Source organism: Streptomyces sp. NPDC002835 (assembly GCF_053591995.1).
Genome location: NZ_JBSFUW010000008.1, coordinates 1 through 114,501, shown reverse-complemented (window position 1 = coordinate 114,501; position 114,501 = coordinate 1). Strand labels below are relative to the sequence as shown.

At 71.3% G+C, this 114,501-nt stretch carries 101 protein-coding genes, 1 tRNA gene and 1 pseudogene (1 of these 103 only partly in view); 64 read left to right on the top strand and 39 right to left on the bottom strand.

Annotation, left to right across the window (positions count from 1 at the left end; translation table 11 throughout):
• Nucleotides 1-943: the 5' portion of a bifunctional metallophosphatase/5'-nucleotidase gene (locus tag ACWD01_RS11375; protein ID WP_451160483.1), read on the bottom strand. 869 nt of this gene lie to the left of the window's left edge; the window shows 943 of its 1,812 coding nt (coding positions 1-943); it begins with the start codon at nt 941-943; its stop codon lies off the left edge, out of view.
• 176 nt (nt 944-1,119) lie between these two features.
• Between ACWD01_RS11375 and ACWD01_RS11370 the strand changes: the two genes are divergently transcribed.
• Both ACWD01_RS11370 and pyk read left to right on the top strand, forming a co-directional pair.
• The gene (locus ACWD01_RS11370) at nt 1,120-1,836 is read left to right on the top strand and encodes an SIMPL domain-containing protein (protein ID WP_451160481.1); all 717 of its coding nucleotides are present in this window, start codon (nt 1,120-1,122) and stop codon (nt 1,834-1,836) included.
• Nucleotides 1,837-1,971: 135 nt separating this feature from the next.
• Nucleotides 1,972-3,399 (top strand): pyruvate kinase, encoded by a 1,428-nt coding sequence (gene pyk / locus ACWD01_RS11365; protein WP_451160479.1) that lies wholly within the window; start codon nt 1,972-1,974, stop codon nt 3,397-3,399.
• A 260-nt stretch (nt 3,400-3,659) separates the two neighbouring features.
• On the opposite strand, the gene ACWD01_RS11360 is transcribed toward pyk, so the two are convergent.
• Nucleotides 3,660-3,732, bottom strand: a tRNA-Leu gene (locus tag ACWD01_RS11360).
• Between the two features lie 102 nt (nt 3,733-3,834).
• On the opposite strand from ACWD01_RS11360, the gene ACWD01_RS11355 reads away from it, so the two are divergent.
• From ACWD01_RS11355 to ACWD01_RS11330, 6 genes are all read left to right on the top strand, one after another.
• On the top strand, nt 3,835-4,500 hold the full coding sequence (locus tag ACWD01_RS11355; RefSeq protein ID WP_451160477.1) for an ANTAR domain-containing response regulator: 666 nt from the start codon (nt 3,835-3,837) through the stop codon (nt 4,498-4,500).
• Between the two features lie 532 nt (nt 4,501-5,032).
• Nucleotides 5,033-6,190, top strand: a complete 1,158-nt coding sequence (locus tag ACWD01_RS11350; RefSeq protein ID WP_451160475.1) for a branched-chain amino acid ABC transporter substrate-binding protein — start codon at nt 5,033-5,035, stop codon at nt 6,188-6,190.
• 134 nt (nt 6,191-6,324) lie between these two features.
• The gene (locus ACWD01_RS11345) at nt 6,325-7,248 is read left to right on the top strand and encodes a branched-chain amino acid ABC transporter permease (protein WP_451160473.1); all 924 of its coding nucleotides are present in this window, start codon (nt 6,325-6,327) and stop codon (nt 7,246-7,248) included.
• Entirely contained in the window at nt 7,245-8,603 is a 1,359-nt protein-coding gene (locus ACWD01_RS11340) for a branched-chain amino acid ABC transporter permease (RefSeq protein ID WP_451160471.1), read from the top strand. The genes ACWD01_RS11345 and ACWD01_RS11340 overlap by 4 nt, the downstream gene beginning before the upstream one ends.
• Entirely contained in the window at nt 8,600-9,784 is a 1,185-nt protein-coding gene (locus ACWD01_RS11335; RefSeq protein ID WP_451160469.1) for an ATP-binding cassette domain-containing protein, read from the top strand. The genes ACWD01_RS11340 and ACWD01_RS11335 overlap by 4 nt, the downstream gene beginning before the upstream one ends.
• The gene (locus ACWD01_RS11330) at nt 9,781-10,548 is read left to right on the top strand and encodes an ABC transporter ATP-binding protein (protein ID WP_451160467.1); all 768 of its coding nucleotides are present in this window, start codon (nt 9,781-9,783) and stop codon (nt 10,546-10,548) included. The genes ACWD01_RS11335 and ACWD01_RS11330 overlap by 4 nt, the downstream gene beginning before the upstream one ends.
• 109 nt (nt 10,549-10,657) lie before the next feature.
• Here ACWD01_RS11330 and ACWD01_RS11325 read toward each other — a convergent pair whose 3' ends face one another.
• Together ACWD01_RS11325 and ACWD01_RS11320 are read right to left on the bottom strand one after the other, a co-directional pair.
• A complete protein-coding gene (locus ACWD01_RS11325; RefSeq protein WP_451160465.1) occupies nt 10,658-11,119 on the bottom strand; it encodes a PaaI family thioesterase in 462 nt (153 codons plus the stop codon).
• 74 nt (nt 11,120-11,193) lie between these two features.
• The gene (locus ACWD01_RS11320; protein ID WP_451160463.1) at nt 11,194-13,473 is read right to left on the bottom strand and encodes an FdhF/YdeP family oxidoreductase; all 2,280 of its coding nucleotides are present in this window, start codon (nt 13,471-13,473) and stop codon (nt 11,194-11,196) included.
• Between the two features lie 134 nt (nt 13,474-13,607).
• Here ACWD01_RS11320 and polA point away from each other — a divergent pair, with 134 nt between their 5' ends.
• A complete protein-coding gene (gene polA / locus ACWD01_RS11315; protein WP_451160461.1) occupies nt 13,608-16,316 on the top strand; it encodes a DNA polymerase I in 2,709 nt (902 codons plus the stop codon).
• 106 nt (nt 16,317-16,422) lie between these two features.
• Here polA and ACWD01_RS11310 read toward each other — a convergent pair whose 3' ends face one another.
• The gene (locus tag ACWD01_RS11310) at nt 16,423-17,280 is read right to left on the bottom strand and encodes a DUF4184 family protein (RefSeq protein WP_451160459.1); all 858 of its coding nucleotides are present in this window, start codon (nt 17,278-17,280) and stop codon (nt 16,423-16,425) included.
• Between the two features lie 211 nt (nt 17,281-17,491).
• Between ACWD01_RS11310 and ACWD01_RS11305 the strand changes: the two genes are divergently transcribed.
• The 3 genes from ACWD01_RS11305 to ACWD01_RS11295 all read left to right on the top strand — a co-directional run bounded on the left by ACWD01_RS11305 (nt 17,492) and on the right by ACWD01_RS11295 (nt 20,510).
• Nucleotides 17,492-19,219, top strand: a complete 1,728-nt coding sequence (locus ACWD01_RS11305) for a lytic transglycosylase domain-containing protein (protein WP_451160457.1) — start codon at nt 17,492-17,494, stop codon at nt 19,217-19,219.
• A 143-nt stretch (nt 19,220-19,362) separates the two neighbouring features.
• On the top strand, nt 19,363-19,500 hold the full coding sequence (locus ACWD01_RS11300) for an SPW_0924 family protein (RefSeq protein WP_451160455.1): 138 nt from the start codon (nt 19,363-19,365) through the stop codon (nt 19,498-19,500).
• A gap of 20 nt (nt 19,501-19,520) precedes the next feature.
• Nucleotides 19,521-20,510, top strand: a complete 990-nt coding sequence (locus ACWD01_RS11295; RefSeq protein ID WP_451160453.1) for a DUF3068 domain-containing protein — start codon at nt 19,521-19,523, stop codon at nt 20,508-20,510.
• Nucleotides 20,511-20,666: 156 nt separating this feature from the next.
• Here the strand turns inward: ACWD01_RS11295 and hrpB are convergent, their stop codons facing one another.
• Together hrpB and ACWD01_RS11285 are read right to left on the bottom strand one after the other, a co-directional pair.
• On the bottom strand, nt 20,667-23,168 hold the full coding sequence (gene hrpB, locus ACWD01_RS11290; protein WP_451160451.1) for an ATP-dependent helicase HrpB: 2,502 nt from the start codon (nt 23,166-23,168) through the stop codon (nt 20,667-20,669).
• Nucleotides 23,169-23,374: 206 nt separating this feature from the next.
• Complete coding sequence (locus ACWD01_RS11285; protein ID WP_451160449.1) at nt 23,375-24,199, bottom strand: class I SAM-dependent methyltransferase; 825 nt, start codon at nt 24,197-24,199, stop codon at nt 23,375-23,377.
• A 365-nt stretch (nt 24,200-24,564) separates the two neighbouring features.
• On the opposite strand from ACWD01_RS11285, the gene rpsA reads away from it, so the two are divergent.
• The 4 genes from rpsA (at nt 24,565) to ACWD01_RS11265 (ending at nt 28,417) form a co-directional block, all read left to right on the top strand.
• A complete protein-coding gene (gene rpsA, locus ACWD01_RS11280; RefSeq protein WP_356891880.1) occupies nt 24,565-26,067 on the top strand; it encodes a 30S ribosomal protein S1 in 1,503 nt (500 codons plus the stop codon).
• A 329-nt stretch (nt 26,068-26,396) separates the two neighbouring features.
• Nucleotides 26,397-27,335, top strand: coding sequence for a PAC2 family protein (locus ACWD01_RS11275; RefSeq protein ID WP_451160447.1), 939 nt, complete (start codon nt 26,397-26,399; stop codon nt 27,333-27,335).
• A gap of 49 nt (nt 27,336-27,384) precedes the next feature.
• Nucleotides 27,385-28,002, top strand: coding sequence for a dephospho-CoA kinase (coaE, locus tag ACWD01_RS11270; RefSeq protein WP_451160445.1), 618 nt, complete (start codon nt 27,385-27,387; stop codon nt 28,000-28,002).
• A gap of 49 nt (nt 28,003-28,051) precedes the next feature.
• A complete protein-coding gene (locus tag ACWD01_RS11265; RefSeq protein WP_451160443.1) occupies nt 28,052-28,417 on the top strand; it encodes a tetratricopeptide repeat protein in 366 nt (121 codons plus the stop codon).
• Nucleotides 28,418-28,476: 59 nt separating this feature from the next.
• Here ACWD01_RS11265 and ACWD01_RS11260 read toward each other — a convergent pair whose 3' ends face one another.
• Nucleotides 28,477-28,737, bottom strand: coding sequence for a DUF6343 family protein (locus ACWD01_RS11260; protein ID WP_451160441.1), 261 nt, complete (start codon nt 28,735-28,737; stop codon nt 28,477-28,479).
• 200 nt (nt 28,738-28,937) lie between these two features.
• On the opposite strand from ACWD01_RS11260, the gene ACWD01_RS11255 reads away from it, so the two are divergent.
• The 3 genes from ACWD01_RS11255 to ACWD01_RS11245 all read left to right on the top strand — a co-directional run bounded on the left by ACWD01_RS11255 (nt 28,938) and on the right by ACWD01_RS11245 (nt 33,647).
• Nucleotides 28,938-29,387: a DoxX family protein gene (locus ACWD01_RS11255; RefSeq protein ID WP_451160439.1), complete on the top strand. Its 450-nt coding sequence runs from the start codon at nt 28,938-28,940 to the stop codon at nt 29,385-29,387.
• A gap of 148 nt (nt 29,388-29,535) precedes the next feature.
• Nucleotides 29,536-32,370, top strand: coding sequence for a DEAD/DEAH box helicase (locus ACWD01_RS11250; protein WP_451160437.1), 2,835 nt, complete (start codon nt 29,536-29,538; stop codon nt 32,368-32,370).
• Nucleotides 32,367-33,647, top strand: a complete 1,281-nt coding sequence (locus tag ACWD01_RS11245) for an SWIM zinc finger family protein (protein ID WP_451160435.1) — start codon at nt 32,367-32,369, stop codon at nt 33,645-33,647. The genes ACWD01_RS11250 and ACWD01_RS11245 overlap by 4 nt, the downstream gene beginning before the upstream one ends.
• Before the next feature lie 18 nt (nt 33,648-33,665).
• On the opposite strand, the gene ACWD01_RS11240 is transcribed toward ACWD01_RS11245, so the two are convergent.
• Nucleotides 33,666-34,178 (bottom strand): DUF3574 domain-containing protein, encoded by a 513-nt coding sequence (locus ACWD01_RS11240; RefSeq protein WP_451160433.1) that lies wholly within the window; start codon nt 34,176-34,178, stop codon nt 33,666-33,668.
• Nucleotides 34,179-34,483: 305 nt separating this feature from the next.
• Here ACWD01_RS11240 and ACWD01_RS11235 point away from each other — a divergent pair, with 305 nt between their 5' ends.
• Both ACWD01_RS11235 and ACWD01_RS11230 read left to right on the top strand, forming a co-directional pair.
• Nucleotides 34,484-34,726 carry a hypothetical protein gene (locus tag ACWD01_RS11235; RefSeq protein WP_451160431.1) on the top strand — a complete coding sequence of 81 codons (243 nt, stop codon included), beginning with the start codon at nt 34,484-34,486 and terminating at the stop codon, nt 34,724-34,726.
• 158 nt (nt 34,727-34,884) lie between these two features.
• A complete protein-coding gene (locus tag ACWD01_RS11230; protein ID WP_451160429.1) occupies nt 34,885-35,595 on the top strand; it encodes a chaplin family protein in 711 nt (236 codons plus the stop codon).
• 15 nt (nt 35,596-35,610) lie between these two features.
• On the opposite strand, the gene ACWD01_RS11225 is transcribed toward ACWD01_RS11230, so the two are convergent.
• On the bottom strand, nt 35,611-36,273 hold the full coding sequence (locus ACWD01_RS11225) for a DUF2293 domain-containing protein (RefSeq protein WP_451160427.1): 663 nt from the start codon (nt 36,271-36,273) through the stop codon (nt 35,611-35,613).
• Nucleotides 36,274-36,473: 200 nt separating this feature from the next.
• Between ACWD01_RS11225 and ACWD01_RS11220 the strand changes: the two genes are divergently transcribed.
• Entirely contained in the window at nt 36,474-36,974 is a 501-nt protein-coding gene (locus ACWD01_RS11220) for a cupin domain-containing protein (RefSeq protein ID WP_451160425.1), read from the top strand.
• 7 nt (nt 36,975-36,981) lie between these two features.
• On the top strand, nt 36,982-37,620 hold the full coding sequence (locus ACWD01_RS11215) for a uridine kinase (RefSeq protein WP_451160423.1): 639 nt from the start codon (nt 36,982-36,984) through the stop codon (nt 37,618-37,620).
• 58 nt (nt 37,621-37,678) lie between these two features.
• On the opposite strand, the gene ACWD01_RS11210 is transcribed toward ACWD01_RS11215, so the two are convergent.
• The 5 genes from ACWD01_RS11210 to ACWD01_RS11190 form a co-directional block, all read right to left on the bottom strand.
• Entirely contained in the window at nt 37,679-38,560 is an 882-nt protein-coding gene (locus ACWD01_RS11210; RefSeq protein WP_451160421.1) for a carbohydrate kinase family protein, read from the bottom strand.
• The gene (locus ACWD01_RS11205; protein WP_451160420.1) at nt 38,557-39,468 is read right to left on the bottom strand and encodes a pseudouridine-5'-phosphate glycosidase; all 912 of its coding nucleotides are present in this window, start codon (nt 39,466-39,468) and stop codon (nt 38,557-38,559) included. The genes ACWD01_RS11210 and ACWD01_RS11205 overlap by 4 nt, the downstream gene beginning before the upstream one ends.
• 67 nt (nt 39,469-39,535) lie before the next feature.
• Nucleotides 39,536-40,819: an MFS transporter gene (locus tag ACWD01_RS11200; RefSeq protein WP_451160418.1), complete on the bottom strand. Its 1,284-nt coding sequence runs from the start codon at nt 40,817-40,819 to the stop codon at nt 39,536-39,538.
• 49 nt (nt 40,820-40,868) lie between these two features.
• Nucleotides 40,869-41,399, bottom strand: a complete 531-nt coding sequence (locus ACWD01_RS11195; RefSeq protein WP_451160416.1) for a methylated-DNA--[protein]-cysteine S-methyltransferase — start codon at nt 41,397-41,399, stop codon at nt 40,869-40,871.
• A 45-nt stretch (nt 41,400-41,444) separates the two neighbouring features.
• Nucleotides 41,445-42,323: a glycerophosphodiester phosphodiesterase gene (locus ACWD01_RS11190; RefSeq protein WP_451160414.1), complete on the bottom strand. Its 879-nt coding sequence runs from the start codon at nt 42,321-42,323 to the stop codon at nt 41,445-41,447.
• Nucleotides 42,324-42,616: 293 nt separating this feature from the next.
• Here ACWD01_RS11190 and ACWD01_RS11185 point away from each other — a divergent pair, with 293 nt between their 5' ends.
• The 6 genes from ACWD01_RS11185 to ACWD01_RS11160 all read left to right on the top strand — a co-directional run bounded on the left by ACWD01_RS11185 (nt 42,617) and on the right by ACWD01_RS11160 (nt 50,730).
• Complete coding sequence (locus ACWD01_RS11185; RefSeq protein WP_451160412.1) at nt 42,617-43,495, top strand: MHYT domain-containing protein; 879 nt, start codon at nt 42,617-42,619, stop codon at nt 43,493-43,495.
• A 60-nt stretch (nt 43,496-43,555) separates the two neighbouring features.
• Nucleotides 43,556-45,682 carry an excinuclease ABC subunit UvrB gene (uvrB, locus tag ACWD01_RS11180; RefSeq protein ID WP_451160410.1) on the top strand — a complete coding sequence of 709 codons (2,127 nt, stop codon included), beginning with the start codon at nt 43,556-43,558 and terminating at the stop codon, nt 45,680-45,682.
• A 154-nt stretch (nt 45,683-45,836) separates the two neighbouring features.
• Nucleotides 45,837-46,415, top strand: coding sequence for a TerD family protein (locus ACWD01_RS11175; RefSeq protein ID WP_005318943.1), 579 nt, complete (start codon nt 45,837-45,839; stop codon nt 46,413-46,415).
• A gap of 170 nt (nt 46,416-46,585) precedes the next feature.
• Nucleotides 46,586-48,535, top strand: a complete 1,950-nt coding sequence (locus tag ACWD01_RS11170; protein ID WP_451160408.1) for a TerD family protein — start codon at nt 46,586-46,588, stop codon at nt 48,533-48,535.
• 271 nt (nt 48,536-48,806) lie between these two features.
• A complete protein-coding gene (locus ACWD01_RS11165) occupies nt 48,807-49,802 on the top strand; it encodes a TerC family protein (protein ID WP_451160406.1) in 996 nt (331 codons plus the stop codon).
• 217 nt (nt 49,803-50,019) lie between these two features.
• Nucleotides 50,020-50,730 (top strand): alpha/beta hydrolase family protein, encoded by a 711-nt coding sequence (locus tag ACWD01_RS11160; protein ID WP_451160404.1) that lies wholly within the window; start codon nt 50,020-50,022, stop codon nt 50,728-50,730.
• Nucleotides 50,731-50,745: 15 nt separating this feature from the next.
• Here the strand turns inward: ACWD01_RS11160 and ACWD01_RS11155 are convergent, their stop codons facing one another.
• Nucleotides 50,746-51,402: an MBL fold metallo-hydrolase gene (locus tag ACWD01_RS11155; protein ID WP_451160402.1), complete on the bottom strand. Its 657-nt coding sequence runs from the start codon at nt 51,400-51,402 to the stop codon at nt 50,746-50,748.
• A gap of 20 nt (nt 51,403-51,422) precedes the next feature.
• Nucleotides 51,423-52,106: a maleylpyruvate isomerase family mycothiol-dependent enzyme gene (locus tag ACWD01_RS11150; RefSeq protein WP_451160400.1), complete on the bottom strand. Its 684-nt coding sequence runs from the start codon at nt 52,104-52,106 to the stop codon at nt 51,423-51,425.
• 196 nt (nt 52,107-52,302) lie between these two features.
• Between ACWD01_RS11150 and uvrA the strand changes: the two genes are divergently transcribed.
• Complete coding sequence (uvrA, locus tag ACWD01_RS11145) at nt 52,303-55,248, top strand: excinuclease ABC subunit UvrA (protein WP_451160398.1); 2,946 nt, start codon at nt 52,303-52,305, stop codon at nt 55,246-55,248.
• Between the two features lie 255 nt (nt 55,249-55,503).
• Nucleotides 55,504-55,938, top strand: coding sequence for a Rieske (2Fe-2S) protein (locus ACWD01_RS11140; protein ID WP_451160396.1), 435 nt, complete (start codon nt 55,504-55,506; stop codon nt 55,936-55,938).
• Nucleotides 55,939-55,949: 11 nt separating this feature from the next.
• Here ACWD01_RS11140 and ACWD01_RS11135 read toward each other — a convergent pair whose 3' ends face one another.
• The gene (locus tag ACWD01_RS11135; protein ID WP_451160394.1) at nt 55,950-56,888 is read right to left on the bottom strand and encodes a hypothetical protein; all 939 of its coding nucleotides are present in this window, start codon (nt 56,886-56,888) and stop codon (nt 55,950-55,952) included.
• Between the two features lie 318 nt (nt 56,889-57,206).
• Here ACWD01_RS11135 and uvrC point away from each other — a divergent pair, with 318 nt between their 5' ends.
• From uvrC to ACWD01_RS11070, 13 genes are all read left to right on the top strand, one after another.
• The gene (uvrC, locus tag ACWD01_RS11130; protein WP_451160392.1) at nt 57,207-59,192 is read left to right on the top strand and encodes an excinuclease ABC subunit UvrC; all 1,986 of its coding nucleotides are present in this window, start codon (nt 57,207-57,209) and stop codon (nt 59,190-59,192) included.
• A complete protein-coding gene (gene rapZ, locus ACWD01_RS11125; RefSeq protein WP_451160390.1) occupies nt 59,189-60,145 on the top strand; it encodes an RNase adapter RapZ in 957 nt (318 codons plus the stop codon). Before uvrC ends, rapZ begins: the two co-directional genes overlap by 4 nt.
• A complete protein-coding gene (locus ACWD01_RS11120; RefSeq protein ID WP_451160388.1) occupies nt 60,142-61,176 on the top strand; it encodes a gluconeogenesis factor YvcK family protein in 1,035 nt (344 codons plus the stop codon). Before rapZ ends, ACWD01_RS11120 begins: the two co-directional genes overlap by 4 nt.
• Nucleotides 61,167-62,156 carry a DNA-binding protein WhiA gene (gene whiA, locus ACWD01_RS11115; RefSeq protein WP_005318962.1) on the top strand — a complete coding sequence of 330 codons (990 nt, stop codon included), beginning with the start codon at nt 61,167-61,169 and terminating at the stop codon, nt 62,154-62,156. Before ACWD01_RS11120 ends, whiA begins: the two co-directional genes overlap by 10 nt.
• A 188-nt stretch (nt 62,157-62,344) precedes the next feature.
• On the top strand, nt 62,345-65,293 hold the full coding sequence (locus ACWD01_RS11110) for a M14 family zinc carboxypeptidase (RefSeq protein WP_451160386.1): 2,949 nt from the start codon (nt 62,345-62,347) through the stop codon (nt 65,291-65,293).
• 231 nt (nt 65,294-65,524) lie between these two features.
• Complete coding sequence (gene gap / locus ACWD01_RS11105; RefSeq protein WP_451160384.1) at nt 65,525-66,535, top strand: type I glyceraldehyde-3-phosphate dehydrogenase; 1,011 nt, start codon at nt 65,525-65,527, stop codon at nt 66,533-66,535.
• A 117-nt stretch (nt 66,536-66,652) separates the two neighbouring features.
• Nucleotides 66,653-67,864, top strand: coding sequence for a phosphoglycerate kinase (locus ACWD01_RS11100; protein ID WP_451160382.1), 1,212 nt, complete (start codon nt 66,653-66,655; stop codon nt 67,862-67,864).
• A gap of 5 nt (nt 67,865-67,869) precedes the next feature.
• Nucleotides 67,870-68,646, top strand: coding sequence for a triose-phosphate isomerase (gene tpiA / locus ACWD01_RS11095; protein ID WP_451160380.1), 777 nt, complete (start codon nt 67,870-67,872; stop codon nt 68,644-68,646).
• Nucleotides 68,647-68,780: 134 nt separating this feature from the next.
• Entirely contained in the window at nt 68,781-69,011 is a 231-nt protein-coding gene (secG, locus tag ACWD01_RS11090; protein WP_356892142.1) for a preprotein translocase subunit SecG, read from the top strand.
• Nucleotides 69,012-69,146: 135 nt separating this feature from the next.
• On the top strand, nt 69,147-69,482 hold the full coding sequence (locus ACWD01_RS11085; RefSeq protein ID WP_003957010.1) for an RNA polymerase-binding protein RbpA: 336 nt from the start codon (nt 69,147-69,149) through the stop codon (nt 69,480-69,482).
• A 369-nt stretch (nt 69,483-69,851) separates the two neighbouring features.
• Nucleotides 69,852-71,501 (top strand): glucose-6-phosphate isomerase, encoded by a 1,650-nt coding sequence (gene pgi, locus ACWD01_RS11080; RefSeq protein ID WP_451160709.1) that lies wholly within the window; start codon nt 69,852-69,854, stop codon nt 71,499-71,501.
• 4 nt (nt 71,502-71,505) lie between these two features.
• A complete protein-coding gene (locus ACWD01_RS11075) occupies nt 71,506-72,006 on the top strand; it encodes a PH domain-containing protein (protein ID WP_451160378.1) in 501 nt (166 codons plus the stop codon).
• Nucleotides 72,003-73,508 carry a PH domain-containing protein gene (locus tag ACWD01_RS11070; protein ID WP_451160376.1) on the top strand — a complete coding sequence of 502 codons (1,506 nt, stop codon included), beginning with the start codon at nt 72,003-72,005 and terminating at the stop codon, nt 73,506-73,508. Before ACWD01_RS11075 ends, ACWD01_RS11070 begins: the two co-directional genes overlap by 4 nt.
• A 370-nt stretch (nt 73,509-73,878) precedes the next feature.
• Here the strand turns inward: ACWD01_RS11070 and pgl are convergent, their stop codons facing one another.
• Genes pgl through tkt form a run of 5 tightly spaced genes read right to left on the bottom strand, consistent with a single transcriptional unit; the run spans nt 73,879 to nt 80,444 of the window.
• Nucleotides 73,879-74,664 (bottom strand): 6-phosphogluconolactonase, encoded by a 786-nt coding sequence (gene pgl / locus ACWD01_RS11065; RefSeq protein WP_451160374.1) that lies wholly within the window; start codon nt 74,662-74,664, stop codon nt 73,879-73,881.
• Entirely contained in the window at nt 74,661-75,668 is a 1,008-nt protein-coding gene (opcA, locus tag ACWD01_RS11060; protein WP_451160372.1) for a glucose-6-phosphate dehydrogenase assembly protein OpcA, read from the bottom strand. Before opcA ends, pgl begins: the two co-directional genes overlap by 4 nt.
• A complete protein-coding gene (gene zwf, locus ACWD01_RS11055) occupies nt 75,665-77,188 on the bottom strand; it encodes a glucose-6-phosphate dehydrogenase (protein ID WP_451160707.1) in 1,524 nt (507 codons plus the stop codon). Before zwf ends, opcA begins: the two co-directional genes overlap by 4 nt.
• 14 nt (nt 77,189-77,202) lie before the next feature.
• Nucleotides 77,203-78,321 (bottom strand): transaldolase, encoded by a 1,119-nt coding sequence (gene tal, locus ACWD01_RS11050; RefSeq protein WP_451160370.1) that lies wholly within the window; start codon nt 78,319-78,321, stop codon nt 77,203-77,205.
• 35 nt (nt 78,322-78,356) lie between these two features.
• Nucleotides 78,357-80,444 (bottom strand): transketolase, encoded by a 2,088-nt coding sequence (gene tkt / locus ACWD01_RS11045; RefSeq protein ID WP_451160368.1) that lies wholly within the window; start codon nt 80,442-80,444, stop codon nt 78,357-78,359.
• A 340-nt stretch (nt 80,445-80,784) separates the two neighbouring features.
• On the opposite strand from tkt, the gene ACWD01_RS11040 reads away from it, so the two are divergent.
• On the top strand, nt 80,785-81,738 hold the full coding sequence (locus tag ACWD01_RS11040; RefSeq protein ID WP_451160366.1) for a heme o synthase: 954 nt from the start codon (nt 80,785-80,787) through the stop codon (nt 81,736-81,738).
• A gap of 73 nt (nt 81,739-81,811) precedes the next feature.
• Nucleotides 81,812-82,168 carry a hypothetical protein gene (locus ACWD01_RS11035; RefSeq protein WP_451160364.1) on the top strand — a complete coding sequence of 119 codons (357 nt, stop codon included), beginning with the start codon at nt 81,812-81,814 and terminating at the stop codon, nt 82,166-82,168.
• Between the two features lie 668 nt (nt 82,169-82,836).
• Here ACWD01_RS11035 and ACWD01_RS11030 read toward each other — a convergent pair.
• The 4 genes from ACWD01_RS11030 to ACWD01_RS11015 are packed head-to-tail and all read right to left on the bottom strand — an operon-like array spanning nt 82,837 to nt 86,703.
• On the bottom strand, nt 82,837-83,793 hold the full coding sequence (locus ACWD01_RS11030) for a COX15/CtaA family protein (protein ID WP_451160705.1): 957 nt from the start codon (nt 83,791-83,793) through the stop codon (nt 82,837-82,839).
• 25 nt (nt 83,794-83,818) lie between these two features.
• A complete protein-coding gene (locus tag ACWD01_RS11025; RefSeq protein ID WP_451160362.1) occupies nt 83,819-84,943 on the bottom strand; it encodes a hypothetical protein in 1,125 nt (374 codons plus the stop codon).
• A gap of 51 nt (nt 84,944-84,994) precedes the next feature.
• On the bottom strand, nt 84,995-85,780 hold the full coding sequence (locus tag ACWD01_RS11020; protein ID WP_451160360.1) for an ABC transporter permease: 786 nt from the start codon (nt 85,778-85,780) through the stop codon (nt 84,995-84,997).
• Complete coding sequence (locus ACWD01_RS11015) at nt 85,777-86,703, bottom strand: ABC transporter ATP-binding protein (protein ID WP_451160358.1); 927 nt, start codon at nt 86,701-86,703, stop codon at nt 85,777-85,779. Before ACWD01_RS11015 ends, ACWD01_RS11020 begins: the two co-directional genes overlap by 4 nt.
• 218 nt (nt 86,704-86,921) lie before the next feature.
• Here ACWD01_RS11015 and ACWD01_RS11010 point away from each other — a divergent pair, with 218 nt between their 5' ends.
• From ACWD01_RS11010 to ACWD01_RS10970, 9 genes are all read left to right on the top strand, one after another.
• The gene (locus ACWD01_RS11010; protein WP_451160356.1) at nt 86,922-87,731 is read left to right on the top strand and encodes a helix-turn-helix transcriptional regulator; all 810 of its coding nucleotides are present in this window, start codon (nt 86,922-86,924) and stop codon (nt 87,729-87,731) included.
• A complete protein-coding gene (gene sufB, locus ACWD01_RS11005) occupies nt 87,728-89,149 on the top strand; it encodes a Fe-S cluster assembly protein SufB (RefSeq protein WP_451160354.1) in 1,422 nt (473 codons plus the stop codon). The genes ACWD01_RS11010 and sufB overlap by 4 nt, the downstream gene beginning before the upstream one ends.
• 62 nt (nt 89,150-89,211) lie before the next feature.
• Nucleotides 89,212-90,408 (top strand): Fe-S cluster assembly protein SufD, encoded by a 1,197-nt coding sequence (gene sufD, locus ACWD01_RS11000; RefSeq protein WP_451160352.1) that lies wholly within the window; start codon nt 89,212-89,214, stop codon nt 90,406-90,408.
• The gene (locus tag ACWD01_RS10995) at nt 90,408-90,725 is read left to right on the top strand and encodes a non-heme iron oxygenase ferredoxin subunit (RefSeq protein ID WP_100106557.1); all 318 of its coding nucleotides are present in this window, start codon (nt 90,408-90,410) and stop codon (nt 90,723-90,725) included. Before sufD ends, ACWD01_RS10995 begins: the two co-directional genes overlap by 1 nt.
• Nucleotides 90,726-90,732: 7 nt before the next feature.
• The gene (sufC, locus tag ACWD01_RS10990; RefSeq protein WP_451160350.1) at nt 90,733-91,497 is read left to right on the top strand and encodes a Fe-S cluster assembly ATPase SufC; all 765 of its coding nucleotides are present in this window, start codon (nt 90,733-90,735) and stop codon (nt 91,495-91,497) included.
• The gene (locus ACWD01_RS10985; RefSeq protein WP_451160348.1) at nt 91,494-92,750 is read left to right on the top strand and encodes a cysteine desulfurase; all 1,257 of its coding nucleotides are present in this window, start codon (nt 91,494-91,496) and stop codon (nt 92,748-92,750) included. The genes sufC and ACWD01_RS10985 overlap by 4 nt, the downstream gene beginning before the upstream one ends.
• Before the next feature lie 8 nt (nt 92,751-92,758).
• Complete coding sequence (gene sufU / locus ACWD01_RS10980; RefSeq protein ID WP_356891772.1) at nt 92,759-93,223, top strand: Fe-S cluster assembly sulfur transfer protein SufU; 465 nt, start codon at nt 92,759-92,761, stop codon at nt 93,221-93,223.
• A complete protein-coding gene (locus ACWD01_RS10975) occupies nt 93,220-93,558 on the top strand; it encodes a metal-sulfur cluster assembly factor (protein WP_451160346.1) in 339 nt (112 codons plus the stop codon). Before sufU ends, ACWD01_RS10975 begins: the two co-directional genes overlap by 4 nt.
• Nucleotides 93,559-93,631: 73 nt before the next feature.
• Complete coding sequence (locus tag ACWD01_RS10970; RefSeq protein ID WP_451160344.1) at nt 93,632-93,997, top strand: VOC family protein; 366 nt, start codon at nt 93,632-93,634, stop codon at nt 93,995-93,997.
• Here ACWD01_RS10970 and ACWD01_RS10965 read toward each other — a convergent pair.
• Nucleotides 93,994-95,088, bottom strand: coding sequence for a hypothetical protein (locus ACWD01_RS10965; protein ID WP_451160342.1), 1,095 nt, complete (start codon nt 95,086-95,088; stop codon nt 93,994-93,996). The genes ACWD01_RS10970 and ACWD01_RS10965 overlap by 4 nt on opposite strands.
• A gap of 116 nt (nt 95,089-95,204) precedes the next feature.
• Here ACWD01_RS10965 and dapD point away from each other — a divergent pair, with 116 nt between their 5' ends.
• Nucleotides 95,205-96,197 carry a 2,3,4,5-tetrahydropyridine-2,6-dicarboxylate N-succinyltransferase gene (gene dapD / locus ACWD01_RS10960; protein WP_451160340.1) on the top strand — a complete coding sequence of 331 codons (993 nt, stop codon included), beginning with the start codon at nt 95,205-95,207 and terminating at the stop codon, nt 96,195-96,197.
• 100 nt (nt 96,198-96,297) lie between these two features.
• A complete protein-coding gene (locus ACWD01_RS10955; RefSeq protein ID WP_451160338.1) occupies nt 96,298-96,501 on the top strand; it encodes a hypothetical protein in 204 nt (67 codons plus the stop codon).
• Here ACWD01_RS10955 and dapA read toward each other — a convergent pair.
• Nucleotides 96,486-97,406, bottom strand: a complete 921-nt coding sequence (gene dapA, locus ACWD01_RS10950) for a 4-hydroxy-tetrahydrodipicolinate synthase (RefSeq protein WP_451160336.1) — start codon at nt 97,404-97,406, stop codon at nt 96,486-96,488. The genes ACWD01_RS10955 and dapA overlap by 16 nt on opposite strands.
• Before the next feature lie 129 nt (nt 97,407-97,535).
• Between dapA and ACWD01_RS10945 the strand changes: the two genes are divergently transcribed.
• The gene (locus tag ACWD01_RS10945) at nt 97,536-98,195 is read left to right on the top strand and encodes a DUF4232 domain-containing protein (RefSeq protein WP_451160334.1); all 660 of its coding nucleotides are present in this window, start codon (nt 97,536-97,538) and stop codon (nt 98,193-98,195) included.
• Nucleotides 98,196-98,220: 25 nt separating this feature from the next.
• On the opposite strand, the gene ACWD01_RS10940 is transcribed toward ACWD01_RS10945, so the two are convergent.
• Complete coding sequence (locus ACWD01_RS10940; protein ID WP_451160332.1) at nt 98,221-100,086, bottom strand: endonuclease/exonuclease/phosphatase family protein; 1,866 nt, start codon at nt 100,084-100,086, stop codon at nt 98,221-98,223.
• 276 nt (nt 100,087-100,362) lie between these two features.
• On the opposite strand from ACWD01_RS10940, the gene ACWD01_RS10935 reads away from it, so the two are divergent.
• Nucleotides 100,363-101,790, top strand: a complete 1,428-nt coding sequence (locus ACWD01_RS10935; protein ID WP_451160330.1) for a hypothetical protein — start codon at nt 100,363-100,365, stop codon at nt 101,788-101,790.
• A gap of 346 nt (nt 101,791-102,136) precedes the next feature.
• Here the strand turns inward: ACWD01_RS10935 and ACWD01_RS10930 are convergent, their stop codons facing one another.
• Nucleotides 102,137-102,904, bottom strand: a complete 768-nt coding sequence (locus tag ACWD01_RS10930; RefSeq protein ID WP_451160328.1) for an SDR family NAD(P)-dependent oxidoreductase — start codon at nt 102,902-102,904, stop codon at nt 102,137-102,139.
• A gap of 110 nt (nt 102,905-103,014) precedes the next feature.
• On the opposite strand from ACWD01_RS10930, the gene ACWD01_RS10925 reads away from it, so the two are divergent.
• Both ACWD01_RS10925 and ACWD01_RS10920 read left to right on the top strand, forming a co-directional pair.
• Nucleotides 103,015-104,463 carry an alkaline phosphatase PhoX gene (locus ACWD01_RS10925; protein WP_451160326.1) on the top strand — a complete coding sequence of 483 codons (1,449 nt, stop codon included), beginning with the start codon at nt 103,015-103,017 and terminating at the stop codon, nt 104,461-104,463.
• 63 nt (nt 104,464-104,526) lie between these two features.
• Nucleotides 104,527-104,757, top strand: a complete 231-nt coding sequence (locus ACWD01_RS10920; protein ID WP_264242674.1) for a hypothetical protein — start codon at nt 104,527-104,529, stop codon at nt 104,755-104,757.
• Between the two features lie 75 nt (nt 104,758-104,832).
• On the opposite strand, the gene ACWD01_RS10915 is transcribed toward ACWD01_RS10920, so the two are convergent.
• Together ACWD01_RS10915 and ACWD01_RS10910 are read right to left on the bottom strand one after the other, a co-directional pair.
• Nucleotides 104,833-106,062, bottom strand: coding sequence for a TerD family protein (locus ACWD01_RS10915; protein WP_451160323.1), 1,230 nt, complete (start codon nt 106,060-106,062; stop codon nt 104,833-104,835).
• A 176-nt stretch (nt 106,063-106,238) separates the two neighbouring features.
• Nucleotides 106,239-107,063 carry an NAD-dependent epimerase/dehydratase family protein gene (locus tag ACWD01_RS10910; protein WP_451160321.1) on the bottom strand — a complete coding sequence of 275 codons (825 nt, stop codon included), beginning with the start codon at nt 107,061-107,063 and terminating at the stop codon, nt 106,239-106,241.
• 240 nt (nt 107,064-107,303) lie between these two features.
• Between ACWD01_RS10910 and ACWD01_RS10905 the strand changes: the two genes are divergently transcribed.
• Both ACWD01_RS10905 and ACWD01_RS10900 read left to right on the top strand, forming a co-directional pair.
• Nucleotides 107,304-108,248 carry a 5-dehydro-4-deoxyglucarate dehydratase gene (locus ACWD01_RS10905; RefSeq protein ID WP_451160319.1) on the top strand — a complete coding sequence of 315 codons (945 nt, stop codon included), beginning with the start codon at nt 107,304-107,306 and terminating at the stop codon, nt 108,246-108,248.
• Nucleotides 108,245-109,387: a hypothetical protein gene (locus ACWD01_RS10900; RefSeq protein ID WP_451160317.1), complete on the top strand. Its 1,143-nt coding sequence runs from the start codon at nt 108,245-108,247 to the stop codon at nt 109,385-109,387. The genes ACWD01_RS10905 and ACWD01_RS10900 overlap by 4 nt, the downstream gene beginning before the upstream one ends.
• Here the strand turns inward: ACWD01_RS10900 and ACWD01_RS10895 are convergent.
• The 6 genes from ACWD01_RS10895 to ACWD01_RS10870 form a co-directional block, all read right to left on the bottom strand.
• Nucleotides 109,327-109,785 (bottom strand): hypothetical protein, encoded by a 459-nt coding sequence (locus ACWD01_RS10895; protein WP_451160315.1) that lies wholly within the window; start codon nt 109,783-109,785, stop codon nt 109,327-109,329. The two genes, ACWD01_RS10900 and ACWD01_RS10895, sit on opposite strands and share 61 nt — an antisense overlap.
• A gap of 83 nt (nt 109,786-109,868) precedes the next feature.
• Nucleotides 109,869-110,525, bottom strand: coding sequence for a response regulator (locus ACWD01_RS10890; protein ID WP_451160313.1), 657 nt, complete (start codon nt 110,523-110,525; stop codon nt 109,869-109,871).
• The gene (locus ACWD01_RS10885; protein ID WP_451160703.1) at nt 110,522-111,781 is read right to left on the bottom strand and encodes a sensor histidine kinase; all 1,260 of its coding nucleotides are present in this window, start codon (nt 111,779-111,781) and stop codon (nt 110,522-110,524) included. The genes ACWD01_RS10890 and ACWD01_RS10885 overlap by 4 nt, the downstream gene beginning before the upstream one ends.
• A 2-nt stretch (nt 111,782-111,783) precedes the next feature.
• Complete coding sequence (locus ACWD01_RS10880; RefSeq protein ID WP_451160311.1) at nt 111,784-112,761, bottom strand: hypothetical protein; 978 nt, start codon at nt 112,759-112,761, stop codon at nt 111,784-111,786.
• A 96-nt stretch (nt 112,762-112,857) separates the two neighbouring features.
• Nucleotides 112,858-113,328: a GNAT family N-acetyltransferase gene (locus ACWD01_RS10875; RefSeq protein ID WP_451160309.1), complete on the bottom strand. Its 471-nt coding sequence runs from the start codon at nt 113,326-113,328 to the stop codon at nt 112,858-112,860.
• A 2-nt stretch (nt 113,329-113,330) separates the two neighbouring features.
• Nucleotides 113,331-114,101 (bottom strand): IclR family transcriptional regulator, encoded by a 771-nt coding sequence (locus ACWD01_RS10870; protein WP_451160307.1) that lies wholly within the window; start codon nt 114,099-114,101, stop codon nt 113,331-113,333.
• Between the two features lie 127 nt (nt 114,102-114,228).
• Between ACWD01_RS10870 and ACWD01_RS10865 the strand changes: the two are divergent.
• Nucleotides 114,229-114,501, top strand: a pseudogene (locus ACWD01_RS10865) (aldehyde dehydrogenase (NADP(+))); the annotation flags it as partial.

Genomic DNA, 114,501 nt, shown 5'->3' with positions numbered 1-114,501 from the left:
AGAGCACGACCTGCGCGCCCGTCTCCTTGTTGGTGACGAAGTGCTCCGGTATCTCCGTGTGCGCGTGGCCGACCAGAATCGCGTCGATGCCCGGCACCTGCTCGGCCACCAGACCCGCCGCGTTCTCCACGTACGGAAGCTGGTCACCGTACGACGACGTGCCGCTGGAACCCGAGTGCGCCGACACGATCACCACGTCCGCGCCCATCGACCGCAGCTTCGGCACCCACTTCGCCGCCTGCTCCTCCAGCCCCGGGAACACCATCTTCCCGCTCACGTTCAGCTTGTCCCAGATCGCGATGCCCGGATTCGTCAGACCGAGGACCGCCACCCGTACGTCCCGCCCGTGCGGCGTCCGCAGCCGGTGCATGCTGTACGGCGCGAACGCCGGACGCAGCGTCTTCGCGTCCAGCGCGTTCGCACCCAGCAGTGGGAAGTCGCACTGCTCCTCGAACTTGCGCAGCACCGGAATGCCGTAGTTGAACTCGTGGTTGCCCAGTGCCGCGGCGTCATAGCCGATCGCGTTCATCGCCTGCGCCATCGGGTGCACCGGGCCGCGCTGCGCAGTGATCGGGTCGACCTTGGCGTAGTAGTACGACAACTGGGTGCCCTGGATCGTGTCACCGGCGTCGATCAGGAGCGTGTTGCCGCGCCCCTTCTCCTCACGCACCCGGTTCACCAGCGTCGAGATCTTCGCCAGGCCGACGTCGTTGTGGGCCTTGTCGTCGAACTCCCGGTCGGTGAAGTAGTCCCAGTTGAAGACGTTTCCATGCAGATCGGTCGTCCCCATGACCGTGAACGAGTACCGCTTGCGCGGACGCCCGCGCCCATGGTCCCTGCCCCGCTCCTCGGCCACCGCCGGTGCGGCGGCGGCACCCGCGACAGCGGCGCCCGCCCCGGCGGCGGCGGTCCGCTCCAGGAACGTCCTACGGTTCAGCGGCATTTCGTCTCCCTCGGTCAACCACATGCACAACGCGCGTAGATTCTGACCCAAGAGCCACCGCCGCAACACCCCCGCCAGGTTGCGATCGGATGTCCGGCACGGGAGAGGCTCGGGTCGCTGTCAGACCCGGATGCGAGAGTGGAACGAACAGCCCCTCGCACCAGGGAGCCCCACCCATGACCGACGCCATCCCGCCCGGCCCCACCGCCGTCCCGTACGCGACCCCCGAACAACCACGCGTCGCCGTACGCGGCGAGGCACGCATCGAGTTCGACGCGGAGATCGCCCGCATCGGCATCACCGTCAGCGCCCGCGGCAAGGACCGCCGCGCCGCCCTCGAAGACCTCACCCGCCGCAACTCCGCGGCGCTCGACCTCGTCAAGTCGTACGGCGAGGCGGTCGAAAAGCTCGAGACCGGCGCGTTCTCCGTCACTCCCGAACTGACCGAGAAGGGCCGCGGCGAACGCGTCCGCGCCTACCACGGCCGCGTCCACATCACCGCCGTACTGGCCGACTTCACCGCCCTCGGCGAACTCACCACCCGCCTCGCCGATCTCGAACTCACCCGGGTCACCGGCCCCTGGTGGTCACTGCGCCCCGACTCGCCCGCCCACGGCGAGGCCCGCCGCCAAGCAGTCCGCGAAGCCGTCCAGCGCGCCCGCGAATACGCCGAAGCCATCGGCGGCAGCCTCGCCGCCCTCGTCGAACTCGCCGACATCGGAGCCGAAGCACCCGCACCCGCCTACGCGATGCCGGCCCCGCCCGGCGCCGTGCGCGGCTTCGCCGGAGGCGCCGCGGCGGAGTCGGCGCCCGCCCTCGACCTCGAACCGAAGCGCCAGACCGTCTACGCACAGGTCAACGCGCGCTTCACCATGACCCCGCCAGAACTCTGACCGCAGCGCCGCTCCGCGCTCATCGGAGCATCCCTGCGCACAATTCAACACTTGTCAATAGCGCTTCATGCAAAGGTTGTTGAGTAGTCACACGCGACCAATTCTCTACCCACTGGTAAGACATAGGCTCGAAACATGCGCCGAGCGAAAATCGTCTGCACCCTGGGCCCCGCCACCGACACATACGACCAGATCAAGGCACTGGTCGAAGCGGGAATGGACATCGCCCGCTTCAACCTCAGCCACGGCACCTACGCCGACCACGAGGAGCGATACCGGCACGTCCGCAAAGCCTCGGACGAAACGGGCCGCAGCGTCGGCATTCTCGCCGACCTTCAAGGCCCGAAGATCCGCCTCGGCCGCTTCCGCGAAGGACCGGTACTGCTTGAACGCGGCGACACCTTCACCATCACCACTGAGGACACCGACGGCGACCGCCACCTCTGCGGCACGACCTACCAGGGCCTCGCCGCCGACGTCTCCCGGGGCGAGCGCATCCTCGTCGACGACGGCAAGGTCGCCCTCGAAGTCACCGCCATCGACGGCCCCCGCGTGCACACCACCGTCGTCGAGGGCGGCATGGTCTCCGACCACAAGGGGCTCAACCTGCCCGGCGTCGCCGTCTCCGTCCCCGCGCTCTCCGAGAAGGACATCGAAGACCTCAACTGGGCCCTCGGCATCGGCGCCGACATCATCGCCCTCTCCTTCGTCAGGAGCGGCCGCGACATCGACGACGTCCACCGCGTCATGGACAAGGCGGGCCGCCGTCTCCCCGTCATCGCCAAGGTCGAGAAGCCCCAGGCCGTCGACAACATCGACGACGTCGTCGCCGCGTTCGACGGCATCATGGTCGCCCGCGGCGACCTCGGCGTCGAAATGCCCCTCGAACAGGTGCCCATCGTCCAGAAGCGCGCCATCAAGCTCGCCAAGCGCAACGCCAAGCCGGTCATCGTCGCCACCCAGATGCTCGACTCTATGATCGACAACTCCCGCCCCACGCGCGCGGAGGCGTCCGACGTCGCCAACGCCGTCATCGACGGCACCGACGCCGTGATGCTCTCCGGCGAGACCAGCGTCGGCAAGTACCCGGTCGAGACCGTCCGCACCATGGCCCGCATCGTCACCGCAGCGGAAGCGGACGTCCTCGCCAAGGGGCTTCCCCCGCTGACCGAACGCAACAAGCCCCGCACCCAGGGCGGCGCCGTCGCCCGCGCGGCCGCGGAGATCGGCGACTTCCTCGGCGCGAAGTACCTCGTGGCCTTCACCCAGTCCGGCGACACCGTCAAGCGCCTTTCCCGCTACCGCTCCCCGATCCCCCTCCTCGCCTTCACCCCCGACCCCGCCACCCGCTCCCAGCTCAACCTCACCTGGGGCGTGGAGACCTTCCTCGGCCCGCATGTGGAGTCGACGGACGCGATGGTCGCCCAGGTCGACGAGGAACTCCTCCGGATCGGCCGGTGCCGCCGCGGCGACATCGTGATCATCACCGCCGGCTCACCGCCCGGCGTCCCCGGCTCGACCAACCTGGTCCACGTCCACCACATCGGCGAGAGCCTGGAATAGCGGGCGTCATTCGGTAGTTGGGTGCCGTGCTTTCCCTCGGGGCCGGAATGCCCTTCGATACCGGAAAGCCGTTGAGCGGATGTTGCTGAGCGGATAGGGCGGCGATCCGTCCACCAATCGAGGGGCTGTGCCCATTCATGCCCGGATGTGTATCGGTGAGCGTCACAGGCGGCCCGGAGCACTCGCTGAACGGTGCCCGTCGATCACGCGCCCGGGTGAATTCCACCCGTCGCCTTAATGACCTTGGAATCCTTGAGAAGTACCCCGGGTGGGATTCGAACCCACGCTGGATGGTGTTTGAGACCACTGCCTCTACCGCTGGGCTACCGGGGTATCCTTCGAAATGAAGGGTGGCGATCACCTGCCGTGCCCCTACCTTACAGGAGGTGGGTAGGCTCTTGGCAGCAGTAACTTGCCCCGCCCCAAGGAGCCCCCGTGACCGCCCCCGAGTCGCCCCAGCCCGTCGAAGACGATGACGACCAGTCGCATGTCCCGCCGCTGACGACCCGTGTCGTCATCGCCGAGGACGAGGCCCTGATCAGGCTCGATCTCAAAGAGATGCTCGAGGAAGAGGGCTACTCGGTCGTCGGTGAGGCCGGTGACGGGCAGCGGGCGGTGGAGCTGGCGCGGGAGCACCGGCCGGATCTCGTCATTCTCGATGTGAAGATGCCGGTGCTCGACGGGATCTCCGCGGCGGAGAAGATCGCCGAGGAGTCCATCGCGCCGGTTCTGATGCTCACCGCTTTCTCGCAGCGCGATCTCGTGGAGCGGGCGCGGGACGCCGGGGCGATGGCTTATCTGGTGAAGCCGTTCAGCAAGAGCGATGTCGTGCCGGCGATCGAGATGGCCGTGTCGCGGTTCACGGAGCTGAAGGCGCTGGAGAAGGAGGTCGCCGACCTTTCGCAGCGGCTGGAGACGCGCAAGCTGGTGGACCGGGCGAAGAGCATTCTGCAGACGCAGTACGGGCTGACGGAGCCGGCGGCGTTCCGGTGGATCCAGAAGACGTCGATGGACCGGCGGCTGTCGATGCAGCAGGTCGCTGAGGCGGTCATCGAGGACGCCGAGGAGAAGAAGGCGGCCAAGGAGCAGTCGGGCCAGTAGGCGTCGTGCGGACGGGCGGGGCCCTCGGTCACACGGTGACCGGGGGCCCTGTGATGTTCCGGGGGATGTTGTGAAGGTCGATTTCGATTCGGCCGCGCCGCGGGCGGTCGCGCGCTACCGTGTCGCCTCCCGGCAGGAGGAGGCTGTCCGGTGAGACGGTCGGTGTCGTTTCCGAGGTGTGGGACGGGGTGCGCAGGGGCATGCTGCGACCAGTTCTTGTGGGCGGCGGCGACGGAAGAGCCCCTGTTCAGGGCCCTGGTCGGCGCACGGAGAAACGTGATGGGGAAGATCACGTAGGGCTATGTCGGGAAGTTCTGGATCATTGCTGAGATGTCCGGTCGCCGGTAAGGGGTGTTCTGTTTCCGGCGCATGACTCAGGTCACAGGGCGATCACACATCGTTCGGTCACCTATGCCTGTGCCCGAACGCGCGATTACATTCCCCGCACACCGCACCGATTGGCGGTGTCCTGCGAAGGAAGGTCAACTTCCTCCGCAGACAAGATCGTTCGGGCGGCTCCAAGGGGTTCCTAGTGCTGAACAAGAACATCGTCAGGCTCGCCATACCGCTGGCTGTGGGCGCTCTCGCGCTCTCGGGCTGTGCGAGTGACTCCGGCGCCAGTGGCGACACGCTGAAGATCGCGTTCCAGGGACCGCTCTCCGGTGACAACGTCGCGCTGGGCCAGAACATGGAGCGTGGCATCCAGCTCGCCATCGAGCAGGCCAACGCCAAGGGCGACCTCGGCGTCGACCTCGAGTACTTCCCGGTCGACGACCAGGGCCTGCCGGAGAAGGCGACTGCCGCCGCGCAGAAGGCGATCGACGACCCGGATGTCGTCGCACTGGTGGGTCCGGCGTTCTCCGGCCCCACGAACTCGGCGGCCCCGCTGCTGGGTGACGCGGGTCTGACCGCCATCTCCCCGTCGGCCACCAACCCGGGCCTGACCGACCAGGGCTTCAAGACGTTCCTGCGCGGTGTCCCCAACGACAGCGCCCAGGGCGCCGGCATGGCGGACTACTACGCGAAGAAGCTGAAGGCCAAGAAGGTCTACCTGGTCGACGACAAGTCCGACTACGGCGTGGGCCTGGCCAAGGTCGCCAACGAGAAGCTCACGGCGGCCGGTGTCGAGGTCGTCAAGAAGTCCGTCCCGGCCAAGACCCCGGACTACAGCGCCACCGCCAAGGAGGTCGTCAACTCCAAGGCCGACGCGCTGATCTACGCGGGCTACTACCAGGACGCGGCCCCGTTCGCGGTGAAGCTGGCCGAGGCCGGCTACAAGGGCGCGGCGGTCTCCGGTGACGGCACGAACGACATGAAGTTCGTCGAGCTGGCCGGCAAGGCGTCGGAGAACTGGTTCCTGACCTGCCCGTGCACGGACGCCACGGTCGAGGCGAGCACGAAGCAGTTCACCGCGGACTACAAGAAGAAGTTCAAGGTCGACCCGGGCACGTACTCGGCCGAGGCCTACGACCTCACCAACTACGTCATCCAGGAGCTGAAGAAGCTGGGTGACAAGGCGGACCGCGCGAGCGTCTACGACGCGCTGGCGAAGGGCTCGTACAAGGGTCTGACGAAGGAGTTCTCCTTCGACGACAAGGGCGAGCTGAAGATCTCGAGCATCTACCTGTACCAGGTCAAGAGCGGCAAGATCGCGTACCAGGGCTCCATCGAAGAGCTGGCAGGCAGCTGACCCGGGTGCCGGGCCGCGTCCACTTCCCGTAGGACGCGGCCCGGCGCCGTCCCCGCACACATGGCGCGGGCCCCAGTCGTGTGCCGATCGCACCACCGGCCCGCCCGCTCAGCTCCCACAAGGAAGTTCGTTCGATGTCCCTTGTTGAATTCTGGGACTATCTGGTCCTAGGGGTGGTGCTCGGCTCCATCTACGCCGTCATCGCCATTGGTTACACCCTCGTCTACGGCGTGCTCCAGCTGATCAACTTCGCGCACAGCGAGGTGTTCATGCTGGGTGCCTACGGCGGTCTGATCGCTCTGACCGTGGTGGTGCCGGGGGATGCTCCCTCGGGTCTCGCCTCGGCCGGGTTCGTGGCGCTCGGCCTCGCGGCCGGTGCGGCCTTCGGCGCTCTCACGGCGTACGGCCTGGAGAAGGTCGCCTATCGGCCGCTGCGCCGCAGAGGCGCTCCACGGCTCATCTTCCTGATCACCGCGATCGGTGCGTCTTTCTTCCTCTACAACCTCGCGGGCAAGCTGTTCGGCCGTGATCCGCTGCCGATGCCCTCGGCGTACGAGAACAAGAAGGTTCTCTCCGTCTTCGGTGCCGAACTGAATGTGACGCAGCTGCTGCTGCTCGCGTCGGCCGTGGTCATGATGGTCGGTCTCGACCTGGTGGTGAACCGGACGAAGCTCGGTTCCGGTATCCGGGCCGTGTCGCAGGACGCCGAGGTCGCCGGCCTGATGGGCGTGGACATCGACAAGGTCGTCTCGCGCACGTTCGTCATCGGCGGTGTGCTCGGTGGCGCGGCGGGCTTCCTGTACGGCACGTTCACGCAGGTCAAGTTCGACATGGGCTTCATCCCCGGCATCACCGCGTTCGCCGCGGCGGTCGTCGGCGGTATCGGCAACATCCGCGGTGCCATGCTCGGTGGTCTGATGCTGGGCATCGTGGAGACCTTGACGGTGCCGATCTTCGGTGGTGAGTGGCGTCATGTGGGTGCGTTCGTCGTACTGATCGCAGTGCTGATGTTCCGCCCGACCGGCATCCTCGGCGAGCGTGTGGGGAGGACGGCATGAGTGCGAACACGTCGGTGAAGTCGCCGTCCGCGGCGGCGAAACTGCGCAAGACCGCCTGGTATCAGCAGCCGCGGTCCAAGCGGCTGGGCGCCCTGCTGGCGCTGGCTGTGCTGCTCACCCTGATGGTGGGCGAGCAGGGCAACACCCGTGATCTGTTCTACTCCGTGCGGACCAGCTTCACCGGGGTGAACCTCTGGATCTGTCTGGGTCTCGCCCTGGTCATCTGGTGCGTGCGGGAGTTCGGCTCCCAGCATGTGTCGAAGGCTGTGGGTGGGGCCAAGTCGGCGGCCGGCTGGGGCCCGTGGGCGCAGGCGCGTGGGGCCGTGCGCACCCAGCCCAAGGTCAAGTGGGCGGTGATGATCGCGCTGCTGCTGGCGGTGCTGTTCATCCCCGGCCAGCTGACGGGTTACTGGCAGACGGTGCTGATCGACCAGATCGCGATCTACGCGCTGCTGGCCATCGGTCTGAACGTGGTGATCGGCTGGGCCGGTCTGCTGGACCTGGGCTTCGTGGCCTTCTTCGCGGTCGGCGCCTACAGCGCCGCGTTCTGGACGGGCAGTCTTCCGGTGGAGCCGCCGGTCGTCCTGAACAACTTCCTGATCATTCCGGTGGCCGTGATCACCTGTCTGATCGCGGGTGTGCTGCTCGGTGCGCCGACGCTGCGGCTGCGCGGTGACTATCTGGCGATCGTGACGCTGGGCTTCCACGAGATCGTGTACCTGGTGGCGAAGAACGCCGACGGGATCACCAACGGTCCGGCCGGCGCCCGGCAGGTGCCGAAGTTCTCGGCCTTCGGGTACGAGTGGACGCTGGATCGGATGCCGTACTGGTATCTGCTGGTCACGGTGATCGTCATTCTGATCATCGTCTTCGCGCGGCTGGAGCACTCCAGGGTGGGGCGTGCGTGGACGGCGATCCGTGAGGACGAGGTGGCCGCCGCGGCCAACGGCGTCGACACGGTCCGCTTCAAGCTGATGGCGTTCGCGATCGGTGCGTCGACCTCCGGTGTCGCCGGTGTCGTCTACGCGAGCAAGGTCGGGTACTTCAACCCGGAGAACTTCATCATCCTCAACTCCATCCTGGTGCTGGCCTATGTCATCTTCGGTGGCATGGGATCGATCCCGGGTGTGCTGCTGGGTGCGGCGATCCTGGTCTGGCTGCCGGAGGTGCTCCGCGACTTCGTGGACCCGGCCGACCGCTACATGTACCTGGGCGCGCTGCTGGTGGTCATGATGATCTACCGGCCGCAGGGTGTGTGGCCTTCCCGCCGCCGCCAACGCGAACTCAAGATGGCGCAGGAAGGCGTCGGCGACGCCGATGCGATGACGGAGCCGGCGGGAGGTGCGGTCCGATGACGACGGATGTCACGAAGGGTGCGGTCGCTCCGGCCGGTGGTTCGGGGGCCGGTGTGGACAATGTTCTCGAGGCGTCCGGTGTGACGCTTCGGTTCGGCGGTCTGACGTCCTTGGACAATGTCGAGCTGGGGATGCGCCGCGGTGAGGTGCTCGCCGTGATCGGTCCGAACGGTGCGGGTAAGACCTCGCTGTTCAACTCGCTGACGGGTGTGTACAAGCCGCAGGAGGGGCGGATCACGTTCCTTCCGAGGGACGGCGACAACAAGGAGCTGCTGGGGGCCAAGCCGCACATCGTGAACCGGCTGGGTCTGGCACGCACGTTCCAGAACATCCGGTTGTTCTCGGCGCTGACGGCGCTGGAGAACGTGAAGATCGCGGCGGAGACCCGGCTGAAGGCCGGACCGGTGTCGATCATGCTGGGTCTGCCGAATGCCCGCAGGGCGGAACGGGAGAGCGACGAGCGGGCGCACCGGCTGCTGAAGTTCGTCGGTCTGGACAGCAAGCTCAACGAGATCGCGGGCAGCCTTTCCTACGGTGACCAGCGCAGCCTGGAGATCGCGAGGGCGCTTGCGACGGATCCGCAGGTGCTGCTGCTCGACGAGCCGGCGGCCGGTACGAACCCGACGGAGAAGCTGGAGCTCGAGCAGTTGATCCGCCGGATCAACTCGGAGCTGGGCGTGAGTGTGCTGCTGATCGAGCACGACATGCGTCTGGTGATGTCGGTGGCGGACCGGGTCATGGTCCTCAACTTCGGCCAGAAGATCGCCGAGGGGACGCCGAGCGAGGTGCAGCAGCACCCGGCGGTGATCGAGGCGTACTTGGGCGCGTCGGCCGAGGCGCCGGAGGCGGCTCCGGCCGAGCCCGTGATCGCGGAGCAGCGCGGCCCGGTGGATGCCTCCGCCGAGTCCGACGACTCCGACGAGGACGAGCCGACCGGCGACGGGTCGCAGGGGTCGGGTCCGGAAGCCGGGGCCGACGCGGACGACGAGCCGGAGCGGTCCGGTTCCGAGGCTGCCGAGTCCGAGGCTGCTGCGGTCGAGGGCGAGTCCGAGTCCGGTTCGGACGGTGAGTCCGGGTCCGAGGGCGCGTCCGGTTCGGACGGCGATTCCGTTCCGGACGAGACGGCGTCGGACAAGACGGCGTCTGGTGGATCCGCGTCGGACGAGGAGAGCGGCAAGTGAGCACGACGACCGAACTCGAGAAGGGCGCCGGCGGGACCGGCGCCGTGCAGGACACCCTGCTCGAACTCAAGGGCGTCCGGGTGTTCTACGGCGCCGTCGAGGCGATCAAGGGCATTGACCTGATTGTCCGCAAGGGTGAGATCGTCGCCCTGCTCGGTGGCAACGGCGCGGGCAAGACGACGACGCTCCGCACGATCTCAGGCATGCTTCAGCCGCGTCACGGCGAGGTGCTGCTGCATGACGAGCGCATCGACGGCATCAAGTCGCACGAGCTGGTGCGGTTCGGCATCAACCATGTGCCGGAGGGCCGCCGGGTCTTCGCGCGGATGACCGTGCGGGAGAACCTGGAGATGGGCGCGTACCGCTTCAGGTCGCCCGACGCGGCCGAGATGGACCGGGTGTTCACCCTCTTCCCGCGTCTGGCCGAGCGGCGTTCTCAGCTCGCCGGCACCTTGTCGGGTGGTGAGCAGCAGATGCTCGCGATCGGCCGTGCGCTGATGGGCAAGCCGGAGCTGCTGCTGCTGGACGAGCCGTCGATGGGTCTGGCGCCGCTGATCGTGCAGCAGATCTTCGACATCGTCGAGGAGATCAACAAGCAGGGCACGACGGTGCTGCTCGTCGAGCAGAACGCCACCCAGGCGCTGGGTCTGGCCAACCGCGGCTATGTCCTGGAGACGGGAGCGGTCGCGATGTCGGGTCCGGCGGCGGATCTGCTGGCGGACTCCAGGATCCGGGAGGCGTACCTCGGTGAGGGCGCGGCCTGACGGCCGGTGAATCGAGCGGGGCCGGGAAGCCTTCGGGCTTCCCGGCCCTGTTTTTTCGTTGTGCCGAGTTCGGCTGTGCTGAGCTTTGCCGCGCCAGGCTTCGTTGTGCTCAGCCCTGGCCGTTGTCGCGGAGCAGGCAGGTGAGACGCGCCGAGCAGACCCGCTTGTCGTGCTCGTCGGTGATCACGATCTCGTAGGTGGCCGTGGAGCGGCCGCGGTGGACGGGCGTGGCCACGCCGGTGACGAGGCCGGAGCGGACGCCGCGGTGGTGGGTGCAGTTGAGGTCCACGCCGACGGCGATCTTGGAGGGACCGCCGTGGAGCATCGAGCCGATGGAGCCGAGGGTCTCGGCCAGCACGGCCGAGGCGCCGCCGTGCAGCAGGCCGTACGGCTGGGTGTTGCCCTCGACGGGCATGGTGCCGACGACGCGGTCCGCGGAGGCCTCGACGATCTGGACGCCCATGCGGGCGCCCAGGTTCCCCGCGGAGAACAGTGCGGGGAGGTCCACGCCGAGCTCGGCGTACTCCTCGATGACCCCTTGCGGGAACTTCACGGTGGTCTGCTCGCCCATGGGGCCGGCTCCGATCGTCGTACCGTCTGGTCCTGGTGGTGGCGGTCCGCTTGTCCTACTGTCTGAGCGAACGCTTAGACGGTCGGTGATTGTTCCAGACGTACGATCACGGACTTGCTGGCGGGGGTGTTGCTGGTGTCCGCCGTGGAGTCCAGCGGGACCAGCACATTGGTCTCCGGGTAGTACGCGGCGGCGCAGCCGCGGGCCGTCGGGTAGTGCACGACGCGGAAGCCGGGGGCACGGCGCTCGACGCCGTCCTTCCACTCACCGACCAGGTCCGCGTACGAGCCGTCGGCCAGGCCCAGCTCGCGGGCGTCCTCGGGGTTGACCAGGACGACCCTGCGGCCGCCCTTGATGCCGCGGTAGCGGTCGTCGAGGCCGTAGATCGTGGTGTTGTACTGGTCGTGCGAGCGGAGCGTCTGCAGCAGCAGCCGGCCCTCGGGGATCTCGGGGTACTCGACGGGCGCGGCCGTGAAGTTGGCCTTGCCGGTGGCGGTGGGGAAGCGGCGCTCGTCGCGCGGGGCGTGCGGCAGGGTGAAGCCGCCGGGGCGGGCGATCTTCGCGTTGAAGTCCTCGAAGCCGGGCACCACACGCGCGATCCGGTCCCGGATCGTGCCGTAGTCCCGCTCGAACTCCTCCCAGGGGGTGGTGGACGCGGCGCCGAGCACCGCCCGGGCCATTCGCGCGACGACGGCGGGCTCCGACAGCAGATGGGGGCTCGCGGGCGGGAGGTTGCCCCGGGAGGCGTGGACCATGCCCATCGAGTCCTCGACGGTCACCACCTGCCGGCCGCCGGCCTGGACGTCCTTGTCGGTGCGGCCCAGGGTCGGCAGGATGAGCGCCCGCCGGCCCGTGACGGTGTGCGAGCGGTTCAGCTTGGTCGACACGTGCACGGTCAGCCGGGCGCGGCGCATCGCGGCCTCGGTGACCGCGGTGTCGGGGCTCGCCGACACGAAGTTGCCGCCCATCGCGAAGAACACCTTCGCCTTCCCGTCACGCAGTGCCTCGATGGACCGGACGACGTCCAGGCCGTGGTGGCGCGGCGGGGCGAAGCCGAACTCCTTCTCCAGGGCGTCGAGGAAGGCGGGGGCGGGCCGCTCGAAGATGCCCATGGTCCGGTCGCCCTGCACATTGGAGTGGCCGCGCACGGGGCAGACACCGGAGCCGGGACGGCCGATGTCGCCGCGGAGCAGGAGGAAGTTGACCAGCTCACGGATGGTGGCGACGGAATGCTTGTGCTGGGTGAGCCCCATCGCCCAGCAGACGATGGTGCGGCGCGAGGCCAGCACCATCCGCAGGGCCTGCTCGATCTCCTCCTGGGCCAGGCCGGTCGCGGCGAGCGTGGTCTCCCAGTCGGCGGCCCGCGCGGCGGCCGCGAAGTCCTCGAAGCCGTGCGTGTGTGCGCGGACGAACTCCTCGTCGACCGCGCCCTCGGTCTCGAGGACCAGCCTGCCCAGGAGCCGGAACAGCGCCTGGTCGCCGCCGATGCGGATCTGGAGGAACAGGTCGTTCAGCGCGGTGCCCTTGAGCAGGCCGCGGGCCGTCTGCGGGTTCTTGAACCGCTCCAGGCCCGCCTCGGGCAGCGGATTCACCGAGATGATCCGGGCGCCGGCGGCCTTGGCCTTCTCCAGGGCGCTGAGCATACGGGGGTGGTTGGTGCCCGGATTCTGTCCGGCGACGATGATCAGGTCCGCCCGGTGCAGGTCCTCGAGCGAGACGCTGCCCTTGCCGATGCCGATCGTCTCCGTGAGCGCGGAGCCGGAGGACTCGTGGCACATATTGGAGCAGTCGGGCAGATTGTTCGTACCGAATTCGCGGGCGAACAGCTGGAGCAGGAACGCCGCCTCGTTGCTGGTGCGGCCGGAGGTGTAGAACAGCGCCTCGTCGGGGGAGCCGAGCGCGCCCAGCTCCTCGGCGATGATCGAGAAGGCGCGCTCCCAGCTCACCGGCTCGTACCGGTCGGCGCCCTCCGGGAGATACATGGGCCGGGTGATCCGGCCCTGCTGGCCCAGCCAGTACCCGCTGCGGTTCGCGAGGTCGGGCAGGGGGTGCGCCGCGAAGAACTCGGGCGTCACCCGGCGCAGCGTCGCCTCCTCGGCGACGGCCTTCGCGCCGTTCTCGCAGAACTCCGCGACGTGGCGCTTCTCGCCCTCGGGCCAGGCGCATCCCGGGCAGTCGAAACCGTCCTTCTGGTTCACCTTCAGCAGGGTGCGCGCGGTGCGGCCCACACCCATCTGCTGCTGCGCGACGCGCAGCGTGTGGCCGACGCCGGGCAGACCGGCCGCCGCCCGCTGCGGGGCCGTGACCTGCGGGGCGTCCTGGACCGGGTCCCCTGAGGGCGGCTTGCTGGCCATCGTGCTCTCCCTTGAGCCGTGCCGGTGCTGGTACGTCGATGCTGTGTGTCCGATCCTGCCACGCCCCTGTGACAGCCGATGCCCCCAGGACAGCGCGGTCAGGAATGTCAGTGGTGCATGGCAGGATCGGGGGCGTGGCTGAGACGGCATCGAAGAAGACGGCAGACAACCGACCGCGCCTGCTCCTCATGGACGGGCACTCCCTGGCGTACCGGGCGTTCTTCGCGCTGCCCGCGGAGAATTTCACGACCGCGAGCGGCCAGACGACCAACGCCGTCTACGGCTTCGCGTCGATGCTCGCGAACACCCTGCGTGACGAGGCGCCCACGCATTTCGCGGTGGCGTTCGACGTCTCCCGCAAGACCTGGCGCCAGGCCGACTTCCCGGAGTACAAGGCGAACCGCTCCAAGACCCCTGACGAGTTCAAGGGACAGGTCGAGCTGATCGGCGAACTGCTCGACACGATGAACGCGCACCGGTTCGCCGTCGAGGGCTTCGAGGCGGACGACGTCATCGCGACCCTCGTCACCCAGGCGGAGGCCGCCGGTTTCGAGGTGCTGATCGTCACCGGCGACCGGGACTCCTTCCAGCTGGTCAGCGAGCACACCACCGTGCTGTATCCGACCAAGGGCGTCTCCGAACTGACCCGTTTCACCCCGGCGAAGGTCGAGGAGAAGTACGGGCTGACCCCGCAGCAGTACCCGGACTTCGCCGCGCTGCGCGGCGACCCGTCGGACAATCTGCCCGGCATCCCCGGCGTGGGGGAGAAGACGGCGACGAAGTGGATCAACCAGTTCGGTTCGTTCGCGGAGCTGGTCGAGCGCGCGGAGGAGATCAAGGGCAAGGTCGGGCAGTCCCTGCGCGACCACCTGGAGTCCGTCAAGCTGAACCGCCACCTCACCGAGCTGGTGCGTGACGTGGAGCTGCCCAGGTCCGTCACCGACCTCGAGCGCGAGCCGTACGACAGGACGGCGCTGAAGGGCTTCCTCGAGGTCCTCGAGATCCGGAACCCGAGCCTGCGCGAACGGCTCCTCTCGGTCGACCCCGGCGCGGTGGACGAGGAGCCTGCGGCCCCCGAGGCCGGTGTGGAGCTCGACGGCAGTGTGCTCGGCGCCGGCGAGGTGGCGTACTGGCTGGAGCAGCACGGCAAGCAGCCGCTCGGTGTTGCCACCGTCGCGGCGTGGGCACTGGGCGTGGGCAGCGTCAGCGAGGTCGCGCTGGCCGCCGCCGACGGCAAGGCGGCCTGGTTCGACACGACCCAGCTCGACGAGTCCGACGAGCGGGCCTTCGCCGCCTGGATCTCCGACCCGTCCCGGCCGAAGGTCATGCACAACGCCAAGGACGCGCTGCGGGTCTTCCCCGAGCACGGCTGGCAGATCGCCGGCATCACCATGGACACCGCCCTCGCCGCCTATCTGGTCAAGCCCGGGCGCCGGTCCTTCGCGCTGGACGCCCTGTCGGTCGAATATCTGCACCGGGAGCTGGCTCCGGCCGCCGCGGACGGGCAACTGGCCTTCGGCGCCGACGAGCAGGCCGAGGCAGACGCGCTGATGGCCCAGGCCCGCGCGGTGCTCGACCTCGGCGAGGCGTTCGGCGAGAAGCTGAAGGAGGTCGGCGCCACCGACCTGCTGCACGACGTGGAGCTGCCCACCTCCCTGCTGCTGGCCCGGATGGAGCGCAGCGGCATCGCCGCCGACCGCGCCCACCTCGAGGCGATGGAGCAGCAGTTCGCGGGCGCCGTTCAGCAGGCGGTGAAGGAGGCGCACGCTGCGGTGGGCCATGAGTTCAACCTCGGGTCCCCGAAGCAGCTGCAGGAGGTCTTCTTCGGCGAGCTGAACCTGCCGAAGACCAAGAAGACCAAGACGGGCTACACCACCGACGCCGACGCGCTCGCGTGGCTGGCCGCCCAGACCGAGCACGAGCTGCCGGTCATCATGCTGCGCCACCGCGAGCAGGCCCGGCTGCGCTCGACGGTCGAGGGCCTGATCAAGACCATCGCCGCCGACGGCCGGATCCACACCACGTTCAGCCAGACCGTGGCCGCGACGGGCCGGTTGTCGTCCACCGACCCGAACCTGCAGAACGTGCCGGTCCGCACCGACGAGGGCCGTATGATCCGCCGCGGGTTCGTGGTGGGCGAGGGCTTCGAGTCCCTGATGACCGCGGACTACAGCCAGATCGAACTGCGGGTGATGGCTCACCTCTCGGAGGACGAGGGCCTGCTCGAGGCGTTCACCTCGGGGGAGGACCTGCACACGACGGTCGCCTCCCAGGTCTTCTCCGTGGAGCGGTCCGCCGTCGACGCGGAGATGCGGCGCAAGATCAAGGCCATGTCGTACGGACTGGCGTACGGGCTCTCCGCGTTCGGCCTCTCCCAGCAGCTGAACATCGAACCGGCCGAGGCGCGGGTACTGATGGACACCTACTTCGAGCGGTTCGGCGGGGTGCGGGACTATCTGCGGCGGGTCGTGGACGAGGCCAGGGCGACGGGGTACACGGCGACGATGCTCGGCCGCCGGCGCTATCTGCCCGACCTCACCAGTGACAACCGGCAGCGGCGGGAGGCCGCGGAGCGGATGGCGCTCAACGCCCCGATCCAGGGCACGGCGGCGGACATCGTGAAGGTCGCCATGCTGAACGTGGACCGGGCGCTGACGGAGGCGAAGCTGTCGTCCCGGCTGCTGCTCCAGGTCCACGACGAAATCGTGCTCGAGGTCTCTCCCGGCGAGCGCGAGGAGGTCGAGGCACTGGTGCGCCGCGAGATGGCGTCGGCGGTGTCGCTGCGGGCTCCGCTGGACGTCTCGGTGGGCTCGGGCCCCGACTGGGAGTCGGCGGCGCACTGACGGCGGGTGGACCCCGGGCCGCCGGAGCCCGGGGTCGCTACGGGGCGGGTCCGTTCCGGACGGGGCCGTGAGTGGCGCTCCTATGCGCGAGGTGAGCCGCGCTCGTTCACGCGACGCCCGCGCGGTCCGGTTCGGCGGTGTCCCGCGGGTCCGCTTCGGCCGGCGAGCGGCGGCGTTCCCGGAGGCGTACCGCCGTCGCGTACAGCACCAGGCCCACCGCGAGCCCTGCCCCCGCGCCGAAGCACGCCGTCGGGATGATGTCGAGCGGCGTGTCGATCCCGCCCCAGTACCGGTACCAGCGCACACAGCGGTGCACCACGCCCGCCGCCACACACACCCCGAGCAGGCCGGCCGCGAGCAGCCGGGCGCGGCGACCGAGCGCCGGGACGGGCGGCGCCGGCGCAACTGGCGCGCGGCGCAGCGCGGTGGTCACGAACCACGCCAGCGCGACCAGCGCCGCCGCCGAACTGCCGTACTGCGTGTACGTGTAGAGGGGAAAACCGGCGACGGGCTCCGCGAGCACGGGCACCACCCGCACACCCCACCGGTCGAAGTGGGTGAACGCGTCCCACACCACATGCGTACTCGCCCCGACGACCGCCGAGACGTAGAACCACATCGCGGTCGCCAGCGGCGGCCGGCCGGCCGCGGGCCGGCCCCGCAGCAGCGCGTACGCGCGCCCCCGCCATGCCGCCGGCAGCAGGGCCACCAGCGGGTCGCGCATCAGCAGCCAGAGCGCCACGAGCGCCGCGGTGATGGCGACGTCGACCGTCAGCACGCCGAGCGGCCCGTGCGTCACCGCGCCGAACTCCATCGCGCCGGGAAGGACGCTGGCCGCGAAGTACGTCGTGTCCGGCGCGAACGAGCCCAGCACGAGCGCCGACGCGAACAGCGGCCCACGGGCGGTCCCGTCTCTGCGGATGCCCGGTAGTACCGCGGCGGCGTGGCTGAGTGTGAACGGCATGGCGATGCCCCCTGTGGCCGTTTTTGATCAGTGCTGATCAGTATGCGTGATGCCCTGGCGGGAACACGGGTCCGGAATCCGGGATGAGCAGGTCGTGGCGAAGTGGTGAAAACGGGTCAGGGCACGGTGTCCGGACGTCGCACCGTGCACTAGGGTCACGTGAGTCCGTGCTGGGGAGTGCGAACAGCCGCTGACGGGGAGGGAACGACGGATGGCAGCGCAATTCGGCCGCCGACTGCGCAGGGGAGCGACGACGACGGCCGTGGCCGCCGCGGCGGTGGCCGCGCTCTCGGCGTCACAGGCGCCCGGCGTCACGTCCACCGCTTCAGGTACCGGGCAGGAGGCGTCGGACGTAACTCCGCCGCCGGGCACCCCGGTCACCGGCAACTCCCCGTACTACACGGACCTTCCCCCGCTGAACACACCCGACAAGCCCGACACTTCGGCCGTTCTGCCGGAACTCGGCGCGGGTGAGGCCGGTATACCCGCCTCCGTCCTTGCCGCGTACAAGCAGGCCGAGCGGACCATCGCCGCCTCGGACCCGGCCTGCCGGCTGCCCTGGCAGCTGCTCGCCGCGATCGGCAAGGTCGAGTCCGGCCAGGCCCGCGGCGGCCGGGTGGACGCCGACGGTACGACGCTCTCCCCGATCCTCGGTCCTGTGCTCAACGGTGTCGGCTTCGCGAACATCAAGGACAGCGACAACGGCGCCTACGACGACGACCCGGTGTACGACCGCGCCGTCGGGCCGATGCAGTTCATCCCGCAGACCTGGCAGACCTGGGGCCAGGACGCCAACGGCGACGGCCGCAAGGACCCCAACAACATCTACGACGCGGCGCTGGCCGCGGGCCGCTATCTGTGCGCCGGCGGCCGGGACCTCGGCAACCAGGCCGACCTCGACCGGGCGATCCTGGGCTACAACCACTCGCGGGAGTACCTGCGTACGGTGCTGTCCTGGTTCGAGTACTACAAGCGCGGCACGCACGAGGTCCCCGACGGCCAGGGCCGGCTCCCGGTGGGCGACGGTCCCGACAGCGCGGGCCCGCTCCCCACCCCGACCCCGCCGCCGAGCACGCCGAAGCCCGCGGCGCCCGGGCCGAAGCCGAGCCCCGATCCGTCGCCCGATCCTTCGGAGCCGGCCCCTGCGCCGAAGCCGACACCCCCGCCGACCCCGCCTCCGACTACCACACCGCCGCCGGCGCCCGCGCCCGTGACGCGTATCGAGGCCGCCGGCACCGGGCCGCTGACGGCCGTGGCCGGCCGCGAGTTCGCCGAGCGGGCCACGGTCCGCGCGGAGAACGCCAAGGGCGAGCCCGTCGCCAAGGTCGCGGTCCGGTTCATGGTCGTCGGGGACACCGACGCCCGGTTCACCGGTGGCCGGACGGTCGTCGTGGCGGCCACCGGCGCCGACGGCACGGTCAGCGCCCCGGCGCTGATCGCCGGTGAGCGGACGGGTGACTTCTCGGTGCGGGCCACGGTCGTCCACCGCTCGCTGCCCGGCGTCGAGTTCACGGCCACCGTCACCGAGCGGGAAGCGGACACCCTCGTCCGGACCGACACCACGGCGCTCGACGCGAGCACGGGCGGCGAGTTCGCCGACGTCATCCGTATCCGGGCGGCCTGCGACGGCGCGGCCGCATCCGGTGTCGCCGTCACGGCCACGATGATCGTCTCCAAGGACGACGCGGCGGTGAACGACAAGGGCCCGTACTTCAAGAACGCCGACGGGGCGGTCGTCCGCACCCTCACCGGGCTCAGGACCGGCGCCGACGGAGTCCTCGAACTCCCCAAGGTCTTCACGGACGAGGCCGAGGGCACCTTCGTGCTCCGGCTCACCGCCCCTGGCGGCGGGAGCCTGGACATCGAGCTGAAGGTGACGGCGCCGGCGACGGAGGCCCCCGCCCCCTCCCCGTCTCCTTCCCCTTCGTCGACCGGCTGACCGGCTGACCGAACGAGCACCGCACCGCCCTTCCCCGGACGCCGGGAACGGGGCGGTGCTTCGTGTTCTCTTCTCCCGGTCCGGTTGCTACGGTGCCCCAGACCTGACGCCCTATCAGTTTCGTGTCTCCGGGGAGGCAGAGCATGCGCGCTCTCGTCGCCGCCGCAATCGGACTGGCCGCCGCCCTCGCCCTCGTGCTGACCGTCACGGCGATCGGCACGCCCGCCGGCGAGACCTCGCCCGAGCCGCTGCTGACGACCGTCCCCGGCCCGAAGAGGTAAGAAAGAGGTAAGGGGAAACCGTGCGCCGCAGAGCAGGCCTCGTACTCGTGGCCCTCGCCGTCTTCTTCACCGCCCTCGCACCCCTGCTGCGCTGGTACGCCTTCCCACGGCTCGTCAAGGTCCCGGCGGGCCAGTACCAGGAGATGGTCCTTGAGGCGAAACCCGCCGTCCTCCTCGACTACGGCACCCTCAAGTCGAAGAAGGTCGAGAAGCTCACCATCGTGCAGACCCTCAAGGGCAACGTCGAGGAGTCGGAACGAATCGAGCAGACCGCGGGACGCGACGTCGTCGTGTGGGACTCCCTCTCCTACATCCAAGGCCCCGACGGCAGGATGGTCTCCCAGATCCCCGAGCGCTACATCTTCGACGCGCACACCCAGGAGCCCGTGCACGCCACCGGCGAATCGGTCGACGGCGACCCGGTGCGACGCGAGGGCATCGAGTTCAAGTGGCCGTTCCTCACCGAGAAGCGGGACTACGTGTACTTCGACGCCCAGGCCCGCACCTCCGCCCCCATCCACTACAAGGGCACCCGGCAGTTCCGCGGTCTGGAGGTCTACTACTTCGAGCAGACCATCCCCTGGACCAAGGTGCCCTTCCCGAAGAAGATGCCCGTCCCCGGCATCGACGCAGCCACCCTGGAGAAGCAGACCGGCACCACGCGCTGGTACACCACCAAGCGGATGTTCTGGGTCGAACCCGTCACCGGAGCCCCCGTCAACGGCGAGGAGATCCACAAGGAGGAGCTGCGCGGCGGCTCCCTGCTCGGCGGCCGCGACAAGGCCACCGCGTTCGCCGGACACGTGAAGATGCGGCCCGACTACGTCGACTCCACCGTCGAACTGGTCACCTCCCAACGCCGTCTGGTGCTTCTGCTGACGTCCTACCTGCCGTGGGGCTTCCTGGTCCTCGGCGGCAGTCTCCTCGGGCTCGCCCTGTGGCTCGAGGCACGCGCCCGCCGCCCTCGCACTCCGGTGCCAGAGCCTGCTCCCGAGCCGGCCACAGCCTGAACCGCGGTCTCAGCCCGAGCCGGGCCGGGGTCGGACAGGCCCGAGCCGAGCCGGGGTCGGGCCCCGTCTGGACTCGGCCGGGCCCGGCAGGGCCCTGATTCGGGCCGCCCCGTCAGGTCCGGGCCAGGACCCGGCCGGGGCCGGGACCTCGGCCGGTCAGGGTCTGAGCCGGGCCTTGGTGAACCGGGTCGGCTCCGCCGCGGCAGGGTCTTCGGGCCAGGGATGCTTCGGGTACCGCCCCCTCAGCTCTGCCCGCACCGCCCGGTACCCCTCCCGCCAGAACGACGCCAGGTCGGCGGTGACCGCCGCGGGCCGCCCGGCGGGGGAGAGCAGATGCACCAGCACCGGCACCCCGGCGACCGCGGGCGTCTCGCGCAGCCCGAACAGCTCCTGGAGCTTCACCGCGAGCACCGGCTGCTCCCCGCTGTAGTCGACCCGTATCCGGGACCCGCTCGGCACCTCGATCCGCTCCGGTGCGAGCTCGTCCAGCCTGGCCGCGTCGCCGGTCGCCCACGGCAGCAGCCGCCGCAGCGCCTGCCCCGCCTGGATACGGCCCAGATCCGCCCGCCGCCGGGCACGGGAGAGTTCCGGCTCCAGCCATTCACCGGCCGCCTCGAGCAACTCGGTGTCCGACATCCCCGGCCACGGCGGGCCGGACGCCCGGTGGAGGAACGCCAGCCGCTCGCGCAGCCCACGTGCGTCAGGTGTCCAGTGCAGCAGCCCGAGCCCCTCGCGCCGCAGACCCTCCAGCAGGGCCTGGCGCACGAGCTCCGCATCGGGGTTCCTCAGCGGCCGTACGGAGAGCTCGACGGCGCCGAGCCGCTCCACGCGCCGGGCGGTGACGTCCCCGTCCTCCCAGTGCACCTCCTCGCCATCGGTCAGCAGATGCGAGGCGGCATCGCGGGCGCCGTCCTCGTCGAGCACGGCGGCCAGCCGTATCCGCGCGGACGCGGCGGAGGCGGGGCGGTCGGCCACGGCGACCGCCAGCCAGGGGGCCTCACGCAGCGACGACCCCGTGCCGAGCTCGCCACCGGTGCCGGAGGCCATCAGGAACGCCCCGTCGCCGCGCCGCCGGGCCACCCGCTCGGGAAACGCGAGGGCGGTGACCAGACCGGCGACGGCATCGTCCCCGGGTGGCCCCTGCTTCCCTGACGGCGCCTGCCCACGTCCCGCGCCTGCGAGCGACGACTCCAGCCTGCGCACCTCCGCCCGCCACCTGGTCCCGTAGGCGTCGCCGCCCCGCCGGGCCGTGCGCCAGGCGCCGGCCAGGTCGTCCCCGTACTCCCGCGGCGGCTCCTCACTCAGCAGCGCGACCACCTCGGCCGCCTGCCGTCCACCCACCTGCCGGGCGCCGTCCAGCAGTGCGCGGGCCAGCCGGGGGTGCAGCCCCAGGCGCGACATCCGGGCACCCCGGTCGGTGGCCCGCCCTGCCCCGTCGACCGCGCCGACCGCGGACAGTACGGAGCGAGCGGCGGCCATCGCGCCCGGCGGGGGAGGATCCAGCAGTGCGAGCCCGGTCGCCGCCGGATCGCCCCAGCAGGCGGTGTGCAGGGCGAACGCCGTCAGGTCCGCGACCTTGATCTCCGGTGCGGGGAAGCGCGGCAGCCGGCCGTCCTCCGCCTCCGTCCAGCAGCGGTACACCGCCCCGGGCGCCTCACGTCCGGCCCGGCCCGCCCGCTGCCGGCCGGCGGCCTGCGAGGCCCGCACCGTCGCCAGCGCGCTCAGGCCGCGGGTGTGGTCGGTCCGCGGCTCGCGCGCCAGACCCGAGTCGACGACGACCCGCACGCCCGGCACGGTCAGCGACGACTCCGCGACCGAGGTCGCCAGGATCACCCGTCGGTTGTCCCCGCCGGCGAGCACGGCGTCCTGGACCGCGGCCGGTGCCCGGCCGTGCACCTGGAGAACCTCCGCGTCCACCCCCGACAACTGGCTCGCGACCCGGCCGATCTCGCCCACGCCGGGCAGGAAGCAGAGCACGTCGCCCGCATGCTCCGCGAGCGCCCTGCGCACCACCGACGCCACATGTGCCAGCAGCGCCGGGTCGACCCGCATCCCGTGCGGTGGCCGCACCGGGCGGGCCGGCGGGGCCCAGACCACCTCGACCGGGTGCGCGACGCCTTCGGCCCGGACCACCGGTGCGTCGCCGAGCAGCCGCGCCCAGCCCTCGGCGTCCGTCGTGGCCGAGGCCGCGAGGAGCTGCAGCTCCGGCCGCAGGGTGGCCCGTACATCCAGCAGGAAGGCGGCGACCGTGTCGGCGTCCAGATGTCGTTCGTGACACTCGTCGAGCATCACGACGTCTACGCCGGCCAGCTCCTGATCGCGCTGCAGCCGTTGGAGCAGCACACCCGTGGTGACGACCTCCACGACGGTCTCGCGGCCGACCACGCGCTCACCGCGCACGGTGAAGCCGACGCGGCCGCCCACCTTCTCGCCCAGCAGCCACGCCATCCTCCGAGCCGCCGCGCGCGCCGCTATCCGCCGCGGCTCGGCGACCACGACACGGGCGCCGGCCTCGGCCAGCACCAGCGGCACCAGCGTGGTCTTGCCGGTGCCCGGCGGCGCGCACAGCACTGCCGTGCCGTGCGCGTCGAGCGCGGCCAGCAACTCGTCGACGGCATGACGGACGGGGAGACGGTCGATTGCGTCGTTTCGGATCACGGACTCAGTCTCGTACTTGCGGCGGACGGTGTGCCGGGCTGTCCACAGTCCCGGTGCGCTTGTATGACCATCACGCCCGACCGGTCCTCCCAGCCGGTCCTCCCGGCCTGGTCCGCCCAGCCCGGTCGTCCCGCCGCCGCGCGGCCGTCCCGCCCTCCGGCCGCCCCGCCGCGACCAGTCCGGCCCGGTCAGTCCCGCCCCCGGCCTCAGGCCGCCGGGACCTCCGTCTCGCTCCGCTCGCAGACGAAGATCGCCGTGCCCGGGATCAGGTTGCCGCGCAGCGGGGACCAGCCGCCCCACTCCTGGCTGTTCCAGGCGGGCCACTCGGGCTCGACCAGGTCGACCAGGCGGAAGCCGCCGGCCACCACGTCCCGCACCCGGTCGCCGAGTGTCCTGTGATGCTCCACGTAGACCGCGCGGCCCTCGTCGTCCTGCTCCACGTACGGAGTGCGGTCGAAGTACGAGGCGGCCACCGACAGGCCGTCGGGGCCGGGCTCGTCGGGGAAGGCCCAGCGGATCGGGTGCGTGACGGAGAAGACCCAGCGTCCGCCCGGCCGCAGCACCCGCCTGACCTCCTGGAACACCCGGACCGGGTTCGCGACGAAGGGGACCGCCCCGTACGCCGAGCACGCCAGGTCGAAGGAGCCGTCCCGGAACGGGAGCATGCCCGCGTCCGCCTCGACCAGCGGCACGCCGCCGCCGATCCGCAGCGCGTGCTGGAGCTGGCGGTGGGAGAGGTCCAGTGCCACGGGCCGGGCGCCCTGGGCCGAGAGCCAGCGCGAGCACTGGGCGGCGCCCGCGCCGATCTCCAGAACGTCCAGGCCCTTCAGGGATCCGGCGGGGCCGAGCAGCGCGGCATCGGCCTCGTCGAGCCCTTCAGGCCCCCATACGAAGCGGTCGTCGCCGAGGAACGGGCCGTGCTCGTTCTGGTACTCGTCGGCGTTCCCGTCCCACCAGCCGCGGCTGGCCCGGCTGCTCTCCGCGTCGCTCGCATTACGGCGAGTGGCTTCCGGTTCGAAATCTTGGCTCATCGTCACCGTCGTTGTAGTTTGCGTCCCAGCGCGCCGATGCCAGGCTCTCGAAAGAGGCCATCTTGGCCTCGGCGGAAAAGAGTTGTGCCGGAATTGTGGTCTTCCACCCCGGGTGTGCGCCTTCGCGATTGACCCTGTCCGGCTGCCCCCGTATGCTACAAGTTGCGCTGCGGGCCTGCGTGCCTCGGACCGAGCAGGCCGCGCTCGCATCTGTATGTGTCCCTCGGTTCACGAGGCACCTCACAGGGTCCATCGGATCCATTGTTTGGTGCTTCCAAGGCTGTCCGGCTTCTGCAGCTGCGATACAAGGCTCACGGCGTAGCAGTACCTACGACTTCAATGTCCGCACCGGAGCCCTTTCCCACATGACGAGCAGCACCGAGACCACCGCCACCACCCCGCAGGTTGCGGTCAACGACATCGGTAACGAGGAAGCCTTCCTCGCCGCGATCGACGAGACGATCAAGTACTTCAACGACGGCGACATCGTCGACGGCGTCATCGTGAAGGTCGACCGGGACGAGGTCCTGCTCGACATCGGTTACAAGACCGAAGGTGTCATCCCGAGCCGCGAGCTCTCGATCAAGCACGACGTCGACCCGAACGAGGTCGTCAAGGTCGGCGACGAGATCGAGGCCCTTGTCCTTCAGAAGGAGGACAAGGAAGGCCGCCTGATCCTCTCGAAGAAGCGCGCCCAGTACGAGCGTGCCTGGGGCACCATCGAGAAGATCAAGGAAGAGGACGGCATCGTCACCGGCACCGTCATCGAGGTTGTCAAGGGTGGTCTCATCCTCGACATCGGCCTCCGTGGCTTCCTGCCGGCTTCCCTCGTCGAGATGCGCCGTGTCCGCGACCTCCAGCCCTACGTGGGCAAGGAGCTCGAGGCGAAGATCATCGAGCTGGACAAGAACCGCAACAACGTGGTCCTGTCCCGCCGCGCCTGGCTCGAGCAGACCCAGTCCGAGGTGCGCCAGACGTTCCTCACCACCCTGCAGAAGGGCCAGGTCCGCTCCGGCGTCGTCTCTTCGATCGTCAACTTCGGTGCGTTCGTGGACCTGGGCGGTGTCGACGGACTCGTGCACGTGTCCGAGCTGTCCTGGAAGCACATCGACCACCCTTCCGAGGTTGTCGAGGTCGGCCAGGAGGTCACCGTCGAGGTTCTCGACGTGGACATGGACCGCGAGCGTGTCTCCCTGTCGCTGAAGGCGACGCAGGAGGACCCGTGGCAGCAGTTCGCCCGGACCCACCAGATCGGGCAGGTTGTCCCGGGTAAGGTCACCAAGCTCGTCCCGTTCGGTGCGTTCGTTCGCGTCGACGAGGGCATCGAGGGCCTGGTCCACATCTCCGAGCTGGCCGAGCGCCACGTGGAGATCCCGGAGCAGGTCGTCCAGGTCAACGACGAGATCTTCGTCAAGGTCATCGACATCGACCTCGAGCGCCGTCGCATCAGCCTCTCGCTGAAGCAGGCCAACGAGTCCTTCGGTGCCGACCCGGCCTCGGTCGAGTTCGACCCGACCCTGTACGGCATGGCCGCGTCCTACGACGACCAGGGGAACTACATCTACCCCGAGGGCTTCGACCCGGAGACCAACGACTGGCTGCCGGGCTTCGAGTCCCAGCGCGAGGCGTGGGAGACCCAGTACGCCGAGGCGCAGTCGCGCTTCGAGCAGCACCAGGCTCAGGTCATCAAGTCCCGCGAGGCCGACGAGGCCGCCGCTGCCGAGGGTGGCCCCGCCGCCCCGGCCGGTGCCCCCGCGGGTGCCACCGGTGGCTCCTACTCCTCGGAGTCGGACGACAACTCCGGCGCCCTGGCGTCGGACGAGGCGCTTGCCGCCCTGCGCGAGAAGCTGGCCGGCGGCCAGAGCTGACGCTCTGCCCCTGGTAGCTGAACAGCTGAAGTAAGGCCCGCTCCCCTTGGGGGGCGGGCCTTACCGCGTTGAGGGGCCGCGCCTGCTGCCGCGACGCACCACCAAGCCGCCGGACCCGGACGACCGCTGCCCGTACCCACGAACCGCCCGCCCGCCCGCCCGCCCGCACGACCGGCCGCAAGCCCGTACGGCCCGCTGCCTCTCCCCGGGCGAACTGCCCCGTCGCACCCGGTGGTTCGGTGCCGGGGACGCCGGAACACAAGAGGGGACGGGAATGCACACGCGCTGCCGCGCGTTGTTGCCTTCGGACACGAGGAGGAGCGGTAATCGTGCTTGATCCGCAGGGTTTGTACGAGTGGGAGCCGAAGGGCCTCGCGGTCGTCGATGTGGCGCTCGCGCAGGAGTCGGCCGGCCTGGTCATGCTGTACCACTTCGACGGCTACATCGACGCCGGAGAGACCGGCGAGCAGATCGTCGACAATCTGCTGGAGACGCTTCCCCACCAGGTGGTGGCGCGATTCGACCACGACCGGCTCGTGGACTACCGGGCCCGCCGACCGCTGCTGACCTTCCGGCGCGACCGCTGGGCCGGATACGACACCCCTTCACTGGAGGTGCGGCTCGTCCAGGACGCCACCGGAGCACCCTTCCTGCTTCTCTCCGGGCCCGAGCCGGACGTCGAGTGGGAGCGCTTCGCCGCGGCGGTCGCTCAGATCGTCGAGCGGCTCGGAGTGCGCCTCGCGGTGAACTTCCACGGCATCCCGATGGGCGTCCCGCACACCCGCCCCGTCGGCATCACGCCGCACGGCAACCGTACGGACCTCACCCCGGGCCACCGCAGCCCCTTCGACGAGGCCCAGGTGCCGGGCAGCGCCGAGGCGCTCGTCGAGTACCGCCTGATGCAGGCCGGTCATGACGTGCTCGGCGTCGCCGCCCACGTGCCGCACTACGTGGCCCGCTCCTCGTATCCCGACGCCGCGCTGACCGTGCTGGAGACCATCACAGCCGCTACCGGGCTTGTTCTGCCGGGAGTCGCGCACTCGCTTCGTACGGAGGCGCACCGCACCCAGACCGAGATCGAGCGGCAGATCGGCGAGGGCGACGAGGAGCTGGTGGCCCTGGTGCAGGGCCTCGAGCACCAGTACGACGCGATGGCGGGTGCAGAGAGCCGCGGCAGTCTCGTCGCCGAGACCGTCGAACTGCCGTCGGCGGACGAGCTCGGCCGGGAGTTCGAGCGCTTCCTCGCGGAACGCGAGGGCGACTCCTAGGACCGGCTGGCGGACGGGGCCCGGTGGGCACTCGCGTAGGCTGCGGCGCATGCTGACAGTGGGCCTGACCGGCGGCATCGGTGCCGGCAAGAGTGAAGTGTCCCGGCGGCTCGTCTCGTACGGGGCGGTCCTCGTCGACGCCGACAGGATCGCCCGTGAGGTGGTCGAGCCCGGAACTGCGGGGCTCGCGGCCGTCGTCGAGGCCTTCGGACCGGAAATCCTGGACGCCGAAGGCGCCTTGGACCGTCCGAAGCTCGGCTCGATCGTGTTCGCCGATCCCGAGCGCCTCGCCACACTGAACGGCATCGTGCATCCCCTGGTCGGCGCCCGCTCCCGGGAACTGGAACAGGCGGCGGGCCCTGACGACGTGGTGGTTCACGATGTACCACTGCTCACCGAGAACAACCTCCAATCGCTCTACGACCTGGTGATCGTGGTCGACGCGTCGCCCGAGACCCAGTTGGACCGGCTCGTGCGGCTGCGCGGGATGACGGAGAGCGAGGCGCGCTCCCGGATGGCGGCGCAGGCCACGCGCGAGCAGCGGCTGGCCGTCGCCGATCTCGTCATCGACAACGACGGACCGTTGGAGAAGCTGGAGCCCCAGGTCCGCGAGGTGTGGAACGAGCTGACCCGGCGCGCCTCCCGGGGCCACCGGCCGGTGGAATAGCGCCGGGCCGTCCCGTGTTGGAACGGGGCAGCCAGGGAAGGATGCGAGAGTGTCGAACAGCAACCCGGAGACCCACGTCATCGACTTCCGCGCCGCCGAGCAGTTGCTGGCCGCGCGGGACCCGCGCGGGGCCGTCAAGCTGCTGGACTCCGTGATCGCCGCCCACCCGGAGAACACCGCGGCCCGTCTGCTGCGCGCCCGTGCGTTCTTCGCCTCGGCTCAACTGCGTCCGGCGGAGCTCGAATTCGAGCTGGTCCTCGAGCGTGAGCCGGACAACGCGTTCGCCCACTTCGCCCTCGCCCGCACCTTCGAACGGGCAGGCAGGCCCGAGCAGGCCCAGCGCCACTTCCGCCTCGCGGCGGCCCTGGACCCGAACCCGGAGTATATGAAGGCCGCCCGCTTCGACACGGAGTGACTCCGGAGGGAGACCGGGCCGGAGGGAGATCGTGCGCCACCGGTCCCGCGAGGCCGGGCTCAGTCGCGGCCGGGTGGTTCGTACGGCGGGACGTCCCGGCCCGGCTGATAGTGCGAGCCCTGGCGGATATGGCGCACGACCAGAGCCAGATCGACGGCCACGACGAGGAAGAGCGCACCGCAGACGACGGCCCACCCGAGCCGTTCGGCGAACGTGAAGGCGACCGTGCCTCCCGCCGTCCAGATCAGGCCCCACACACCCAGCCAGAAGCGCATCCGCAGGGGACTGCGTGCGGTGACCGGTTCATTTCCAGTACGCATGGCGCATCTCCCTCTTCAGGATGCACCCTCCTCCGGGCGGCCGCCCGAGGCCGGAAAACGCCGCGGAATCCTCGTCCCGGAGCGATGACTTCGGCAGCGCACGGCGGTCTGACTGTGTGAAAGCCATGGAAGCGCGTGACAGCGCCATGGAAACCACAGCGCCTTCGCACCCTTACCGCTCACCCCCCGAGGAGACAGCCATGTCCGCCACTGCTTCCGCTGCTTCGCCCACCACCGTCGCCGCCCCGACGGGCACCACCGAGCCCAGTCGGCGCGTACACCTGGCCATCCGCGTGCTCCAGATCCTGCTTGCCCTGTTCTTCGCGGTCGCCAGCGCGGCCCCGAAGCTCGTGGCGCACTCCTCCGCGACAGTGGGGTTCGACCGCATCGGCTACGGCGACTGGTACATGTACCTGGTGGGCGGCCTGGAGCTGGCCGGCGCGATCGCCCTGGTGATCCCGATCCTGTCCGGGATCTCCGCGATCGCCCTGATGGGACTGATGGTCGGCGCCTTCGTCACACAGCTGACCGTGTTCGACGGGCAGAACGCACTCACCCCGGTGATCTTCTTCGTGCTGCTGGCGGTCGTCGCCCGGATCCGCCGACAGCACACCGCGCAGTTCGTCGCGCGGGTGCGCAGCCGCGGCTGACACCGGCTGGAGCGAGGGCGAAAGGCCAGGTCACAGCCGGTCACGCCATCAATGTCAGACCCCGCCCGTAAGGTCGTAATGCGCAGTGCCACTCCGGCACACGCAACCGCACGTCCGTGCACGCACTCGCGGGAGAGGAGACGACGCCATGACCTCGGAGCTGGACACCACAGCCGTCCGCGCCGCAGCCGCCGTCTTCCTGCCCGCCGCACTGCCGCGCGAGGGCCGGATCGCCTTCTGGTCCCCGGACGGGCGTCCGCTGCCCGGTGCGGGCGACGAGATCACCGTCGTCCGCCCGCACCGTGAGGGAGACACGCTCCTTGTCCGCAGCGTCACCGTTCCCGCCGTCGTCATGTCCGTCACGGCGGCCGCGCCGCTGCTGATCGAAGCCCGGCGGCACCCTGGCGCACATCCCGCCGCCGCCTGCTGGGGCGCGGCCGTGCTGCACGCACTGCATCTCGTCACCCGCGGCAGGCTGCTGCCCGGACTGACTCCCTCCGACCACGACGCCTGGCGCGCCGGGCCGCTCGACGCCGACGATGTCGCCCAGCTGCGCGCCATCGCCGCCGCCATGCCGTACGAGGCGCACGCCGCCCCGGTCGACGGGGCCGGGCCGCCGCGGCTGCCCGAGCCGGAGTCCCTGGTGCGCGCCTTCTTCGACGCGGTGGCCGACAGTCTGCCGCGCACCCCGGCCGCCGCTTCCGCCGTAGGCGCGCCGTTCGCGGCAGCCGAGCCGCAGCACCTCCCCGGAGCCCGTGAATGGGCGGCCGAGGCGGCGGCCGGGATGGACGCGGGCGTCCGGGTCTCCCTGCGTCTCGACCTGTCCGCGTACGAGCTCTTCGACGTCCCCGCGGACAGCGGCGCGGAGCGCAACGCGGGAGCAGCCGTGGTCCAGGTGCACAGCCTCGCCGACCCGACCCTCGTCATGGACGCCGCGCGGCTGTGGGCGGGAGACGGCGACGAGCACTTCGGGCCGCGCGCCCGTATCGACACGGTGCTGGCGCTGCGCCGTGCCGCCCGCGCCTGGCAGCCGCTGGCCCGGCTGCTGGAGCGGGACATGCCCGACGTACTGCCGCTGACCGAGGAGGAGCTGTACGAGCTGCTCGGGCCCGGCACCGCCCGCCTGGACGCGGCGGGAGTGAGCGTCCACTGGCCGAAGGAGCTCGCGCGTACGCTCACAGCCGCCGCCGTCGTGCGCTCCGCGCCCGGGTCCGCCACCGACGGCACACCCTTCTTCGACAGCGCGGACCTGCTCAGGTTCGACTGGCAGCTGGCGCTCGACGGCGATCCGCTGACCGAGCGCGAGATGGACGCGCTCGCCGAGTCGCACCGCCCCATCGTGCGGCTGCGTGACCGCTGGGTCGTCGTCGACCCCGACCTCGTGCGCAAGGCACGCAAGCGGGAACTCGGCCTCCTGGAGCCGGTCGACGCCCTGGCGGTGGCGCTGACCGGCACGGCGGAGGTCGACGGCGAGACGGTGGAGGCCGTACCGACGGGCGCGCTGGCCGCCCTGCGTGACCGCCTCACCACCACCACCGCCCCTGCGGAGGCGCCCGAGGGGCTGCACGCCACCCTGCGGGACTACCAACTGCGGGGCCTGGCGTGGCTGGACCTCATGACGTCCCTCGGACTCGGCGGCTGTCTGGCCGACGACATGGGCCTCGGCAAGACCGTCACCGTGATCGCCCTGCACCTGCGCCGCGCGCGCACCGCCCCGACGCTGGTCGTGTGCCCGGCGTCGCTGCTCGGCAACTGGCAGCGCGAGATCACCCGGTTCGCCCCCGGCGTCCCCGTACGGCGGTTCCACGGAGCCGGCCGCACCCTCGACACACCGGACGGCGGCTTCGTGCTGACCACTTACGGCACCATGCGCAGCAGCGCGGAGGAACTGGCCGCCCAGCCCTGGGGCATGGTCGTCGCCGACGAGGCCCAGCATGTGAAGAACCCGTTCTCCGCCACCGCAAAGGCCCTGCGCACCATCCCCACCCCTGCCCGCGTCGCCCTCACCGGCACCCCGGTCGAGAACAACCTCTCCGAGCTCTGGGCGCTGCTGGACTGGACGACTCCCGGACTGCTCGGACCGCTCAAGGCGTTCCGCTCCCGCCACGCCCGCCTGGTGGAGAACGGCGAGGACGACGACGCCGTGGAGAGGCTCGCGCGGCTCGTCCGCCCGTTCCTGCTGCGCCGGAAGAAGTCCGACCCGGGCATCGTGCCCGAGCTGCCGCCCAAGACGGAGTCCGACCATCCGGTGCCGCTCACCCGCGAGCAGGCGTCCCTCTACGAAGCCGTGGTCCGGGAGACGATGGCGGCGATCGAGGCGGCGGACGGCATCGCGCGCCGCGGCCTGGTGATGAAACTGCTGACGGCGCTCAAGCAAATCTGCAACCACCCCGCCCAGTTCCTCAAGGAGTACGGAACCGCCCACGGGAGCGGCGCGACCGCGCGGCTCGCGGGCCGGTCCGGGAAGCTCGCGCTGCTCGACGAACTGCTCGAGACGATCCTCGCCGAGGACGGTTCCGTGCTCGTCTTCACCCAGTACGTCTCCATGGCCCGGCTGCTCGCCGCCCACCTCGCCTCCCGCGCGATCCCGAGCCAGCTGCTGCACGGCGGGACGCCCGTGGCGGAGCGCGAGCGGATGGTCGACCGTTTCCAGTCCGGCGAGGTGCCGGTGTTCATCCTCTCGCTGAAGGCGGCGGGCACCGGGCTGAACCTGACCAGGGCCGGCCATGTCGTCCACTACGACCGCTGGTGGAACCCGGCGGTCGAGGAACAGGCGACCGACCGCGCCTACCGCATCGGCCAGACCCAGCCCGTGCAGGTCCACCGTCTCATCACCGAAGGCACGGTCGAGGACCGCATCGCCGAGATGCTCGCCTCCAAGCGCGCGCTGGCGGACGCGGTCCTGGGCTCCGGTGAGACGGCGCTGACGGAGCTCACCGACCGGGAGCTGGCCGACCTTGTCTCTCTGCGGAGGCCCTCATGACCCCCCGCGCGCACACCGGCACGCGACCTGGCCCACCGGCAGGGCCGCACCACGACGACCATCGCCGGACCTTCCCCGCGCTCGAGCCGCTCGCCGGGCAGGAGACCGCCATGACCTGGTGGGGCAACGCCTGGGTGGAGGCCCTCGAGGACACCGCTCTCGACCCGGCGCGTCTGGTGCGCGGCCGCGCCTATGCCGCACGCGGCCATGTCGCCGCGATCACGGTGACGCCCGGCCGGGTCATGGCGTACGTGCAAGGCAGCCGGCCCCGCCCGTACCGCACGGAGATCCGTCTGCGCACCCTCGGCGACGACGACTGGGACGACTTCCTGGCTGCGGCGGCGGCCCGTCCGGACCACATCGCGGCCCTTCTCGACAAGGACGTTCCGCAGGCGCTGGCGAGCGCCGCCGAGTTGCTGCCGACACCGGGCGACCTGATCCCCGACTGCTCCTGCCCGGACGACGGCTATCCCTGCAAGCACGCCGCGGCACTCAGCTACCAGACCGCCAGGCTGCTCGACGAGGACCCGTTCATGCTGTTCCTGATGCGCGGCCGCGGCGAGCGGGAGATCCTCTCGGCGCTCTCCCGCCGCAACGCGACGCGCTCCGCGGCCGAGCACTCCGCCGCGGTGTCCGCGGCCCCCCTGGCGACGGTGCCGGCGGACGAGGCCCTCGCTGCCGCCACCGCGCTGCCGCCCCTGCCGCCGCCTTTCCCCGCCCCACAGCGACCGGGCCGCCCCCCGGCGTATCCGCAGGTGCCCGGCGCCCCCGACCCGCTGGCCCTGGACCTGCTGGCCGGCGAGGCAGCCGGGCGGGCCCACACCCTGCTCAGCACGGGCCGCGACCCGGTCGCCGACCTGACCCGCTGGCAGGACACCGTCCGGCTTGCCGCCGCCCATCCTGGCTCTGGCCTGACCGCCTCCACCCGCGCCCTGTACCGGGACCTCGCCGCAGCGACCGACCGCACGCCCATCGACCTGGCCCGTGCCGTCGCCGCCTGGCGGCAGGGCGGGCCCGAGGCCCTGTCCGTGCTGGAGGAGCCGTGGGATCCGCCCGCCGGCCCCTTCGACCGGGCGCGCCCGGCCCTGGCCGCCGCGGACTTCCCCGAGTTCCGGCCCTGGCGCAACCACCTCTCGGCGCGCTCGCTCCAGCTCAGACTCGGGCGCAACGGCCTCTGGTACGGGTACGAGTCGGACCTCGACCGCGAGGACTGGTGGCCGCGCGGCACACCCGACACCGACCCCGTCGGGGCGCTCGCCGCGCTCCTGGGGAGGTGACGGCCGCTCGGGACGACGTCAGAAATCGACACGCGTCGGTTCGTCGAGCCGCGCCACCGACTCCTGCCCGAACGCCTGCATGTACGCGTCGCGGATGCGTTCGATCCGGGCGTCACGGGCGCGGGCCTCGGCGGCGGGATACAGCAGGATCAGCTCGTACGAACGCTCCCGCTCGATGACGCCGTTGGAGTCGCGCCACTGGCCGCGCCCCTCCTGGACGGTCAGACCCTCCGGGAAGCCGGGTGTGACGCTCCGGTCGATGAACGCCATGAACTGGGCGTCCGTCACATCGGGCCCGCCGTCCGGCCGTTGCGTGCCGAAGAGAAGCCGCGTCTCGATGTAGGCATCGCCCCGCGCCGCCACCGCGGCCGGTGTCCCGGACGCGTTCCGCCCGTCGTCCAGGGTCGCCTGCGCGGCCGGTGCGCCGACAGCCAGAACGGCCACCGCCGCTCCGGCGACTGCCAGCAGGGTGCGCTGCCGTACCGACCGGGGCTTCACCGGGCGGCGGAGAGACTGCGTCGAGGTCGGCACGGTCGGGGTTCCCTTCTTCGCGGCGAGCGGCTGGCGGTCCGCCGGCCCGCGCTCACTCTTTCCGCCGGAACACCCCCGCAACCGGCCGGACACCCGCACCGGCCGGAATCCACCCGCACGAGCGCATCCGGCCGGCGCCTCCCGCCGGTGCCTCTCGCCGCGCATCCCGCAGTGTCCCGCCGGTGTTCCCTGCAGCGCCCCCAGCGCCCCCAGCGCCCCCAGCGCCCCCAGCGCCCCCAGCGCGGCCGGGGCGAGCCCGGGCAGGACGGGGACAGGGAACCGGTGACGTCGACAAGGAGTTGCGGATGACCGCAGGGGAAGGCGCGGACCGCCCGGCACCGGCCGATCCCGTGATCGCCGGGTGCACCGCGCCGGTGCACGGTGAGGACGGCCGGATCGACTTCGCCGACGACGCGGCCGTCGTCGTGCGCGGCGGCGTCATCGACGCCGTGACGACAGCCGCAACCGTCGCCGCCGAACTCGCCCGCGAAGGGCCCTCCTTGGTCCGCCGGCGCGACGGGCGGCGCATCCAGGACTACAGCACCTGAGAAAGGGGGAGCCCGGCTGGCCGCGAGTGCGAACACCGGCGAAACATGACACACCCGAAGGAGTGAATGCCGCATTCGGTAGAACCCATGTGGTCCGGGCGGCGTTAAGTCCGGTGCGGGCGAGTGCCCGTGGATTCTCTTCTGAAGGCAGGCAACCCATGAGGCGGGTTCACAGAAAGGGCCTGGCGACCGTGATGCTCACGGGCGGCGCACTGGCCATGGCGACGGGTTACGCCCAGGCGGACGCGGGTGCGCACGGTTCCGCGGCGGGATCTCCTGGCGTGCTCTCCGGCAACGGCGTCCAGCTCCCCGTGCACGTCCCGGTGAACGTGTGCGGCAACACGGTCAATGTCGTCGGACTGCTCAACCCGGCCGCGGGCAACAGCTGCGCCAGCGTGTCGGACGGCGGCGAGGGGGGCGGCGGAGACCACGGCGGCGGTACGCACGAGGGCGGCTCCCCGGGTTCTCAGGACGGCACGGGCTCCCACAACGGCGGCGGCGCTCACGCCGACGGCGAAACAGCCCATTCCCCGGGCGTGCTGTCGGGCAACGGTGTGCAGCTTCCCGTCGACCTTCCGGTCAACGTCAGCGGCAACTCGGTGAACGTCGTCGGCATCGGCAACCCCGCCACCGGCAACACGTCGGTGAACGACTCGAGCGAGCCGCCCGCGCAGGAGAAGCCGGCCACCCCGCCCCGTGGGAAGCCCGAGAAGCCTGCCGCGCAGGGCGAAGAGGCACCGAAGCCGGACGGGGCGTCGCTCGCCCAGACCGGATCCGACGGGCTCGCGTTCGCCGTGCCCGCCGGCGCGACGATGATCCTCGGCGGCCTCGTGCTGTACCGGCGGTTCCGCCCCTCCCAGGAGTCCTAAGACCTCTCGTTCGGATCAGGCCGGGTCCACGGGCCGCCGCCAGGACGCCAGCACCGCGTCGATCTCCTGGGCGACGCGGGCCCGCGCCCGGTGGCGGGCCACACCTGCCATCAACAGGGCGTCGTACGCGGTGTCGACGTGCCGTACGGACGCGCGCACCGCGGCCGTGACGGCTCCCTCGTCCAGCGAGCGGCCCGCCGCGGTACGGCCCACGCGCCCGCTGCCGCGGACGGAGGTGTGCGAGGCGATGCGAGCGGCACGCTCCTCGGGGCAGCCGGGGAACAACCGCCCGATCACCGCCGTCAGTTCCCCGGTGAACCGCACGTCCTCGGCGGCCCGGCGCTCCGCGTCCCGCGCACGTCGGCGGGCGCGGGAGTCCGCGTCGGCCAGACAGGCGGACTCCGCGCGGGCGAGCGCCGGTTCCTCGACGAGCAGCCCTTGGCGCTCGTAGCGCCCCCGCCGCCGGTTGAGGCGGACCACCACCGCCCACAGCGAACTCGCCTGCCGTGCCCGCCTGGTCAGTGCGGCGTCGCCCCTCGGCAGGTACACGAGGTGGCCGAGGTCCGCGCAGTCCAGGCAGACCGGCGCGCCGGACTCGACGAGATGCATCGGGAGCGGGCCCCTGCGGCACTCCGAGCAGTGCCTTCCCTTCAGCGGCCGGATCACCACCAGGTCCATGCCCGGTACGTACCCAGCGGCTGCGCTCCGCTCCCTCGGGACTCGACCGCGCCGCCCCCGACGGCCGTCGGCGACCGGACCACGCCATGGACGGGGCAGCGCGACACGGCGCTACCCGCAGTCTCGCGATGCCCCTCCCTCGCCCGGGTGTTCGATAGCTTGGGGCGGTTTGATCGAGCGATGAATCCAAGGGGAGGGCCATGCGCGGCTTCACGGTCAGGGGAAAGCGGTTCGACGTACGGACGGCGCTGCTGCTGACGGCCTGCACGGCAGCACTGGCGGTCGTGCCGTCCGCCGCGAACGCGACGCCCGGCCACGGCGTGACCGGCACGGTCCTCGCACAGGGCCGCACGGAGGGCAGGGTGGACATCACGGCCAAGGGCAGCACCGACGTGGTCGTCCGCACCCTCACCATCGAGCCCGGCGGCTCGACGGGCTGGCACCACCACCCCGGCCAGGTCCTGGCCGTCGTCCGGTCGGGCACCCTGACCCGGACCCTCGACGACTGCTCCCTCGAAATCACGGAACCGGGTGGCGTCGTCCTCGAACCGGCCGGCGCCCGTCACCGCCACATCGGCCGAAACCTCGGCACCGAGCCGGTCGTCCTGTACGTGACCTACTTCGTGCCCGCCGACAGCCCCCTCTCCCTCGACGAGGACGCCCCGGCCTGCGAGGACGGGGCCGCGGCGAGCGGGCGATGATGGGCCCGTGCGACTCGAGGCGATCACCTGGGAGCGGCTGACCGGGCACCTGGCCGACCAGGTCCTGCGGACCACCGCCGACGACGGCAGCCCCTGGCTCCGCATCGGCGTCGACGGCGCTCCCGCCGCACGCCCCGGAGAGCTCGCCGGGCGGCTCGCCGAAGCGCTGCGGGTACGGGGACGACGCGCCGTCGTGGTCGGGACCGGCGGCTTTCTCCGCCCGGCGTCGCTGCGGTTCGAGTACGGACGCGAGGACCCCGACACGTACTACAGCGACTGGTTCGACACCGGCGCACTGTGGCGGGAGGTGTTCGGCCCGCTGGAGGCGGGTGGAACCGGCCGGATCCTGCCCGACCTGTGGGACCCGGAGACCGACCGGGCCACGCGCAGCCCGCACGTCGTACTACCTCCGGGCGGCGTGCTGCTGCTGCACGGGCCGTTCCTGCTCGGGCACTGGTTCCCCTTCGACCTGACCGTGCACCTGCGGCTCTCGCCGGGCGCGCTGGAGCGCCGCACGGAGGCGAGCGAACGCTGGACCCTCCCGGCGTACGCGCGGTACGAGGACGAGGTCGGCCCCGGCGATACGGCCGACGTGCTCGTGCGGGCCGACGACCCGCGCCACCCGGCCTGGTCCGGCACCGGCTGATGTTGCTGGTACGGCGGGGCGGTTTCGTCCGGCTCAGGGGGCCGTCAGGACGGGCGGCTCAGGGCCGGCCGCCCGTCCTGCCCACCGCTTCCGCACCCGCCCGGCAGCCCTCTTCCGCCGCCGCAGCGGCATCGGCGCCCGCCAGCCGCGCCGCCAGAAACGCCCCCGTGAAGGCGTCGCCCGCGCCCGTCGTGTCCAGCGCCTCGGCCGGGCACGGCGGCAGGCGTGCCGTGACCCGGCCGGCCTCGGCGATCAGCGCACCCCCGGCTCCCAGCGTCACCACCGCCAGCCGCACCAGGCGGCTGAGCTTCGCGGCGGCTTCCGCCGGGTCGGGCAGACCGGTCAGGAGCCGGGCCTCGTCCGCGTTCGGGAGCAGGACGTCCACGCCCTCGAGGACCGACAGCACGCGCCCGACGCCCAGTTCGGCGATGAAGCCGGTGGAGGCGGGGTCCACGCTCACCGGCACGCCCCTGGCGCATGCCGCCGCCATGGCGCTCAGTGCGGCGGCCCGGCTGGTGTGGGAGAAGAACAGATAGCCGGACAGATGCAGATGGCCGACGCCGTCAAGCATCGACGCTGACCAGTCCGCCGGGCACAGCCGCAGCACCGCGCCGCTGTCGGTGAGGAACGTCCGCTCGGCGGTGGCGTCCACGAGCGCGACGACCGTCGCGGTCGGAACCTCGTCGTCGGGCACGAGCAGCGGCACCACCCCTGCCGCGCGCAGCTGCTTCGCGTGCCACTCCAGGTCGGCGACGCCCGCCCGGGCGAGCAGCCGCACCTCGCGGCATCCCCGATGGGCCGCCCAGCACGCCACGTTGGAGCCGGCGCCGCCGGGCAGGACACGGATCCGCGCGGCGGTGTCCGTGCCGGGCGCGAGCGGCGTGCTGTACCGGGCGACGACATCGGTGACGACCTCGCCCACGACGAGGAGACCCGTCACGCGTACGCCGCTGCGATCAGCGCCGCCAGCCGTACATTGCCGCGCACCGCCGCCAGGTTGGCCTCGAGGGACGCGCCGCCGGTGTACCGCATCAGCCGTTCGAGGAGGAACGGTGTCACGGCCTGACCCGTGACGCCCTCCTCCCGCGCCTCGTCGAGCGACCGTGCCAGCACCCGGTCGTGCAGCGCCGGGTCCAACTGCTCCGCCACCGGGACGGGGTTGGCCACGATCAGTGAGGAGTACGGTTCGCCGACGGCGTCCTGGGCGCGCATCACGGCGGCGGCCTCGGCGGGCGAGCGGACGGTCCAGTCGACCGGTTCGCCGGAGGAGGCCAGATAGAAGCCCGGGAACCGGTCCGTGCCGTACCCGATCACCGTGACGCCGAGCGTCTCCAGCCGCTGCAGCGTCGCCGGGACGTCCAGGATCGACTTCACGCCCGCGCACACCACGGTCACGCCCACGTGGGCGAGCAGCCGCAGGTCCGCCGACTCGTCCTGCGTCTCGGTCCAGCCCCGGTGCACACCGCCGAGCCCACCGGTCGCGAAGACGCGGACGCCCGCCCGGTCGGCGAGGAACGCCGTGGCGGAGACGGTCGTCGCGCCGCTCGTGCCCGTGGCGAGGGCGGGGGCGAGGTCGCGATGGCCCAGCTTGCGCATGTCCGGGTCGCCGGCGACCCGCTCCAGCTCGGCCTTGGTGAGGCCGACCCGGGCTCTTCCGTCGAGTACGGCGACGGTCGCGGGGACCGCGCCGCCGACGCGGACGAGCGCCTCCAGCTCCGCGGCGACGCTCAGATTGCGCGGACGCGGCAGCCCGTGCGCGATGATCGTCGACTCCAGGGCCACGACGGGAGCCCCATTGCGGAGTGCTTCCCGTACCTCTTCGGACACTATGACTGCGGTCTGGGACATGTCCCATCCCTGGCGCGGCCGAGGCGGCCGCAAACATCGGGACCGGGCGGGCCCGGCGCCCCGGCCGCTACCGCGGGGCCAGTGCCCGCCGCATCGCCAGTCCGGCCATCGGAAGCAGCAGCAGTGCGCCGATCACGTTCAGCCACCCGTACCCGGCCTGCGCCACCACCAGTCCCGCCGCCGCGCCGCCGATGCCCGCCGCCGTGTTCATCGTCAGGTCGGACAGGCCCTGGACCGCCGCCCGCGTGGGCTGCGGAACGGACTCGGTGAGCAGGGTGGAGCCGGCGACCAGCCCCGCCGACCAGCCGAGTCCGAGGACGAACAGCCCGGCCGCGGTCTGCCCGTGGCTCGCGCCCGCCGTCCCGGCCAGCAGCGCGGCCGTGCAGAGCAGCCCCGCCGCGAGGCCGATCACCGCGAGCCGCCCGAAGTGGTCCGTGAGCCGGCCCATCACCGGCGAGAAGGCGTACATGCCCGCGATATGGCCGCTGATCACCAGGCCGATCAGTTCGATGCCGGCGCCGTGGTGGCTGAGCGCGACCGGGGTCATCGACATGATCGACACCATGGCGGTGTGCGAGACGGCCACGGTCACCAGTGCCAGCCTGGCCATGGGCGACTCGCGTACGGCCTGCAGGCCCGCCTTGAGCGACCGGCCCTTCGGGGAGTTGTCTGTCGGGGACATGGCCCGGGCGGTGAGCAGCGGGTCGGGCCGCAGCAGTACGAGGACGAGCACCGCCGAGACGAGGAACACCCCGGCCGCCCAGAGGAACGGGCCGGCGGCCGCCGGGATGCCGAGTCCGGTCACACTCCGGCCGGCGGGGGAGGCGATGTTGGGCCCGAGGACCGCGCCGATCGTCGTCGCCCACACGACGGTGGAGATGGCCCGCCCGCGCCGCTCGGGCTCGGCGAGGTCGGCGGCGGCGAAACGGGCCTGCAGATTCGCGGACGACGCGCCGCCGAAGCCGGCCATGCCGACGAGCAGCAGAGGAAAGCTGCCGATGACGGCGGCCACGACGACCACTCCTGCGCCCAGCGCGCCGACGAGATAGGCGAGGACCAGCCCGGGGCGGCGGCCTCGCGAGGTCATCAGCGCGGCCAGCGGTACGGACAGCAGCGCGGTCCCGGCGACGGTGGCGGTCGGAGCGAGCCCCGACAGCGCCTCGGTGCCGCTGACCTGCTGTGCGAGCACCGCGGCCAGTGCGATTCCGGTGGCCACCCCGAGACCGCCGAGGATCTGGCTCGCGATCAGCACCGCGTTGATGCGCCGGCGTATCGAGGGCAGGTCGGCGGCGGCCGGCACCCCGGCCCTGGGAGCCTCGGGTATGTCAGCGGCGTCGGGGGTCGTGGTCACTGACGCAGTGTGCCAGAGCGGACCTCCGGCAGCGGGAGCGACGGGAGCGTCAGAACAACGGCTGCGGCAGGACGCCCTCCAGTGCCAGCAGCTGCCGTTTGGTCTCCAGACCTCCCCCGAAGCCCCCGAGCCCGCCGTCGGTCTCGACCACCCGGTGGCACGGCACCACGACCGGCAGCGGATTGGACCCCATCGCGGCGCCCACGGCCTGCGCCGCGCCCGGCTGCCCGACGCGGGCCGCGAGGTCCCCGTATCCGACGACCGTGCCGTACTCCACGCCGGACAGCAGCTCCCGCAGCACCTGCCGGTTGAAACCGGCCGAGAGCGACCAGTCCAGCGGCAGCGCGAAGTCGTGCAGCGTGCCCGCGAAGTAGGCCTCGAACCGGCGTATCGGCTCGGCGAGCCTGCCCGTCGCGTCCTCGACGGGCGCGGCCCCGAGACGGCCCGCCAGCTGTCCCACGGCGCGGTCCCGCACGGCTGGTGAGGCGTGGAAGACCACGCTGACCAGGCCGACGTCGGTCGCGGCGAGGAACAGCGGACCGACGTCCGTGCCGATCACGGTCCACTCGAACGTCTTCATGCGGACCACGGTACGGCCGGCCACTGACAGCCGGGCCGGATTTGCTCAGCCCACCGCGTCCCGTACGACGTCGGGGTGGTTGGTGATGATCCCGTCCACGCCGAAGCCGGCGACCCGCTCGGCGGCCGCCGCGTCGTTCACGGTCCAGGTGCTGACCCGCAGCGGCTTGCCGTGGGCGCCCTTGAGCGCGTGCACCGCGGCGACGTACTCGGCGGTGAGGGACGTGTGCGAGGGGTTGATCTGGTCGGTGAACGCCGCGTACACCGGCAGGTCCGCCACCGCGGGCCTGCCGAGGAAGCCGGTCGTGATGTCGGGCCGCTCGCGGTGCACGGCCCTGACGCTGTCCGCGCCGAAGCTCTGGATGACGAGCCTGCCGCGCACATGGCTCCGGTCGAGCCAGCCCTCCTCGCCGAGCACCCGCAGCGTGTCCTGCTCGATGCCCGGGTAGAGCTCGGGCTTCTTGATCTCCAGCAGCAGCTTCTGCCGGTTCTCGTCCACCCGGTTCAGGTACTCCTTCAGCGTCGGCACCCGGGCGCCGGCCCACTGGGCGCCGCGCCAGCTGCCCGCGTCCAGGGTGGCGATCTCCGCGGCGGTGAAGTCCTTCACCTTCCACGGGGCGCGGGCGGGGAACTTCTGCTCCACGTCGGTGGTCCGGGCGAGTGAGTCGTCGTGGACGACCACGAGCTCGCCGTCCCTGGTGCGCTGGACGTCGTTCTCCACCCAGGCGAAGCCCATGGCGTCGGCGAGGTCGACCGCCGCGAGGGTGTTCTCCGGCGCAGAGCCGGAGGCGCCTCGGTGTGCGATCACCTGCGGGCCGTCCGTGGCCGCGGCGGTGTGCTCGGCGCCCGTGGCGGAACCGGGCAGGACCAGCGTGGTGAGTCCCAGAGTCGTGGCGGCCAGTGCGGCGAGGGGGCGTGCGTACACGGGTTCTTCCTCACGTCGGTCGGAGCACGGACGGGCCGAGAGTGACAGTCCCCGGCCAACGAGGCACAGGCGAAGTATGGCCGGAGGGTGAACGGATCGCCGTCGGAGCCTTTCCGGCGGAGCCCGGCGGGCACGGCGGAGCGGACACGGCGCGTCGGGGTCGACAAATCTCCGCCGAGACATTTGCATACACTTCCGCGGGCCGTACCCTCGCCCAGAACCAGACGTTCCCTCAGAGACCGCGGGGATCGCGGGGCGGCGGGGGATCGCGCGGGACGAAGGGTGCAAAACGGATGCAGGGCACGGTCGACGGATTCGGCTACGGCCTCGTCACCCCGGTGGCGGCCTATCTGATGGCATGCCTCGGAGGCGCTCTGGGGCTGCGCTGCACCACCCGGTCCCTGCGGGACGGTGGCTCGTACCGGCCGGGCTGGCTGGTGCTCGGCGCGATCGCCATCGGCTCGGGCATATGGAGCATGCACTTCATCGCCATGATGGGCTTCACCGTCGAGGAGATCCCCATCGGCTACGACCGGGCGACGACCTTCGCCAGCCTGGTCGTGGGCATCGTGATGGTCGGCATCGGGATCTTCGTCGTCGGGCAGCGGGGCGCCACCCGGATGTCCCTGATCACCGGCGGGGCGATCACCGGGCTGGGCGTGGCGTCCATGCACTACCTCGGCATGGCCGGAATGCGGCTCCAGGGCAGCCTCGAGTACGACACGCCCACCGTCGCCCTCTCCGTGGTGATCGCCGTGGTCGCGGCGACCGCGGCCCTGTGGGCGTCCGTCTCGGTGAGCGGATTCCTGGCGAGCCTGGGCGCCGCCCTCGTGATGGGCCTCGCGGTGAGCGGGATGCACTACACCGGCATGGCCGCCGTCAGCGTCCATCTCCACGAGGCTGTCGAGGCGGTCGACGCGGCCGCCGTCGCCGTCGCCGGTGATCCGCCCGCCACGCTCATCGGCCCCATGCTGGTCGGGCCCGCGGTGTTCCTGCTGCTCGCCGGTGCCGTCGTGATGTTCGACCCGCTCCTGGTGTCGGGCGGCGAGCGGCACGGGCGAGGCGGCAGGGCCCCGGTGTACGGCATGCCGGCGACGACGTTCCGCCGCCCCGCGGACCGGGCCGCGGAGCGCCGTCGTCGGCGCAGTCACTTCGGGGCGGAACGCTTCTGAGCCCGCCGGTCCGCCGCCGTCCGGGACTCGACTGTCAGTGGTGGGTCGTACGGTTGTTGCATGCGGCCCGTTTCCAAGATCGAACGTACGGTGGCGCCTTTCGAGGTCGTCAGCCCCTTCCGGCCCAGCGGCGACCAGCCGACGGCCATCACCGAGCTGGAGCGACGTGTCCGTGCCGGTGAGAAGGACGTCGTCCTGCTCGGCGCGACCGGCACGGGCAAGTCGGCGACCACGGCCTGGATGATCGAGAAGCTCCAGCGCCCCACCCTGGTCATGGCTCCGAACAAGACCCTGGCCGCCCAGCTGGCGAACGAGTTCCGCGAGCTCCTCCCGAACAACGCGGTGGAGTACTTCGTCTCGTACTACGACTACTACCAGCCCGAGGCGTACGTCCCGCAGTCGGACACCTACATCGAGAAGGACTCCTCGATCAACGAGGAGGTCGAGCGGCTGCGCCACTCCGCGACGAATTCGCTCCTCACCCGGCGCGACGTCGTCGTGGTTGCCTCCGTCTCCTGCATCTACGGCCTGGGCACCCCGCAGGAATACGTGGACCGGATGGTGCAGCTCAAGGTCGGCGACGAGATCGACCGCGACCAGCTGCTGCGCCGCTTCGTCGACATCCAGTACACGCGCAACGACACGGCGTTCCAGCGGGGCACGTTCCGGGTCCGCGGCGACACCATCGAGATCTTCCCGGTCTACGAGGAGCTCGCCGTCCGCATCGAGATGTTCGGCGACGAGATCGAGGCCCTGTCCACCCTCCATCCGCTGACCGGCGAGATCCTCAGTGAGGACCAGTCGCTGTACGTGTTCCCCGCCAGCCACTACGTGGCGGGTCCGGAGCGCATGGAGAAGGCGGTCAACGGCATCGAGGCGGAGCTGGAGCAGCGCCTGGCCGAGCTCGACAAGCAGGGCAAGCTGCTCGAGTCCCAGCGGCTGCGCATGCGCACCACGTACGACATCGAGATGATGCGCCAGATCGGCTCCTGCTCGGGCATCGAGAACTACTCGATGCACTTCGACGACCGCGACCCCGGCTCCCCGCCGAACACCCTTCTCGACTACTTCCCGGAGGACTTCCTCCTCGTCATCGACGAGTCGCACGTCACCGTCCCGCAGATCGGCGCCATGTACGAGGGCGACGCGTCCCGCAAGCGCACGCTCGTCGACCACGGCTTCCGGCTGCCGTCCGCGCTGGACAACCGCCCGCTGAAGTGGGAGGAGTTCAGGGAGCGCATCGGCCAGACCGTGTATCTGTCGGCCACCCCGGGCACCTACGAGCTCTCCCGCGGCGACGGCTTCGTCGAGCAGATCATCCGGCCCACCGGCCTCATCGACCCGCAGGTCGTCGTCAAGCCCACGGAGGGCCAGATCGACGACCTGGTCCACGAGATCCGCGAGCGCACCGAGAAGGACGAGCGGGTCCTGGTCACCACACTGACCAAGAAGATGGCCGAGGACCTGACGGAGTACTTCCTCGAGCTGGGCATCCAGGTCCGCTATCTGCACAGCGACGTCGACACGCTGCGCCGCGTAGAACTGCTGCGGGAACTGCGCGCCGGCGAGTACGACGTCCTGGTCGGCATCAACCTCCTGCGCGAGGGGCTCGACCTGCCCGAGGTGTCGCTGGTCGCGATCCTCGACGCGGACAAGGAGGGCTTCCTGCGCTCCGGCACGTCCCTGATCCAGACCATCGGCCGCGCGGCGCGCAACGTGTCCGGCCAGGTCCATATGTACGCGGACAAGATCACCCCGGCGATGGAGAAGGCCATCGAGGAGACCAACCGCCGCCGGGAGAAGCAGATCGCGTACAACACGGAGAAGGGCATCGACCCGCAGCCGCTCCGCAAGAAGATCAACGACATCGTGGCGACCATCGCGCGCGAAGAGGTCGACACCGAACAGCTGCTGGGCACCGGCTACCGTCAGATGAAGGCCGACAAGCCGGGCAAGGGCGCCAAGGCTCCCGTCCCCTCGCTCCGCTCCGGCGCGGGAGCGGGCCGCAAGGGCGAGATCCTCACCGACCGCCCGGCCACCGAACTGGCCGGAATCATCGAGGAGATGACCGACCGGATGCGCGCGGCCGCCGCGGAGCTCCAGTTCGAGGTCGCGGCCCGCCTGCGTGACGAGGTGAGCGAACTGAAGAAGGAACTGCGCCAGATGAAGGAGGCAGGGCTCGCGTGAGCCCACAGGGCCGGCCGTGACGGCCGGACAGGATCGCTGTGTTGCAAGACCGACACAAAAACAGACGGCCCCGCCGCGCTGTCGGTGCGACTGCGTAGGGTACTTGGACAACCGCACACATGGGCGGTGGCAAATCGCGAGAAGGGGACAGCGCGTGACGGTCAACATGACCAAGGGCCAGGCCATCAGCCTGCAGAAGAGTGACGGGGGCACCCTCACGGCGGTGCGGATGGGCCTCGGCTGGCAGGCGGCACCCCGTCGCGGTCTGTTCGGCTCGCGCACGCGTGAGGTGGACCTGGACGCCTCCGCGGTGCTGTTCGCCGACAAGCAGCCGGTCGACGTGGTCTTCTTCCGCCACCTCGTCAGCGACGACGGCTCGGTCAAGCACACCGGCGACAACCTGGTCGGCGGCGCCGGTTCCGGCGGCGACGACGAGGCGATCCTCGTCGACCTGCAGCGGGTGCCCGTCCACATCGACCAGATCGTCTTCACGGTGAACTCGTTCACCGGACAGACGTTCCAGGAGGTGCAGAACGCCTTCTGCCGCATCGTGGACGAGACCAACGGCCAGGAGCTCGCGCGGTACACGCTCGACGGCGGCGGCCAGTACACCGCCCAGATCATGGCGAAGGTGCACCGCGCCGGTGCCGGATGGCAGATGACGGCCCTCGGCAACCCGGCCAACGGCCGGACGTTCCAGGACCTGATGCCGGCCATCCTGCCGCACCTGTAGACCCGGCAGTCCCGAGTCGCACCGCAGCTCCCGGAGGCACGGCCGCCGGGAGCTGCCCGCATCCGGACCGCGCACACGGACAGAGACCGCGCGCACGCGCACCGCACAACAGGCACCGACCGCACGACGCGCAACGACCGCACACAGCAGAGCACTGAGGGGACAGAGCGATGACGGCCGAGCTGGTCCGGGGGCAGAACCACCCCCTGCCCGACACCCGACTCGAGATCCGGGTGTCGGCAGGCCATCCGGTCGTCGCCTGCGCCACCTGCTCCGGCGAGCAGGGCACCGCGCGCGAGGAGTGGGTGGCCCACCCCGGCGTGCCCGCCCTGCCCGGTGTCGAGGTGCCGGGGGGCGCCGAGCAGTCGCCGCGCTTCGCCGTCGACCTCGCCGCGGTGCCGGGGGAGGTGCAGCAGGTCAATGTGCTGCTCGCGCTCCCCGAGGGTACCGGCGGACCCGACCGCTTCGGCACCACCGCCGCGCCGTTCGTCGCGGTCATGGGCCAGGACGGTGCCGAGCTCGCCAGCTTCACCATCACCGGCCTGGACAGCGAGACCGCGGTCGTCGCGGTCGAGCTGTACCGCCGCCAGGGCGCCTGGAAGGTCCGCGCGGTGGGTCAGGGGTACGCCGGAGGGCTGGCCCAACTCCTCGCCGACCAGGGCATGGAGGCCGCCGCACGGACGGCGGCGACCATCCAGGAGGCGGCCGTGCCGCGTACGCAGCGCGCCGAGCCCGCCCGGGTGAGCACGTCCACCGCGGAGGCCGCGGCACCCACGTCCGGCCCGGACCGCCAGTCCCCGGCGGACGGCACGCCGGCCGACGGCCGCACCGGGCACCCTGCGGCGGCCACCCCTGCGCAGCAGACCCCCGGGCCCGGCGACCCCCCGCAGATGCCGGCCGGGCCCATCAACTACGCGCATCCGCGCAGGCAGTCGGCCCCGCCCCCGCCGGCTCCGGCCGCCGGTCCGGCGGAGCCCGGCCGTCCGGCCGCACCGGTGGCGGGCGACGCCAGCGGCTGGTCCATGGAGGAGCGCCTCTACAACCAGGTCTGGGGCATGTTCGAGGACCTCGCCCGGACCGTCGCCGCGTACCGCAGTGCCGTCGAGTTCGCCGAGTCCCGGATGGACAAAGAGCTCGACCACGTCCTGTCCGACCCGCGCAGCCGCATCGGGAACACGGGGGACGCCGCCAGGGCCGCGGCGCGCGCGAAGTGCGAGCAGCTGACCGACCAGGCACGCCAGGCACTCGACCGGGACCTGGCCCAGCTGACCGCCGAGTCGGAGGTCGTCGAGCCGGCGCTGCCGCCCGCGTTCGCCCGCTGGGACAACCCCTGCTGGCACGCCTACCGCGTCCCCATGGAGGTCCCGATGGCGCTGCGCCTGGGCGACCTCCATCTCCCGGAGAGCCCCGAGCTGCGCATCCCGTGCCTGGTGCGGCTGCCGCTCGAGCGCGGCCTGTGGGTGGACAGCGGGCGCGCGAGCTCGGACGCCGCGCTGGCGATGGACGAGGCGCAGCTGCGGCGGCTGGCCACCGACTCGGCGGTCATGCTCGCCGCCCGCCTGCTCGCGGTGCACCCGCCCGGCGAGTTCACCGTCCACGCGATCGACCCGGCCGGCACGGCCGCCGCGTCGTTGGCGCCCCTGGTCGACTCCGGGGCCCTCGCGGGCCCGCCGGCTGCCGGGGCGCAGGGTGTGAGCGCCCTCCTCGCCAAGCTCACCGAGCGGGTCGATCTGGTGACGATGGCGGTGCGCGGCGGCGCCGCCGACGCGCTCCCGCCCGACCTCGACACCGGCGAACAGCTGTTGATCGTCAACGACTTCCCGCACGGCTTCGACGACCGCGCGGTCAACCAGCTGCGCTATCTGGCGGACGAGGGCCCGGCCGTCGGGGTCCATCTGCTGATGGTGGCGGACCGCGAGGACGCCACCGCCTACGGCCCGGTCCTCGACCCGCTGTGGCGCTCGCTGCTGCGGATCACCCCGGTCCCCGACGACCACCTCGCCGACCCGTGGGTGCGCCATGCCTGGACGTACGAGCCGCTGACCGTGCCGCCCGGCAGCGATGTGCTGCGCCAAGTGCTGTCCCGTGTGACGGAGGCCCGCCGGTCCTGGGGCCGTTGATCCGCACGGATCCCGTCTGATCTGCGGATATCTCGTCGACCCTGGCTGACCAGGCGACTTGAGCTTCGCTTTACCTTCCTCTTTACCTTTCCTTGTCCTTTCATGTACCGTTCTTTGCGCGGAGGGGAGTACTCCCGGCTCGCGGCGCGCCCGTCAATACGGACAGACAGAGAAGTCCCGGGGCGCCGGCCCGCGGCGGTGGACCGCCCGGGTGGAGGAGACCTCCGGCAGCGACAACGCTGATCAGTTGCCGTACGACGCCGGAGGCGCAGTGGACGTTTCTATGACCCTCTGGGTGCTGACCATTCTCGGTCTGAGCGCCCTCATCGCGGTCGACTTCTTCATCGGGCGCAAGCCCCACGACGTATCGATCAGGGAAGCCGGCATCTGGACCGTGGTCTGGATCGTGCTGGCCGTGCTCTTCGGCCTCGGTCTGCTCTTCGCGGGCGAGAGCCAGGCGTCGGGCGAGTTCTTCGCGGGCTTCATCACCGAGAAGTCGCTGAGCGTCGACAACCTCTTCGTCTTCGTCCTGATCATGGCGAAGTTCGCGGTGCCGTCGCACCTCCAGCAGCGAGTGCTGCTCATCGGTGTGCTGATAGCACTGGTGCTGCGCGCCATCTTCATCGCCGCCGGCGCCGCCATCATCGCCAGCTTCTCCTGGGTGTTCTACATCTTCGGCGCGTTCCTCATCTACACCGCCTGGAAGCTCGTCCAGGAGGCTCGCTCCGGCGACGAGGAGGAGGAGTTCGAGGAGAACAGGCTCCTCAGGTCGATCGAGCACCGCTTCGGTGTCGCCGACAAGTACCACGGCACCAAGCTCTTCATACGCAACAACGGCAAGCGCGTCCTGACGCCGCTGATGGTCGTCATGCTCGCCATCGGCACCACCGATGTGCTCTTCGCGCTGGACTCCATCCCCGCGATCTTCGGTCTCACCCAGGACCCGTACATCGTCTTCACCGCCAACGCCTTCGCGCTGATGGGTCTGCGGCAGCTCTACTTCCTCATCGGCGGGCTGCTGAAGAAGCTGGTCCACCTCAGCTACGGCCTGTCGGTCATTCTCGGCTTCATCGGCGTGAAGCTGGTGCTGCACGCCCTGCACGAGAGCGGCGTGCACGTCCCGGAGATCTCCATCCCCTTCTCGCTGGCCGTCATCTGCGGTGTCCTCGTCACCACGACGGTCACCAGCCTGATCGCCTCGAAGCGGGAAGCGGCCAACGCCGTGGAGGAGAAGAACGCCGTGGAGAAGAAGAACATCAAGGCCTGACGTCCAGGGGCCGGCGGCCCCGGCGTGAGCGACGGACAACACCCGGCGGGTGCGGACGGCAGACAGTCCGCACCCGCCGGTGCGCGCTCGGCCCCGATCCGCCACGGCGCCCGGCGTCGCATACCGTGACGCAGGCGATCGGCGACTGCCGGACGAAGCCCGTCGCGCCCCGACATCCGCGACCGGCAGACCGGCAGACCGGCAGACCGAGGAAGGGATGGCCATCCTCATCCGCAGAAGCACGAAGGACACCGGCACCGTGACCGGGGAGGCGCTGCGCCTCGACCGGTTCGTGACCCCGGCCGCGGCCGCCGTCCTGCTGCTCCACGGCGGCCGCGCCGACGCGCTGGAGCCGCCGCCGGCGCTCAACCTGCCCAGTGCGCGGATGAGGCCCTTCGCCCGGTCCCTCGCCCGCGCCACCGCGGGGCACGGCATCGCGCTGGGCCGGGTCCGCTACGCGTACCGGGGATGGAACGGCTCACGTGCCGACGCGGGCCGTGACGCCCTGCGGGCGCTCGACGAACTCGCGGCGGCCGTCGGGCCCGTTCCCACCGTCCTGGTCGGCCACTCGATGGGCGGCCGCGCCGCCCTGCACGCCGCCGGTCATCCACTGGTGTCGGCGGTGGTGGGACTCGCCCCGTGGTGCCCCGCCGGGGAGCCCGTGGAGCATCTGACCGGCAAACGTGCCGTGCTGCTGCACGGCGACCGGGACCGGGTCACCGACCCGGAGGAGACCTGGGCCTTCGCCGACCGGGCCGGGGCCGCGGGCGCGGAGGTCCACACGCTGTCGATGCCCGGCGGCGACCACGCGATGCTGCGGGGCGCCGCCGACTGGCACACGCTGACCACCGGCACGGTCACGGGCCTGCTGGGCCTCGGGCCGTTCCCGCCGGGCGGCGGGAACGGCTTCACGTCCGTGGCCGGATGACGGCCGCTGCGCGACCTACCAGCCGCGTTCGCGCCACTCGGCGAGGTGCGGGCGCTCCTCGCCCAGGGTGGTGTCCTTGCCGTGCCCCGGGTAGACCCAGGTCTCGTCGGGAAGCGCGGCGAAGAGCTTCTCCTCCACGCCGTCCAGCAGGCTGGTGAACGCCTTCGGGTCCTTGTTGGTGTTGCCCACGCCGCCCGGGAACAGGCAGTCGCCGGTGAAGACGTGCGGGTGGCCGTGCGGGTCGTCGTAGACGAGCACGATCGAGCCGGGGGTGTGGCCCACCAGGTGGCGGGCGGTCAGCTCCACCCGTCCGACCCGGATGGTGTCCCCGTCCTCGACCGGTACGTCGGTCGGCACGGGGATGCCTTCCGCGTCGTGACGGCCGGCGTACGTGCGGGCGCCGGTGGCCCTGACCACGTCCTCCAGCGCCTGCCAGTGGTCGCCGTGCCGGTGGGTCGTGACGACCCCGGCGACGGAGTCGTCGCCGATCAGTTGAAGCAGCGTGTCCGGATCGGCCGCCGCGTCGATCAGCAGCTGCTCGCCGGTGGCCCGGCAGCGCAGCAGATAGGCGTTGTTGTCCATCGGTCCGACCGCGACCTTGGAGATCATCAGGTCGGCGAGCTCGTGCACGTCCGCCGGGCCACCGACCTTCACCGCTCCGCTGTATGTCATGGGTCTCAGCCTATAGCGGCCTACAGCGCCGGCAGTACGGGCAACGGGCCCCCGGCGGACTCCAGGCCCGTGCCGGTGCGGCGGCCCGAGAGCCAGCCCAGCACATCGGCGGGGGAGCCGGAGACGGTGACGGGAGTACCCTCCGTGCCACCGGTCCGCCACTCGCCGCCGCCGGCCAGTACACGGGTCGGGGGCACGTCCGCGCGCCCGCTCCAGCGGTCCGCCAGGAAGGCGGTCTCGCGCTCGGTGAACTCCTTGGGCAGGTCCTCGAGCTCGTAGCCCACTCCGAGGTCGACATGGTGCAGCTCGACCTCGACGAGGCGGCGGAAGGGGACCCGGGCCGCGCGGTCGGTCACACCGTTGCGCAGTTCGACGGTGCGCTCCCAGTCGCCCGGTGCGGCACCGGCGTCCTGGAAGCGCGCGGCCGTGGCGCGCAGGTCGTCGAGCTGCTCGGAGAGCGCGCGGGGCGCGTCGCGCTCGATGTCGGCGTCGCGGGCCTCGCCTGTGACATACATCGGGCGGCCCTCGAGAACATTTACGAGCGCGTCGGCGTTACGGGAGATATGGGCGAGCACATGGCCGCGGGTCCAGCCCGGCAGTCGTGACGGCCCGGCCAGCGCGGCGTTGTCCAGTCCGGCGGCCGCGGTGAGGAGTCGGTCCGTCGCTTCACGTACAGAGCGGAGGTCGCTCACGGGATCGATCATGAGGTCGACCCTAGCTCCGCCCACTCGATCGGGTGAAGCTGTCGGCACGCGTCCGTAAATCGAATGCGCGTGCTATACGCTCGGTGGAGGCATCCTTGAAAGTCAGGCATTCATCTTCTGGCCGCCCCCGAAGACTGGGTCCCAGTCCGGGACGGGGGCTGTGCCTCCGCTTCTATGTAGAAAGGTGCGGACCGGCGTGGCCGACCGTCTCATCGTTCGCGGCGCTCGCGAGCACAATCTGAAGAACGTCTCGCTCGACCTCCCGCGTGACTCCCTCATCGTGTTCACCGGGCTCTCGGGATCGGGCAAGTCCTCCCTCGCGTTCGACACGATCTTCGCCGAGGGGCAGCGCCGGTACGTCGAGTCGCTCTCCTCTTACGCCCGGCAGTTCCTCGGACAGATGGACAAGCCGGACGTGGACTTCATCGAGGGCCTCTCCCCGGCCGTCTCGATCGACCAGAAGTCGACCTCGCGCAACCCGCGCTCCACGGTCGGCACGATCACCGAGGTCTACGACTACCTGCGCCTGCTGTTCGCGCGGATCGGCAAGCCGCACTGCCCCGAGTGCCGCCGGCCCATCTCGCGCCAGTCGCCGCAGGCCATCGTCGACAAGGTGCTCGAGCTGCCCGAGGGAAGCCGTTTCCAGGTGCTCTCTCCGCTGGTGCGCGAGCGCAAGGGCGAGTTCGTCGACCTCTTCTCCGACCTGCAGACCAAGGGCTACAGCAGGGCGCGGGTCGACGGGAAGACCATCCAGCTCGCCGAGCCGCCCACGCTGAAGAAGCAGGAGAAGCACACCATCGAGGTGGTCGTCGACCGCCTCACCGTGAAGGACTCCGCCAAGCGCCGGCTCACCGACTCCGTCGAGACCGCCCTCGGGCTCTCCGGCGGCATGATCGTGCTCGACTTCGTCGACCTCGCGGAGGACGACCCCGAGCGCGAGCGGATGTTCTCGGAGCACTTGTACTGCCCGTACGACGACCTGTCGTTCGAGGAGCTCGAGCCCCGCTCCTTCTCGTTCAACTCGCCCTTCGGCGCCTGCCCCGACTGCACCGGCATCGGCACCCGCATGGAGGTCGACCCGGAGCTGATCGTCCCCGACGAGGAGAAGTCCCTCGACGAGGGAGCGATCCACCCGTGGTCGCACGGCCACACCAAGGAGTACTTCGGCCGCCTGATCGACGGGCTCGCCCAGGCGCTCGGCTTCTCCACGGACATGCCCTGGGCCGGGCTGCCCGCCCGTGCCAAGAAGGCCCTGCTCCACGGCCACAAGACGCAGCTCGAGGTCCGCTACCGCAACCGCTACGGACGCGAGCGCGCCTGGACCACCCCGGCCTTCGAAGGCGCCGTCCAGTTCGTCAAGCGGCGGCACTCCGAGGCCGAGAGCGACTCCAGCAGGGAGCGCTTCGAGGGCTACATGCGCGAGGTGCCCTGTCCGACCTGCGAGGGCACCCGGCTCAAGCCGATCGTCCTCGCGGTCACCGTGATGGAGAAGTCCATCGCCGAGGTCTCCGCGATGTCGATCAGCGAGTGCGCCGAGTTCCTCGGCCGCCTCAAGCTCAACGCCCGCGACAAGAAGATCGCCGAGCGGGTCCTCAAGGAGGTCAACGAGCGGCTGCGCTTCCTGGTCGACGTCGGCCTGGACTATCTGTCGCTCAACCGCGCCGCCGGCACCCTCTCCGGAGGCGAGGCCCAGCGCATCCGGCTCGCCACCCAGATCGGCTCCGGCCTCGTCGGCGTGCTCTACGTCCTGGACGAGCCCTCCATCGGCCTCCACCAGCGCGACAACCACCGGCTGATCGAGACCCTCGTCCGGCTCCGTGACATGGGCAACACCCTCATCGTCGTCGAGCACGACGAGGACACCATCAAGGTCGCCGACTGGGTCGTCGACATCGGCCCCGGCGCGGGCGAGCACGGCGGCAAGGTCGTGCACTCCGGCCCGTTGAAGCAGATGCTCGCCAACAAGGAGTCCATCACCGGGCAGTACCTGTCCGGCAAGCGGTCCATCGCCACACCGGACCTGCGCCGCCCGGTCGACCCGGCGCGCCGGCTGACCGTGCACGGCGCCCGGGAGAACAACCTCCAGGACATCGACGTCGCTTTCCCGCTCGGGGTCCTGACAGCGGTCACCGGCGTCTCCGGCTCCGGAAAGTCGACCCTGGTCAACGACATCCTCTACACCCACCTCGCCCGCGAGCTGAACGGCGCGAAGTCGGTGCCGGGCCGCCACACCCGGGTAGACGGCGACGACCTCGTCGACAAGGTCGTCCACGTCGACCAGTCGCCCATCGGCCGCACTCCGCGGTCCAACCCGGCGACGTACACGGGCGTCTTCGACCACGTCCGCAAGCTCTTCGCGGAGACGATGGAGGCCAAGGTCCGCGGCTATCTGCCGGGCCGGTTCTCCTTCAACGTCAAGGGCGGCCGCTGCGAGAACTGCTCCGGCGACGGCACGATCAAGATCGAGATGAACTTCCTGCCGGACGTGTACGTCCCGTGCGAGGTCTGCCACGGGGCGCGGTACAACCGCGAGACGCTGGACGTCCACTACAAGGGCAAGTCCATCGCGGAGGTCCTGGACATGCCGATCGAGGAGGCGCTGGACTTCTTCGAGGCCGTCCCGACGATCTCCCGCCATCTGCGCACCCTCAACGAGGTCGGCCTCGGGTACGTCAGGCTGGGCCAGCCCGCGCCGACGCTCTCCGGCGGTGAGGCGCAGCGCGTGAAGCTGGCGTCCGAGCTCCAGAAGCGGTCGACGGGCCGGACGGTCTACGTCCTGGACGAGCCGACGACCGGTCTGCACTTCGAGGACATCAGCAAGCTGATCACGGTGCTGTCCGGGCTCGTCGACAAGGGCAACTCGGTGATCGTCATCGAGCACAACCTCGACGTCATCAAGACGGCGGACTGGGTCATCGACATGGGTCCCGAGGGCGGCAACGGGGGTGGCCTGGTGGTCGCCGAGGGCACGCCGGAGCAGGTGGCGGGCGTGCCGGCCAGCCACACCGGCAAGTTCCTGCGGGACATCCTGGACGTGGAGCGGATCAGCGACGCGGCGGCGAGCGGGGCGGCGGTGCCGGCGGCGCGGAAGCCGGCCGCGCGGAAGCCGGCGAAGACGGCGGGGCGGGCCCGGAAGGTGTGACGTCGGGGCGCGGCGGGGGCGTGTCGGCGGGTGCGGGTGGGTGGCGCCTGCGGCGGGCTTGTCCCCTACCCTCCCCCTGCAGCCTGGCGGCCGCGGGGGGAGGGTAGGGGAACGGCCCCGCGCAGCGGTCACCCCGCCCCATGCAGCGCCCCCACCACCCCGCCGTCGGCAGGGCGATCTCCGCCGGTATCGTCGGGTCTGGCGGTACGTGACGCCCGCGTCCCCCACCATGATCAGCCGAACCGTGGAGTTCCGATGGCCCCGACCGCCGCCCGCCGTACCGTCCTGAAGGGCGCTGCCCTCGCCGGGGCGGCCGGCGCCGCCGGGCTGGGGGTCGCGGGGTGTTCCACCGAGTCCAAGCTCGGCCACGCGGAGAACCCCACCCCCACCGCACCGGTCGACCTCGGCGCCGCGGACGCCGTGCCCGTCGGCGGGGCCAGGCTGTACCGCGAGCAGCGCCTGATCGTGCACTGCCCGGCGAAGGGCGAGTACAAGGCGTTCAGCGCCCAGTGCACCCACGCCGGCTGCGTCCTCGACAAGGTGGAGGGCACCGAGGGCAACTGCCCGTGCCACGGCAGCCGTTTCGACGTGACGACAGGCAAGGCGCTGCGCGGACCGGCCACCGTCCCGCTGCCGGAGGTGCCGGTCAAGGCCGAGGGCGGCCGGCTCGTGGCCGGCCCGGACGCCTAGCGCCCGCGGCGTCACTCCCAGTCCCAGCCGATCCCCAGCGTCCCCGGCCGCACCCCCTGCTCGACGAGGTGCACCGTGCGGTGCCGCCCGCTGAGCGCCAGTTCCGTGCGGGGACCGCGCGGCACTCCTGTGGTGCCCCGGGAGAGGCGACGGCAGCGCACCGGCAGCGGCGCTCCCTCGTCGAAGTGCACCTGCAGCATGTACTGACCGCCCGCGGAGCCGAAGCCCCGCGCGTACTCCGTACTCCGGCCGCCCGTCCCGTCCGCGAAGCCGTAGCCGAAGACGTACGTCTCACCGACCCGCAGCCGGGTGTCGAAGAGCAGCTCGACGGCCATGACGCCGCTCGCCCGGTCACATCGGACCCGCCCGGTACGGCAGTTCTCGCGGGCGCTGACCTCCACGGCCGCCAGGTCGCAGCCGGGGTCGCCGTGGTGGACGGCGAGGTAGCGGTCGACGCCGTCGCGGTGGACGCGTACGACCTGCTGCGACTCCCGCCCGAGCAGCTGTCCCCGCGTCCCGATCCGGACCCGTTCGTGGTGTCCCACGGTGTGCAGCCCGCTGTCCGCGGGCGCCGGCGGGCCGAGGCCGGCGACGAGCCGTTCCACCGCGCCGGACCGGTCCACGCGCCCACTGGAACGTTCCGCCTCCGCGCGGCAGTGCGCCTGGTCGTCGCCTGTGCCGAGCAGCCGGACCAGCGAGTTCCCCGGCAGGCAGAGGACGTCTTCCAGCGCGCGCACCGCCCGCAGTGACTCGGGGCGCTGCGGGCGGCGGGCGCCCTGCTGCCAGTAGCTGAGGCTGGTGACGCCGACCTTGATCCCGCGGTGGGCGAGATGGTGCTGGACACGCTGCAGCGGGAGGCCGCGCACGGCGAGGGCGGCGCGCAGCGCCAGATGGAACGGGCCGGTGTCCAACGCCTGCGCCAGATCGGCCTCGGCATGTGCATGGCCCATACATTCCTCCGGGGAACGGGGACAGAAGGGGAAAAGGGAAGGACAAGGGAAGAGGAGGGCAGGGGAACGGAACAAGGGAAGCGGGAGACCCGTGGGCGCCGGGACGGACGGAGGTGGGGTCGCCACACCGGCCCGTGGGCAGCGCCGCGCTTCCCGCAACGAAGCGGGTTGACGTTCCCCGCATTGAAGCGGGTTGATCTTTCTCCGACAAGGCTCGCTGCGCATCCGTTCCCGCTCCGGCCCCGTACCACCAGGGAGCGGTCATGTACCTGGCGGCGAGTGCCCGTACTGTCACTGCCCGCCAGTAGGGTGGACGGCATGGCCGACCCCTCCAGCTACCGCCCCAAGCCGGGACAGATCCCCGACTCGCCGGGGGTCTACCGGTTCCGTGACGAGCACCGCCGGGTGATCTACGTCGGCAAGGCGAAGAGCCTGCGCTCCCGCCTCGCCAGCTACTTCCAGGACCTGGCGAATCTCCACCCGCGCACCCGGACCATGGTCACCACCGCGGCCTCCGTCGAGTGGACGGTCGTCTCCACCGAGGTGGAGGCGCTCCAGCTGGAGTACTCCTGGATCAAGGAGTACGACCCCCGGTTCAACGTGAAGTACCGCGACGACAAGAGCTATCCCTACCTCGCGGTGACGCTGAACGAGGAGTTCCCCAGGGTCCAGGTGATGCGCGGCGCCAAGAAGAAGGGCGTGCGCTACTTCGGTCCGTACGGACACGCCTGGGCGATCCGCGAGACCGTCGACCTGATGCTGCGCGTCTTCCCGGTGCGCACCTGCTCCGCGGGCGTCTTCCGCAACCACGTGCAGAAGGGCCGCCCCTGTCTGCTCGGCTACATCGGCAAGTGCTCCGCGCCCTGCGTGGGCCGGGTCACCCCCGAGGAGCACCGCGAACTGGCCGAGGAGTTCTGCGACTTCATGGCCGGCCGCACCGGGACGTACATCCGCCGCGTCGAGAAGCAGATGATGGCCGCGGCCGAGGAGATGGAGTACGAGAAGGCGGCCCGCCTCCGTGACGACATAACCGCCCTCGAGCGCGCCCTCGAGAAGAACGCCGTGGTGCTGGCCGACGCCACCGACGCCGACCTGATGGCCGTCGCCGAGGACGAGCTGGAGGCGGCCGTGCAGATCTTCCACGTCCGCGGCGGACGCGTCCGCGGCCAGCGCGGCTGGGTCACCGACAAGGTGGAGAACGTGGACACGGCCGGCCTGGTCGAGCACGCGCTCCAGCAGCTGTACGGCGAGGAGAGCGGCGACGCCGTCCCCAAGGAGGTCCTCGTCCCCGCGCTGCCGGAGGACGCCGACGCGGTCACCCAGTGGCTGAGCGGGCGCCGCGGGGCAGGCGTCTCCCTGCGGGTCCCGCAGCGCGGCGACAAGAAGGCCCTGATGGAGACCGTCGAGCGCAACGCGCTGCAGGCGCTCGGGCTGCACAAGACCAAGCGCGCCAGCGATCTGACCACCCGCTCCCGTGCCCTGGAGGAGATCGCGGAGGCCCTGGGGCTCGACTCGGCGCCGCTGCGGATCGAGTGCTTCGACATCTCGCACCTTCAGGGCGAGGACGTGGTGGCGTCCATGGTCGTCTTCGAGGACGGGCTGGCCCGCAAGAGCGAGTACCGCCGGTTCCAGATCCGCGGCTTCGAGGGCCAGGACGACGTCCGGTCCATGCACGAGGTGATCACCCGCCGCTTCAAGCGCTACCTCGCGGAGAAGGACCGCACGGGGGAGTGGATCGGCGACGACGAGCCCGGCCACGAGGCCAAGGACGAGGAGGGCCGGCCGAAGCGGTTCGCCTACCCGCCGCAGCTCGTCGTCGTGGACGGCGGGCAGCCCCAGGTCGCCGCGGCCAAGCGCGCCCTGGACGAGCTGGGCATCGACGACGTCGCGGTCTGCGGCCTCGCCAAGCGCCTCGAAGAGGTCTGGCTGCCGCACGACGACGACCCCGTGGTGCTGCCGCGGTCGAGCGAGGGCCTGTATCTGCTGCAGCGGGTGCGTGACACGGCACACGACTTCGCCATCCGCTACCAGCGTTCCAAGCGTTCCAAGCGCATCAGGACCAGCCCGCTGGACGCGGTCCCGGGGCTCGGCGACACCAGGAAGCAGGCTCTGATCAAGCATTTCGGCTCGGTGAAGCGGCTGCGGCAGGCGACAATCGAGCAGATCTGCGAGGTTCCGGGGATGGGCCGCAAGACGGCCGAGTCGGTGGTCGTGGCCCTGGCGCGGACGGCGCCGTCCGCGCCCGCCGTGAACACCGCCACAGGAGAGATCATTGAAGAGAGCGACGGGGGCAGCACGGCATGACTGAGCACGACGGAGACGGAGCAGCAGACGTGAGTACGGGCAACGGCACCGAGCCCGGCACAGAGCCCGGCGGCGAGGCCACGGGGGACGTGGCCATCCCGGAGCTGGTGATCATCTCGGGGATGTCCGGCGCCGGCCGCAGTACGGCGGCCAAGTGCCTGGAGGACCTGGGCTGGTTCGTCGTGGACAACCTGCCGCCCGCGCTGATCCCCACGATGGTGGAGCTCGGCGCCCGCTCGCAGGGCAACGTCGCACGGATCGCGGTCGTCGTCGACGTGCGCGGCCGGCGTTTCTTCGACAACCTGCGCGAGTCGCTGGCCGATCTGGACGCCAAGCAGGTGACCCGCCGGATCGTCTTCCTCGAGTCGTCGGACGACGCGCTGGTGCGGCGCTTCGAGTCGGTGCGCCGCCCGCATCCGCTGCAGGGCGACGGCCGGATCGTCGACGGCATCGCCGCCGAGCGCGACCTGCTGCGCGAGCTGCGCGGCGACGCGGATCTGGTGATCGACACCTCCGGTCTCAACGTGCACGAGCTGCGCGCCAAGATGGACGCCCAGTTCGCCGGCGACGAGGAGCCGGAGCTGCGGGCGACGGTGATGTCGTTCGGCTTCAAGTACGGCCTGCCGGTCGACGCGGACCTCGTGGTCGACATGCGCTTCCTGCCGAACCCGCACTGGGTGCCGGAGCTGCGCCCCTTCACCGGTCTCAACGACGAGGTGTCGAACTACGTCTTCAACCAGCCCGGCGCCAAGGAGTTCCTCGACCGCTACACGGAGCTGCTCCAGCTGATCGCCGCCGGTTACCGCCGCGAGGGCAAGCGGTACGTGACCGTCGCCGTGGGCTGCACCGGAGGAAAGCACCGCTCCGTCGCCACGTCCGAGAAGCTGGCCGCCCGTCTGGCGTCCGCCGGTGTCGAGACCGTCGTCGTCCACCGGGACCTGGGGCGCGAGTGACCGGACGCAACCTCCGTCTGCGGCGGCTGCGCAGGTCCACGCGCTCGCTGTCGCCACGGAAGCGCGGCGCACAGCCCAAGGTCGTCGCCCTGGGCGGCGGCATGGGCCTGTCGGCGTCGCTCGCGGCCCTGCGCCGCATCACCGGCGACCTCACCGCGGTCGTCACGGTCGCCGACGACGGCGGCTCCAGCGGCCGTCTCCGCGACGAGCTCGGTGTGCTGCCGCCCGGTGACCTGCGCAAAGCCCTGGCGGCGCTGTGCGGGGACGACGACTGGGGCCAGACCTGGGCCCGGGTCATCCAGCACCGCTTCCAGTCCCAGGGCGAGCTGCACGAGCACGCGGTCGGCAATCTGCTGATCGTGGCCCTGTGGGAGCAGTTCGGCGACCACGTCCAGGCCTTGGACCTGGTCGGCAAGCTGCTCGGCGCGCACGGCCGGGTGCTGCCCATGTCGGCCGTCCCGCTCGAGCTCCAGGCGCTGGTACGGGGCCACGACCAGGCGCGCCCGGACGACGTGGTCACCGTGCGAGGCCAGGCGACCGTGGCGCTCACGCCCGGCGAGGTCCAGTCCGTGCACCTGGTGCCGAACGACCCGCCGGCCGTTCCGGAGGCCGTCGCCGCGGTGCTGGACGCCGACTGGGTGGTCCTGGGCCCCGGCTCCTGGTTCTCCTCCGTGATCCCACATCTTCTGGTGCCCGAACTGCTCGAAGCCCTGATCGAGACGAAGGCGCGCCGGGTGCTCTCCCTGAACCTCGCGCCGCAGCCCGGTGAAACAGATGGCTTCTCACCGCAGCGTCATTTGGAGGTTTTGGGACGACACGCGCCTAAACTCACCCTGGACGTGGTGCTGGCCGACGAGGCCGCAGTGCCCGACCGCGAGTCCCTCGCCGATGCCGCCGAGCGGCTGGGCGCCGCGGTCGAGCTGGCTCCGGTGGCCTCTCCCGACAGCGTTTCGAAGCATGATCCGGAACTGTTGGCGGCCGCGTACGACCGTATTTTTCGGATGCATGGAAGGATCGGCCCATGGCGATGACGGCAGCGGTGAAGGACGAGATCTCCCGGCTTCCCGTCACCCGGACCTGCTGCAGAAAGGCAGAGGTCTCGGCCATCCTGCGGTTCGCGGGCGGTCTGCACCTGGTGAGCGGCCGCATCGTGATCGAGGCGGAGCTGGACACCGGTATCGCGGCCCGCCGGCTGAAGCGCGACATTCTGGAGATCTTCGGTCACAGCTCGGAGCTGATGGTCATGGCTCCCGGCGGCCTGCGCCGCGGTTCGCGCTTCGTGGTGCGGGTGGTGGCGGGCGGTGACCAGCTCGCGCGGCAGACGGGGCTGGTCGACGGCCGGGGCCGTCCGATCCGCGGGCTGCCGCCCCAGGTGGTCTCGGGTGCGACCTGCGACGCGGAGGCCGCCTGGCGGGGCGCCTTCCTCGCGCACGGTTCGCTGACCGAACCCGGCCGGTCCTCCTCCCTGGAGGTCACCTGCCCCGGGCCCGAGGCGGCCCTCGCTCTCGTGGGCGCGGCCCGGCGGCTGTCCATCGCGGCGAAGGCGCGCGAGGTGCGGGGCGTCGACCGCGTGGTCGTCCGCGACGGCGACGCGATCGGCGCGCTGCTGACCCGCCTCGGCGCGCACGAGTCCGTGCTGGCCTGGGAGGAGCGGCGGATGCGGCGCGAGGTGCGCGCCACCGCCAACCGCCTGGCCAACTTCGACGACGCCAATCTGCGCCGCTCCGCCCGTGCCGCGGTGGCGGCCGGCGCCCGGGTGCAGCGGGCCCTGGAGATCCTGGGCGAGGAGGTGCCCGAGCACCTCGCGGCCGCGGGCCGGCTGCGCATGGAGCACAAGCAGGCCTCGCTCGAGGAGCTGGGCGCGCTCGCCGACCCGCCGCTGACGAAGGACGCCGTCGCGGGCCGTATCCGCCGGCTGCTGGCGATGGCGGACAAGCGGGCGCAGGACCTGGGCATTCCGGGCACGGAGTCGAATCTGACGGAGGAGATGGCCGACGGTCTGGTCGGCTGACGAACCCTGGCATGTAGCTCCACAGCTTTACTGCCGACGCCTCCCGGGGCGTCGGCAGTGTCGTTTCCGAACCCGCTCGGGCCGGTGCGGCCCTATTGACATGATCATGGGGAGTCATGAGCCTGTCGCATGCCCGTCATCACGGCGGACAAGAGCACTTTCCTGGCAGACAACAGCAAGGGGGGCTTATGAGACGCAGAGCGAGATCGATCCTCGCGGCGGCCTCACTCCTGATCGCGGGAGTGTCGGCGGCGCCGATCGCGCAGGCCGACTCCGGGGGCGGGAACGGCGAGGAACTCGCCGTATGGCACGCGGAAGTGAGCAAGGAACAGGTGCCGCTGGTCCTCGCGGCCGGTACCGACGGCCACGAACTGGGCGAGCGGGTCCCCGACCGGGGCACCGCCACCATCGAGCTCCACCTCACCGAGCGGCAGGCCGGCGAACTGCGCGAGCAGGGCGTCGAGATCAGCGAGCACACCCTCTCCGACCGGACGGAGAAGCGCCTCGCCGCCGCCGGGGACGGGGTCTTCCGCCCGTACAGCGGCGAAGGCGGTCTCAAGAGCGAGATCCTCGACACCGCGAAGGCCCACCCGGACCTCACCAAGGTCGTCAGCATCGGCAAGTCCGTGAAGGGCCAGGACATCCTCGCCCTCAAGGTCTCCCGGGGCGCCGACCGACACCGCGACGGCGCCAAGCCGGCCACGCTGTACATGTCGAACCAGCACGCCCGTGAGTGGATCACCCCGGAGATGACCCGGCGGCTGATGCACCACTACCTCGACAACTACGGCAAGGACCAGCGGATCACCGAGGTCGTGGACGCCACCGAGCTGTGGTTCGTGCTCTCCGCCAACCCGGACGGCTACGACTACACCTTCAACGGCCCGCAAGAGCGCCAGTGGCGCAAGAACCTCCGCGACAACAACGGCGACGGGAAGACCACCCCGGGCGACGGCGTCGACCTCAACCGCAACTTCCCCTACAAATGGGGCTACGACAACGAGGGCTCCTCGCCCGACCCGTTCGACGAGACCTACCGCGGCACCGGCCCCGCCTCCGAACCGGAGACCCGGGCCATGGACCGCTTCCAGAAGCGCATCGGCTTCGAGTACGGCATCAACTACCACTCCGCCGCCCAACTGCTGCTGTACGGAGTGGGCTGGCAGGTCGCCACCCCGACCCCGGACGACGTGCTCTACGAGGCACTGGCGGGCACACCCGGCAACTCCGCCATCCCCGGCTACCGGCCGCAGGTCTCCTCCGAGCTCTACACCACCAACGGCGAGAGCGACGGCCACGCGGCCAACGTCAACGGGACGATGATGTTCACCCCCGAGATGTCGACCTGCGCCGCCGCCTCCCGCGTCGACCCCGACGACGAGTGGAACCCCGCGGACTGCGCCTCCATCTTCACCTTCCCCGACGACGAGAAGCTGATCCAGCAGGAGTTCGCCAAGAACATCCCCTTCGCGCTCTCCGTCGCGGAGACCGCAGCCCACCCCGACCGGCCGTCCTCGGCGCTCGGACTCGAGGCCGCGGACTTCACCCCGGACACCTTCGCCACCTCCTACGCCCGCAGCGGCGATCAGGAGGTCTCCGTCACCGCCCGCAGGTCCGTGCGCCACAAGGAGCTCAACTACCGGATCAACGGCGGCCGTACGCACGACGAGAAGCTGCGCCCCTGGAAGGGCGGCGAGCGCTACGGCGGCGAGGACAACCTCCACTTCGACGAGTACCGCGCCAGGGTCGAGGACGCCCGACCCGGCGACCGGGTCGAGGTGTGGTTCACCGGCCGCACCAAGGACGGCGCACGCACCTCCAGCGAGCGCTTCACGTACACCGTCGCCGAACGCCCGCGCGGTGACACCCTGGTCGTCGCGGAGGAGGGCGGCACGGCCGCGGCACAGCACACCGCCGCGTACACCCTCGCCCTCGCCGACAACGGCAGGCGCAGCGCCGTCTGGGACGTCGCCACGCAGGGCGCCCCGCACCCGCTCGGCGTGCTGAGCCACTTCGAGACCGTCGTGTGGTACTCGGGCGCCGCGGAACCGTCCTGGGCCACCACGCGGGCCGTGCGCTCCTACGTCAACGAGGGCGGGAAGCTCATCACCGCGGGTGAACATGCCGGCGGCGAGGCCGACCTCGGCAGGGCGCTCAGCGACGACTTCTCGCAGTACTACCTCGGCGCCTTCGGCCGCGCCTCGCTCGCGGGGGTGAACGGCTTCCTCGGCACCGGGCGCCTCTCGGGCGCCGCCGGCACGCTCGGGGACGCCCCGGGCAACCCGCTGGACGCGGCCGGGGCGTACACGATCACCTCCGACACGCTGCCGTCCGACGCGTTCCCCCAGTTCCGCAGCGCGGCCGCGGGCGACTACCCGGGCGCGCGGATGCCGTTCTCGCCGTACGAGGGCGAGTGGTACGCGGCGGCCGCGCACCACAACTCCTCCTGGACGCGGCTGTCCCGCACCGTCGACCTGACCGGCACGGCGGCCGGCGAGCAGCCCAGGCTCGACATGCGGCTCAGCTTCAACACCGAGCCCGGCTACGACAACGCCGTAGTGGAGGTCCACACCGTCGGCCAGGACGACTGGACGACGCTCCCGGACGCCAACGGCGGCACGTCCACCACCGTGCCCACCCAGTGCGACGGCGGCTTCTACATCGACCAGCACCCGTTCCTGGGGCACTACCTCACGCTCGGGCCGGACGGGTGCACGGCCACCGGCACCACCGGCACCTGGAACTCCTTCACCGGAGCCTCCGACGGCTGGCGCACGGCGTCCTTCGACCTGAGCGCCTACGCGGGCAAGCAGATCGAGGTCTCCGTCTCCTACGTCACCGACCCGAGCGCCGGCGGCCGCGGGGTCTTCGTCGACCAGGCCGGTCTGGTCACCGGCGGCGCGGCGGAGCCCCTGGAGGGCTTCGAGACGTCTCTCGGCGCCTGGCAGGCGAGCGGGCCGCCGGCGGGCAGCCCGGCCCCGAGAGGAAGCTGGGAACGCAGCCAGGACCTCTATCCGTCGGGGTCCGCGGTGGCCACGCGGGACACCGTGCTGCTCGGTTTCGGCCTCGAGCACCTGCGCGACGCGGGTGAGCGTGCACGGCTCACCGGCGCGGCGCTGAGTGCCCTGCGGCGCTGACGGCCCAGGTCAACGGGCGCGGGGCGGCGGCACATGCGCCCCGCGCCCCGGCGCGCGCAGCGGCGCCCCGTTTTTCCTACTGACGGGTACGGGCCACCGTCTCGCGAACCGGACCACTGAATGTCACTGCGGAGGCTTCGGAGGGGTAGGGTCGTAGGCGGTCGGGGACATCCCAAAAACAAATTCTCGCCGGCGTCGAAACCCGGCGTTCCTAACGAGGAGATCGGTTTCGTGACGATCCGCGTAGGCATCAACGGCTTTGGCCGCATCGGTCGTAACTACTTCCGCGCGCTGCTGGAGCAGGGTGCAGACATCGAGATCGTGGCTGTCAACGACCTGGGTGACACTGCGACCACGGCCCACCTGCTGAAGTACGACACCATCCTCGGCCGTCTCAAGGCCGAGGTCAGCCACACCGCCGACACCATCACGGTCGACGGCCACACCGTCAAGGTGCTCTCCGAGCGCAACCCGGCCGACATCCCCTGGGGTGAGCTGGGCGTCGACATCGTCATCGAGTCGACCGGCATCTTCACCAAGAAGGCCGACGCGGAGAAGCACATCGCAGGCGGCGCCAAGAAGGTCCTCATCTCGGCTCCGGCCAAGGGCGAGGACATCACCATCGTGATGGGCGTCAACCAGGACAAGTACGACGCCGCGAACCACCACGTCATCTCCAACGCGTCCTGCACCACCAACTGTGTGGCGCCGATGGCCAAGGTTCTGGACGAGAACTTCGGCATCGTCAAGGGCCTGATGACGACGGTCCACGCGTACACCAACGACCAGCGGATCCTGGACTTCCCGCACTCCGACCTGCGCCGCGCCCGCGCCGCCGCGGAGAACATCATCCCGACGACCACGGGTGCCGCCAAGGCCACCGCCCTGGTCCTGCCGCAGCTGAAGGGCAAGCTGGACGGCATCGCCATGCGCGTCCCGGTCCCGACCGGTTCGGCCACCGACCTGGTCGTCGAGGTGGAGCGCGAGGTCACGAAGGACGAGGTCAACGCCGCGTTCAAGAAGGCCGCCGACGACGGCGACCTCAAGGGCTTCCTCTTCTACACGGAGGACCCGATCGTGTCCTCGGACATCGTCGGCGACCCGGCGTCCTGCACCTTCGACTCCTCCCTGACCATGGTCCAGGAGGGCAAGTCGGTGAAGATCCTCGGCTGGTACGACAATGAGTGGGGCTACTCCAACCGTCTCGTCGACCTCACGGTCTTCGTCGGCAGCCAGCTCTGACCTGCACCGCCTGAACCACCACGAGAGCACCACGATGTGAGCGGCAGGGCTCGGCCAGCGCAATGCGGCGCTGTCCGGGCCCTGCCGTGCGTCCAGTCCTCCGAGGAGCCGCAAAACATGAAGACCATCGACCAGCTGCTGGCCGACGGGGTCGCCGGCAAGCGGGTATTCGTCCGCGCCGACCTCAATGTGCCGCTCGACGGCACGACCATCACCGACGACGGCCGGATCAGGGCCGTCGTGCCGACCGTCGCCAAGCTCGCGGAGGCCGGCGCGCGTGTCGTCGTCGCCTCGCACCTGGGCCGTCCCAAGGGCGCCCCGGACCCGGCGTTCTCGCTGGCCCCCGCCGCCGCCCGCCTCGGTGAACTGCTCGGCTCGCACGTGGAGTTCGCGACCGACACGGTCGGCGAGTCCGCCACGGCCGTCGTCGCGAACCTCCAGGACGGCCGGGTCGCCGTCCTGGAGAACCTCCGCTTCAACGCCGGAGAGACTTCCAAGGACGACGCCGAGCGCGGCGCCTTCGCCGACCGGCTCGCCGCCCTCGCCGATGTGTACGTCGGCGACGGCTTCGGCGCCGTGCACCGCAAGCACGCCTCGGTGTACGACCTCCCGGCCCGGCTGCCGCACGCGGCCGGCTTCCTGATCGCGACCGAGGTCGGCGTCCTCAAGAAGCTCACCGAGGAGGCCCGGCAGCCGTACGCCGTCGTGCTCGGCGGCGCGAAGGTCTCCGACAAGCTCGGCGTCATCGACCACCTGCTGGAGAAGGCCGACCGCATCCTCATCGGCGGCGGCATGGCCTACACCTTCCTCAAGGCCCAGGGCCACGAGGTCGGTATCTCCCTGCTCCAGGAGGACCAGGTCCCCGTGGTGCTCGAGTACCTGGAGCGCGCCAAGGCCAAGGGCGTGGAGTTCGTGCTCCCCGTCGACGTGCTGGTCTCCACGGAGTTCCCGGACCTCAAGACCAAGGCGCCGGCCAACCCGACCGTGGTCGCCGCGGACGCGATCCCGGCCGACCAGGAGGGTCTGGACATCGGTCCGGAGACCCGCAAGCTGTACGCCTCGAAGCTCGCCGACGCGGCCACCGTCTTCTGGAACGGCCCGATGGGCGTCTTCGAGCACCCCGACTACGCCGAGGGCACCAAGGCCGTTGCCCAGGCGCTCGTCGACTCCCCGGCCTTCACCGTGGTCGGCGGCGGGGACTCCGCCGCGGCCGTGCGGACCCTGGGCTTCGACGAGAAGGCATTCGGCCACATCTCGACCGGCGGCGGCGCCAGCCTCGAGTATCTCGAGGGCAAGACGCTCCCCGGCCTTGCCGCACTGGAGGACTGAACACCTTGACCACGCGTACCCCGCTGATGGCGGGCAACTGGAAGATGAACCTCAACCACCTCGAGGCCATCGCGCACGTCCAGAAGCTCTCCTTCGCACTGGCCGACAAGGACTACGACGCCGTGGAGGTCGCCGTCCTGGCGCCCTTCACCGACCTGCGGTCTGTCCAGACCCTGGTCGACGGCGACAAGCTGAAGATCAAGTACGGCGCCCAGGACATCTCGGCCCACGACTCCGGCGCCTACACCGGCGAGATCTCGGGTCCGATGCTGGCCAAGCTGAAGTGCACCTACGTGGCGGTGGGCCACTCCGAGCGCCGCCAGTACCACGCCGAGACCGACGAGATCTGCAACGCCAAGGTGAAGGCCGCGTACAAGCACGGTCTGACCCCGATCCTCTGCGTCGGCGAGGGCCTGGAGATCCGCAAGGCCGGCAACCAGGTCGAGTACACCCTCGCCCAGCTCGACGGCGGCCTGAAGGACGTCCCGGCCGAGCAGGCCGAGTCCGTTGTGATCGCCTACGAGCCGGTCTGGGCCATCGGCACCGGCGAGGTCGCCACCCCCGAGGACGCCCAGGAGGTCTGCGGTGCGATCCGCGGCCGTCTCGCGGAGCTGTACTCGCAGGAGCTGGCCGACAAGGTCCGGATCCAGTACGGCGGCTCGGTGAAGTCGGGGAATGTGGCCGCGATCATGGCGCAGCCCGACGTCGACGGCGCCCTGGTGGGCGGCGCGGCGCTGGACGCCGACGAGTTCGTCAAGATCGTCCGCTTCCGCGACCAGTGAGTAACCGGTGAGTATGCGGTAGCGCCGATCCGGCGTACCCTTGCGGGGGCCTGGGGCTCACACATCGAGCCCGGGGCCCCCGTCGTCCGTATTGAGCCAAGAGAATTGCCAGGAAGTAGGGTCCAGCCGTGGTTATGGGATTCTCGATCGCCCTGATCCTTTTCAGCGGGCTGCTGATGTTGCTCGTGCTGATGCACAAGGGGAAGGGCGGCGGCCTTTCCGACATGTTCGGCGGCGGTATGCAGTCGTCCGTGGGCGGCTCCTCGGTCGCCGAGCGCAACCTCGACCGCATCACCGTCGTGGTCGGTCTGCTGTGGTTCGCGTGCATTATCGTGCTCGGTCTGCTGATGAAGCTGGACAGCTGACCCGGGAATTGAACCTCCGGGGCCGGTGTGTAACTCCAATCACTGGACGAGCGTTGGGCCTTACGTAGACTGGGGCACTCGCGGCGCAGCCGCTGTGAATCGCTGTGCAGCACCATCACGCAGGGAGTTACGACCGTGGCAAGTGGCAACGCGATCCGGGGAAGCCGGGTCGGAGCGGGGCCGATGGGCGAGGCTGAGCGAGGCGAGTCCGCGCCGCGCCTCCGCATCTCCTTCTGGTGCTCGAACGGGCACGAGACGCAGCCGAGCTTCGCCAGTGACGCACAGGTCCCCGACACTTGGGACTGCCCGCGGTGCGGGTTCCCGGCCGGTCAGGACCGGGACAATCCGCCGGACCCGCCGCGCACCGAGCCGTACAAGACGCACCTCGCCTATGTACGGGAGCGGCGCAGCGACGCGGACGGCGAGGCGATCCTCGCGGAGGCACTCGCCAAACTGCGCGGCGAGATCTAGTGCCCCTCCCGGCAAGCTTTGCCCCGTCGCGCCGCCCATCACGCACTCCCCCGTAGCCCTTCGGGCACGGGAGGTGCCCCCACGCCGCGTTGGCCGGAAGTCCTAGTAGCTCCGCTACGAGGGCTTCCGGCCGCCTTGCGATCGCACGCACTGGACGACGCTCCTCGACGGGCAAACATTGCCGGTCACGGCACTAGTTTTCCGGCCCGGCCGGCACCCCTGATGAGGGTGCCGGCCGGACTTTCTCGTCACCGGGCCGCTTTCTGCGCGCTGCCCCGCCGAGGCATTGCCGGCCTGCCTGATCAATTAGGTTGGGAACCGCAGCGGGGCATGCAGGCAGGTACGAGAAGAAGTGGGCTGATGTCCGAGATGAACGCAGGCAAGACCAGGCTCAACCAGATGCCCGAATGGACGGCTCTCGGCAAGCACCGCGAGCAGTTGGGCGACACGCATCTGCGGGAGCTGTTCGCGGCGGACGCCGAGCGCGGCAGCAGGTACACCCTCCAGGTCGGCGATCTGTATCTCGACTACTCCAAGCACCTGGTCACCGACGAGACGCTGGCGCTGCTGCGCGAGCTGGCCGCCGCCACCGACGTCGCCGGGCTCCGGGACGCCATGTTCCGCGGCGAGAAGATCAACACCACCGAGGACCGCGCCGTCCTGCACACGGCGCTGCGTGCCCCGCGCGACGCCGTGATCGAGGTCGACGGCGAGAACGTGGTGCCCGCCGTCCACGCCGTGCTCGACAGGATGGCCGCCTTCTCCGAGAGGATCCGCTCCGGCGAGTGGACCGGCCACACCGGCAGGCGCATCAGGAACATCGTCAACATCGGCATCGGCGGCTCCGACCTCGGGCCTGCGATGGCGTACGAGGTGCTCCGCTCCTACACCCAGCGGGACCTGACGCTCCGCTTCGTCTCCAACGTGGACGGGGCCGACCTGCACGAGGCCGTACGGGACCTCGACCCGGCGGAGACCCTTTTCATCATCGCCTCGAAGACCTTCACCACCATCGAGACGATCACCAACGCCACCTCCGCCCGCGAGTGGCTGCTCACCGGCCTCGGGGCCGGCCCCGACGCCGTCGCCAAGCACTTCGTCGCCCTGTCGACCAACGCGGAGAAGGTCTCCGGCTTCGGTATCGACACGGCCAACATGTTCGAGTTCTGGGACTGGGTCGGCGGCCGCTACTCGTACGACTCCGCGATCGGCCTCTCCCTGATGATCGCGATCGGCCCGGACCGGTTCCGGGAGATGCTCGACGGCTTCCACCTCGTCGACGAGCACTTCCACACCGCACCCGCCGAGGCCAACGCACCGCTGCTGCTGGGCCTGTTGGGCGTCTGGTACGGGGCGTTCTTCGACGCCCAGTCGCACGCCGTGCTGCCGTACTCGCACTACCTGTCCAAGTTCACCGCCTACCTCCAGCAGCTCGACATGGAGTCCAACGGCAAGTCCGTGGACCGTGACGGCAATCCGGTCGACTGGCAGACCGGCCCGGTGGTGTGGGGCACCCCCGGCACCAACGGACAGCACGCGTATTACCAGCTGATCCACCAGGGCACCAAGATGATCCCGGCCGACTTCATCGGCTTCGCCAAGCCCGTGCCCTCCCTGCTCGCCGGCCTCGTCCCGCAGCACGACCTGCTGATGGCCAACTTCTTCGCGCAGACGCAGGCCCTCGCCTTCGGCAAGACGCCCGAGGAGGTCAGGGCGGAGGGCGTCGCGGAGGAACTGGTGCCGCACAAGACGTTCAAGGGCAACCACCCGACGACGACCGTCCTCGCGGAGGACCTCACGCCCTCCGTGCTGGGCCAGCTGATCGCGCTCTACGAGCACAAGGTGTTCGTCCAGGGCGCCGTCTGGAACATCGACTCCTTCGACCAGTGGGGAGTCGAGCTGGGCAAGGTGCTCGCCAAGAGGATCGAGCCGGTGCTGACCGAGGGCAAGGGCGGCGAACAGCTCGACAGCTCGACCGCGACCCTGGCCGGCAAGTACCGCACGCTGCGCGGACGGTGAGCGGATGGCGGGGGAGAACGCGGTGCGGCTGCGGCCGCCGAACAACCGGCTGAACGAACGGGCCGTCAACTGGTGGCGCACCCAGTGCCTGCTGACGGCCGCCGTCCCGGCCGCCGTACTGGCCGTGCTGGGCGCCTTCGTCGAGCCGGCCAGGACCTGGCTGATGGTCCCGGCCGCCGTCATCGCCGGCGCCGGCCTCGCCGCCACCGCGTTCTTCCCCGCCTGGTGGTACCGGGTGCACCGCTGGGAGGTCACCGACGAGGCGGTGTACGTCCGCACCGGCGCCCTCTGGCAGGAGTGGCGGATCGCGCCCATGTCCCGCATCCAGACCGTCGACACGGTCAGGGGCCCGCTGGAACAGGCGTTCCGGCTCGCCACCGTCACGGTGACCACCGCCTCCGCCAAGGGCGCCGTCAGGATCGAGGGACTCGACCACGAGGTCGCGGCCGAACTCGCGCAGCGCCTGACCCGGATCACCCGGGCCACCCCCGGCGACGCGACATGAGCGCCCCCGACCCGGACTGGCGGCAGCTCGATGGGCGCACCGTCCTCGTCACCGCCCTGGTCATGACCGGCTTCACGGCCGGCGCCGGACTGCCCACCCTCGTCGGCCTCGCCGGCGGCATGCCCCTGTGGCAGGCCGCCGCCTGGGTGGCCGCCGGGGCCGCGTTGCTGATCGGCGCGGTCACCGGCGGCGACCTGGTGCGCTGGCAGCGCACCCGCTACCGCATCGGCCCCGAGCGGGCAGAGCTCCACACCGGACTCCTCCTGGTCAAACGGCGCTCCCTGGCCCGCGAACGGATCCGCACCGTCGACCTCACCGCCAATGTGCTGCTGCGCGTCCTCGGACTCGTCAAGGTCCGCATCGGCACCGGCGAGCACGCCGGAGGCGGCGAATCCACCCTCGAACTCGACGCGGTCACCCGCGCGGAGGGCGAACGGCTGCGCCTCGAACTGCTCGCCAGGGCCGCCCCGCACGAGGCCGGCGGCCACCCCGACGGACCGCTGGCCGTCCTCGACCCCTCCTGGATCCGCTACGCCCCGGTCTCCTTCGTCGCCCCGCTGCTCGGCGGCGCCGCGGTGGGCGCGGTGATGCAGATCAGCGAATGGTTCGGAGTACGGGGCGCGGTCCTCGCCTGGGTGTGGGACCGCTTCAAGGACACCTCGATCGTCTGGATGATCGTCGTACTCGCCGCTGCCGCGCTGGTCACCGGGATCGTCGGCGCGCTCGGCCTCTGGATCGAGATGTGGTGGAACTACCGGCTCGAACGCGAACCCGGCGGCACGCTGCGGGTCCGGCGCGGCCTGTTCACCTCACGCTCCATATCGATCGAGGAACGCCGGCTCCGCGGTGTCGACCTGGTCGAGCCGCTGGGCGTCCGCCTCTTCGGCGCCGCCCGGCTGGACGCGGTCGCCACCGGGCTGGTCAACAATGAGAAGGACAAGAAGGCCGACGCCAACGTGCTGCTGCCGGTGGTTCCGAGGGCGCAGGCCGACGAGGTCGCGGCGCTCGTGCTGCGCGAGAACGCGTCCCCGACGGCGCCGTCCCGCCTGACGCCCCACCCGCCCGCCGCCCGTGGCCGCCGGCTGCGCTGGGCGCTCGCCGCCGTACTGCTGCCGGCCGGCGTCCTCGCCCTCCTCGGCGTGCTGCTCACGCCGGTGCTGCTGTGGATCGCCGCAGGGTGCGCGGCGGTCGGCGTCCCGGCGGCGGTACTCCTCGCGCTCGACGCGTACCGCGCCCTGGGGCACGGCATCACCGGCGACTACCTCCTCACCCGCTCCGGCAGCCTCCGCCGCAGCACGGTCGCGCTCCAGCGCACCGGCGTGATCGGCTGGACGGCCCGCCAGTCCCTCTTCCAGCGCCGGGCGGGCCTGATCACCCTGACGGCGACGACTGCGGCGGGCGGGGGAGCGTACGGCGTCTACGACGCGGGGGAGTCGGAGGCCCTGACGTTCGCGTCGGCGGCGGTGCCGGGGCTGCTGGAACCGTTCCTGCACCGCGACTGACGCGGCGCGGGCGTGTTCCGCTACCTGCCCCTTCCCGAAAGGGGCAGGTAGCGGACCCTGTATCGCCCTCCGGGCGGTGGCCTCAATCGCCGGCCGGGCTGGAAATGCCGCTGCGCGGCAACCCAGCCCGCCGGGCAACTCAAGCCTCGCCTGCGTTTTGAGGCGCGGGGTTCGGGGCGGAGCCCCGACAAGACCGGCAAGTTCCAGCCTCGCCGGCGATTGAGGCGCAGGGGTCCGGGGGCAGCGCCCCCGGTTCGGGAAGGGGCGGGGAGGGGACAAGCCCCGCGCAGCGGCCACCCCGCCCCGCCCACAGCGAGAGGCCCGGGCCGTCGCGCGGGCGGCCCGGGCCTCTCGGACAACGGGGCCAGGCCTACGCCGAGGCCGGGACGTACAGCGAGCGCGGCAGTTTCGACGCCGCCGCCCCGTCCAGCAGCCACAGTGTCCGGGACCGCCCGTACGCTCCCGCCGCCGGCGCCTGGATCTCGCCCGCGCCCGACAGCGCGATCTCCGCCGCCTCCGCCTTGTCCTCGCCCGCCGCGAGCAGCCACACCTCGCGGGCGGCGCGGATCGCGGGCAGCGTGAGCGAGATGCGGATCGGCGGCGGCTTGGGCGCACCGTGGACGCCGACGACCGTGCGTTCCGTCTCCCGGACCGCCGGCAGCTCGGGGAAGAGCGACGCCACATGCGTGTCCGGTCCGACGCCGAGCATCAGCACGTCGAACGTCGGCACCGGACCGTGGTCCTCGGGGCGTGCCGCCGCGGCCAGCTCCGTCGCGTAGGCCGCGGCGGCCGCCTCGACGTCGGAGCCGTACGGCCCGTCCGACGCGGGCATGGCATGCACTCGCGACGCGTCCAGCGGCACGGCGTCGAGCAGCGCCGCCCGCGCCTGGGTGACGTTGCGCTCCGGGTCGCCCTCGGGCAGGAACCGCTCGTCGCCCCACCACAGGTCGAGCCGCGACCAGTCGACCGCGTCCCGCGCCGGGGACGAACCGAGCGAGGCCAGCACGCCGTTGCCGTTGCGGCCGCCGGTGAGGACCACCGACGCGGAGCCACGGGCGGCCTGCGCGTCCACGATCTTCGTGATCAGCCGGGCCGCCGCCGCCTGCGCCATCAGCTCCTTGTCGCGGTGGACGACGAGCTGCGGTGCCGTGCTCATTTGGCCGCCGCCTTCTTCGCGGGGGCGGCCTTCTTCGCGGCCGGGGCCGTCACCGGCGGCGCCTCCGCCGCCGGCCCGCCCGTACCGAGGCGCTCCACGCCGAACCGCAGCGCCGACGAGTACGTGTCGTCCGGGTCCAGCCGGCGCAGCTCCTCCGCGATCAGCTCGGCCGTCTCACGCCGCTTCAGCGCGACCGCGCGATCCGGCTGGCCCTCGATGGAGAGCGTCGCCAGCGACCCGTCGGGCCGGTCGAGCACGATGGGGCCGCAGTCGGACTGCAGCCGTACCGAGGTGAGACCGGGGCCGGCCGACGACGTCCGCTTCACCGGTACGTCCAGCCGGTCGGCGAGCCACATGGCGAGCAGCTCGCAGCTCGGGTTGAACTCCTCGCCCTCCACCTCGACGGAGGTGACCTGGCAGGTGACCTGGTCCAGCGCGGCCGCCAGCATGGAGCGCCACGGAGTGATCCGGGTCCAGGACAGGTCGGTGTCGCCGGGGGTGTAGGCCTCCGCGCGGGCCGCGAGCTCGCGCACCGGCTGCTCGGCCGAGTACGTGTCGGTCACCCGGCGCTGGGCCAGTGAACCGAGCGGGTCGTTGGCCGGGTCGGTCGGCGCGTTGACCGGCCACCAGACGACGACGGGGGCGTCGGGCAGCAGCAGCGGAAGCACCACGGACTGGGCGTGGTCGACGACCTCGCCGTACAGCCGCAGAACGACCGTCTCACCGGTGCCGGCGTCCGCGCCGACGCGGACCTCCGCGTCGAGCCGGGCCTTGGCCCGGTCGCGCGGGGAGCGCGAGACGCGCTTGATGACCACGAGGGTGCGCGAGGGGTGCTCGCGGGATGCCTCGTTGGCGGCCTTCAGCGCGTCGTAGGCATTCTCCTCATCGGTCACGATGACCAGGGTGAGGACCATGCCGACGGCCGGGGTGCCGATCGCGCGGCGGCCCTTCACCAGCGCCTTGTTGATCTTGCTGGCCGTGGTGTCCGTAAGGTCGATCTTCATGGCCGACGCCAGCTCCGTCCGTCTCGTGCGAGCATTTCGTCCGCCGCGTCCGGACCCCAGGTGCCGGCCGTGTACTGCGCCGGCTTGCCGTTCGCGTCCCAGAACTGCTCGATCGGATCGAGGATCTTCCAGGACAGCTCGACCTCCTCCACCCGCGGGAAGAGGTTGGAGTCGCCGAGCAGCACGTCGAGGATGAGCCGTTCGTACGCCTCGGGGCTGGACTCCGTGAACGACTCGCCGTACGCGAAGTCCATCGACACGTCTCGGACCTCCATCGAGGTGCCGGGCACCTTGGAGCCGAACCGCATGGTCACGCCCTCGTCCGGCTGGACCCGGATGACCAGGGCGTTCTGCCCCAGCTCCTCCGTGGCGGTGGAGTCGAACGGCGAGTGCGGGGCGCGCTGGAAGACGACGGCGATCTCGGTGACGCGGCGGCCGAGCCGCTTGCCGGTGCGCAGATAGAACGGGACGCCCGCCCAGCGGCGGTTGTCGATCTCCAGCTTGATCGCGGCGTAGGTGTCGGTCTTCGACTTCGGGTCGATGCCGTCTTCCTGCAGATAGCCGACGGCCTTCTCGCCGCCCTGCCAGCCGGCCGTGTACTGCGCACGTACCGTGCTCTTCGCCAGGTCCTTGGGGAGCTTCACCGCTCCGAGGACCTTGGTCTTCTCCGCCGCGAGGGCGTCCGCGTCGAAGGAGGCGGGCTCCTCCATCGCGGTCAGCGCCAGCAGCTGGAGGAGGTGGTTCTGGATCACGTCACGGGCGGCGCCGATGCCGTCGTAGTAGCCGGCGCGGCCGCCGATGCCGATGTCCTCGGCCATCGTGATCTGCACATGGTCGACGTACGACCGGTTCCATATGGGCTCGAAGAGCGTGTTGGCGAACCGCAGCGCCAGGATGTTCTGGACGGTCTCCTTGCCCAGGTAGTGGTCGATCCGGAAGACCTCGTTCGGCGGAAAGACCTCGTGCACCACCTGGTTGAGCTCCTCCGCGGAGACCAGGTCGTGGCCGAACGGCTTCTCGATGACCGCGCGTCGCCAGGAACCCTCCCGCTGGTCCGCCAGCCCGTGCTTCTTGAGCTGCCGGACGACCTTGGGGAAGAACTTCGGCGGCACGGAGAGGTAGAACGCGAAGTTCCCGCCGGTGCCCTGCACCTTGTCGAGATCCTCGATGGTGGTCTTCAGCTGCTCGAACGCGGCGTCGTCGTCGAAGGTGCCCTGGACGAACCGCATCCCCTGGATGAGCTGCTGCCAGACCTCCTCGCGGAACGGCGTACGCGCGTGCTGCTTGACCGCGTCGTGGACCTCCTGCGCGAAGTCCTCGTCGGCCCACTCGCGCCGGGCGAAGCCGACGAGCGAGAAGCCGGGCGGCAGCAGCCCCCGGTTCGCGAGGTCGTAGACGGCGGGCATGAGCTTCTTGCGCGACAGGTCGCCCGTGACGCCGAAGATGACCAGGCCCGACGGCCCCGCGATACGCGGGAGCCGTCGGTCGGCAGCATCACGGAGCGGGTTTGCTCCGCCAATACCGGACAAGTCGCTCAGCCCTCCGACGGTGCGAGGCGCTGGAGCTCGGCCTCGGTCGACTTGAGCAGGTCGTTCCAGGACGCCTCGAACTTCTCCACGCCCTCGTCCTCCAGCAGCTGGACGACCTCGTCGTAGGAGATGCCGAGCTTCGCGACGGCCTCGAGGTCGGCGCGGGCCTGGTCGTAGGTGCCGCGGACGGTGTCACCGGTGATCTGGCCGTGGTCGCCGGTGGCCTCGAGCGTGGCCTCCGGCATGGTGTTCACCGTGCCCGGGGCGACCAGTTCGTCGACGTACAGGGTGTCCTTGTACGCCTTGTCCTTGACGCCGGTCGAGGCCCACAGCGGACGCTGCTTGTTGGCCTGGGCCCGGTCGAGCTCGGCCCAGCGGTCGCTGCTGAACACCTCTTCGAAGGCCTCGTAGGCGAGGCGCGCGTTGGCCAGTGCGGCCTTGCCGCGGGCCTCCTTGGCCTCGGGGGTGCCCAGGGCGTCGAGGCGCTGGTCGATCTCGGTGTCCACGCGGGACACGAAGAACGAGGCCACCGAGCGGATCTTGGACAGGTCCAGGCCCGCGGCCTTGGCCTTCTCCAGACCGGCCAGGTAGGCGTCCATGACCTCGCGGTAGCGCTCCAGCGAGAAGATCAGCGTCACATTGACGCTGATGCCGAGGCCGATGACCTCGGTGATCGCCGGCAGACCCGCCCTGGTGGCCGGGATCTTGATGAAGGTGTTCGGCCGGTCCACCAGCCAGGCCAGCTGCTTGGCCTCCGCGATGGTCGCCTTCGTGCTGTGCGCCAGGCGCGGGTCGACCTCGATCGACACCCGGCCGTCCTGGCCGCCCGTCGAGTCGAAGACCGGACGGAGCACGTCCGCGGCGTCACGCACGTCCGCGGTGGTGATCATGCGGATGGCTTCCTCGACGGTCACCTTGCGGGCCGCGAGGTCCTCCAGCTGCTGGTCGTAGCCGTGACCCTGCGAGATCGCCTTCTGGAAGATCGACGGGTTGGTCGTGACACCCACGACGTGCTGCTGGTCGATCAGCTCGGCGAGATTGCCGGAGGTGATCCGCGTGCGCGAAAGGTCGTCCAGCCAGATCGCGACGCCTTCGTCGGAGAGGCGCTTGAGTGCGTCTGTCATGAGAAATGCATCTCCTACTAGTTCGTATACCGGCGTCAGCGCGCGGCTGCTGCGATCGATTCCCGCGCGGCGGCGGCGACCGCCTCGGCGGTGAAGCCGAACTCGCGGAAGAGGACCTTGCCGTCCGCCGAAGCGCCGAAGTGCTCCAGCGAGACGATGCGTCCGGCGTCACCCACGTAGCGGTGCCAGGTCAGGCCGATGCCGGCCTCGACCGCGACACGTGCCTTGAGCGACGGGGGAAGCACCGAGTCCCGGTACCCCTGGTCCTGCTCCTCGAACCACTCGACGGACGGCATCGACACGACCCGGGTCGGCACCCCCGCCGCCTGGAGCTCCTCGCGGGCCGCGACGGCCAGCTGGACCTCGGAGCCCGTGCCGATCAGCACGACCTGGGCGTCGCCGCCCTCCTCCTCGAAGAGGACGTAACCGCCCTTGGCCGCGTCCTCGTTGCACTCGTACGTCGGCACGCCCTGGCGGGTCAGCGCGAGGCCGTGCGGGGCGCCCTTGCCGAACTCCTTGGTGTACCGCTTGAGGATCTCGCGCCAGGCGATCGCGGTCTCGTTGGCGTCGGCCGGGCGCACGATGTTCAGGCCCGGGATGGCGCGCAGCGAGGCCAGGTGCTCGACCGGCTGGTGGGTCGGGCCGTCCTCGCCGAGGCCGATCGAGTCGTGCGTCCACACATAGGTGACCGGCAGGTGCATCAGCGCGGACAGCCGGACCGCGTTGCGCATGTAGTCGGAGAACACCAGGAAGGTGCCGCCGTAGACGCGGGTGTTGCCGTGCAGCGCGATGCCGTTCATGACCGCGGCCATGGCGTGCTCACGGATGCCGAAGTGGATCGTCCGGCCGTACGGGTCGGCCTCCGGCAGCGGGTTGCCCGCGGGGAGGAACGACGACGTCTTGTCGATGGTCGTGTTGTTCGAGCCGGCCAGGTCGGCGGAGCCGCCCCACAGCTCGGGCACGACCGCGCCCAGCGCCTGCAGCACCTTGCCGGACGCGGCGCGGGTGGCGACGCCCTTGCCGGTCTCGAACTCCGGCAGCGCGTCCTCCCAGCCCTCGGGCAGCTCGCCGGAGCGGATCCGGTCGAACTCGGCGGCGCGCTCCGGGTTGGCCGTACGCCACGCGGCGAACGTCTTCTCCCACTCGCCACGGGCCTCACGGCCCCGGTCGAGCGCGCCCCGGGTGTGCCCCAGGACCTCTTCGGAGACCTCGAAGTGCTTCTCCGGATCGAAGCCCATGACCCGCTTGGTGGCCGCGACCTCCTCGTCGCCCAGCGCCGAGCCGTGCGCGGCCTCGGTGTTCTGCGCGTGCGGGGCGGGCCAGGCGATGATCGAGCGGGCCGCGATGAAGGACGGGCGCTCGGTCTCGGCCTGCGCCGCCTTCAGCGCGTTGTACAGACCGACCGGGTCGAGGTCGCCGTTCTCCAGCTGCCCGACGCGCTGGACGTGCCAGCCGTACGCCTCGTAGCGCTGCAGGGTGTCCTCGGAGACGGCCGTCTCGGTGTCGCCCTCGATGGAGATGTGGTTGTCGTCCCACAGCAGGACCAGGTTGCCGAGCTTCTGGTGGCCGGCCAGCGAGGAGGCCTCGGCCGAGATGCCCTCCTGGAGGCAGCCGTCACCGGCGATGCACCAGACGGTGTGGTCGAACGGCGACGTGCCCGCCTCGGCGTCCGGGTCGAAGAGGCCGCGCTCGTAGCGGGCGGCCATCGCCATGCCCACGGCGTTGGCGACACCCTGGCCGAGCGGTCCGGTCGTCGTCTCGACGCCCGTCGTGTGGCCGTACTCGGGATGGCCGGGGGTCTTCGAACCCCAGGTGCGGAACGCCTTGAGATCATCGAGCTCCAGGCCGTAGCCGGCCAGGTAGAGCTGGATGTAGAGCGTGAGCGACGAGTGGCCGGCGGACAGGACGAACCTGTCACGGCCCGTCCAGTCGGCGTCCGCGGGGTCGTGCCGCATCAGCTTCTGAAAGAGCACATACGCGGCGGGGGCCAGGCTCATGGCCGTACCCGGATGGCCGTTGCCGACCTTCTGTACGGAATCCATGGCCAGGACGCGGACGGTGTCGACTGCCCGCTGGTCCAACGCGGTCCACTCGAGGTCTGTGGTGGTCGGCTTGGTGCTCACCCTGAGTCAGGGCTCCTCTCCACATGTCGAATCCCGGTGACGAGGGGTGTACCGGGCGCTGTCGAGCCTACCCTCGCAGCAGTGCGCCCTTTTCTGCTGCGCGTCTTTCCCATTGGACAATGTCAGGGTGCGGGGAGCGGGTGTTCCCCGCCCGTCGGGGATGTATACGGCGGGTGTCCCGAGGCCGCTCAACACGAGCCGACCCCCGCGAAGATCGGTGTCCGGGCAGCGTCTAGAGTGGCGTGGTACGCGCGAGTCCGTCACGGGTCTTGACTCCCCCACAGCCTTTGGGGCATGGGAGGGGCCCCGGGGGAGGCTTGCTGGGATTTCTCTGTCAGGGGTGTGCGTGACGGCCGTCGAGTCCCGACCCGCAGGGGTCGTCTTGGCCACCGGCCCGGGGGGCCATCGGCCGTTCGGGGCCCGCGTCAAGGCGTTCGTGGCGCTGACCAAGCCGCGGATCATCGAACTGCTGCTGATCACCACGGTGCCGGTGATGTTCCTCGCCGAGCAGGGTATTCCGGACCTGTGGCTGGTGCTCGCCACCTGCCTCGGCGGATACCTCTCCGCGGGCGGCGCGAACGCGCTCAACATGTACATCGACCGCGACATCGACGCCCTGATGGACCGCACCTCGCAGCGCCCGCTGGTCACCGGCATGGTCTCGCCGCGCGAGGGCCTGGTCTTCGGCCTGACCCTCGCCGTGGTCTCCACCCTCTGGTTCGGCCTGCTCGTCAACTGGCTCTCCGCCGCGCTGTCGCTCGGCGCGCTGCTGTTCTACGTCGTCGTCTACACGATGATCCTCAAGCGCCGCACCGCGCAGAACATCGTCTGGGGCGGCATCGCCGGCTGTATGCCGGTCCTGATCGGCTGGTCCTCGGTCACGAACTCGGTGTCCTGGGCCGCCGTCATCCTCTTCCTCGTCATCTTCTTCTGGACGCCGCCGCACTACTGGCCGCTGTCGATGAAGGTGAAGGACGACTACGAGCGGGTCGGCGTGCCGATGCTGCCGGTCGTCGCGGGCAACAGGGTCGTCGCCCGGCAGATCGTCGTCTACAGCTGGGTCATGGTCGCCGTCTCGCTGCTGCTGACCCCGCTCGGCTACACCGGGTGGTTCTACACCTCGGTGGCGCTGGTCGCCGGCGGCTGGTGGCTGTGGGAGGCGCACGGGCTGCAGAGCCGGGCCAAGGCGGGGGAGTCGGGCGGCAAGCTCAAGGAGATGCGGCTGTTCCACTGGTCCATCACCTATGTGTCGCTGCTCTTCGTGGCCGTCGCGGTGGACCCCTTCCTGCGCTGAGCGTGCCCGGGGTGGCCGAGGCCACGTCGCCCGGCCGTCGCCGAACGATCTACCCGCGAGTAGCATGCGGGTCATGGCTGATACCACGGTTGATGAGACGGCTTCCGCGCCGGCGTCCGACGCCCGCGCCCGGCGCAGGGCCGCGAGGCTCGCCAAGCAGATCCAGGCGTTCTCCAAGGCGCACGGCGGCGCCGAGGGCCAGCTCGCCCACCTCGGCCAGACGGGCACCCGCATCGTGCTCGTCGGCGAGGACGGCGAGTGGGGCGACCTGGTCGCACCGGACCACGCCGTCGCGGTCAGCGCCGCGGAGAAGTCCGGGATCACGCTGCACGAGTCCTTCGACGGCGACTTCGCCGCGAAGGTGCGCACCGGGCCGTACGAGTGGTCCCGCATGGCCGGCATCCAGCTCGGCGGCCCGTCCAACACCTGAGCCCCACCCGGACCCGGGGCTCCGGCCCCGGACCGGTCCGGGCCTTGCCCGGTCCGTGCCGCTGTCCGGGTGCGGTCGCTCCAACGCCGGGCCCCGTGACCGGTTCGCGCTGGTCCGACGTTCCCTCGAGGCGGCACCTGGGCCCGCTCCGCCCTCCGGGCCTGTGTCCGCCGGGTGGGCGGGCCCCGGGCTTCGCCCGGACCCGGTACCGCGCTTCGTGCGGTGGCCTCAAACTCCCCTACGGCCTGGCGGCCGTGGGTGGTACTCCCGGGCCGGGCTGAAAATGCCGCTGCGCGGCACGCAACAGCCCCTGGAGCACGCCGGCTTGAATTGCCCCCGCGCGGCACACCGCCCTCGGAGCAGCCTTCTCACGCCGGGCCGGCTGCAGCTGCGCGGCCGGCCTGCCCATTCGCGTCGCGACAGCAGGCTCGCTGGGGCACCTCCCACCGGCCGCCAGGCCGTAGGGGAAGTTCGAGGCGCGGGGGCGTGTGGCCAGGCAACTCAGCCTCGCCGGCGTTCGACGCGCGGGGGCGTCAGGTCCGGCAACCTCAGCCCCGCCGGCGTTTGAGGCGCGGGGTTGGGGGGCGGCGCCCCGACGTGACCGGCAGGTTCCAGCACCGGAGGGGGCACCTCCCGCGGCCGCCCCGACAAGAGCGTAAGGCGCCGGGTCAGGCCGGGGTCAGGGACGGGGACGTCGGCGCCGGGGCCGACGCGCGTTCGCGCAGGCTCAGAGCGAGCCGTACGACCGCGATCCACATCAGCGACGAGCCCAGCATGTGCGCCGCCACCAGCAGTTCCGGTACGCCGGTGAAGTACTGCACGTACCCGAGCACCCCCTGCAGCAGCACCACCAGCAGCAGGTCGCGGGCGCGCGCCCGGGTGTCGTCGGGGGCGTCGACCACGCGGAGGACGAGCCACATCGCGACGGCCAGCGCGCACACCGCCCACGCGGCGATCGCGTGGATGTGCGCCGCCGCCGCCCAGTCCCACGGCATGCGCGGGACGTCGCTGCTGTCACCCGCGTGCTTGCCGGAGCCGGTCACCGTCGTGCCGAGGGTGATCAGCACCGCGGAGACCGCGACGATCGCCCAGGCCAGCCTGCGCACCGGTCGCGGGACCCGCGGCCGGGGCGCCTCGTCGCCCTCACCGGTGCGTACCCAGGTCACCGTCGCGACCGTGAGCAGCGCGTTGGCGAGCAGGAAGTGCCCGGCCACCGTCCACGGGTTGAGGCCCGCCCACACCGTGATGCCGCCGAGGACGGCGTTGCCCATGACGATCCAGAACTGCGCCCAGGTCAGCCGCCCCAGGCCGCGCCGCCGCGGCTTCACGGAACGGACCGCGATGATCGCCCAGCCGACGGCTGCCGACAGGACGTACGTCAGCATCCGGTTGCCGAACTCGATCGCGCCGTGAATGCCCTGCTCGGGCGTGGCGAAGAGGCTGTCGTCCGTGCACTTGGGCCAGGTGTCGCAGCCGAGGCCGGAGCCGGTCAGCCGTACGGCACCGCCGGTGACGATGATGACGACGGTCATCAGGACGGCGGAAAGCGCGGCGCGCCGCAGAATTTTGGGCGACGGAGTCCAGCGCTGGGCGATATGGGCGAGGGGGGTCTGCACGGCCACTATCGTAAGCGGGGGCTTGTGCACGGTTTCACGAGGGGTCGGCGGCCGGCTCCTCGAACGCCTGGGACGTCATGCGGACGCGGGACCCGTCCAGGTGTTCCTCCTCGTCCCACCACAGCGCGAAACGCCACGGCGCCGGCGGCGCGTCCGGCGACGTGCGGAAGGCGTCGACCAGGTCGGCGGCCACCTCCTCCGCCGTGCAGTCGGTGACCGCGTCCATGCCGCGCCACGGGTGCGCCAGCGGCGCCCACGAGCCGTCGGCCGTGCGCAGGTCGAACCGCCACACCGCCCGCCAGGACCGGGCGCGCAGCATCCGGCCCACCTCCGCCCGGTCGAGGCCGAGTCCCTCGGCGATGGTCCGCGGGTCCACGCCCTCGATCCGTGCCGCCACGACGGCGAGCGGCACGAGCCGCTCCGGGAGCAGCCCGCGCTTGTGCAGCTGGGTGAGGCCGCCCTCGAACGGGCAGCGCCGCAGCCTGCGCTCCAGCTGATCGCGGAGGTGGCCGAGGACGGCGGCGTGGGCGCGCTCTGCGGGGTCGGGCGCCTGCCAGACGGCGTGGAAGCCGCGCTGCGCGCGTACGGCCCACTCCGCCGCGTCGACCGGCCTGCCGAGTTCCTCCAGCCGGTCGCCGAGGAACACGTAGGCCTGGGCGACGCCCTCGCGGTTGCGCGGGTCCGACGGGTCGAGCCGCTCCCAGACGGCGATCGCCCGGTGGGTGGCCTCCACGGCGGCCAGCCCCGCGAGCCGGTCCTCCGCGCTCGGCTGCTCGCCGGGCGGATGGAACGGGTAGCGGGGCAGGCCCAGCTCGTCGCTGAGCGGCTCGGCGAGGTAGACGGCCTGGCTGAGCAGGGCCCTGGCGTACCAGCGGGCGTGCTCGGCGTCGTGCTCCGCGGGCCCGGCGCCGTGGCGGACGGCCTGGTCGACGGCGAGGAGCGCGTCGGTGCGGCTGCCGGTGTCGAAGTGGTGCCGGGCGAGATCCGCGTAGCGCAGGCTCAGCCGGGCGGCGAGGGAGAGGTCCCGCACGGCGTGCGGGGCGAGGGCGGAGATCAGGTCGGTCAGCATCCGCTCACGTTCCGCGGGGGAGGCCGAGGGCCGGCCGGCTCTGACCTTCCCCCACTCCGCGTCCAGTCGCAGTGCGGCAGCGCGCTTCATCCAGGCCCCTCCCACCGTGCGGGTCTCGGCAGGGTCATCCTGGCGCGCGGCTCACTCCCAGCGGAAGGTCCGGGCGGCCGCGCCCAGTCCGAGCACCGCCCAGAGGGCGAGGATGCCCAGATTGCCCCACGGCATGCCGCCGCCGTGCTGGAGCACGTCCCGCAGCCCGTCGGAGAGCGCCGAGATGGGCAGCAGTCCCAGCGCGGAGGCGACGCCGTCGGGGAACCTGTCCAGCGGCACGATCACCCCGCCGCCGACGAGGAGCAGCAGGAAGACGAGGTTGGCGGCGGCCAGCGTCGCCTCCGCCCTGAGTGTGCCGGCCATCAGCAGGCCGAGCCCGGAGAAGGCCATGGTGCCGAGGACGAGCAGCAGCACGACGGAGAGCGGGCTGCCGTGCGGCGACCAGCCGAGCGCGAACGCGATCACGGTCAGCAGGACGACCTGGAGGATCTCGGTCACCAGGACGGAGAGCGTCTTGGCGGCCATCAGGGCCCAGCGGGGAATCGGCGAGGCCCCGAGCCGCTTGAGGACGCCGTAGCGCCGCTCGAAGCCGGTCGCGATGGCCTGGCCGGTGAAGGCGGTGGACATGACGGCGAGCGCGAGGACGCCGGGGGCGAGGAAGTCGACCGCCTCGCCCGCTCCCTCACTCGTCTCGGTCGGCACAGCGACGACGTCGACGGTGGAGAACAGCACCAGCAGCAGCGACGGGATGATCACCGTGAGCAGCAGCTGTTCGCCGTTGCGCAGCAGCATCTTCGTCTCGAAGGCGGCCTGCGCGGCGATCATGCGGGTCAGCGGCGCGGCGCCGGGTTTCGGCGTGTACGTACCGGCGCTCATGCGCGCAGCTCCTTGCCGGTCAGTTCGAGGAAGACGTCTTCGAGCGTGTGCCGCTCGACCGAGATGCCGTGCGGCAGGACGCCGTGCTGGGCGCACCAGGAGGTGACGGTCGCCAGCAGCTGGGGGTCGACCTCGCCGGTGATCCGGTACTCGCCCGGCGTCAGCTCGGCGGCCGCCGATCCGTCGGGGAGGGCCTTGAGCAGGGAGCCGAGGTCGAGGCCGGGGCGTCCGGTGAAGCGCAGGGTGTTCTCCGCGCCGCCGCGGCACAGCTCCTCGGTGCTGCCCCGGGCGATGACCCGGCCGCCGTCGACGATGGCGACGTCGTCGGAGAGCTCCTCGGCCTCGTCCATGAAGTGCGTGGTCAGCACGGTCGTGACGCCGTCGGCGCGCAGCTCCCGTACGAGGTCCCAGGTGGCGCGGCGGGCCTGCGGGTCGAGGCCGGCCGTCGGCTCGTCCAGGAAGACCAGCTCGGGGCGGCCGACGACGGCCATGGCCAGTGCGAGCCGCTGCTGCTGGCCGCCGGAGAGGCGGCGGTAGGCCGTGCGCCCGCAGCTGCCGAGGCCGAGGCGCTCGATCAGGGCGTCGACGTCGAGAGGTTCGGCGTGCAGCTTGGCCATGTGGCGGAGCATCTCGTCGGCCCTGGCGCCGGAGTAGACGCCGCCCGACTGGAGCATCACGCCGATCCGGGGCCGCAGGCGGGCGGCGTCGGCGACGGGGTCCAGTCCGAGGACCCGTACGGTGCCGGCGTCGGCGCGGCGGTAGCCCTCGCAGGTCTCGATGGTGGTGGTCTTGCCGGCGCCGTTGGGCCCCAGGACGGCGGTCACGGAACCGGTGGCGACGTCGAGGTCGAGGCCGTCCACGGCCGTCTTGGGCCCGTACCGCTTGACCAGGCCCCGGATCCGGACGGCAGGCTCGCTCAACATGCCGGGAAGTCTAGGCGGGTGACGGGGGCGCACGGCCCGCGGGTTCCCCGGGCGGTCGGCGCGGGCAAAAGCGCGCCGGCGCGTGCCTGACCGGGGCTGTCGCACCCCGGGTGATCATTTCCGCAGGTCAGCTTAGGTTTGCCTAAGTGATGCACGGCACCGCGCGGTGATCCGGACGCCGCTTGTCAGTCTCTGAGGAATTACGCAACAATGGCGTTGTGAAAAACGTTGGCGAGGCTCCTCAGGAGGAACTCGCGACCGGTGAGCGCTCCACGCGCAACCGTGTCGCGCGGTCCATCCTGGACCACGGTCCGTCCACCGTGGCCGACCTCGCGGGCCGCCTGGGACTCACGCAGGCAGCGGTCCGCCGCCACCTCGACTCCCTGGTCTCCGAGAACGTCGTGGAGCCGCGCGAGCAGCGCGTCTACGGCGCCCGGACCCGCGGCCGCCCCGCCAAGGTGTTCGCGCTGACCGACTGCGGCCGGGACGCCTTCGACCAGTCGTACGACACCCTGGCCGTCGACGCCCTGCGCTGGATCGAGCGGTCCGCCGGAGGAGGGGCAGCGGGAGAGGCGGCGGTCGCCGCGTTCGCCCGGGACCGTTTCGAGGCGCAGGCGGAGGCGTACCGCGCGGCCGTCGAGGCCGTGGCGCCGGAGGCCCGCACCGAAGCTCTGGCCAAGGCGCTCAGCGCCGACGGGTACGCTGCTACGGCTCGCAGCGCACCGGTCGGCGAACAGCTCTGCCAGCACCACTGCCCGGTCGCCCACGCGGCCGAGAAGTACCCGCAGCTCTGCGAGGCCGAGACCGAGTTCTTCTCGAAGCTCCTCGGGACGCACGTCCAGCGGCTCGCCACCATCGCCCACGGCGACGGCGTCTGTACGACGTTCATCCCGCGCGCGTCCCAGGGCGGCACCTCGCCGCCGGGCACCGCGCCGCAGGACAGCACCACACAGACCACCAGCACCACACAGACCACCAGCACCACACAGACAGCTTCTGCAAGTACGGCCGGGAGGAACCCCGCATGACTCTCCCCACGGAGACTGCCCACCCCGAACTCGAGGGCCTGGGTAAGTACGAATTCGGCTGGGCCGACTCCGACGCGGCCGGCGCAGCCGCGAAGCGCGGTCTCAACGAGGACGTCGTCCGCGACATCTCCTCGAAGAAGAACGAGCCGGAGTGGATGCTGAAGCTGCGGCTGAAGGGCCTGCGCCTCTTCGGCAAGAAGCCCATGCCGAGCTGGGGCTCCGACCTCTCCGGCATCGACTTCGACAACATCAAGTACTTCGTGCGCTCCACCGAGGCGCAGGCCGCCTCGTGGGAGGACCTGCCCGAGGACATCAAGAACACCTACGACAAGCTCGGCATCCCGGAGGCGGAGAAGCAGCGCCTGGTCGCCGGTGTCGCCGCGCAGTACGAGTCGGAGGTCGTCTACCACCAGATCCGCGAGGACCTGGAGGAGCAGGGCGTCATCTTCCTCGACACCGACACCGCGCTGAAGGAGCACCCGGAGCTCTTCCAGGAGTACTTCGGCACCGTCATCCCGGTCGGCGACAACAAGTTCGCGTCGCTGAACACCGCCGTGTGGTCCGGCGGGTCGTTCATCTACGTCCCCAAGGGCGTCCACGTGGACATCCCGCTCCAGGCCTACTTCCGTATCAACACGGAGAACATGGGTCAGTTCGAGCGGACGCTGATCATCGTCGACGAGGACGCCTACGTCCACTACGTCGAGGGCTGCACCGCGCCGATCTACTCCTCGGACTCGCTGCACAGCGCCGTGGTGGAGATCATCGTCAAGAAGGGCGGCCGCTGCCGCTACACGACCATCCAGAACTGGTCGAACAACGTCTACAACCTGGTCACCAAGCGCGCCGTGGCGTACGAGGGCGCGACCATGGAGTGGGTCGACGGCAACATCGGCTCCAAGGTGACCATGAAGTACCCGGCGGTCTACCTGATGGGCGAGCACGCCAAGGGCGAGACCCTGTCCATCGCCTTCGCGGGCGAGGGCCAGCACCAGGACGCCGGAGCCAAGATGGTCCACATGGCCCCGAACACCTCGTCCAACATCGTCTCCAAGTCGGTGGCGCGAGGCGGCGGCCGTACCTCCTACCGTGGTCTGATCGAGATCGGCGAGGGCGCGCCGGGTGCGAAGTCCAACGTGCTCTGCGACGCTCTGCTGGTCGACACGATCTCGCGGTCGGACACCTACCCGTACGTCGACGTCCGCGAGGACGACGTCTCCATGGGTCACGAGGCGACCGTCTCCAAGGTCTCCGAGGACCAGCTCTTCTACCTGATGAGCCGCGGTCTGACCGAGTTCGAGGCGATGGCCATGATCGTGCGCGGCTTCGTCGAGCCGATCGCCAAGGAACTCCCCATGGAGTACGCGCTGGAGCTCAACCGGCTGATCGAGCTGCAGATGGAGGGCTCGGTGGGCTGACGCCCTCCGGGACCGCAAGCAGCGACTGACTTCTGACGTAGGAAGAGAGCAAGACGACAGCCATGGCTGAGGCTCAGAACATCCCGGTGGGCTCCACCACCGCCGGCTCGATCGCGGTGGCCGCCGAGTCGACCGTCGCCACCCGCATGAGTGCGCCCCCGTCGTTCGACGTGGCGGACTTCCCGGTCCCGCACGGCCGCGAGGAGGAGTGGCGCTTCACTCCGCTGGAGCGCCTGGCCGGCCTGCACGACGGCACCGCCGTCGCCACCGGCAACGCCCTCAAGGTCGCGATCGACGCCCCCGACGGCGTCACGGTCGAGACCGTCGGCCGCGACGACGCGCGCGTCGGCCGGGCCGGCACCCCGGTGGACCGGGTCGCCGCCCAGGCGTACTCCGCCTTCGAGCAGGCCACCGTGGTGAGCGTGCCGAAGGAGACCGTGCTCACCGAGCCGATCCGCATCGCGGTGCACGGCGAGGGCGGCACCGCCTTCGGCCACCAGGTGATCGAGCTCGGCGCCTTCGCGGAGGCGCTCGTGGTCATCGACCACACCGGCGACGCCGTGCTGGCCGCCAACGTCGACTACGTCCTCGGCGACGGCGCCAAGCTGACCGTCGTCTCCGTCCAGGACTGGGACGACAAGGCGGTGCACGTCGCCCAGCACAACGCGCTCGTCGGCCGGGACGCCTCCTTCAAGTCGGTCGTGGTCACCTTCGGCGGCGACCTCGTACGGCTCCACCCGCGGGTCGCCTACGCCGGCCCCGGCGGTGAGGCCGAGCTGCTGGGCCTGTACTTCACCGACAAGGGCCAGCACCAGGAGCACCGCCTCCTCGTCGACCACAACACCCCGCACTGCAAGTCCCACGCCGTGTACAAGGGCGCCCTGCAGGGCGACGACGCACACGCGGTGTGGATCGGCGACGTGCTCATCCGCGCCGTGGCGGAGGGCACCGACACCTACGAGATGAACCGCAACCTGGTCCTCACGGACGGCGCGCGCGTCGACTCGGTGCCGAACCTCGAGATCGAGACCGGCGAGATCGCCGGCGCCGGTCACGCCTCGGCCACCGGCCGCTTCGACGACGAGCAGCTGTTCTACCTGATGGCCCGCGGCATCCCGGAGTCCGAGGCCCGCCGCCTGGTCGTCCGCGGCTTCTTCGCCGAGCTCGTCCAGCAGATCGGTCTGCCGGACGTCGAGGAGCGCCTGCTCGCCAAGATCGACGCAGAGCTGGAGGCGTCGGTCATGGAGGCGTCAGCCTGATGGCCTTCGTCAAAGCCTGTGCGCTGAGCGAGCTGGAGGAGGACACCCCCAAGCGGGTGGAACTCGACGGCACGCCGGTGTCCGTCGTGCGGACAGAGGGCGAGGTGTTCGCCATTTACGACATCTGCTCGCACGCGAACGTCTCGCTGTCCGAGGGCGAGGTGGAGGACTGCCAGATCGAGTGCTGGCTCCACGGCAGTGCCTTCGACCTCCGCACCGGCAAGCCGTCCGGCCTTCCCGCGACGCGCCCCGTCCCCGTATACCCCGTCAAGATCGAAGGGGACGATGTGCTCGTCTCCGTCACCCAGGAGTCCTGAGTCACCCATGGCAACGCTTGAAATCCGCGACCTGCACGTTTCCGTCGAGGCCGACAACGCCACGAAGGAGATCCTCAAGGGCGTCGACCTGACCGTGAAGCAGGGCGAGACCCACGCCATCATGGGCCCCAACGGCTCCGGCAAGTCGACCCTCGCCTACTCGCTGGCCGGCCACCCCAAGTACACGATCACCAGCGGCACCGTCACCCTGGACGGCGAGGACGTCCTGGAGATGAGCGTCGACGAGCGCGCCCGCGCCGGCCTCTTCCTCGCCATGCAGTACCCGGTCGAGATCCCCGGCGTATCGGTCTCCAACTTCCTGCGCACCTCCGCCACCGCCATCCGCGGCGAGGCCCCCAAGCTGCGTACCTGGGTGAAGGAGGTCAAGGAGGCCATGGAGCGCCTCAACATGGACCCGGCCTTCGCCGAGCGCAACGTCAACGAGGGCTTCTCCGGCGGTGAGAAGAAGCGCCACGAGATCCTCCAGCTCGAGCTGCTCAAGCCGAAGATCGCGGTCCTCGACGAGACCGACTCCGGCCTGGACGTCGACGCGCTGCGGATCGTCTCCGAGGGCGTCAACCGCGTCCGCGAGAGCGGCGAGGTCGGCACGCTGCTGATCACGCACTACACGCGCATCCTCCGCTACATCAAGCCGGACCACGTGCACGTCTTCTCGAACGGCCGGATCGTCGAGTCGGGCGGCCCCGAGCTCGCCGACAAGCTGGAGAACGAGGGCTACGAGGCATACACCAAGGGAGGCGTCACCGCGTGATCACACTGCCGGGCCTCCTGGACACAGAGGCGATCCGTAAGGACTTCCCGATCCTCGATCGGGTGCTCCACGACGGCAAGAAGCTCGTCTACCTCGACAACGCGGCGACCTCCCAGACGCCGCGCCAGGTGATCGACGTACTCAGCGAGTACTACGAGCAGCACAACGCCAACGTCCACCGCGGCGTGCACGTGCTCGCCGAGGAGGCCACGGCGCTGTACGAGGGCGCCCGGGACAAGGTCGCGGCGTTCATCAACGCGCCGAGCCGCAACGAGGTGATCTTCACCAAGAACGCCTCGGAGTCGCTCAACCTGGTCGCCAACATGCTCGGCTGGGCCGACGAGCCCTACCGGGTGGACAGCGACACCGAGGTCGTCATCACGGAGATGGAGCACCACTCCAACATCGTTCCGTGGCAGCTGCTGTCGCAGCGCACCGGCGCGAAGCTGAAGTGGTTCGGCCTCACCGACGACGGCAGGCTCGACCTGTCGAACATCGACGAGATCATCAACGAGAAGACGAAGATCGTCTCGTTCACGCTGGTCTCCAACATCATGGGCACCATCAACCCGGTCGAGGCGATCGTCCGGCGTGCCCAGGACGTCGGCGCGCTGGTGCTGATCGACGCCTCGCAGGCCGCGCCGCACATGGTGCTGGACGTGCAGGCGCTGCAGGCCGACTTCGTGGCCTTCACCGGCCACAAGATGTGCGGCCCGACCGGCATCGGCGTGCTGTGGGGCCGGCAGGAGCTCCTCGAGGACCTGCCGCCGTTCCTCGGCGGCGGCGAGATGATCGAGACCGTGTCGATGCACTCGTCGACGTACGCTCCCGCGCCGCACAAGTTCGAGGCCGGTACGCCCCCGATCGCGCAGGCCGTCGGCCTCGGCGCGGCCGTGGACTACCTCTCCTCGATCGGCATGGACAAGATCGCCCAGCATGAGCACGCGCTCACCGAGTACGCGGTGAAGCGGCTGCTGGAGGTCCCGGACCTGCGGATCATCGGCCCCACGACGGCCGAGGACCGCGGTGCGGCGATCTCCTTCACGCTCGGCGACATCCATCCCCACGACGTGGGCCAGGTCCTGGACGAGCAGGGCATCGCGGTCCGCGTGGGTCACCACTGCGCGCGCCCGGTCTGCCTGCGGTACGGAATTCCTGCGACCACGCGAGCGTCGTTCTATCTGTACTCCACGCCGGCAGAGGTCGATGCTCTGGTCGACGGCCTGGAGCACGTCCGGAACTTCTTCGGCTAGGGGACGATGTGAAGCTGGATTCGATGTACCAGGACGTCATCCTGGATCACTACAAGCACCCGCACGGTCGGGGCTTGCGGGACGGCGACGCCGAGGTGCACCACGTCAACCCGACGTGCGGCGACGAGATCACGCTCCGGGTGAAGTACGACGGATCGCGCATCGAAGACGTGTCCTACGAGGGCCAGGGCTGCTCCATCAGCCAGGCCAGCGCGTCCGTGCTGAACGACCTGCTGGTCGGCAAGGAGCTCGCCGAGGCTCAGAAGATCCAGAGCACGTTCCTGGAGCTGATGCAGTCCAAGGGCCAGCTCGAGCCGGACGACGCGATGGAGGAGGTGCTGGAGGACGCGGTCGCGTTCGCCGGCGTCTCCAAGTACCCCGCCCGTGTGAAGTGCGCGCTGCTCAGCTGGATGGCGTGGAAGGACGCGACGGCCCAGGCGATGGGCGACGTCACGGAGAGGAAGACCGCATGAGCGAGAACGAGACCGTTGCCACGAAGCCGGCGTCCGAGGAGGAGGTCCGCGAGGCGCTGTACGACGTCGTGGACCCCGAGCTGGGCATCGACGTGGTCAACCTCGGCCTCATCTACGGCATCCACATCGACGACTCCAACGTCGCGACGCTGGACATGACGCTGACGTCCGCGGCCTGCCCGCTGACCGACGTGATCGAGGACCAGGCGAGGTCCGCGACCGACGGCATCGTCAACGAGTTGAAGATCAACTGGGTCTGGATGCCGCCGTGGGGCCCGGACAAGATCACGGACGACGGCCGCGAGCAGCTCCGCGCGCTGGGCTTCAACGTCTGAGCCAGGCCCGCTGAGTCCGGCCCCGTCGCCGGGAACGTGAAACGGCCATGCCTGCCAGTGCACACTGGCGGGCATGGCCGTTTCTCTGTACCAGATCGCGATCGACTGTCACGACGCCCCGAAGCTCGCCCGGTTCTGGGCGGAGGTCCTCGACTGGAAGATCCTCTACGAGGATCCCGAGGAAATCGTCATCGGTGCCGGGGCGAGCGCGCTGCCGGGCATCGTGTTCCTCACCGTGCCCGAGGACAAGACCGTCAAGAACCGGCTCCACCTCGACCTGAGCCCCGACGACCGGGACACCGAGGTGGACCGGATCATCGGCCTGGGCGCCCGCAGGATCGAGGTCGGGCAGGACGAGGACGCGACCTGGGTCGTCCTCGCCGACCCCGAGGGCAACGAGTTCTGCGTGCTGCGGCCGAAGAAGACGCTGCTGGACTAGGCGGTCGCGGCAGGCGGCTGTGCGGCGGCCTCGGCGAGTGCCGGGGCCAGGTTCTCCTTGCGGATGCGCTGGTCGACGTAGAGAAGGGTCACCACCAGCTGCGGGAAGGCGGCCGTGAGGATCTGGCCGATCAGCGAGCTGAGCAGGCCGAAGACCAGCACGACGATCACGGCCGTGAGGGCGGCCCCGCTGCTGGACACGTCCTGTGTGAGGCCCGGCGCGAACATGTTGGCGAACGAGAACGGCAGCCTGATGAGGAAGCCCGCCAGGGCGGCCATGAGCGTGGCCAGCAGCGAGATGCCGAAGATCCGCCACCATGCGCCCTCCACCAGCCGCGAGGAACGCTTCATCGCCGCGATCGTGCCCTGCCCCTCGAAGACGGCCGCGGCCGGGGCGAGGCTGAACCTGACCCAGAGCCAGACGGCCACCGGGGCGGTGGCCAGCATCCCGAGTACGCCGATCAGGGCCAGCCACCCGTAGCCGGCGCCGCCCTCGTTCAGGGTGATCGTCATGATCGAGAGGAACATCGAGAAGAAGGCCATGGCCATCATCACGGCGGGGACCGCCACGATCAGGGCCGTGAGAAGGACGGTGCCGAGCACCGACCACACCCGCCGCACGCTGCGGCGCCAGACGGTGCCGAAGGTGGACGGGCGGCCGAGGACCGCGTCCTGGAGGACGGCCGGGCAGCTCGCGTAGATCAGGGCATTGGCGACCAGCATCACGAACAGGCCGACGAGATACACCGCGCCGAAGCCGACGATCAGGGGCCAGACGTCGTCCCAGCCGGGTGCGCTGTCGGAGTCCACCATCCGCTCGAGCCGGTCGAAGAGCGTCAGATACGCGATGCCGATGACCGCGGCGACGACCACGAGCGCCATGCCGTACGCGGCGAGGGCCATGCCGAGCAACTGCTTCCAGTGGCGGCCGATCGTCGCGAACGCCCCGCCCAGGATGTCGCCGAAGCGGAGCGGCGCGAGCGGTATCACCCCCGGCCTGGGAGGCGGCGGCATCCAGCCGCCCCAGCCGGGCGGCGGGCCCGGGTACGGACCCGGCGCGCCGGCGTGCGGCGGTATGTCTCCGTAGGTCATCGAGGTCCCCCGAGTGGCGGTGTGCGTGATCCGGTGCTGTCCGGACGGCACACCGTAGCGCCCGGCACCTGAGACCGGTTGGCCCGGGTGCCGCCTCGCCGGTTAGGTTTCCTGTCATGACCGACACGTCTTCCGCACCCCGTACCACCGGCGCCGTCGCCGCCGGACTCGCCACCGTCACCGAGGACGGCGTCGTTCTCGACACCTGGTTCCCCGCGCCCGAGCTCGCCGCAGAGCCCGGTCCGGCCGGCACCGAGCGGCTGACCCCGGAGCGGGCCGCCGAGCTCCTCGGCGCGGCCGCCGCGAAGGCCGTCGGACCCGACGCGCGCCGCGGTGTCGAGGTCGTCGCCGTGCGCACCGTGATCGCCTCGCTCGACGACAAGCCGCTGGACGCCCACGACGCCTATCTGCGTCTGCACCTGCTCTCCCACCGGCTCGTGAAGCCGCACGGTCAGAGCCTCGAAGGCGTCTTCGGCCTGCTCGCCAACGTCGCCTGGACCAGCCTCGGCCCCGTCGCCGTCGACCAGGTCGAGACCGTGCGGCTGAACGCCCGCGCCGAGGGCCTGCACCTCCAGGTCACCTCGATCGACAAGTTCCCGCGGATGACCGACTACGTCGCGCCCAAGGGCGTGCGCATCGCCGACGCCGACCGCGTCCGGCTCGGCGCGCACCTCGCCGAGGGCACCACCGTCATGCACGAGGGCTTCGTCAACTTCAACGCCGGCACGCTCGGCACGTCGATGGTCGAGGGCCGCATCTCCGCCGGCGTCGTCGTCGGCGACGGCTCCGACATCGGCGGCGGCGCCTCCACCATGGGCACCCTCTCCGGCGGCGGCAACGTGATCATCGCGATCGGCGAGCGCTGCCTGGTCGGCGCGGAGGCGGGCGTCGGCATCGCGCTCGGCGACGAGTGCGTCGTCGAGGCAGGCCTGTACGTCACGGCGGGCACCCGGGTCACGATGCCCGACGGCCAGATCGTCAAGGCCCGCGAGCTGTCCGGCGCGAGCAACATCCTCTTCCGCCGCAACTCGGTCACCGGCACGGTCGAGGCCCGTCCGAACAACGCGGTGTGGGGCGGCCTCAACGACGTACTGCACAGCCACAACTGAGCCGCGGCTCCCGCTCCTTCGTGTGACTCTGCGTAACCCCCGCCCGGGTCAGGGCGATAAGCAGGCCGGACGCAGGGTCACACCAAGGGGAGGAACCGACATGAGGACCAGGCTGACCGCTCTCGGTCTGTGCGCGCTGTTCGCGGCGGGGATGTCGCACGGCGCCGCGCACGCCGACGAGACGCACGCCGACGCGCACAACGGGCATCGCGTCACGCTGATCTCGACCGGGCAGATCGACGACCCGCTCGAGGACGTCCTGGAGCACGCCGCGATCCTCGGCAGCACCTACGTGCACGACTGAGGCGGCTCGCCGGGCCGGCCGCCGGTCAGCTCGGTGTACGCGCGCAGCAGCCCGTCGGTCGCCACGCGGCCGGCGGGCTGCAGCGGTTCGCGCACCGGCCCGGCCGGCAGGCCCAGCGCCGCGAGCAGCGCCTTCGCGGTCACCGTCCCCGGCAGACCGGACGCCATCATCAGCTCGGCGAGCGTCAGGGTCCGCTGGTTCAGTGCCGTCGCGCGGGCGTTGTCGCCCGCGTCGTACGCGTCCAGTGCCGCCCGCAGCTGCGGGCCCGCGACATTGGCCACGGTCGACACGAAGCCCGCGCCGCCCACCGCGTACAGCGGCAGGTTCAGCTCCTCGCAGCCCGAGTAGTAGGCCAGCGGGCTGCGTGCGATGACCTTCGAGCTGCCCAGCAGGTCGTACGCGCAGTCCTTCACGGCGACGATGCGCGGATGCTCCGAGAGCCGCAGCATCGTCTCCGGCTCGACGCGGGTGCCGGTGCGGCCCGGGATGTCGTACAGCATCAGCGGGACGCCGACCGAGTCGGCCACCTTGCGGAAGTGCGCCTCGACGGCGGCCTGCGGGGGCCGGCTGTAGTACGGGGTGACCACCAGCACGCCGTCCGCCCCCGCCGCTTCCGCGGCCCGCGCCAGCTCGACCGTGTGCCGGGTGTCCGGGGTGCCGACGCCCGCGACGACGGAGGCTCTGCCGCCGACCGCCCGCGCCACCGCCCGTACGAGCGCGGCCTTCTCCTCGTCCGAGGTGGTCGGCGACTCGCCGGTGGTACCGGAGAGCACCAGACCGTCGCAGCCGCCGTCGACGAGACGCGTCGCGAGCTCCTGGGCGCCGCCGAGATCGAGGGAACCGTCACCGGCGAAGGGCGTGACCATGGCGCACAGGGCGCGGCCGAAGGGAGGAGAGGAGGTCATGTTCGCAGTGTGAACGCCCGCAGGGTTCAGCTCCAGTTACATCTGCTTCATCCGTTTATGAAGCAGCGCTGACGGATCTGCCGGACTGGCATGATCGGTGCGGGGACGGGGCGACCGGGAGGGACCGGCATGGCGGGAACGATACGGCGGACGGCGGCTGCGGCGGTGGCCGTACTGATGGCGGCCGGGGCGCTGAGCGGCTGCGGCAGCGACGGCAGCGACGGCAGCGGCGGAGCCGAGGGGGCCGCGGCGAAGGGCCGTGAGTACGGGGTGCAGCCCGAGGAACTGGACCCGTCGGGCTTCGCCCGGTACGGCGAGCCGTCGGCGGAACCGGCACCGGGGCCGACGGCGGCCACGCCCACCGCGTGCCCGGACTCCGGAGCCGCCGTGAGCACCGGCGTGGTGGACGCGGCCATGGGGCGGCGGGCCGTCGTGGTCGAGCTGGTGAACTGCGGCGCCGAGCCCTACCGGGTCGACGGCTACCCCGGCATCGCCGCCCTGGACAAGGACCGCGATCCGCTGCGGCTGACCATCACCCACGACCACCCGTACACCGACGCAGGGCGTGACCAGGGGCCGAAGCCGCTGACCCTCGCGCCGGGGGAGAGCGTGAAGTCGGTCCTCAACTGGAACAACCGGGTGACGTCCTTCGACGCCGTGACCGAAGGCGCCTATCTGGTGGTCACACCCAAGGAGGGGGAGTCCCCGCAGACCCTGCCGTTCCGGCTGGACATCGGCACGTCCGGGGAACTGGACGTCACCGCGTGGGCGCGGGACCTGCTGCACTGAGGGCCCCGCGCCCACGCTGACCGGACTACGGGCGGAAGCGCAGCACCTGGGGGTCGTGGTCGCTGTTCTGGTCCGCGAACTCCGCGTTGATGTGCACGCTGTCGTAGCTGAAGCGGCGGATCGACGGGCTGGTGAGGATCTGGTCCAGCACCTGGCTGTTGCCCTGGTAGACGTACGAGTAACGCTCCGACCGCGGCAGGGACTTGATGGCCGCGTGGAGGACGCCGCCGTCCGTGAGCGCCTGCGTCGTCCGCGAGAACTCGAAGTCGTTGATGTCACCCAGCACCAGCACGTCGGCCTTGCGGTCGACCGCCAGGAGGTCCTTGACGAACGCGTTCACCACCTGCGCCTGCTCGAGACGCTGCACCTCGGAGGAACGGTTCGGCGGCTGGTGGTGCGAGAGCAGCGACTCGTCGCCGCCCTTCGAACCGAAGTGGTTCGCGATCACGAAGACCGTACGGCCGCGGAAGGTGAACTCACCGGCCAGCGGCTTGCGGCTGTCCTCCCAGGCGCCGCTCGCCGGGTCGATACGGCCCGGGGACAGGGACAGGGCGGCCCCGCGCCCCTCCCGCACGACACCGGTCGCCGTCGTCGCGTCGCCGCCCGCGCGGTCGGTGAAGGAGACCCGCTCCGGGTTGAAGAGGAACACCTGGCGGATGTTGCCGCCGGGCTGGCCGCCGTCCTGGTTGTTCTGCGGGTCGATGCCGCGCCACTCGTACGCAGGGCCGCCCGCCGCGACGATCGCGTCCGCGAACTTCTTCAGCGTCCCCTCGGCCGACACGGTGCCGTCGTTCTTGGCGCCGGTGTCGTCCTGGATCTCCTCCAGGGCCAGGATGTCGGGCGAGGCCAGGTTCTCGACGACGCCCTTCGCCAGCGCATCGAACTTCGCCTGCGGGTCGGACGGGTCCAGGTTCTCCACGTTGTACGTGGCCACGGCCAGTTCGCCGTCCCGCTGCGGGCGGGTCCGCTCGCGCTCCAGGCCGCGGTCGAGGACCGTGCCGAGGCTGCGGGCCGTGATCGTGTAGCCGCCGTACTGGTTGAAGTCCATCGGGCCCTCGGTGACGCCCGTGAGCACGTCACCGACGTTCGCCTTCGGGAAGGGCTGCTGCGCGAGCGGGACCAGCGACTCGATCTTCAGCCGGCCGGTGTTCTGCGACTCGTACGAGCCGTAGACCGTGCCGCCGCGCCGGTTGTCGTTCTCCCACGGCTTGACCGTCACCCACAGGGCCGCGTACGGGTCGGTGGCGCCGACCACCCGCGAGGTGCCGACGCGGACGTTGGTGCCCTCGAGCGACTCGTAGTAGTCCAGGGCGTACGCGCGCGGGTTCAGCGGGAGGCCGTTGATGCTGCCGCCCGCCGCCGGGTCGCCCTCCGGGGCGTACGCAGAGGGCACCGACCAGGCGGAGACGGTGACCGGCTCGGGCACCTCGTTGCCGGACGAGACGACGGTGACCGTCGCCCGCGTGATCTCCGTCAGCGACTGGTTGCCGGAGGACGTGCCGCCGGGGACGTACTCCGTGACCGTGCCGGAGACGGTGACCCGGTCGCCGACCGCGACGGCCGGCGCCGAGCCGGTGTAGACGAAGACGCCCTCACTGGTGGCCGGGTCGCCGTCGGCCTCGGTGTCCTGGAACCAGAAACCGCGGGAGCCGTAGGTCCGCACGCCCGTGACAACGCCCGGCACATCGGCGACCTGACGGCCCACCAGCGGGGATATACGGGTGCTGCCCTGGATGTCGTGGATCCGCACCTGGGCGGCGGCCTCGGCCGCGGTGCCGCCGGCGGAGTCCGCCGCGGAGGCGCTCGCGGAGCCGGCGAGCAGTCCCGCGGCCAGCGCGGCGGCGACGACGGCGGCTACGGCGGTGGTTCTCGGTACGACGGAGGAAGGCATCAAGGTACTCCGGAGGTAAGGGACGAGGGGTTGTGGGCCCGGTCGAGAGGCCGACAGGTTCTACGCGCGTCAATCTCTTGGCTGCGCAGGGCACTTGTCAAGAGCCGAAGGGTGTACCGCGGTGGAAGCCCCGGTGAACCCGCGGGGCGCGCCGCAGGCCGTGCGGCCGTACCGGGCAGGCGCGGCGAAGCGGCACGAATTACGTCTACGCTGGGGCCCCGTCCAGTCACCCACAAGGCCGCCCGGAGCCGGTACGCCGCGGAGGAGACCCACCAGATGCCCGAAGACCGCCCCACCCTCCCACCGGTACGGCTGCACTCGGACGCGGAACTGGCGCGGGCCGCGCTGGCCACCCCGCTGCTGGCCCGTGCCGTCCGGCTCGCCCGCTGGGCGGACTCGCGGACGAGGGTCGGCGTCGGCGGCGAACTCGTCGACGAGCAACTGCAGGCGGCGGCGGAGGCCCTCGGTCTCGGCGGGGACGACGACGGCCCCGCCTGCGCGAGCGAGGCGTGGCGCGTCGCCGTCGACACCGGACTCGTGGACATCGAGGACGCCGGGTCCGAGGGGGGCGGCGTCGTCGCGGGCGTCAACCTCGCCCGCGTCACCGGCGGTTCGCCGCAGGACGTGCTCGGCCTGTGGCTGGACGCCCTGGACGTCGCCTTCGCCGACGCCATCGCGCCCATGCTCGACGACATCACCGACGTCATCGGCGACGACGGCGAGATCGACGTCGACGCACTCGACTGGGACCCCGAGGCGGAGGCCGCCTTCCTCGACGGCGTGCTCGGCAACCTCTACCTGCTGACCGTCGCCGAGGACGTCGCCGGCGAGGAGTCCGTCCCGCTGCCGGTGCTCGCCGCGTCGATGATCGTCCCCGAGGACATGGGCGAACCCACCGACGACGTCCTGGAGCAGGTCTCCGAGGCGATGATGCGCCTCGACGACCAGTTCCTGCTGCTGGAGTCCGTCGGGCTCGTCGAATACCGGCCCGTGGACGAGGCGTTGATGGCCGAGGACGGCGCCGGCCCCCTCGTCGACGAGGACGACGTCACCCGGTACGGCCTGGTCCGGCTCACCCCACTCGGGCTCTACGGCATCAGATCCCGGCTGCGGGACGCCGGAGTCGACGTGCCCGCGGTCGGCGACCTCGCGGACAAGGGCGCGGAGGTCCTGCTCGACGGGCTCGCCCGCTACCCCGAGATCTCCGCCCGCGCCGAGACCGAGCAGTGGCTCGCCCGGCGCGCGCCCGCCGACGCCGCCCGCGAACTCCTCGCCGCGGCGCGCGGCGACGACCCGGGCGCGCCGCTGCGCCGCCTCCACTGCCAGCAGGCGCTCGCCCTCGCCGGGCTCCCTGCGGAGCCCGCCGTGCGCGACGCCCTCGACGACCCGCAGCTCGGCGGCCTCGCCCGCGTCTGGCTCGCCGAACGGGGCGCGGCGGACGTGCCCGCGCCGCCCGAGTCGATGATCTTCTGGCTGGCCATCGACACGATCGCCGCGCAGCTCGCGGCGGGCGGCGAGGCCGCGGAGCTCCAGGACCTGGTGGAGGGGCTGGTCGGGCAGCACAGCGGGTTCTTCGACGCGGCGTGGCGGGTGGACCACCCGGCGACGGCGGACGTGCTGGAGGCGATGGGGCGGCTGCACCGGGACAAGACGGCGGCGAAGGAGGCGCGCAAGGCGGCCTTCAAGTCCCGCTCGGCTCGCTGACGCTCGCGCGTTCCGGGCGTGGCCCGGTCGGGGGGCGCGGCGCGCCCGGGCAGCCGGGGCGGGGCGCGGCGTGCCCCGGCGGGTGGCTTGGCGCATGTCCGGTCGGCGGACGCGGCGTGGCCCCGGGGCGGGCGCGCTGCGCCGGTGGGTGGTGCGGGGGTCGGGGCCTCCGGAGCGGGGATCCCGGACATCCCCTGGAGCGGCACCCGGACGCAAGCGCACAGGACCGGGCCACGCCCGGACGCGCGGCACCCGGACGCCGGACGACACGGACCGGGCCACGCCCGGACGCCAGCACGGCTACCGGGCCAGGTCCGGCGCGTAACCCGGACGCGACGCGCGAGCGCTACGTGCGGAGGTGGGACGCGCCGTTGAGGTCCAGGATCGTGCCCGAGGACCACTGCGCCTCCGGGGACGACAGCCACAGGACCGCCGACGCGATCTCGTCCGCCGAGGCGACCCGGCCGAAGGGGCTCTGAGCGCGGATCGCGTCGCCCTCGGGGCCGGTCAGGCGGTCGGCGACGCGTTCGGTGTCGAAGAAGCCGGGGGCGACCGAGGCGACGCCGATGCCGTAGGGCGCGAGGGACACCGCCAGGGACTGGCCCAGCGCGTGGACGGCCGCCTTCGTCGCGCCGTACGCCGGGTGGTCGGGCTCGCCGCGGAACGCCCCGCGGGAGCCGATGTTGACGATGCGGCCACCCGTCCCGTCCGCGATCATGCGCCGCGCGGCGAGGTGGCTGAGATGCGCCGTGGCGAGCAGGTTCACGCAGACGTGCCGCTGCCAGATCTCGGCCCATTCGTCGTACGGCGTGTCCGCGAGCGGGTGCCGGACGTTGACGGCCGCGTTGTTGACGAGGACGTCGATGCCGCCGAGGCCGGCGAAGGCCCGGTCGGCGACGTCGGCCGCCCCCGGCGCGTCGGACAGGTCGCCGCCGACCAGGACGTGGCCCGGACCGGGCAGCGCGTCGAGGGTGCGGCGGGCGTCGTCCTCACGGGCGCCGTAGTGGACGGCGACGCGGTCGCCGTTCGCGGCGAAGGCGTGGGCGACGGCGCGGCCGAGTCCCCGGGACGCTCCGCTGATCAGGACGCGGCGTCCGGTGCTGGGCAGATTCATGACGGCGAAGGCCTCTTCCGATGTCGTACGGCGTTCAAGTGCCGTTTATACGCGGGCACGAGGGTGTGGCACACATCCGCCCGCCCGGACGCGCCCTCCAGGAGACCTCGATGTCGCTGACCCGCAGGGATTTCACCAAGCAGTCCGCCCTGACCGGCGCGGGCGTGGCCCTCACCGGGGCCGCCGGCGCGCTCGCCACGGCACCGGGCGCCCTCGCGGCGGCGGAGGCCGCGACGGCCGAGGGCGAGGCGGAGGGGCAGCGAGGGCCCGGCTACGGCCCGCTGGTCTCCGACCCCGAGGGCCTGCTCGCGCTGCCGGCCGGGTTCTCGTACCGCGTGCTGACCCGCTCCGGCGCCACCCGGCTGGAGTCGGGCGAGTTCACCCCCGGCAAGCACGACGGCACGGCGGCGTTCGAGGGCCCGCGCGGTGTGACGCTGCTCGTGGTCAACCACGAGCTCAAGGGCGCGCGCGCCGACGTGGCGCACCCGGTGCCGCTCACCGAGGGCCTGGTCTACGACCCGGCCGCGCCCGGCGGCTGCACCGTCGTGGAGAGCCACCGCGACGGCCAGGTCGCGCAGTGGGTCGGCGTCGCCGGCACCGTGCAGAACTGCGCGGGCGGCTCGACCCCCTGGGGGACCTGGCTCACCTGCGAGGAGACCGAGGACCGGGCCGGCAAGAACGGGCTGCTCCACGACCACGGCTACGTCTTCGAGGTCGACCCGTACGACTGCCGGGCCAACCGCGACCCCCGGCCGGTCAAGGCGTTCGGCCGGTTCGCGCACGAGGCGGTCGTCGTCGACCCGAAGCGCGGCCACCTGTACCTCACGGAGGACGCCGACACCCCGAACGGCCTGCTCTACCGCTGGGCGCCGCCGCGCGGCTTCGAGCACGGCCGCGGCCGGCTGCGCACCCTCGCCGACGACGCGGGCGTGCTGCAGGCCGCCACGTGCTACGACTCCGGCGGCCGGTTCGTCGACGACCTGGCACGCGCCAGGAAGATCGGCACGGTGTACGGGGTGGACTGGACCGAGGTCCCGGACCGTGACGCGCGGCGGACGTCCGTGCGCAAGCAGTTCAGGGACGGCCAGGTCACCCGCGGCCGCAAGCTCGAAGGCATGTGGTGGGGCGACGGCGGCGCCTACATCGTCTCCTCGTACGCCCGCGAGGAGAGCCCCGAGCAGCACGACGGCCAGGTCTGGTTCTACGACCCGCGCCGCCGGACGCTGACGCTCAAGGTGCTGCTCGGGGCGGACCGGGAGCCCTCGCAGGGCGGCGCCTACGACGGCCCGGATAACATCACCGTCTCGCCGTACGGGGGCCTGATCATCGCCGAGGACGGCGAGGGTGCGCAGCATCTGTTCGGCGCCTCGGACAGCGGCCGTACGTACCCGATCGCCCGTAACGAACTCAACGTGGGGACCGACGAGGACCCCGACTACAGCGAGTTCGCCGGCGTCGTCTTCTCGCCCGACGGCCGCACCCTGTACGTCAGCATCCAGACACCGGGCGTCATGTTCGCGATCACCGGACCGTGGCGGCGGCACGGGAACCGGCAGTGACGGAACCACTGCGAAGCATCAGGGCGTGGCGTGGTGCGGGGCCGGGGGCGCATACTGAAGGCAATGACAAAGTCAGCCGGTTCCCGGCGCCACCTGCCGTCCAGCCCCTTCAACCGTCCGTCCCTGGAAGAGCCGCCGATCGAGTGTTATGAAGCGGGCGACAGGGTGTCCCACGACCAGTTCGGTCTCGGGAGAGTCCTCGCTGTGGAGGGAGACAACGCCGCCGTGCTTGTCGACTTCTCCGGCAGGCAGGGCCGCATCCTCAGCCCGTTCTCCAAACTGGCCAAACTCTGAGCACGTCCCGATTGAACAGTCCCTCCGCCGGGGGCGCCCGCCACACACCGTGACGGGCGCCTCCGGCGGACCTTTTCAGAGCGCCTGCGCGGCGGGCTTGACCATGCCGCGGACGGTGCGCGACTTCACGAAGTCGCCCATCGCGGTCATCTCCCACTCACCGGAGAACTGCTTGATCAGCTTGGCCATCATCACGCCGGTCTGCGGCTCGGCGCCGGTCAGGTCGAAGCGGACCAGCTCCTCGCCGGTGGTGGCGTCGATCAGCCGGCAGTAGGCCTTGGCGACCTCGGTGAACTTCTGGCCGGAGAAGGAGTTGACCGTGAAGACGAGGCCCGTCGCGTCCGCCGGCAGCCGGCCGAGGTCCACGACGATGACCTCGTCGTCGCCCGCGCCCTCACCGGTGAGATTGTCGCCGGAGTGCTTGATCGAGCCGCCCAGGATGGTGAGCTTGCCGAAGTAGCAGCTGTCCAGGTGGTTGCGGTTCGGGCCGTAGGCGATGACGGACGCGTCGAGGTCGATGTCCTTGCCGCGGAAGGCGGGCTCCCAGCCGAGGCCCATCTTCACCTGGGAGAGCAGTGGACGGCCGCCCTTGACCAGGGACACCGTCTGGTTCTTCTGCAGGCTCACCCGGCCCTTGTCCAGGTTGATCTTGCCGGTGGCGGCCGGGGGAGCGGCGGGGGCCGCCGGAGGCGCGGCGGGCGGCGGCGGGGCGGCCGCCGTCCGCGGGTCCACGGGCGGCGCGGCGGTGACGGGCGGCGCGGCGGCGACGGGAGGGGCCGCCGGGGCCGGGGCGGCCGCGGGCTCCTCGTCGACGGAGACGCCGAAGTCCGTGGCGATGCCCGCCAGGCCGTTCGCGTAGCCCTGGCCGACGGCGCGGGCCTTCCACGCGCCGTTGCGCAGATAGACCTCGACGACGACCAGCGCGGTCTCCGAGCCGAGCTGCGGCGGGGTGAAGCTGGCGATCGCGCTGCCGTCGTCGCTGTTGCGGATGGTGGCGGTGGGCTCGATGCCCTGGAACGTCCGGCCCGCCGCGTCCGGGCTGGCCGTCACGACGATCCGCTCGATACCGGGGGGCACGGCCGCGGTGTCGATCAGGATCGCGTCGGGCGCCGTGCCGCCGCCTGAGCGGTAGGTGACACCGGGGCCCTGGGGCTGGTTGTAGAAGATGAAGTCGTCGTCGGAGCGCACCTTGCCGTCGGCGGTGAGCAGCAGGCCCGATACGTCGAGCCGCACCGGAGCGGCGACGTCCACCGCCACGCGAGCGGTGGCCAGAGGGATGTTCGAGCCGGGGGTCATAGCTGTCATGACTGGGGTAACGAGCGAGTCCGCTTTACCGTTCCCTTACTGTTGGCGCCTCTTACGAGGATCTTGCGGGATGATTTCGCGCCAGACGCCAGACGCCAGACGCCAGACGCCAGACGCCAGACGCCAGACGCCAAGGCGCGCGGTGACCGTGCCGTCACCGCGCCGCGTACGGTACGTCAGCGCGGCCACCGCGGCGGGTCGGTGGTGAAGTGCCCCCCGAGGTGGGCGTGGGCCGGGTTCTCCGGGTCGAGTTCGCCGTGCTCCGCGACGAGCTTCGCCGCGTACTGCTCGGAGTCGTCCTGCGGTTCGTAGCCGAGCGCCCGCGCGCTGGTGAGGTCCCACCACAGCCGGGTGTTGGCCGACGAGCCGTAGACGACGGAGTGGCCGACGTCCTCGGCGGTGAGAGCCGCGTGGAAGAGACGGGCGGCGTCGCCGGGGCTCATCCAGACGGAGAGCATCCGTACCGAGGTGGGCTCCGGGAAGCAGGAGCCGATCCGCACGGAGACGGTCTCCAGGCCGTGCCGGTCCCAGTACAGCTGCGCCAGGTCCTCGCCGAAGCACTTGGACAGACCGTAGAAGGTGTCGGGCCGGTGGCGGGTCTCGACCGGGATGAGCTCCTCGGGGGCGAAGGGCGCTTCCCCGTCCGGGCGCGGGACGTAGCCGACGGCGTGGTTGCTGGAGGCGAAGACCACGCGCCGTACGCCCTCCTCGCGCACCGCCTCGTACAGGTTGTACGTCCCCTCGATGTTGGCGCGCAGGATCTTGTCGAACGACGCCTCCAGGGAGATGCCCGCGAGGTGGATGACCGCGTCCACGCCCCGTACGGCCTCGCGCAGGGCTGCCCGGTCGGCGAGGTCGGCGGTGATCGCGTCCGGCTCGCCCTCGACGGGGACGGCGTCGAGGAGCCGGAGCTCGTAGCCGTACGCGGGCAGCAGGCCGCGCATCAGGGTGCCGAGTCCGCCGGCTGCGCCGGTGAGCAGGACGGTACGGGCAGCGGGCATGGGCGGATCTCCTTGAGCAGCTCAAGTCCATGGACTGGATTCACATACATGGACAAGCTAAAGAGCGGCCCCGCCGTCGTCAAGTGTCGCGTGGATCGGCCCTGTCCGAGTCTCGAATGCGGGTTTCCGTCTTGACCCGCGCGACGCGGCTGTCATAGCGTGAACGATGTTCAGAGGTATGGACAACAATCATAATTGTGCACGGGCTTCGGAGCCCGGAGCACGGCCCAGGGAGCACCCGTGACCTCAGATCCGCTCGCAGCCCGGCTCACCCGGGTCCATGGACCGCTGTTCTTCCCCGTCACCGCGTACGGACCGGACGGCGCCCTCGACCTCGGAGCCTTCCGCGCGCATGTGAGGCGGGGCGTCGACGCCGGCGCGGCCGCCGTCTTCGCCTGCTGCGGGACGGGGGAGTTCCACGCCCTGACCGCCGGGGAGTTCCGCGACTGCGTCGCCGCCGCAGTCGAGGAGACGGCCGGCCGGGTGCCCGTCCTCGCGGGCGCCGGCTACGGCACCGCGCTCGCGGAGCAGTACGCGAGGGATGCCGAGCGGGCCGGTGCGGACGGACTGCTCGCCATGCCGCCCTACCTCGTCACCGCCGACCAGGCCGGCCTGCTGCGCCACTACACCCGCCTCGCCGCGGCGACGTCGCTCGACGTCATCGTCTACCAGCGCGACAACGCGGTCTTCTCCCCCCGTACGGTCGTCGAACTCGCCAAGGTCCCGCGGATTATCGGCCTCAAGGACGGCCTCGGCGACCTCGACCTCATGCAGCGGATCGTCAGCGCCGTGCGCCAGGAGCTCCCCGAGCGCGACTTCCTCTACTTCAACGGGCTGCCCACCGCAGAGCTCACCGGGCCCGCCTACCGCGGCATCGGCATCACCCTGTACTCCTCCGCCGCCTTCGCCTTCGCCCCGGACATCGCCCTCGCCTTCCACCGGGCGCTCGGCTCCGGCGACGACAAGACGGTGAACCGCCTCCTCGACGGCTTCTTCGTGCCGCTCGTCGAACTGCGCAACGAAGGGCGCGGATACGCCGTGTCGCTCGTCAAGGCCGGCGTACGGCTCGAAGGGCTGGACGTCGGCCCGGTGCGGCCCCCGCTGACCGAACCGGCCGGCCGGCACGTCGAGGCCCTCGCCGCGCTGATCGCGCAGGGCAGGGCGCTGCTGAGGGAGGGCGAGTGAAGACCGCCGCCTTCCTGTACCCGTGGGACGTCGTGGGCGACCCGGCCGCGGCCGCCCGGATCGCGGACCTCGGCGTCCGGCAGGTCACCCTCGCCTCCGCCTACCACTCCACCCGCGCCCTGACGCCGCGCCACCCCCACCACCGGATCGTCACCGCCGAGTACGCGTCGGTGCTCTACCCGCCCGGCGAGGCGCGCTGGGCCGGGCGCGAGCTGCGGCCGTACGCGGCGGGACAGTGGGCGCCGGGCGACGCGTACGGCGAGGCGGCGGCCGTGCTGGAGGCCGCCGGGCTCGACGTCCACAGCTGGGTGGTGCTGGCGCACAACTCCCGTATGGGCGCCGAACATCCGGCCACCTCCGCCGTCAACGCCTACGGCGACCGCTACCCCTGGGCGCCCTGCATCGCACAGCCCGCGGTGCGCGAGTACCTGGTGTCACTGGCGGCGGAGGCGGCGGTCCGGCCGGGGGCGCGGGGCACCGAGCTGGAGTCCTGCGGCTGGTACGGGGCGGCCCATCTGCACGCCCACGACAAGATCGCGGGCGTCGCTCTCGACGACGCGGCGCAGTACCTGATGTCGCTCTGCTTCTGCCCGTCCTGCCGGGACGGGTACGGGAGCCTGGGCCTGGACCCCGGGCAGCTCGCGGCGTCGGTGCGCGACGCGCTGGAGCCGGTCTGGCACGGGCACGGCGCGCCGGTGCGGCCGCTCGAGGAGCAGTTGGCGGAGACGGTACGGGAGTTCCGTACGCGCACGGCGCGCACGTTCCAGGAGGACGCGGTCGCGGCGGTGCGGGCCGCGGCTCCGGAAGGCTTCCAGGTCCTGCTGCACGCGGACCCGGAGGCCCACCACTGCGGCGCGAACGCCGGCGTGGACCCGGCGCACATCCTGGCGGTCGCCGACGGCGTCGTCGTGCCGTGCACCCGGGGGCCGCAGCTGCTGGAGCCGTTCGCGGCGCACGCGACGGAACGGACGGTGCTCGCCGCGAACTTCACGGTCGTGACCGGCATGGGCGGCGCGCCCGGCGCCCTCGCGGCGTCCGCCGCGAAGGCCGCCTCCCTCGGCGCGACGGAGCTGCGCCTCTACCACGCGGGCCTGGCCTCCGACGCGGACCTGGCACTACTGGGATCCGCCCTGTCGTAACCGCGGGCCCGCCATACCCGGTCGCCCGGCAGGGGGCCGCGTTCCGCCTCCGTGGGGGCGGGCGCGGCAGTCCTGCCCGCCCCGAGCACCAGCGCGGAGGCCACGCCCACGGCGCCGACCACCGCCGGCAGCACCCGCACGTCCGCCACCGCCACCAGGCCCGCGCCGACCGCCGGCGCCACCGCGTTCGGTACGAACAGCAGCGCGCTGGCGGTCGCCGCCGTACGGCCCACCCACGCGGCCGGCGCCTCCCGCTGCACCGCCGTCATCGCCGTGATCACCACACATGGCAGCCCCAGCCCGATCGCCCCGCTGCACACGAGCGCCACCGCGTCGTACGGCAGCCCCCGCAGCGCCGCCCCGGTCGCGAGCACCGCGATGCCGGCCGCCGCGAACACCCGTTCCGGCAGCCGGCGCAGCAGCGGCCCGCCGGCAGCCCGCGCAGTGCGGGAGTTGGCCTGTTTCAGCGCGTACGGTCCGGTCAGCGGGGCGAGACGAAGCCCGACTCGTACGCCGCGATCACCGCCTGGGTGCGGTCCCGGGCGCCGATCTTGGCGAGGACCGCCGCGACGTGGGTCTTGGTCGTTGCCGGGCCCACGCCCATCCGGCCCGCGATCTCCGCGTTCGTCAGCCCGGTGGCCATCAGCCGCAGTACTTCGCCCTCCCGCTCGGTCAGCCGCGCCGCCCAGCGCGGCGCGGCCGCGGGCCGGCTGCGGCCGTACGCGGCGGCGAGCGCGCGCACGGCCGACGGGAACAGCAGCGAGTCGCTGCGTGCGACCAGCCGTACCGCCTGCACCAGTTCCTGCGCCGCGGCCCGCTTCAGCAGGAAGCCGGCCGCCCCGGCGCACAGCGCGTCGTACACGTAGGAGTCGTTCTCGAACGTCGTCACGACGACGATCCGCGGCGGCTCGTCCATGGTGGCGAGAATCTGCTCCGTGGCCCGGATGCCGTCGACCTCCGGCATCCGGACGTCCATCAGCACCACGTCCGGGCGCGTCTCGCGCACCACGGAGACCGCCTCCGCGCCCGTCGCCGCCTCGCCGACGACCTCCAGGTCGGGCTCGGCGTCCAGGATCACGCGCAGCGCGGTGCGGACCATGCGCTCGTCGTCGGCGACGGCGATCCGGACCGTGCTCATCGGCGCCCCTTGAGCGGCAGCGTGGCGGACAGCCGCCAAGCCCCCTCGTGCGGCCCGGCCTCCGAACGGCCGCCGAGCAGCACGGCCCGCTCGGCGATGCCGTGCAGCCCGCGGCCGCCTCCGGGGCGCACCACCGGGGCGCGCTCGGGCAGCGGGTTCTCCATCCTGATCTCCAACTCGTCGTCGCCTGTGGTGATCCACAGTGTCACCGGCGAAGTCCCCGCATGGCGAAGGGCGTTGCTCAGTCCCTCCTGCACGATCCGGTACGCCTCGCGGGAGACCGGCGCCGCCACGGCCGCGAGCGCACCACGGGTGTGCAGCGACACCGGGACGCCGCTGCGGGACAGCAGCCCGTCCAGCCCCCGGAGCGTCGGCCCGCCGGGCCGCTCCCCGCCGTCGCCGTCCTGACGGAGCAGACCCAGCACGGCGTCCAGTTCGCCCACCGTGCGCCGGGTGGTCTCCTCGATCGCGGCCAGCGCCTCGCGTACGAACTCCACGTCCCCGGCCCGGTCGCTGTCCAGGACCCTGCGGGCCGCGCCCGCCTGGAGGGCGACGGCGGACAGCGCGTGGCCCACCGAGTCGTGCAGCTCGCGGGCGAGGCGGTTGCGCTCCGCCAGCTCCGTCGCCCGGCGCTCCGCCGCGGCGAGCCGGTCGGCGGGGGTGGGCCCCAGCAGCATCTGCGCCTGGCGGGCCAGCAGCGCCCCCGCGGCGGCGGACACGGCCGCGAGCGCCAGCAGCAGCCCGGTCCCCGTGAGCGGCGCCAGCACCGAGAACCAGACGGACGGCTCGAGCCGCAGATACTCCCGTACCCCCGGGAGGACGGGCGCGGCGATCAGCGCGACGGCGAACGGCGGCAGTGCGAGGGACACGCCGCTGACCAGTGCCCCGACCCCCATGTGCAGGGTGCACCAGCCCGCGGTGCGCACCCGTTCGGCCCGGGTCCGGGCAGGTCCGTCCGCGAGCCGCTCACCGGGCACCCCACACAGCGCGCGGGCGACGCCCACCGACAGCGGCCTGGCCGTCGGGAACAGGCCGGCGACTGCCGAGAGCGGCAGAGCGATGCCGTACGCACCGAAGATGAGCACCGGCGAGAGCGGCCACATCTCCTGCTCGCCCACCATCGGCCCCAGGGACACCACGCCGACCAGCCAGAACGGCATCAACAACGCGCCGCCGAGCACCAGATGCACCCAGCGCAACCGCGCCCGCCGGCCGTACAGCGCCCGGCCGGCGGTCCGCAGGCCCAGTGCGGACATCGTCACGCGCCGCGCCTGCGCAGCAAGGCGGCCACGGCGCAGCTCAGCAGCAGACCGGAGATCATTTCCCCAGCGTAGGTGAGCGTCAGCAGCGCGGAGGGGCCCTTCGCGCCCTCGGACTCGGGCAGGAGCGAGGCGAGCAGCATCCACCCGCCCCAGGCGCCCATCGAGCTCGCCCCGATCCAGGCCGCCGTCAGCGTCGGCCGCAGGGAGAGGGACGGCAGGAGCCGCAGGGCGAGGAGCAGTACGCCGGTGACCGCGACGGCGACGAAGGCGATCCGGGAGAGCTCCAGCAGATAGAAGTCCGTGGTGCGCTGCGCGATCCGGTCGGCCGGGAGCGCGGCCGTCGAGCCGGTCAGCCACAGCGTGTGCATGGCGGCGGGGAAGAGCACGAGCAGCGAGCCCGCGACGGCGGTCGCCCGCATGAAGGGGCCCGTCGCGCGGGACGGCAGGTCCCACACCTGGCCCCGCAGCAGATGACCCCAGCGGTCCTTGGCGTAGAGCACGAAGAGCGTGCCGAGGGCGATGCCCTGGAGGATGAAGCCGCCGTAGACGACGTTGAACACCCAGCCGTCGAGGAACGGTTCATCCGCCGCGTCCTGCATCTTGGAGCCGCCGAGGGCGACGCCGATCAGCTGCAGTGGGAAGCCGACCATGATCGGCGCGAGCAGCCCGGTCGCCGCCCACATCGGCACGGCCAGCAGCCAGGCCGGCACCCGCTGCCCCCACGGCCGGGTGAGCAGCAGCGCCAGCACGATGACGGCCGCGTCCATCAGCACGGTGACGCTGTTGGCGACGGCCATCAGCACGCGGTGATCCAGCAGGGGGCTGCCGTCGGGGATGCCGACGCGGCTGCCCGCGATCCACGTGATCTTCAGCGCGAGGTACGGCGCACAGGCCACGATCGCGACGGCGCGCAGCGCGGACCTGACGGGACGGGGCTGCGGGGTGAGGCCGGTCTCGGCGGTGCTCGTTGTCATGCCCCCACCCTGCCGCCCCACCGGGCGGCCGCACGTCCTGCCCGGCGACGATCCCCCTCCGCCACGCGGGGGAGCGGCCATGACCCACTGGGAGGGTCACGCCCGCAGGGTCAGCAGGACCTCGTCCGTCTCCTCGCCCCGCGCGTCGGCGAACCCCCGGTCCCGTCCCGTCACCACGAACCCGCACTTCTCCAGCACCCGGATCGACCCCGCGTTGTCCGCCGCCGCGCGGGCGCGCAGCGGGCGCACCGGCACCGCGTCGAGCAGGGCGCGCAGCGCCAGCGTCGCGATGCCGCGCCCCCAGTGCGCGCGGTCGACGACGTACGTCACCTCCCGCTCCTCCGGCGGCCCGTACACGGCGGCGTGGCCGACCACGGAGCCGTCGGCGACCACCGTCCGTATCACCGCGTCCGACGCGCGGATCCGTGCCCAGTGCGCGTCGAACGCGGCACGGTCGGAGGGGTCCTCGCTGGTGAAGGCGGCCATCCGGGTGGACTCGGGGTCGCTCATGTGCCGGAAGAAGAGCGGCAGGTCGCTGTCCCGGACCTCGCGCAGTACGACGTTCACGCTCAGAGCCTCCGGGTGGCGAGGGTGAGACGGTCGCGGGCGTCGAACAGCGCGTCCTTGATCATCTGCTCGTGCGCCGGCGTGAGCCGGGCCACCGGCACCGAGCAGCTGATCGCGTCGCGCGCCGGGGTCCGATAGGGGATGGCGATGCCGAAGCAGCGCAGCCCGAGGGTGTTCTCCTCACGGTCGACGGCGTAGCCCTGCTCGCGGATGAGGCGCAGCTCCTCGATGAGCTTCTCGCGGTCCGTGATGGTGTGCTCCGTCAGCGGCGAGAGCGTCTCCGGCAGCAGTTTGCGCACCTGCTCGTCGCTGTACGTGGCGAGCAGCGCCTTCCCCAGCGACGTGGAGTGCGCGGGCAGCCGCCGCCCGACCCGGGTGAAGGGGCGCAGATAGTGCTGCGACTGCCGGGTCGCCAGGTACACCACGTTCGTGCCGTCGAGCCGCGCGAGGTGGATGGTCTCCGTGGTGTCGTCGGAGAGCCGGTCCAGCGTGGGCCGCGCGGCGGCCACGACCTCGTCGCCGTCGATGTACGACGTCCCGACCAGCAGGGCGCGCACCCCGATGCCGTACCTCGTCCCGGTCGCGTCCGTCTCCACCCAGCCGAGCTCCACGAGGGTGCGCAGCAGCATGTAGAGGCTGGACTTGGGGTAACCGACGGCCTCCTGGACCGCGGAGAGCGAGTGCATGCCGGGCCGCCCGGCGAAGTACTCGAGCAACTCGACCGTCCGTACCGCGGACTTGACCTGTGCTCCACCGGAATCGGCGACTGACATTGCTCTACGCCCCTTCTTGACCGCGCGGAACGCCCGGAAATAGAGTCCCCAGCATTCACCACCAGGAACTGCGTTCAGAATACCGAACGAACCCGGTTGGGTGGCAGAGAACCGGAAGGAAGCCGCGATGGCAGCAGCACCAGTCTGGAGTGTCGACCCCCGAACCGGGAAGCAGCGCGAACAGGTTGCGGTGGAGGCCACAGCAGAAGAGGTCGACGCGGTGGTTCGGGCCGCCCACGAGGCCCGTGAGGCCCTGCGGGACCGGGTGGTGCGGGCGGCGTTTCTGCGGTCGGCGGCGGGGGGGTTGGAGTCGGCTCGGGAGGGTCTGGTCGAGGCGGCGGACGCGGAGACGGCGTTGGGGCCGGTGCGGTTGTCGGGTGAGCTGGCGCGGACGTGTTTC

Excerpts from the sequence above, each read along its gene's own strand:
- ACWD01_RS11370 (WP_451160481.1), top strand. The coding sequence starts at position 1,120 with ATGACCGACGCCATCCCGCCCGGCCCCACCGCCGTCCCGTACGCGACC.
- pyk (WP_451160479.1), top strand. The coding sequence starts at position 1,972 with ATGCGCCGAGCGAAAATCGTCTGCACCCTGGGCCCCGCCACCGACACA.
- ACWD01_RS11345 (WP_451160473.1), top strand. The coding sequence starts at position 6,325 with ATGTCCCTTGTTGAATTCTGGGACTATCTGGTCCTAGGGGTGGTGCTC.
- ACWD01_RS11340 (WP_451160471.1), top strand. The coding sequence starts at position 7,245 with ATGAGTGCGAACACGTCGGTGAAGTCGCCGTCCGCGGCGGCGAAACTG.
- ACWD01_RS11335 (WP_451160469.1), top strand. The coding sequence starts at position 8,600 with ATGACGACGGATGTCACGAAGGGTGCGGTCGCTCCGGCCGGTGGTTCG.
- ACWD01_RS11325 (WP_451160465.1), bottom strand. The coding sequence starts at position 11,119 with ATGGGCGAGCAGACCACCGTGAAGTTCCCGCAAGGGGTCATCGAGGAG.
- ACWD01_RS11320 (WP_451160463.1), bottom strand. The coding sequence starts at position 13,473 with ATGGCCAGCAAGCCGCCCTCAGGGGACCCGGTCCAGGACGCCCCGCAG.
- ACWD01_RS11310 (WP_451160459.1), bottom strand. The coding sequence starts at position 17,280 with ATGCCGTTCACACTCAGCCACGCCGCCGCGGTACTACCGGGCATCCGC.
- ACWD01_RS11305 (WP_451160457.1), top strand. The coding sequence starts at position 17,492 with ATGGCAGCGCAATTCGGCCGCCGACTGCGCAGGGGAGCGACGACGACG.
- ACWD01_RS11300 (WP_451160455.1), top strand. The coding sequence starts at position 19,363 with ATGCGCGCTCTCGTCGCCGCCGCAATCGGACTGGCCGCCGCCCTCGCC.
- ACWD01_RS11285 (WP_451160449.1), bottom strand. The coding sequence starts at position 24,199 with ATGAGCCAAGATTTCGAACCGGAAGCCACTCGCCGTAATGCGAGCGAC.
- rpsA (WP_356891880.1), top strand. The coding sequence starts at position 24,565 with ATGACGAGCAGCACCGAGACCACCGCCACCACCCCGCAGGTTGCGGTC.
- coaE (WP_451160445.1), top strand. The coding sequence starts at position 27,385 with ATGCTGACAGTGGGCCTGACCGGCGGCATCGGTGCCGGCAAGAGTGAA.
- ACWD01_RS11260 (WP_451160441.1), bottom strand. The coding sequence starts at position 28,737 with ATGCGTACTGGAAATGAACCGGTCACCGCACGCAGTCCCCTGCGGATG.
- ACWD01_RS11255 (WP_451160439.1), top strand. The coding sequence starts at position 28,938 with ATGTCCGCCACTGCTTCCGCTGCTTCGCCCACCACCGTCGCCGCCCCG.
- ACWD01_RS11250 (WP_451160437.1), top strand. The coding sequence starts at position 29,536 with ATGACCTCGGAGCTGGACACCACAGCCGTCCGCGCCGCAGCCGCCGTC.
- ACWD01_RS11245 (WP_451160435.1), top strand. The coding sequence starts at position 32,367 with ATGACCCCCCGCGCGCACACCGGCACGCGACCTGGCCCACCGGCAGGG.
- ACWD01_RS11235 (WP_451160431.1), top strand. The coding sequence starts at position 34,484 with ATGACCGCAGGGGAAGGCGCGGACCGCCCGGCACCGGCCGATCCCGTG.
- ACWD01_RS11230 (WP_451160429.1), top strand. The coding sequence starts at position 34,885 with ATGAGGCGGGTTCACAGAAAGGGCCTGGCGACCGTGATGCTCACGGGC.
- ACWD01_RS11225 (WP_451160427.1), bottom strand. The coding sequence starts at position 36,273 with ATGGACCTGGTGGTGATCCGGCCGCTGAAGGGAAGGCACTGCTCGGAG.
- ACWD01_RS11220 (WP_451160425.1), top strand. The coding sequence starts at position 36,474 with ATGCGCGGCTTCACGGTCAGGGGAAAGCGGTTCGACGTACGGACGGCG.
- ACWD01_RS11205 (WP_451160420.1), bottom strand. The coding sequence starts at position 39,468 with ATGTCCCAGACCGCAGTCATAGTGTCCGAAGAGGTACGGGAAGCACTC.
- ACWD01_RS11195 (WP_451160416.1), bottom strand. The coding sequence starts at position 41,399 with ATGAAGACGTTCGAGTGGACCGTGATCGGCACGGACGTCGGTCCGCTG.
- ACWD01_RS11185 (WP_451160412.1), top strand. The coding sequence starts at position 42,617 with ATGCAGGGCACGGTCGACGGATTCGGCTACGGCCTCGTCACCCCGGTG.
- uvrB (WP_451160410.1), top strand. The coding sequence starts at position 43,556 with ATGCGGCCCGTTTCCAAGATCGAACGTACGGTGGCGCCTTTCGAGGTC.
- ACWD01_RS11170 (WP_451160408.1), top strand. The coding sequence starts at position 46,586 with ATGACGGCCGAGCTGGTCCGGGGGCAGAACCACCCCCTGCCCGACACC.
- ACWD01_RS11160 (WP_451160404.1), top strand. The coding sequence starts at position 50,020 with ATGGCCATCCTCATCCGCAGAAGCACGAAGGACACCGGCACCGTGACC.
- ACWD01_RS11155 (WP_451160402.1), bottom strand. The coding sequence starts at position 51,402 with ATGACATACAGCGGAGCGGTGAAGGTCGGTGGCCCGGCGGACGTGCAC.
- ACWD01_RS11150 (WP_451160400.1), bottom strand. The coding sequence starts at position 52,106 with ATGATCGATCCCGTGAGCGACCTCCGCTCTGTACGTGAAGCGACGGAC.
- ACWD01_RS11140 (WP_451160396.1), top strand. The coding sequence starts at position 55,504 with ATGGCCCCGACCGCCGCCCGCCGTACCGTCCTGAAGGGCGCTGCCCTC.
- ACWD01_RS11135 (WP_451160394.1), bottom strand. The coding sequence starts at position 56,888 with ATGGGCCATGCACATGCCGAGGCCGATCTGGCGCAGGCGTTGGACACC.
- uvrC (WP_451160392.1), top strand. The coding sequence starts at position 57,207 with ATGGCCGACCCCTCCAGCTACCGCCCCAAGCCGGGACAGATCCCCGAC.
- rapZ (WP_451160390.1), top strand. The coding sequence starts at position 59,189 with ATGACTGAGCACGACGGAGACGGAGCAGCAGACGTGAGTACGGGCAAC.
- whiA (WP_005318962.1), top strand. The coding sequence starts at position 61,167 with ATGGCGATGACGGCAGCGGTGAAGGACGAGATCTCCCGGCTTCCCGTC.
- ACWD01_RS11110 (WP_451160386.1), top strand. The coding sequence starts at position 62,345 with ATGAGACGCAGAGCGAGATCGATCCTCGCGGCGGCCTCACTCCTGATC.
- ACWD01_RS11100 (WP_451160382.1), top strand. The coding sequence starts at position 66,653 with ATGAAGACCATCGACCAGCTGCTGGCCGACGGGGTCGCCGGCAAGCGG.
- secG (WP_356892142.1), top strand. The coding sequence starts at position 68,781 with ATGGGATTCTCGATCGCCCTGATCCTTTTCAGCGGGCTGCTGATGTTG.
- pgi (WP_451160709.1), top strand. The coding sequence starts at position 69,852 with ATGAACGCAGGCAAGACCAGGCTCAACCAGATGCCCGAATGGACGGCT.
- ACWD01_RS11075 (WP_451160378.1), top strand. The coding sequence starts at position 71,506 with ATGGCGGGGGAGAACGCGGTGCGGCTGCGGCCGCCGAACAACCGGCTG.
- ACWD01_RS11070 (WP_451160376.1), top strand. The coding sequence starts at position 72,003 with ATGAGCGCCCCCGACCCGGACTGGCGGCAGCTCGATGGGCGCACCGTC.
- pgl (WP_451160374.1), bottom strand. The coding sequence starts at position 74,664 with ATGAGCACGGCACCGCAGCTCGTCGTCCACCGCGACAAGGAGCTGATG.
- opcA (WP_451160372.1), bottom strand. The coding sequence starts at position 75,668 with ATGAAGATCGACCTTACGGACACCACGGCCAGCAAGATCAACAAGGCG.
- tal (WP_451160370.1), bottom strand. The coding sequence starts at position 78,321 with ATGACAGACGCACTCAAGCGCCTCTCCGACGAAGGCGTCGCGATCTGG.
- ACWD01_RS11035 (WP_451160364.1), top strand. The coding sequence starts at position 81,812 with ATGGCTGATACCACGGTTGATGAGACGGCTTCCGCGCCGGCGTCCGAC.
- ACWD01_RS11025 (WP_451160362.1), bottom strand. The coding sequence starts at position 84,943 with ATGAAGCGCGCTGCCGCACTGCGACTGGACGCGGAGTGGGGGAAGGTC.
- ACWD01_RS11020 (WP_451160360.1), bottom strand. The coding sequence starts at position 85,780 with ATGAGCGCCGGTACGTACACGCCGAAACCCGGCGCCGCGCCGCTGACC.
- ACWD01_RS11015 (WP_451160358.1), bottom strand. The coding sequence starts at position 86,703 with ATGTTGAGCGAGCCTGCCGTCCGGATCCGGGGCCTGGTCAAGCGGTAC.
- sufB (WP_451160354.1), top strand. The coding sequence starts at position 87,728 with ATGACTCTCCCCACGGAGACTGCCCACCCCGAACTCGAGGGCCTGGGT.
- sufD (WP_451160352.1), top strand. The coding sequence starts at position 89,212 with ATGGCTGAGGCTCAGAACATCCCGGTGGGCTCCACCACCGCCGGCTCG.
- ACWD01_RS10995 (WP_100106557.1), top strand. The coding sequence starts at position 90,408 with ATGGCCTTCGTCAAAGCCTGTGCGCTGAGCGAGCTGGAGGAGGACACC.
- sufC (WP_451160350.1), top strand. The coding sequence starts at position 90,733 with ATGGCAACGCTTGAAATCCGCGACCTGCACGTTTCCGTCGAGGCCGAC.
- ACWD01_RS10975 (WP_451160346.1), top strand. The coding sequence starts at position 93,220 with ATGAGCGAGAACGAGACCGTTGCCACGAAGCCGGCGTCCGAGGAGGAG.
- ACWD01_RS10970 (WP_451160344.1), top strand. The coding sequence starts at position 93,632 with ATGGCCGTTTCTCTGTACCAGATCGCGATCGACTGTCACGACGCCCCG.
- ACWD01_RS10965 (WP_451160342.1), bottom strand. The coding sequence starts at position 95,088 with ATGACCTACGGAGACATACCGCCGCACGCCGGCGCGCCGGGTCCGTAC.
- dapD (WP_451160340.1), top strand. The coding sequence starts at position 95,205 with ATGACCGACACGTCTTCCGCACCCCGTACCACCGGCGCCGTCGCCGCC.
- ACWD01_RS10955 (WP_451160338.1), top strand. The coding sequence starts at position 96,298 with ATGAGGACCAGGCTGACCGCTCTCGGTCTGTGCGCGCTGTTCGCGGCG.
- dapA (WP_451160336.1), bottom strand. The coding sequence starts at position 97,406 with ATGACCTCCTCTCCTCCCTTCGGCCGCGCCCTGTGCGCCATGGTCACG.
- ACWD01_RS10945 (WP_451160334.1), top strand. The coding sequence starts at position 97,536 with ATGGCGGGAACGATACGGCGGACGGCGGCTGCGGCGGTGGCCGTACTG.
- ACWD01_RS10940 (WP_451160332.1), bottom strand. The coding sequence starts at position 100,086 with ATGCCTTCCTCCGTCGTACCGAGAACCACCGCCGTAGCCGCCGTCGTC.
- ACWD01_RS10935 (WP_451160330.1), top strand. The coding sequence starts at position 100,363 with ATGCCCGAAGACCGCCCCACCCTCCCACCGGTACGGCTGCACTCGGAC.
- ACWD01_RS10930 (WP_451160328.1), bottom strand. The coding sequence starts at position 102,904 with ATGAATCTGCCCAGCACCGGACGCCGCGTCCTGATCAGCGGAGCGTCC.
- ACWD01_RS10925 (WP_451160326.1), top strand. The coding sequence starts at position 103,015 with ATGTCGCTGACCCGCAGGGATTTCACCAAGCAGTCCGCCCTGACCGGC.
- ACWD01_RS10920 (WP_264242674.1), top strand. The coding sequence starts at position 104,527 with ATGACAAAGTCAGCCGGTTCCCGGCGCCACCTGCCGTCCAGCCCCTTC.
- ACWD01_RS10915 (WP_451160323.1), bottom strand. The coding sequence starts at position 106,062 with ATGACAGCTATGACCCCCGGCTCGAACATCCCTCTGGCCACCGCTCGC.
- ACWD01_RS10910 (WP_451160321.1), bottom strand. The coding sequence starts at position 107,063 with ATGCCCGCTGCCCGTACCGTCCTGCTCACCGGCGCAGCCGGCGGACTC.
- ACWD01_RS10890 (WP_451160313.1), bottom strand. The coding sequence starts at position 110,525 with ATGAGCACGGTCCGGATCGCCGTCGCCGACGACGAGCGCATGGTCCGC.
- ACWD01_RS10885 (WP_451160703.1), bottom strand. The coding sequence starts at position 111,781 with ATGTCCGCACTGGGCCTGCGGACCGCCGGCCGGGCGCTGTACGGCCGG.
- ACWD01_RS10880 (WP_451160311.1), bottom strand. The coding sequence starts at position 112,761 with ATGACAACGAGCACCGCCGAGACCGGCCTCACCCCGCAGCCCCGTCCC.
- ACWD01_RS10870 (WP_451160307.1), bottom strand. The coding sequence starts at position 114,101 with ATGTCAGTCGCCGATTCCGGTGGAGCACAGGTCAAGTCCGCGGTACGG.